This window comes from Streptomyces sp. NPDC058464 (assembly GCF_042721035.1).
Taxonomy (GTDB): Bacteria; Actinomycetota; Actinomycetes; order Streptomycetales; family Streptomycetaceae; genus Streptomyces.
Genome location: NZ_JBHXMA010000002.1, coordinates 1 through 114,857, shown reverse-complemented (window position 1 = coordinate 114,857; position 114,857 = coordinate 1). Strand labels below are relative to the sequence as shown.

The window sequence follows — 114,857 nt, the reverse complement described above, 5'->3', positions numbered from 1 at the left end:
TGTACGTCAGTCCTTCGGGGCTCCGGCGCGTTCGCCACGCGCATACGGAGCCGGGAGAGCTTCCGGTGAGGCCGGAAGCGCGGCTGGGGACATCGCCGTCCGGAGCGCTCGGCAGGGGAAACCGAGACGTGCTCACGGAGTCCGGAAGGGGGATCCGAAAGGGTCCGGACGGGCGGGCAGACCTGTTCCGCCCCCGCGCGACAGGTCTGTGGCGGGGAAGGTGGTCGCCGGTCCTAGCCGGGGAAGACGGGGATGTCCCGGTATCTGTCCGGGGTCCCGGCCGCGTCGAGACGCGCGGCGGCACCGGGCACGAGCCCGAGCGGCGCCCGGCCGGCGAAGGTCACGGCGTGCGCGTCACCGTGTCGGGAGGGGCTGCCGTCGACCGCCGACTTGCCCAGCGCACCGTCCGGGTCTCCGGTGGGCGCGGGGTGGGTGGGAGCGCCGACGGCGCGGGCGACACGGTGGGTCCCGGTGTGTGTCGCCCTGTCGGGCGCGAAGGCCACGGCGGTGATCCGCGGCCCGTACGACAGCGCGGTGGTCGCCGCCGCTTCCTTTTCGGTACGGGACTTGTCGTGCCCGGTGTGGTGCGTGACCGCCGTCCGCGACTGCGCGGGGCCCGGCACCGGCGTCACCGGGGCGGGTGCCGGCGACGAATCGACCGGTGGCTCGGAGACGACCGGAAGCTCCGGCACCTGCACCACGGGCAGCTCCGTCACCTGCCGCACCGTCTCGGTGAGTGTCTCGGTGAGGGTCTCGGTGAGGGTCTCGGTCAGGGCCGAGGTGACGGGAGAGTTCACGGTCGCGGCCACCGTGCCGGTCACGGACCGGACGACCTCGTGGACGCCGTCCACCGCCGACGCCACCGGCGCCGCCGTCACCGCCTCGACGACCGCGAGCTTCCGCGCCCCCGGCGGCGCCTGCTGGGGCACGACCGACGCCGACGACGTCAATGGCGGAGTCGCGGGCGCTCCCTCGGCCGCCTGCGCCTGCTGCCCGCAGAGGAAGCCGAGCGCGAGGAGTCCGCCGACCAGCAGCGCCAGTTGCAGCGCACGTCGTCCCGGCGTCGTGCGCAACACGCGCACGGCGGCACCGGACACAACGGCTGGCGAGGTCAAGACGGGGAGGATCCTCCCGTGCGGCGGAACAGAGCAGAGGGGCCCGACGGCGTGAAGGCCGGTGAAAGACCCGTGGAGACTTCGATCCTTGCACGGGACTCCCGAGGTAGCGCAAGCCCCCCGTTACCGATGGGTAGTCATGTCCGTTTTGACGGCGGGTGCCGGACATCGCCGAGTCGACAAGTCACCCTCCGGGCGCGGCATCACACGGTGTCCGGCACCGGAATCGGCCGCTTCTCGATCGCGGCCGCCATCACCTCGGGGAAGAGGTCGGGCGTGCACGCGAACGCCGGTGCCCCGAGCGCCGCGAGCGCGGCAGCGTGCTCCCGGTCGTACGCCGGCGCCCCCTCGTCCGACAGCGCCAGCAGCGCCACGAACTGCACCCCCGACGCCTTCATGGCCGCGACCCGCTTCAGCATCTCGTTCCGTATCCCGCCCTCGTAGAGGTCGCTGATGAGGACGACGACGGTCTCCGCCGGCCGGGTGATCTGCGACTGGCAGTACGCCAGTGCCCGGTTGATGTCCGTGCCGCCGCCGAGCTGGGTGCCGAACAGGACGTCCACCGGGTCGTCCAGCTGGTCGGTGAGGTCGACCACCGCGGTGTCGAAGACGACGAGCCGGGTGTCGATCGACCGCATGGACGCCAGCACCGCCCCGAACACCGAGGCGTACACCACCGACGCGGCCATCGACCCGGACTGGTCGATGCAGAGCACCACCTCCTTCTTCACCGACTGCGAGGCCCGCCCGTACCCGATCAGCCGCTCCGGCACGATGGTCCGGTACTCCGGCAGGTAGTGCTTGAGGTTGGCCGCGATGGTGCGGTTCCAGTCGATGTCGTGGTGGCGCGGCCGGTTGATGCGAGCGCTGCGGTCGAGGGCCCCGGTGAGGGTGGCCCGGGTACGGGTGGCCAGCCGCTTCTCCAGGTCCTCGACGACCTTGCGCACCACCGCCCGTGCCGTCTCCTTCGTGGTCTCCGGCATCGCCTTGTTCAGCGAGAGCAGCGTGCCGACCAGGTGCACGTCCGCCTCCACCGCCTCCAGCATCTCCGGTTCGAGCAGCAGCGAGGCCAGCCCGAGCCGGTCGATGGCGTCCCGCTGCATGACCTGGACGACGGAGGACGGGAAGTACGTCCGGATGTCCCCGAGCCAGCGCGCCACCGACGGCGCCGACGCCCCGAGCCCCGCCGAACGCTCCCGCCCCGACTGGGCCCTGTCCCCCTTCCCGTACAGCGCGGCCAGCGTCCCGTCCATCGCCGCGTCCCGCCCCGACAGCGCACACCCGGTGCCGTCGGCGGCCTCGCCCCCGAGCACCAGCCGCCACCGCCGCAGCCGCTCCCGGCCCGGATCGCCGAGTCCGGCACCGGCGTCCGTCACATCCGACACATCCGATACATCCGTCACGTCCGTGGTCATCTCCCCGCCCCCACAAGGTCGTTGTCCGGCTCCGCTGCGTCTTCCCCTTCGTCGAGGCCGAGCAGCAGGCGCAGCACCGGCAGTACGGCGTCGGCGCGCCCGGCGTCCGCCTCGGCACCGAAGCCCGGTGCCCCCTCGGTCCGTCCCGCTCCCTCCTGCAGCCGCTCCCCCGGCCCGCGGCGCACCAGCTCGCCGATCGTCCGGCGCACCCCGGGCTCGTACACCGAGAACGTCCGCCGCAGCAGCGGCAGCACGTCCGTGAACGCCTCCGCCGGTACCCCGGTCAGCCAGGAGTCGACGAGGCCGAGCAGCCGTTCGTCGTGCACCAGCAGCATCCCGCCCCCGCCGCTGCCGCCCACGAACCCCTCGATCCAGGCGGCCCCGTCCGCCGGCGGGGTCCCCGGCGAGAGCACCAGCCCCATCAGCCGCGCCGCCTCCTCCGGCCCCAGCTCCCCCTCGTCCAGCAGGATCCGCACGGCCCGTCCGCGCAGCACCCCGGGCACGCGCTCCCGCCCGGACAGCGTGCGCAGCACGGCCCGCCAGCGGCCCCGCAGGTCCCGCCCGCCGGAATCGGCCCCCGCCTCCGCCCCGGCCCCCGTTCCTGGCTCGCCGAGCAGACCCACCGCCGTGTGCACCGCGTCCACATGGCCGCGCATCTCCTCCGCCGCGTCCGCGTCGAGGGCGGCGCAGGCGGGTGGGAGCCCGACGAAGACCCGCTCGGCGAGGCCGGCGGCGACCTCGGCGAGCGCGTGGATGTCGGTGCCCCGGACGTCGCCGTAGCGCAGGGAGCGGACCAGGGCCGGGAGGGCCTGGGCGAGGTGGCCGACGTCCGTGTCCAGGGCGGCCCGGTCGGCGAGCGCCCGCATCACCACCGGCAGCGCGTCCGGCAGTCCGGCGAGCAGGCAGTGCTCGGCGAGCCCGGTGACCTCGGCGAGGGCGCTCGCCCGCACCGCGTCGGCCTCGGCCCTGGCGGTCGCGGCCCCCTCGACGGTCGTCCCCCATACCCCGGCCTCGGCCACCCGCACCGACAGCTCCGGCTCCCAGCGCAGCCGCCACGTCTCCCGGAACGTCCCCGTACCGGCCCGGGACTGCGCGGGCTCGCCCCACTCGACGCCGAGCAGCCGCAGCCGGTGCAGCAGCCTGCTGCGCCCGGCGTCGGTGTCCTTGCGCAGGTCGAGCTCCAGCTCCCGCTCCAGCGCCTCCGGCTTGAGCCTGAGCCTGCGCTGCTCCCGGACCAGGTCCCGCTGCAACGGCACCGCGGGCGCCGCCTCCGGCACCTCCCCCAGCACGTCCCCGACCACCAGCCGGTCGCGCACCAGGGCCAGCGGGACGTCCGAGCCCTCGCACAGCACCGCCCGCACCGCGTCGGTGGTCTCGCCGAGGCCGGGCAGCGGGCGGCCGCGCATCACGGCCAGCGTCTCGGCCAGCCGTACGGCTTCGATGACATGGGCCGAGGAGACGATCCGGTCCTCCTCACGGAGCAGCCCGGCCACCTTGGTGAGCCACCGCTCCACCGGCCGGTCCGGAGCGCGGAACAGATGTCCGTACCACCCCGGCGAGTCGATGCCCGCGCCGTAACCGCTCGCCCGGGCCAGCCGACGGTTCGTCCACGGCACCCAGGTCAGGTCCGCCTTGACCTTGGGCAGTCCCTTCAGCAGCTCCCGGTCGGCGGCGACGGTGCTCTTCGCGCGCAGCGCCGGCACGTGCCACGCCCCGCACACCACCGCGACCCGCTCCCCGAACTCCCGTTGCGCGGCACGCAGCCGGAGCCGCATGTGGGCCTCCCGCACGGGATCCCGGTCGCGGCCGCCGGCCCCGTACGTCTCCCGCAGCGCCCCCATCGCCTCCGCCACCGCGGCGAACGGCGCGAACACGTCCCGCTCCCCGGCCCCGTCCCGGTGCTCGACGACGTCCTCCCACCACCGCTCGGGATCGTCGTAACCGGCGGCCTCGGCCAGCGCCGCGAGAGGGTCGACGCGCAGCTGCCGACCGGCGCCGGACTCGTCGGCCGCAGCTGGCTGCCGCTGCCGCCCGGCGCCGGACTCGTCGGCCGGGTCGGGCTGCTGCCGTTCGGCGGCGGGCTCGTGGGCCCCATCGGGTTGCTGCCGCCCGGCGCCGGACTCGTCGGCCTCGGTGCCGGGGACCGCGACCGCTTCTTCGTCCTCCCCTTTCCCCCAGGCCAGCGTGTGCGTGGCCGGCAGGTCGATGAAGCGGGCCGGGACCTCGTGCTCCAGGGCCCAGCGGAGGGCCACCCATTCGGGGCTGAAGTCGGCCAGCGGCCAGAACGCGGAGCGGCCGGGCTCGTCCACGGCGTGCGCGAGGAGCGCGACCGGTGGCCGCATCTCCGGGTCGGCGGCCAGCGGGATCAGCGCGTCGGCCTCGGGCGGCCCCTCGATCAGCACGGCCCGCGGCCGGGCGGCGTCCAGCGCGGCCCGCACCGCCCGCGCGGAGCCGGGCCCGTGGTGCCGCACCCCCAGCAGCAGCGGCCCGGGACCGGGCGACCGCCGCCACTCCGTGTCGTCGCTCATGCGCTCACCTCGCGGCAGGCGCGGTAGAAGTCCTTCCAGCCGTCCCGCTCGCGGACGACCGTCTCCAGGTACTCCTGCCAGATGACCCGGTCGGCGGCCGGGTCGCGGACGACGGCCCCGAGGATGCCGGCCGCGACGTCCCCGGCCCGCAGCACGCCGTCCCCGAAGTGGGCCGCCAGGGCGAGGCCGTTGGTCACGACGGAGATCGCCTCGGCCGTGGAGAGCGTGCCGCTCGGCGACTTGAGCTTGGTGCGGCCGTCGGCGGTGACGCCGTCGCGCAGCTCGCGGAAGACGGTGACGACCCGGCGGATCTCCTCGATGCCGTCGGGCGCGGCCGGCAGGTCCAGGGAGCGGCCCATCTGGTCGACGCGGCGGGCGACGATGTCGACCTCGGCGTCGGGGCTCTCCGGCAGGGGCAGCACCACGGTGTTGAAGCGGCGGCGCAGGGCGCTGGAGAGCTCGTTGACGCCCCGGTCGCGGTCGTTGGCGGTGGCGATCAGGTTGAACCCGCGGACCGCCTGCACCTCCTGGCCCAGCTCGGGAATGGGCAGGGTCTTCTCGGACAGGATCGTGATCAGCGTGTCCTGCACGTCGGCGGGGATCCGGGTCAGCTCCTCGACTCTCGCCGTCATCCCCTCCGCCATGGCCCGCATCACCGGGCTCGGCACCAGGGCGTCCCGGCTCGGGCCGTGGGCCAGCAGCTGCGCGTAGTTCCAGCCGTAGCGGATGGCCTCCTCCGGGGTGCCGGCCGTGCCCTGCACCAGCAGGGTCGAGTCGCCGCTGACGGCGGCCGCCAGGTGCTCGGAGACCCAGGTCTTGGCGGTGCCGGGCACGCCGAGCAGGAGCAGGGCGCGGTCGGTGGCGAGGGTGGTGACGGCGACCTCGACGATGCGGCGCGGTCCGACGTACTTCGGCGTGATCACCGTGCCGTCCGGCAGCGTGCCGCCGAGCAGATAGGTGGCGACCGCCCACGGCGACATCCTCCAGCGGGCCGGGCGCGGCCGGTCGTCCTGCGCGGCCAGCGCCGCGAGTTCGGCCGCGAAGGCGTGCTCGGCGTGCGGTCGCAGCGCACCCTCGGTGGTCGTCGGGTCGGTCGGTTCCACGGACACAGTCATGGCTGAGGCCCCCTCCAGCTCGGCCGGTTCGGATCTGGTGTCCACCGTGCACCACGCCACTGACAATCGCTCTGACCTGCACAAACATGCTCGCCGGGGCGATTGTCAGTGGCGGGATCTACCTTCGATGACATGACTCAGCAGGGGGTGCGCTGGAGTGCGGACCAGGTGCTGGCCTTGGCGCCTGACGCCGCGTCGCGCAAAGCGGGAAGCAGACTCGGGGCGGCCGGGCCGTGGTCCGGGACCGGGAGTTGCGAGGAGGGGACGGTATGGGGACTGTGCAAGGGCAGCGGCAGCAAGCCGTACCAGACGATCGTGGACATCGCCGACCCGGCGGGTCCCGCCTACAAGTGCAGTTGCCCGAGCCGGAAGTTCCCCTGCAAGCACGCCCTCGGACTGCTCCTGCTCTGGGCGGGCGAGGACGACTCGGTGCCGGTGGTGCCGCAGCCCCCGGACTGGGCCGAGCAGTGGATCGCGGGCAGACGCAAGCGCGCGGAGGACAAACGGTCGGCGGACGGCGGGAGTTCCCCGGCCGCCGCTGATCCGGAGGCGGCCCGGCGCCGGGCGGAGAAGCGGGCCGAGCGGGTCACGGCGGGCGCCACGGAGCTGGAGCAGCGCCTGTCCGACCTGCTGCGCGGCGGCCTGGCCGCGGCCGAGCAGGCGGGGTACGGGCTGTGGGAGGAGACGGCGGCCCGCATGGTCGACGCCCAGGCCCCCGGACTGGCCGCGCGGGTGCGGGAGTTGGGTGCGATACCCGGCTCCGGTCCGGGCTGGCCGGTGCGGCTCCTCGAGGAGTGCGCGCTGCTGCACCTCCTCGACCAGGGCTGGCTGCGCCGGGACCGGCTGCCGGCGGGCCTCGCGGCCACGGTCCGCTCCCGTGTCGGCCTGCCCGCCGCGGCGGACGGCCCGCCGGTGCGCGACCGCTGGCTGGTCCTCGCCCAGTACGACGCGGCGGACGCGAAGCTGACGACCCGCCGGATCTGGCTGCACGGCGCCGACTCGGGCCGTACGGCACTGCTCCTCTCCTACGGCGCGGCCGGCCGCGCCCCCGAGCTGGCGCTGCCGGTCGGCCTCGCCCTGGAGGCGGAGCTGTCCGCCTATCCGGGCGCGGGCCAGTACCGGGCGGCGCTGGGTGAGCGGTTCGCCGCGCCCGCGCCTCTGCCGGTACGGCCGCCGGGCCTGCCGACGGCACAGGCGGCGGCCCGGTACGGGGAGGCGCTGCGCGACGACCCGTGGCTGGAGTCGGTGCCGGTGACGCTGGCCCGGGTCGTGCCGGTCCCGGACGGCGACTCCTGGCAACTGGCGGACGCGGAGGGCGAGTCCGCGCTGCCGCTCGCTCCCGCCGCCCGTTCCGGGCCCGGGCTGTGGCGGCTGGTCGCGCTCTCGGGGGGCGCCCCGGTCACGGTCTTCGGCGAGTGCGGCCACCGCGGCTTCACCCCGCTGACGGCCTGGCCGGAGACAGCGGGCGAGGCGGTCCCGCTGTGCTGACCCGACCGGCACACTTCCCGCCCCGGCACCACCGCCCCGCACCCCAGCCGACTCGCAGAACTCGCGGAAAGGGAACCCCGTGACCGCTTGGGAGGATCTCGTCACCACGGCGCTGCTGGGCACGGACCGGCGGCCGCCCGCGACCGGCGGGCCGGGCCGCGAGGCTCCGGTGGCCCTGCTGGACGAGGCAGCCGTGGCCACCGTACGACGGCGGGCCGGGCTGCGTCCGGCACCGGCCGCGCCCCGCCCCGAACCGGCCGCCGAGGACCTGCGCCCCGCGCTGCCGGCCGCCGCGGCCCGTCGGCTGGCGATGCTGCTCTCCGACCGTCCCGGCATCGCGGCCGGCAGCCGCCGGGGCACCTCGCCCGACCTGATGGAGCTGCTGCCGCAGTGGCTCGCGGCGGCCAACGCACGCGGGTTCGCCGCACCCCCGCAGACACTGCCCGCACTGCTGGACGCGGCCAGGGGCCGTACCGACCTGCGGCCCGCCGCGCTGGCCTTCGCCGGACCGCGCGCCCTGTGGCTGGCCCGGCTCAACCAGGACTGGCGGTTCGCCCTGCGTGCGGCCCCGGGCGGCGGCGCGGCCCTGCCCGGCCCCGAGGACACCGAGGCGATACGGCAGCTGTGGCAGGAGGGGCTGTTCGCCGAGCGGGTCGCGCTGCTGGCCGTGCTGCGGGCCCGGGCCCCCGAGGCGGCGCTCGAGCTGCTGGCCGGGACCTGGGCGACGGAGCGGGCCGAGGACCGGCTGATGTTCCTCGACTCGCTGCGCACGGGACTGGCCGCCGGGGACGAGCCGTTCCTGGAGCAGGCGCTGTCGGACCGGAGCCGCAACGTGCGGACCACGGCGGCGGAGCTGCTGTCCGCGCTGCCCGGCTCGGCGCTCGCCGGGCGGATGGCGGTGCGGGCCGGGTCGTGCGTGGCCGTCGACCACACCGGGAACGGCCCGGTGATCGCGGTGGAGGCACCGCCGGAGTGCGACCCGGGGATGGAGCGCGACGGAGTGGTCGCCAAACCGCCGACCGGGCGCGGCGAACGGTCCTGGTGGCTGGGGCAGTTGGTGGAGGCGACCCCGCTCTCCACCTGGCCGGCGCGGCTCGGTGGCCGTACGCCCGGGGAGATCGTGGCGCTGCCGGTCGCGGACGGCTGGCAGGGCGAGCTGCACGCGGCCTGGTGCCGGGCCGCCGTACGGCAGCGGGACGCCGAGTGGTCGAGAGCGCTGCTTGGGGTTCCGGCGGCACCGGAGGCGGGCGGTCCGGGGGCGGTGTCCCTCGCCGAGCGGGCCAAGTTGCTGGGCACGCTGGAGGGCGCGGAGCGGGCCGGCTGGGTGGCCGGCTTCATCGCGGCGCACGGCCTGTCGGAGGCGTTCCAACTGCTCGGCGTGTGCGCCGTACCGTGGTCGGCGCCGCTCGGCCGGTCCGTGGTGGACGCCCTCAACATCGCACGGGACGCGGGGAGTTACCCCTGGAGTTTCAGCGGGGTGATGGGCCTGGCCGAACGCTGCCTGGACCCCGCGGAAGCCGGCCGCCTGGACGCGCTCCTGGCCGTACCGGACGAGCGGGAGGACGCGTCACCGGGCGCCGGCGGCTACTGGGCGGAGGCGTTCCAACGCCTGGTGACGACACTGAGACTCCGGTCGGCCATGCTCACGGAACTGAACCCGCCGCACCATTGAACGGCCGCTCACCGGAACGCGCCCGTAGGGGCGCGGGGAACTGCGCGACCAGCCACGACGGCGCCGCAGCCGACACACGGCCACGCCCCCCTCAAGTCGGCCCCCCGCACCCGCGGACTAGGCCTCGGTCGGCTGCCTGACGTTCTCCCGCACCCACTCCACGATCGACGCCATCGTCGCCCCCGGCGTGAAGATCGCGGCCACGCCCTTCTCCTTGAGGGGGGCGATGTCGTCCTCGGGGATGATGCCGCCGCCGAAGACGAGGATGTCCTCGGCGTCGCGCTGCCTGAGGAGGTCGATGACCGCGGCGAACAGGGTGTTGTGGGCGCCGGAGAGGATGGAGAGGCCGATGGCGTCGGCGTCCTCCTGGATGGCCGTGTCGACGATCTGCTCCGGCGTCTGGTGGAGGCCGGTGTAGATGACCTCCATGCCCGCGTCGCGCAGCGCCCGCGCGATGACCTTGGCTCCGCGGTCGTGGCCGTCGAGCCCCGGTTTGGCCACCACCACACGGATCGGGCCGGCTGCCACACCCATCACTGCCTCCATGACCATGAAACGAACACGCCAACATCCATCCGCACCGAGAAGTACCGCACATTCGGCGCGTTCCGCCACCCGTCTCAAGTGAACGAACGTTATCTCCAGCATCCCGCAACCGGCAGTTTCGCGGAGGTTACAGAGGGGGAAATCACACACAGCGGGACACGTCAGGGAGCCGCAGCGTGGTCCGCGGGGACGGTACGGACATGCGACGTGGCAAGTCGTCGTACACGGCCGACCACCCCCGCAGCCTCCGCCCGGCCTCCCCATGAGGGCACACGGGGGACGGAGCTGTCCTCGGCGTGCCGACAGGAGGTCGGCCGATGAAGGTCACCGAGGTACTGGACCCTTTTCTCCCGTTCTGCCGCCGCCTCCTCCCCGACAGTCTCGCCGGCCTGTCGCTGGCTCTCCTGAAGTCGACCGCCCTGGAGGCCGCGATCCTGGCCGGGCATCTCCTGCTGTACCCGACGGGCCTCACCCCTGAGCGCCGCCCGCCCGTACCGTCCGTACCGCACGTACCGTCCGCGCCGTCCGTGGAACCCGACGGCACGGTCCGGCTGCCGGTCCGGCCGGCCCCGCCGGTCGTGCTGCTGCACGGCTTCATCGACAACCGCTCGGTCTTCGTCCTGCTGCGCCGCGCCCTCGCCCAGCACGGCGGGCAGCGCGTCGAGTCGCTCAACTACTCGCCGCTGACCTGCGACATCCGCACCGCCGCCGAGCTGCTCGGCCGGCATATAGAGGAGATCTGCGAGCGCACCGGCAGCGGCCGGGTCGACATCGTCGGGCACAGCCTCGGCGGGCTGATCGCGCGCTACTACGCCCAGCGCCTCGGCGGCGACCTGCGCGTCCGCACCCTGGTGACGCTCGGCACCCCGCACTCCGGCACCCGGGTGGCGCCGCTCGCGGACGCGCACCCGATCGTGCGGCAGATGCGCCCCGGTTCGTCGGTGATCGAGGAGCTGACCAGGCCCGCACCCGGCTGCCGCACCCGGTTCGTGAGCTTCTGGAGCGACCTCGACTCGGTGATGGAGCCGGTGGAGACGGCCCGCATCGACCATCCGGACCTCATGGCGACGAACGTGCGGGTGACCGGGATCGGTCACCTCGCCCTGCCCGTCCACCCGGCGATCGCGTCCGGTATACGGCAGGCCCTCGACGAAACACCCGCGGAGGAGCGGATCGCGGGCGGTCTGACGGTGGCCTGAGGGCGGACCGGGCGAGCGAGGACCGGGCGAGCGAGGACCGCCCGGCGGTGCTCGGCGGAGCTCGGCGCGGCCCGACGGAGCCCGTTTGGACGCACCCCGCACTCGAACGCTCATCGAACAAAAGGCCAAACCCGCGCCCGTCGTCCCCCGAAACACGGCCGAATGCCCGTTTCCCGAAACAGCGAAACCTGTTGAAGATTGTCGCGCCCGTATACCGCCGGGTACAGTCGCCGCACTGCTCTGGCAGCCCCTGTTGTCGAGGCGAAAGAGAAGTTGGTGAACGACCGTCACCCGTCGGGGACCATGACCACCCCGGCCCCGGCTTCCGACGCCGATCCGGCGCACTACGCGCCCTACGGCACCCAGGAAGCCCAGTACGGCGACTTCACCACGTACGGCGACCACACCGCCACCGGCGCCGCGTTCCACAGCGACCCGCTCTTCGGCAGCTTCCCGAGCCAGGGCCAGGGCCATGCCACCGGCGCGTACGACGCCACGCAGTGGCAGACGGCCGGCGGCCAGACACTGAACTACGACCCGTACGCGGCCCAGCACCACGCGGCCTACGACTCCGGCGCCTACGACAGCACCGCGTGGACCGTCCCGGCGCCGGCGCAGGAGACGGTCGCCGACACCAGCGGCCACTGGGACGCGAACGCCTGGCTCCAGCCCGAGCAGTCGGCCGTGGCCGGGGCGACCCAGCAGTGGGAGTGGGGCACCCAGGCCTTCGACACCGGTGTGTACGACGCCACGCAGTGGAACTCCGACGGTACCCCGGCACAGACCGCCGAGCCCGGGTACGAGCACGAACCGCAGGCCGCCGCCTCCTTCGACGAGTCGGCGACCCAGATGTTCGATCAGCTCCCCTACGAGGAGCGCGGGGAGTTCGAGGAGCTCGGAGAATTCGGGGAGTTCGGGGAGTCCACGGAGAACCTCCCGGACGACGGCGAGCTGACCGCGACCGGCGAACTGCCCGAAGTAACGCCACTGCTGGACGACCAGGAAGAGGTCACCCCGGTCACTCCGCCGGCGACGACCCGCGCGGGGTCGCGTTCCCGCCGCCGTACGCCTCCCAAGCGGTCCGCGCTGCTGACCGTCGCCGTGCCCTCCGTGTGCGTGATGGGGGTCGCCGGGATCGCGGCCGCCTCCGTCAACAGCCTGACCGGCGACGGCAAGGACACCACGGCCTCCGCCTCCGACGCGCAGTCGGTGAAACCGTCCGCCGCCAACAGCAAGCTGGACGCCCAGCTGCGGACGCTCTCGGCGGGTGCCGACGACTTCGCCGACCGGGCCAGCCGGACGCAGGAACGCATCGACCTCAAGGCCCAGCAGGAGTCCGAGAAGAAGAAGGCGGCGGCGGAGGCGGCCCGCAAGGAGCGGCTGCGCCCGAAGTACGTGCTGCCGGTCACGCAGAAGGGCCTCAGCGCCTACTTCGGCCAGGCCGGCGTGAACTGGATGTCCGTCCACACCGGCATCGACTTCCCCGTCTCCTACGGCACGACGGTGATGGCCGCCACCGACGGCGTCGTCTCCACCAAGTGGAACAGCGCCTACGGCAACATGATGATCGTGACGGCGAAGGACGGCACGGAGACGTGGTACTGCCACCTCTCCTCGTACCGCGTCGCCGCCGGTACGACCGTGAAGGCCGGCGATCCGATCGCGTACTCCGGGAACTCCGGCAACTCGACCGGCCCGCACCTGCACTTCGAGGTCAGGCCGGCCGGAGGCGCCGCCATAGACCCGCTGCCGTGGCTGCGCAGCCACGGCCTCGACCCGACCTGACCCCGCCAATATCGGCGATACCGGCGATACCGGTGGGTCCCGCGGCAGCGGGACCGGGCCCCATGTCCTACAGCTTCTCCACCGGCGCGTACCGCAGCAGCAGCCGCTTCGGCTTGGCCTCGCCGAAGTCGATCGTCGCCTCCGCGTTGCCGCCCGTGCCCTTCACCGCGACGACCGTGCCGAGGCCGAACTGGTCGTGGGTGACGCGGTCGCCGACGGCCAGCGAGACCACCGGCTTCTCCGAGGTCCGCCGGGTGGCGAAGCCGGACGCGCCCGAGGCCGAGGAGCGCGAGCGGGTCGAGGAGAGCGAGGCCGCCACGCCCGCCGCGGGCCCGGCGGAGACCGGCGCCGTCGCCCCGGTCCGCTTCCACTCCAGATACGCGCCCGGGATCTCCTCCAGGAAGCGCGAGGGCGGGTTGTACGACGGCTGGCCCCAGGCGCTGCGCATCGACGACCGGGTGAGGTACAGCCGCTCGCGCGCACGCGTGATGCCGACGTACGCGAGCCGCCGCTCCTCCTCCAGTTCCTTGGTCTGGCCGAGGGCGCGCATGTGCGGGAAGACGCCGTCCTCCATGCCGGTCAGGAACACCACCGGAAACTCGAGGCCCTTGGCGGTGTGCAGGGTCATCAGGGTGATGACGCCGTCGCCGTTCTCGTCCTCGTCGGGGATCTGGTCGGAGTCGGCGACCAGGGCCACCCGCTCCAGGAAGTCGGCGAGCCCGGCCGGCTGCTCGCCCTCGCCGGAATCCTGCTCGAACTCCAGGGCCACGGAGGCGAGTTCCTGGAGGTTCTCGATGCGGGTCTCGTCCTGCGGGTCCGTCGAGTTCTGCAACTCGGCCAGGTATCCGGTGCGTTCGTAGATCGCCTCCAGGACGGTGGCGGGTCCGGCGCCGGACTCCACGACCGTACGGAGGTCCTCCATCAGCGTGTTGAACCGCTTGACCGCGTTCGTCGACCGGGCGGCCATGCCGTACGCCTCGTCGACGCGCTTGAGTGCCTGCGGGAAGCTGATCTTCTCGCGCTGGGCGAGGGCGTCGATCATCGCCTCCGCGCGGTCGCCGATACCGCGCTTGGGGACGTTGAGGATGCGCCGGAGCGGGACGGAGTCCTCCGGGTTGGCCAGCACCCGCAGGTAGGCCAGGACGTCCCGGACCTCCTTGCGCTCGTAGAAGCGGACGCCGCCGACGACCTTGTAGGGCAGGCCGACGCGGATGAAGATCTCCTCGAAGACACGGGACTGGGCGTTGGTGCGGTAGAAGACGGCGACATCGCCGGCCTTCGCCTCGCCCGCGTCGGTCAGACGGTCTATCTCCTCCGCGACGAACTGGGCCTCGTCGTGCTCGGTGTCGGCGACGTAGCCGGTGATCTGCGCGCCCGCGCCCGCGTTGGTCCACAGGTTCTTCGGACGGCGGGACTCGTTGCGCTCGATGACCGCGTTGGCGGCGCTCAGGATCGTCTGCGTGGAGCGGTAGTTCTGTTCCAGGAGGATCGTCGTCGCGTTCGGGTAGTCCTCCTCGAACTGGAGGATGTTGCGGATCGTCGCGCCCCGGAAGGCGTAGATCGACTGGTCGGCGTCACCGACGACGCAGAGTTCGGCGGGGGGCAGGTCGTGCTCGCCGGGCGGGGTGTCGGCGTCATCGGCTCGCGTGCCGGTGCCGGTGCCGACGAGCTCGCGCACGAGGGCGTACTGGGCGTGGTTGGTGTCCTGGTACTCGTCGACCAGGACGTGCCGGAAGCGGCGGCGGTAGTGCTCGGCGACGTCCGGGAAGGCGCGCAGCAGGTTGACCGTCGTCATGATCAGGTCGTCGAAGTCGAGGGCGTTCGCCTCGCGCAGCCGCGACTGGTACATGGCGTAGGCCTGGGCGAGGGTCTTCTCGAAGCCGTCGGTGGCCTGGGCGGCGAAGTCCTCCTCGTCGATCAGCTCGTTCTTCAGGTTGCTGATCTTGGCGCTGAAGGACTTGGGCGGGTAGCGCTTGGGGTCCAGGTCCAGGTCGCGGCAGACCAGGGCCATCAGGCGCTTGGAGTCGGCCGCGTCGTAGATCGAGAAGGAGGAGGTGAAGCCGAGCTTCTTGCTCTCCCTCCGGAGGATCCGGACACAGGCGCTGTGGAAGGTCATCACCCACATCGCGTTGGCGCGCGGGCCGACGAGGTGCTCGACCCGCTCCTTCATCTCGCCCGCGGCCTTGTTGGTGAAGGTGATCGCGAGGATCTGGCCCGGGTGCACCTGGCGCGCGCCGAGCAGGTGGGCGATGCGGTGGGTGAGTACCCGGGTCTTGCCGGAACCGGCGCCGGCCACGATGAGCAGCGGCGAGCCGGCGTGCACGACGGCCGCCCGCTGGTTCTCGTTCAGCCCGTCCAGGAGCGCGGCCGGGTCCAGGGCCGGGCGGGCGGCGCCGTCGCGGTAGTAGGCGTCCCGGTCCGGGGGCACGTCGAACTTCCCGCCGAACAGATCGTCCGGAATCGACTCCGGAGCGTGCTCGTCCTCGGGCGGCGGCGGAGGTTCCTCGTCATGGCCGCGGGGGGCCTGGAGGCTCGCCAGGAAGCTGTCGTCAAAGAGGCTGCTCATCGCTCTCCGAGTCTAGGGCGCCCCACCGACAACCGGCCGCCGCCCCGAAAACTCACCCGGGTGACCGAACAGATCCGCTCCGTCACGGCAGGCCGACGCACACCACGGAGTCGCGGGTACCGACGGCGAACCACCGCCCCCCTCCCGGACAAGTCACCCATACCATCCCAGACGGCCTCGTCTGAACCAGCCTCAACAACAAGGTCACGAAAATGTATCGGGCATATCGCACATCAACCTTCACAGAGGCCACACGAGTTGGTTAGCGTGCCAGGCAGGCCGTACGACCTCCACCGGCGAACATCGCCGGGCCGCACGGCCTCCGCCGAGTCCGGGGCGCCGCCGCGCATCCGGAGCCGGGGACCCACACCGATCCCGGGGTGAATCGGTCCCGACTCCCCTCCGGGGAGCGGACCGTAGGGCAACCCTTCCGAACCACCCGCCCGAACCCGACAGCTAACTCGGTAGGCGGAACATGGAAGGAGTCGCCTCCGTTGGCGTCGCACCGCAAGTCCCGGCCGTCAGGAATACGCGCGGCGGGCATACGCACCCCCGCGCTGGCCACCGCAGCCCTCACCTCCGTGGCCCTGCTCTCCCAGACGGCCGAGGCCGCACCCCCCGAGGACGGCAAGCCGAGCGTGGAGGAGGTCGAGAAGAAGGTCGACGCCCTCTACCGGCAGGCGGAGTCGGCGACCGAGAAGTACAACGCGGCCAAGGAACGCACCGGCAAGCAACGCAAGCAGGTCGACACCCTGCTCGACGACGTCGCCGAGCGCACGGACCGGCTGAACAAGGCGCGTGAGGAGCTGGGTTCGTTCGCCGCGGCCCAGTACCGGACCGGAACAAGCGTTTCCGACACGGCGACCTTCCTGCTCGCGGACAGCCCCCAGGACTACTTCGAGCAGGACCAGCTGATGAGCCGCCTGACCTCGCGTCAGAAGGACGCGGTCGACGACTACGTCACCCAGCAGTCCGCGACCATGAAGAAGCGCCAGGAGGCCGCCAAGAGCCTCGAGACGCTCACCGAGACGCAGGACGACCTCAAGACCGCCAAGACCACCGTCCAGACGAAGCTGGCCTCCGCGCGGGAGCTGCTGTCGCAGCTGACGGCCGCGGAGAAGGCCCGGCTGGCGGCGCTCGAGAAGCAGCAGGAGGAAGCGGCGGCCCGCAAGGCGGCGGAGCTGGCGAAGCAGCAGGCCGCGGCCGCCGACCAGGAGACGTCGTCGTCCTCGACGTCCTCGTCGTCCTCTACGTCGAGCGGCTCGTCCTCCGGCTCCGGCTCCTCCACCTACGCCACGAAGGCCGCCAAGGCGATCGCCTTCGCCCGCGCACAGATCGGCAAGCCGTACGTGTGGGGCGCCACCGGTCCCGGCTCCTACGACTGCTCCGGGCTCTCCCAGGCCGCCTGGAAGGCCGCGGGCGTCTCCCTGCCGCGCACCACCTACGACCAGGTGAACGCCGGCACCACCGTCTCCCTCGCCGACGCCCGACCCGGCGACCTGGTCTTCTTCTACGACGACGTCAGCCATGTCGGCATCTACATCGGCGACGGCATGATGATCCACGCCCCCAAGCCCGGCGCTTACGTCCGGGAGGAGTCGATCTACTACGGCGGCGAGTCGATCATCCACAGCGTGGTACGCCCGGCCTGACCCGATGGGGCGCCCACCACACCTCGGGCGCCCCCCGGCACTCCCGCGCACCTGATCGCACCTCGACGCGATCCGAGCACCGCCTCGCGCATCCGCCTCGCGCGCCCCCGGCCGCTTCCACGCATCCGCTCGCGCCCCCCTTCCCGGCGCCCCCCCTGCCGGTGCCCCCCTGCTGGCGTCTCTTCCCAGCGCCGCTTCCCGCCGCCGCGGGGTTTTCGGGCCGCACGCGCGCGTGGCCCGTTCGTGCCGTGGTCGGCCGTCCCTAGCATCAGCGGCATGTCCGGTATTTCCCCCCTCCCCGCCTGGTGGGCGTGGCGTCCGCCCGCGGCCGGGGCCGCTGTGATGGCCACCGGCATCATGTCGGTGGGGCTGCACCTGGCGGGGGCGGAGACCGTGTCCCGGGTGGCGCTCGGGCTGGCCTGCGCGATGTGGGTGGCGCTGGCCGCGGACTTCGTCGTACGGCTGGCGCTCGATCGCCGGCACTGGGCGGCGGAGGCGCGGACGCCTGGCGCGCTCACCGCCGTGGCGGCGACGACGGTGCTGGGGACGGAGTTCTCGGCGCTCGGGTGGCAGCCCCTCGCCGAGGCCCTGCTGGCGCTGTCGGCGGTGCTGTGGCCGCCGCTGCTGGTCCTCGTCGTGCGGCACTGGAAGCCGAGGATGCCCGGCGCGGTGTTCCTGGCCTGTGTGGCCACGCAGGGCCTGGCCGTACTGGGAGCGACGCTGGCGGCGGCCGTGACGACGGCGTGGCTCGCCCACCTCTCGCTGGTCCTCTTCTGGCTGGGGCTGGCGATGTACGGGCTCGCCGTACCGCGGTTCGAGTGGCGGCAGATCGCCGAGGGGCCCGGTGACCAGTGGGTGGCGTGCGGTGGGCTCGCGATCTCGGCGCTGGCCGGGGCGAGGCTGCTGGCCGCCGACAGCGCGCGGCTGTACCTGTGGAACGACGACGACCGCGGTGTCCTGCGTGTGGTGACGGTGGCGCTGCTGGTCCTCGACGTGGCCTGGTACGTCGTCCTGCTGGCCGCGGAGGTGGCATGGCCCCGGCCGCGTTACGACGTGCGCCGCTGGGCGACGGTGTTCCCGATGGGGATGACGGCGACGGCGACGCTCTCAGTGGCGGCCGCCGTCGGCGAGCCGTGGCTGAAGTGGCCGGGGCGGGTCCTGGTGTGGGTCACGGTGGCGGCCTGGCTGGCGGTGGCGGCCGGCGCGGCGGTGGCGGCCGGCGCGGCGGCGACGGCCCGTGCCGGCCTCAGGAAGACCGGCTGAGGACCATGGGGATCACGCGGGCCACGGGGATCACGGGGATCACGTCCACAGGACGGCGATGAAGATGTTCGCCACCGTGAGCAGGCCCACCAGCCCGAAGGCGCCCTTCTCCACCTTCTCGTCGTCCCGTTTCACGTAGACGAGGCCGAGGATCACGATCAGCAGCGCGAGCTTCACGCCGATCTTGACGGTGTTGACGTGGTGGTCGTCGGCCTCGTTGAGGCCGACCAGGATCACGCCGGTCGCGAGCATGGTGAACGCGCCGTGCAGCATCCCGGGGACGAACCGGGCCGTGCCCTGGCCCATCGCCTTCATCTGGGTGAGGAAGCCGCCGAGGAGCGCGGCGATGCCGATGATGTGCAGGCCGACGAAGAGATGGATGAGTACGTCCATGGTCCCGGAGCCTAATCAGGGCCCTACGGGGCACCGGGCACCGGCCCCTCCCTCCGCGCCCGCCGCGCCGCATATATGCACCCCATAGCACTCCGTGTCCCCCGCCAGCCCCGGAACCGCCGCTTCGGTCATCCCGCCCCGAGAAGCCGACGGCTCCGGACCGGAATCCCGGTCACATACCGTCGGGCAACGATCCGGTCACGCCAATTCCGCGCATCGCGTTACCGAGCCGACACACGCGGGCCTAGCGTCCTCCCCCAGGTGACCGACTCCCCACCGCCGCCCAGGCCAGGGGCGGCAGTCGGACACCACCGCCGAGAAGGTCCGGCGGCGGTCCACTCCCCCTGTGCGGGCCGCCGCCGGACGCGCAATCCGCACACCCCCGCGGCCGTACAGGCGCTCCCCAGGCGTTCACACGGACAGGACGGCAGTCGTACGAAAGGACGGGACAGTCCAGGTGGCAGCGCACCGCAAGCCCCGACAGCGCTCGCTCAGCGGCAACACGGCCCGCACGGCCGTCACCCTCGCCCTGGCGGGCGCGGCCACCGCGACGGCTTTCGAAGGGACCGGAAACGCCGAGCCGCAACTGACACCGGCGCAGGTGAAGGCCAAGGTGGACCAGCTGTACCAGGAGGCCGAGGCGGCCACCCAGAAGTACGACGGAGCCAAGGACAAGGCCGATACGGCCGAGCGGCGGCTGAAGTCGCTGCAGGACGAGACCGCCCGCGCGCAGGAGAAGCTCAACTCCGCCCGGGACGCGCTCGGTTCGACAGCGGCCGCGCAGTACCGCGACGGTGGCATCGACCCGGCCTGGCAGCTGGCGCTGTCCAGCGACCCCGACCGGTACCTGGACGACGCGGCGTTCGCCGAACGGGTCGGTGACCGGCAGGCCGGGGCGGTGGCGCGGGTGCGCCGGCAGCTGCGGGAGATCGAGCAGCTGCGCGGCGCGGCGCACGTGGAGCTGACCTCGCTGCGGTCCCGGCAGGCCGAGCTGAAGCGGCACAAGACCGCCGTCAACGGCAAACTCGGCGAGGCCCGGCGGCTGCTGTCACAGCTGTCGCCGGGGCAGCGGGCGGCGGTCATGGCGGGCGACGGCACCGGACGTGCCTCACGCTCGGCGCCGGACGCCCGCGCCCCGCTGGCCGCCGGCAGCGTCGCCGCCACCGACTCCCGCGCCGCGGCCGCCGTCGCGTACGCCTACTCGAAGCTCGGCAGCCCCTATGTCTGGGGCGCGACCGGCCCCGACGCCTTCGACTGCTCGGGCCTCGCCCAGGCCGCCTACCGCTCCGCCGGCGTCTCCATCCCCCGCACCACCTACGCCCAGATCGACGCGGGCCGCCGCGTCTCCCGCTCCGAACTCCAGCCGGGCGACCTGGTGTTCTTCTACTCGGGCATCAGCCACGTCGGCATCTACATCGGCAACGGCCAGATGATCCACGCCCCCAACCCGTCGGCGCCAGTACGGATCGCCCCGATCGACGAGATGCCGTTCGCGGGGGCCACGCGGGTGGTGTGAGCCCCCGGCCGGTCTCCGTGGCCCCGGGGCAGGACCCTCGCGGACCCCCCTCAGACCAGGCGGCGCGCCGTCGCCCAGCGGGTCAGCTCGTGCCGGTTCGACAGCTGCAGCTTCCGCAGGACCGCCGACACATGGGACTCGACCGTCTTGACGGAGATGAACAGCTGCTTGGCGATCTCCTTGTAGGCGTAGCCCCGCGCGATGAGGCGCAGGACCTCGCGCTCGCGCTGGGTGAGGCGGTCGAGGTCCTCGTCGACCGGCGGAGCGTCGGTGGACGCGAAGGCGTCCAGGACGAACCCCGCGAGCCGTGGCGAGAAGACGGCGTCGCCCTCCTGGACCCGGAAGATCGAGTCGACCAGGTCGGTGCCGGTGATCGTCTTGGTGACGTAGCCGCGGGCTCCGCCCCGGATCACGCCGATCACGTCCTCGGCCGCGTCCGACACGGACAGCGCGAGGAAGCGCACCGGCTGCTCGGCGTCCGCCATCAACGGGGCGCACCGGCGCAGCACTTCGACCCCGCCGCCGCCCGGCAGGTGCACGTCCAGGAGGACCACCTCGGGCCGGGTCGCGGTGATCACCGAGACGGCCTGGTCGACGTCGGCGGCCTCGCCGACCACCTCGACGCCGGTCTGCTCGGTCTGGCCGATCTCGGCCTGGACGCCCGTACGGAACATCCGGTGGTCGTCGACGAGGACCACCCGCACCCGACGCCCGGCCTTGTCCGCGCCTTCCGCCGGACCGTTCGCCGGGCCGTTCGCCGGGCCGTTCGTCTCGGTCGCGTCGCTCATGACGTCTTCTCCGCCCTCTCCATCTCCAGCTCGACCTCCGTGCCGCCGCCCGGCACGGACCGCAGCCGTGCGGTGCCGCCGTGGCGCTCCATGCGGCCGATGACCGATTCTCTGACACCCATGCGGTCGGCGGGTATCGAGCCGAGGTCGAAGCCGGGACCACGGTCGCGGACGGACACGAAGACCGTCCTGCCCTCGACTTCGGCGTAGACCTGGACGGCGCCGCCCTCGCCACCGTACTTGGCCGCGTTGACCATCGCCTCGCGCGCGGCCTGCATCTGTGCGCCCGTCCCCTCGTCGAGCGGGCAGTCCCCGACCACCACGACCTCGATGGGGACGCCGTGCTTGTCCTCCACCTCCGCCGCGTTGCGCCGGACCGCGTCGGCGAGGGTGGCGGGCTCGTCGGCCTCGTCCTTGCCGGTGCCCTCGGGTTTGTAGAGCCAGGTGCGCAGGTCGCGCTCCTGGGCACGGGCGAGGCGGCGCACCTCGCCCGCGTTCTCCGCGTTGCGCTGGATCAGGGTGAGCGTGTGCAGCACGGAGTCGTGGACATGGGCGGCGACCTCGGCGCGCTCCTGGGCGCGGATGCGCATCAGCCGCTCCTCGGAGAGGTCCTGGGTCATCCGCACGAGATACGGACCGGCGAGCAGCGTGATGCCAACGAGTACGGCGAGAGCCGCCTGGAGCACCGCGCCGATGTGCGCGGCGGAGCCCTGCATGACGAAGACGCCCGAGACGCCCGCGGTGACGAGCAGGACGCCGACGCCCGCGCGCAGCAGGGTGAGCGTGCGGCGCCGACTGCCGACCTCGACCCAGCGGGCCCGGCGGGCGTTGTCCGCCTGGCGCCAGACCAGGGCGACACCTGCGGCGACCAGGACCGCGGGAAGGAGGTAGGCCTTGGCGCCGCCGGTCAGGTTGACGCTGCCCACGAACACCATGGACACGACGACCATGAGGAGAAGGGCGACGATCTGGCCCCGGTCCGGTTTCCGGGCGACGAGTCTGCGGCGGCCGTCCGCCGAGGTCTCGGTGGCGACCAGGGACGGCGGCTTCTGGCCGCCCACCCCGCCGACGCCGAGGGGTACGAAGAACCAGAACGCGGCGTACAGCAGCGCGCCGAGGCCGTTGGCCATGAACAGGCCGACGAAGGCGAGCCGCACCCAGACCACGGGCAGGCCGAGGTGCCCGGCGAGGCCCCGCGCCACTCCGCCGAGCCAGCGGCCGTCGCTGCTGCGGTAGAGCTTGCGCGGCGGCCGCGGGTCGTCGAGGGGCACTGCTGCGGCTTCCGGCATGCCATCGATGTTCACACGCCCGCCGTTGCGGAGCATCAGGGTCGGCCCCCGAGACTCCCCTGATCTTCGGACTTTCCCGCGTCGGCTCCCGCGCCGACTCCCCGCTCGACTGCCGGTTCTCCAGCAGGTTCGTCTGCCGGTTCGTCTGGCGGTTCGTCTGCCGGTTCGCCTGCTGGTCCTCCCGCGGCGTGGGCCCGGATCTCCGTCACCCCGGCGCCGTTCGAACGCTTCCCGGCCCGGCCTCGGGGCCGATTTCAGGGTTCGGCCAGGGTCATCCCGGCTGCCGTTGCGGCGGCGCGGCCGTCACCATTGACTCATGACTGATCACGAGCACGCCGCGACGGGTCCGGGACCCGGCCCCGGCCCGCGCCCCGCAGCGGGCACCGGGCCGTCGGATGCCGCGCCCGCCGCGACGGAGACGGCCGCGACGGGCGCCGGCGCCACCGGCGCCGGTGCCGGTGCCGGTGCGGAAGCCGTCGACGCGGCCTCCCCGCGGTTCCGGCGCGACCGCCGGCACAAGATGATCGCGGGCGTGTGCGCGGGTCTCGGACGTCACACCGACCTGGACCCGGTGATCTTCCGCATCACCCTGGCCGTGCTGGCCGCGACCGGTGGCATCGGCCTCCTCTTCTACGGCTTCGCCTGGCTCTTCGTGCCGTACGAGGACGACGAGGAGAACGAGGTCCGCAAGCTGCTGACCGGCCGGGTCGACGGGCAGGCCCTGGCGGCCGTGCTGTTCGCGCTGATCGGCTGCGGAGTGCTGCTGACCATGATCCGGAACGGCCAGGTGCTGGCGTTCGCCGTCGTCCTCTCCCTGCTGCTGGCCGGTGCCGGGTACTGGTCGCGGCGGCGCGGCGCCCCCGACCCCGACCCGCTGTCCGCCCAGGCCGTCGCCGACGCCCCGCCGGAGGCCCAGGCACCGCCGATCCAGATCTCGTACCCCTCGTGGTGGCGCGACCCGATCGTCAAGGACGGCACGCATGTCGGAGGCACCGGCTATCTGTGGGGCCCCACCGACGCCCGCGGCCGGGACGCCCCGGGACTCGACCTCCGGCTCAGCACCCCCTGGGTCCACGGCCAGGACACCCGCGCCCGGCAGAGCCCGCCCCCGAAACCGCGCGGACCGCGCTGGATCGGCGGCTGGATCTTCCTGTTCGCCCTGGTCGCCGGCGGCCTGGGCACCGGCCTGACGTGGGACACGCACCCGCTGGGCACCAGCCTCCAGACCGGTCTGGCCTGCGCGCTGATCGTGTTCGGACTGGGGACGGCGCTCAGCTCGTTCCTCGGACGCACGGGGGCCGGCTCGCTGTTCCTGGCGCTGCTCACGGCGGCCCTGCTGGCGGCCGCGACGGCCCTGCCGTCCGACATCAGCACCCACTGGACGCGGATGTCCTGGACCCCGGCCACGGCGGCGGAGGTGTCGTCGGCGTACGACCTCGGGACGGGTGTGGCCACGCTGGACCTGACGCACATACGCATCGCCAAGGGGCAGACGGTGTCGACATCGGCCGAGGTGGGCGCGGGCCGGCTGAAGATCGTCGTGCCGGCGGACGCGACCGTGCGGATGAGCATCGACGTGGGGGTGGGCGACATCCAGCTGCCCGGTGACGACAAGGAGGACGTGGACGTGGAGCCGGGCAAGCACAAGGACGTGACGCTGCCGCCGGCGAGCGGTGCGAAGAACGCGGGGACGCTCGACCTGGATCTCCAGGTCGGCGCGGGACAGGTGGAGGTGACCCGTGCTGCGGCATGAGTTCCAGCCCGGACGGCTGGTCGTAGGTGTCTTCCTGACGGCGGCGGGGGTCGCCTACGCCGGTGACGCGGGCGGCTGGTGGGACACCGAGTGGTTCGCGGTCATCCCGGTGATGGTGGCCGGCCTCTTCCTGGCAGGGGTGACCGCGGGCCTGACCCGGGCGATACGCAGGCGCCGCGGTACACCGGAGAGCCGCCAGGAGCCGAGCCGGCTAGAGACCCAGTGAGGCCCGTGCGGAACGGTGTCGGCGCCGGGCCCGGAGCATCGCGTCCAGGGAGAGGTAGGGGGCGCCGGCGAGGACCAGGGGCAGCCAGGCCATCAGGTAGGCGAGGTCGTTGCCGTAGTAGTACGGGGAGTTGGCCCAGCTGATGGTCAGCCAGAGGCTGAGCGAGATCAGCGCGCCGCCGAGCGCGGCCAGGCGGGCCAGCAGTCCGAAGAGGGTGCCGAGGCCCACGGCCAGCTCGCCGATGGCGATCGCGGTGCCGAAGCCGACGGGGTTCTTCAGGGCCAGGTCGATCAGGGCCGGGATCGCGGCGGAGTCGCGGACGGCTCGCATGGTGTCGCCGATGGACCCGGACCCGCCGGATTTGAGGAAGGCGCTGTCGGTCAGCTTGTCCAGGCCGGCGTAGATGAAGGTGACGCCCAGGAAGATCCGCAAGGGAAGGAGGGCGTATCGGGTGGCGGTGTCCCGCAGTCCGCGGTCGCCGTCGAGATACGGGGTGTGCGTGTCCGAACGAATGCCGTGAGTCATCGCCAGTAGCCGCCTCTCGCCGCTGTACCCAGGCCCCTCAACAGACCATACGTACGACAACCGGGGCCCGCTCAACCCTCAGCCGGACGTTTTTCCGAATTTCGGCCGGACACGGCCACCCGGGAGGGTGGAGAAACCCCCTTCACTCGGTCACTTCGACCACGCACCGGTTGGTCGCCACTCCGGCCGCCGTCACCACCTGGACCTCGACCCAGCCGGGCTCCACGTCGGCGGGGACCGGGACGGTGAGGACGTGGTCCGTGGGATTGCTGAAGCCGCCGCTCACGGGGACCAGGGGGACGTGGACGTTGACGGCGCCGATGCGGACGACCATGCGGGAGAGACGGTCGGCGCTCTGGGCGCCGGGCGGGACGAAGCCGGTGCCGCGGATCTCGATGTCGTCGCCGGTGCGGATCGGGGCGTCCAGGTCACCGGCCTCGCGGGCCCGGACGACGGAGAGGATCACCGGGCGGCCGCCCTCGGCGTACTTGCCGGCCAGGTAGGTCGCGGCGGAGATCAGGACCACCGTCGCGAGGCCCCAGGGCAGGTCGGGGAGCTGGTCGGGGCGGCGGGCGAGCCGTACGGCGGCGAAGAGCAGGGCGACGGCGCTGATGACGACGAACTGGATGTCGGCGAAGGTGCCGCGGCCGGCGTCGTCGGTGAGGAGGTCGGAGGCGCGGGGGCGGTGGGCGCGCACCTTCTGCAGGCGCTGCCCGACGATGCGCAGGCCGACCACCCGGCGCACCAGGACGGCGATGCCGCAGACCACGGCGAGGACGGTCACCGCACCGGCGCCGCGGGCGAGGTCGAGCCCGGAGATGAGGGCGTCGCGTTCGGCGGGAGAGGCGGCGGCGGCCAGGCGGCCGGCCAGGACGAGGACGGCGTACGCGACGAACAGGACCCAGGAGGCGGCGACGGTGCGGGAGGTGGACATGCGGTTGTCCTCGCCGATGACGGGGGCGAGCACCCCGCCGCGCGAGCGGTGGAACCAGGAGGCGGCGGTGAGGGCGAGGGCCACGACCAGGGCGGCGAGCAGTCCGGCGGTGCGGGCGCTGGTCCAGCCCGCGCCGATGGCGGTGAGGGACTGGGTGAGGAGCATGATCACGACGATCGCCCAGACGGTGCACGTGGTGCGCAGCCAGAGGCGGGCCAGCCAGGCCTCGCCCTCGGCGCGGCTGCGTTCGGCGACCGCCTCCGCGGACTGGGTGAGTTCCTCGGAGACCCACTGGCGGGAGGCGGAGGCCGAATGGGCCACCGCCGCGGGCAGCCCCTGCCCGGCCGCGAACTCGTCGCGTTTGAGGAGGAATTCGGCGACCGCCCGCCGGTGCCCCTCGCGTGCACCGTGCGGACAGTCCCCGCACGCGCAGCCGCCCCCGTGGACACCCGAACCGGCGCCCTGCCTCGCCTCCTGCACCGCCACGCCCGACGCCTGCCTTCCCCACGCCCGGGGCACGCCGCGCAGGGCCCTCCCCGGGGCTCGACGACGCCGTGCAACTCCCTTGTGTCGAGAGCGAATTGTGCCCTACGCCACGCCGTTCGCGAGCAGCAGGTTGGTCACGACGAGTGAAGGTACGGCAGACGTGTTGACCCGGCTGCGAGAATTTCCCCATGGCCGAGATCATCCAGCGGGACGGGACCTGGGCCTTCGACGGCAGCACGGTCCGGATCACGCCGGGTCGCCACCGCTCCGTGCCGCTGTTCCGGCAGATCTACGGGGAGATCTCGGTCCCCCTGGAGGCGGTGTCGGGGGTGGTGTACGAGCCGAAGCGCAAACGGGGGCGGCTGCGGATGCGGCTGCGCGAGGGGGCCGACCCGTTGTTGCAGGCGACGGGCGGGCGGCTGCCGGAGGCGGCGGATCCGTACCGGCTGACGGTGGACGGGGACCGGGCCGGGGTGGCCGAGTACGTCGTGGCGGAGATCCGGCAGTCGCTGCTGCTGGACCAGGTCCCGAAGGAGCCGACGAAGACGTATCTGCTGCCGGGGCCGCCGGTGCCGGTGTCGGTGCGGTCGTCGGACGGCACGGTGTCGTTCGACGGTACGCAGGTGCGCGTCGACTGGGCCGACACCTCCGACCGGGTCAAGCGGGCCACCGGGCCCCGGATCATCGGCGTCGGCGATGTGGTGCAGGTGGAGTGGCTGCCCAACTCCGGCCGCGAGGACGGCTTCCTGCGGTTCGTGACCCGCGAGACGGTGTTCTCGAAGCTGCCGGCCGAGCGCGACCCGTACGCCCTCGACCTGTGGGGCAGTGTCCGCCGCGATCTGCTGACGGCGCTGGTCGCGGCGGCGGTCACGGCCCGGCTGCCGCATCCGTCGACCCGGCCGGGCACGGAGTACGCCGACCGGGACCGGAACCGGGCCGCGGTGCCCGGGCCGCGCCGGTCGGGCGACCATCACGACGTCCTGCTGCGCAGGCTGCGGGAGCTGGGCGAGCTGCACCGGGACGGGGTGCTCACGGACGAGGAGTTCGCGCGGACGAAGGCGGCCGTGCTGCGGAGCTTCTGAGCAGCGCCCCGAAGGGGCGCGGGGCCGTATCCGATATGCGGCTGCCGCCGCGCTGGCGCGACCAGCCACGACGGCACCGCAGACGGCAGACGGCAGACGGCAGACGGCAGACGGCAGACGGCAGACGAACAGATCGCGGCCCTTCCAGCGGAGCGTCTTGCGGAGCGCCTAGCTGAGCAGGTCCGGTTCGCTGCGGCTGATGTCCTGCCACAGGGGCTGGTAGTTGATCCAGGCCACCAGGTCGCCGCCGAGCTGTTCCCGGGTGGCGACGGCGAGCTTGTGGTCGATGAGCAGCGGGCGGCCGGCCGCCTTCGCGGTCAGCTGGACCTGCGCGGACCGCTCCATGGAGAGGAACCACCAGGCGGCCGCGTCCACCGAGTCGCCGACGGTCAGCAGCCCGTGGTTGCGCAGCACCAGCGCCTTGCGGGAGCCGAGGGCGGCGGCGATGCGGCGGCCCTCCTCGGCGTCGACGGCGACGCCGGTGTAGGAGTCGTAGAGGGCGTGGTCCTCGTAGAAGGCACAGCTCTCCTGGCTGATCGGGTCCAGCAGGTCGCCCAGGGCGGACAGGGCGCGGCCGTGCACGGAGTGGCAGTGGGCGACGGCGACGACGTCCGGGCGGGCCGCGTGCACCTGGGCGTGGACGGTGAAGGCGGCCTGGTTGATGTGGTAGCGGCCCTCGATCACCTGACCGTCCTGGTTGGCGAGGACCAGGTCGCCGACGGTGACGTGCTTGAACGGCATGCCGAACGGGTTGACCCAGAAGCAGTTCGAGTATTCGGGGTCGCGGGCGGTGATGTGTCCCGACACCCCGTCCTCCAGTCCGGCCCGGCCGAAGATCCGCAGCGCGCCGGCGAGCCGCTCCTTGCGATGCCGGCGCTCGTCGTCGAGCGAGTCGTACATCGGCGGCATCGCGAACTGGAGCTGGTCGGTGGGCAGTGGAAGGGGCGGGGTCGGCCCGTGCATAGGTCCTCCAGCACTGGGTTTGTGTTACGGCCGGAAGTTACCGCCGGTCAGTGCAGGAAAACAGAGCTGTTCTGTAAAGATGACGCGCGCGAGCAGATCTCGACAGAAGTTGTCGGGAATCGGCGGCACAGCGGCTCGTACGGCACACGCCGAAGAGGTGGCGCCGCCGGAGCCGCACCACCTCTTCTTCAGCTACTTCTTCCGCACCGAGTTCCGCACCGAGCGCGATCGGGCGCGCCCGGTCCTACTCCCACTCGATGGTGCCCGGCGGCTTCGAGGTGACGTCGAGGACGACCCGGTTGACGTCCCGGACCTCGTTGGTGATCCGGGTGGAGATCTTCGCGAGGACCTCGTAGGGCAGGCGGGACCAGTCGGCCGTCATGGCGTCCTCGGAGGAGACCGGGCGCAGGACGATCGGGTGGCCGTAGGTGCGGCCGTCGCCCTGGACGCCGACGCTTCGGACGTCCGCGAGCAGGACCACCGGGCACTGCCAGATGTCACGGTCGAGGCCGGCCGCGGTCAGCTCCTCGCGGGCGATCGCGTCGGCCTCACGGAGCAGGTCGAGGCGGTCCTTGGTGACCTCGCCGACGATCCGGATGCCGAGACCCGGACCCGGGAACGGCTGGCGCTGGACGATCTCCTCCGGCAGGCCGAGCTCCTGGCCGACCATCCGGACCTCGTCCTTGAACAGCTTGCGCAGCGGCTCGATCAGCTTGAACTCGAGGTCCTCCGGCAGGCCGCCGACGTTGTGGTGCGACTTGATGTTCGCGGTGCCGGTGCCGCCGCCGGACTCCACGACGTCGGGGTAGAGGGTGCCCTGGACCAGGAACTCCACGGCCGGGCCGGCGTCGGCGATGATCTCGGCCTGGGCCTGCTCGAAGACCCGGATGAACTCGCGGCCGATGATCTTCCGCTTCTGCTCCGGGTCGGAGACCCCGGCGAGCGCGTCGAGGAAGCGGGCTTCCGCGTCCACGACCCTCAGCTGGACGCCGGTCGCGGCGACGAAGTCCTTCTCGACCTGCTCGGTCTCGCCCTTGCGCATCAGGCCGTGGTCGACGTAGACGCAGGTCAGCTGGGAGCCGATGGCCTTCTGGACGAGGGCGGCGGCCACGGCGGAATCGACGCCGCCGGACAGACCGCAGATCGCGCGCCTGTCGCCGACCAGCTCGCGGATCGCCGCCACCTGCTCGTCGATCACGTTGCCGGTGGTCCAGGTCGGCTTCAGGCCCGCGCCCCGGTAGAGGAAGTGCTCCAGGACCTGCTGGCCGTGCGTGGAGTGCATCACCTCGGGGTGGTGCTGGACGCCGTAGAGCTTCTTCTCGTCGTTCTCGAAGGCGGCGACCGGGACGACGTCCGTGGACGCGGTGACGGTGAAGCCCTCGGGGGCGGCGGAGCAGGCGTCGCCGTGCGACATCCACACGTGCTGTTCGGCGGGGGTGCCCTCGAACAGGGTGGAGGAGCTCTTGGAGACGTGCAGGTCGGTACGGCCGTACTCGCGGGCGCCGGTGTTGTCGACGGTGCCGCCGAGGACCTGTGCCATCAGCTGGAAGCCGTAGCACATGCCGAAGACGGGGACGCCGGCCTCGAAGAGCTCGCGGTCCAGGCGGGGGGCGCCCTCCTCGTACACGGACGAGGGGCCGCCGGAGAGGATGATCGCCGCCGGGTTCTTGGCGAGCATCTCGGCGACCGGCATGGTGCTGGGCACGATCTCGCTGTAGACCCGGGCCTCGCGGACGCGGCGGGCGATGAGCTGGGCGTACTGCGCGCCGAAGTCGACGACCAGGACGGTGTCGGGAGCGGCGGCAGCGGGAGTCGCTGATGACACGGGGTGCCTTCCGGCGGTCGGGCGGGGGTCTGTGCCTCCGATTCTAACGGGGCGCGGTGGTTCACCTCCCGCCTCTGGGGGCTCCGCCCCCACACCCCCAGGTCCTTTGCCCACCCACCACCCGACTCGGCACACCAGAAAGTGACCGCCCCGCCCGACCCGGCAGGCCGAGAAGTAACCGGCCCACCCGACCCGGCAGGCCGAGGAGTGACCGCCCCGCCCGGCCCGGCAGGTCGGGAAGCGGTCGCCCGCCCGGCCCGGTCCGCCCGCCCGGTTCTGTGGCATACTCGCCCCCATGCTCACCCAAACGACCTTCCTCTTTACCTATGGCAACCGGCCCACCGGCTGCCATGGTCGTGCTGCTTGAGCTACTGACAAGCGACTTCCCCAGGCGCCCCGGGCCGACAAGGTCCGGGGCGCCTGGTGTTTCTCCGGATCCTGTCGGTTCGGGGCACCGCCCGCCTTCCGACGAGGAGCCCCCATGAACGCGATCGACGTGACCGGTGCCCGTACCCCCGAGGCCGCCGAGGTGATCAGTGGTGCGCGGGAGCGCATCGACGCGCTCGACGACCGGATCATCGGTCTGATCCAGGAACGGATGGCCGTCTCCGCCGTTGTCCAGGAGGCACGGATCACCTCCGGCGGCCGCCGGGTGAACCTCTCCCGGGAGATGGAGATCCTCGGCCACTACAGCACGGCGCTCGGCAAGCCCGGCACCACCCTCGCCATGACGCTCCTGGAGCTGTGCCGGGGTCGCATCTGAGTCGGGCGGATCTGCGTTCGGGGTCTTCTCACCCGTACGGCGCGTGACCGGCCCGCGAACCGCTTCGTTGGTGGGGTGTCCGTGTCAGCCAGGGGCGGGCCCGAAGGAACCACGCGTGGCTTCACTGGGGCGATGAGGCGTACGGAACGTGCCGTGCGCCGTGGGACCTCGCTCCAGTCAAGTGACCGGACGGCAGGGGACAGCAGCCCGGTCACCCAAGAGACGGCCGGCTCCGGGGACGCCCGGGGCCGACCGGCGGAAAATTGCAAAAATGCATAAGGGCTGGGTCAAACGGTTGCGGAGGCCGGGTACATCCAGCACGATGCGTAGAAGGCCCGCAAGGGACTTCGGAGTTCCCAAGTCCCAGTTCAGGCAACGGAATTGCCGTGTGCCAACCGTCCGCCAATGGTCGAGACCTGCCGTACGCCCCGTGTGCGCCGGGGCGCCGACCCGGGGCTCGGGCGGTGGCGCAGGGCGCGGAAACCAGCGGCGCAACCCCCCGGCGCCGCTTCCAGGCACCGACGCTGCCCTGACGTCGGTGCTGACGAAAGAAGGGCCCCGCGGCTCCGTCCCGCGGGGCCCTTCGCCTGTCCGGAAGCAAAAGCCGCCAGAGCACACACAAAGCCGCACAAAGCCTCACACAGCTAGGTACGGCTCACCGTGCCGCAGGCCTCCTCCTTGCCGATGTCGCGGCTGCGGTCGTACGGGTCGACGGACGGGCCGGTCGGGGCGGCGCCGGCGGTCGGGGCCTGGGACGGGAACTGCGGGTGCAGATAGCCGTCGTTGATGTCGCAGGCCGAGTTGCCGGCGTCCTCGTCGTAGCGGAGCAGGGTCAGCCGGCCGGGGGTGACCTGGTACCGCGTGGGGTCGGGGAGTTCGGCGTCGATCACGCGGCGCACGATCGTGCGGGTGACCTCGGTGGAGCCGCCGGCGCGGACGACCGGGTAGACGAAGGTGTAGTCGGCGTGCACGGCCACGCCCTGGTACTTGCCCTTCGCGAAGGTGATGCGGCCGCGTACCTTGACGATCTTCCCGGCCTGCTTCACGTCCTTCGGGTCGAAACGGCTGAAGAGGAAGAGCGGGTCGTGGGTCTTGCTGGGGCTGCGCAGCGAGGCCTTGAGGCCGTCGAGGACGTCGGGCTGCTTGGGGTCGAGCACCGAGAGGGCCGCCTCGGGGTTGCCGCCGGCGATGACGTCGGGGTTCAGGTTGGCGTCCACCAGCAGCTTCCTGGTCTGCTGGAGGGCCAGTTCGACGCGGTCCTTAGGGATCGCGCCGAGCGCGGTGGCCTTCGGCAGCACGATGCCGGCCGCGCCGTCGGCCCAGCGCAGCGCCGGGGAACCGGCGAACGGATGGGCGAGCGTGGGGGTGTCGGGGGCGGCCGCGGAGGGCGGGGCGGTCGGGGTGGTGGTCTCGGCGGGCAGGGGCGTGGTGGCGGTGTCCGTGCCGGCGGACGAGCCGAAGGGGTCGCCCGGGATCAGGGAGGGCCGCATCGCGACGACGGCCACGGCGATCGCCAGCGGAACGCCGATGAGCGCCCATGCCCTGCGGCGGCGGGTGGCCCGCCCGTTCATCTCCTGCCAGGCAGGCCCGGTCCGCCACCCCTCGGGCTCCCCCTTCCGCCCCTTGAGCCGCTCGGTCACCTCGCGGGCCCGTGCGGAGGGCTCCTTGGGGGCGGACTTGCGGATGTCCCGTTCGGTGTCCTGGAGGAACTGCTCCCACACCTCGTCGGATATGGAGGAGGACGACGGCTCGTCCCCCGACGATTCTTCGGACCGTCTGTCAGACATGACACTCTCTCGCTCGGCCGTTCGACGGGGGCGAGAATAACCTTGGAATCGACTGTGTTCATGCCATGCCCGGCGATTGGCATGAAGAGGCGACAGTCTTGAGGCCGCTTGAGATCAAGTGACCCACATCACATATGAATTCGGTGAATGTGGAGGCAACCATTCACATGACTTGCCGGTCACATCAGCGGAACCAGCGGTGACATCCATCCACCGCAGCTGATGTACGGGGGTCCTCATGAAGCTTCGCCGGGTCATGGCCGCGGCGGCCGTCACGGCCGTGATCGCACCGGTTGCCCTGCTGTCCGCGCCGGCCGCGTTCGCGGACGAGTCGCCGTCGGCGTCGGAGACGTCGGAGAGCGCACCGAGCGAGATACCGAGCGACACGGCCTCGGCCTCGCCGTCCGACTCCGCCGCACCGAGTGACAGCGCATCCGCGTCCGAGTCCGCGTCCGCGTCGGCGTCCGCCTCGCCCAGCGACGGCGCGAGCGCCAGTGCGTCGGCGTCGGCGTCCTCCTCCGCCGAGCCGTCCGAGTCGGCCGAGCCCAGCGAGGACCCGTCCGACCCGGACGTGCCGTACTGCGAGGACCTCGACGAGGACTTCGGCGACGCCAAGGTGTCCGCCGACATCAAGGGCCTGCCCGGCAAGATCGTCGCGGGCGACGGCTTCCACGGCTTCGAGCTGGTCGTGACGAACGAGTCCAAGACGGACGTCGAGGGCGTCGCCTTCTACGCCGAGATCGAGAACTACGAGCTCGACGAGTCGAAGTACCTCAGCCCGTACGTCGACCTGGAGTTCAAGAACCCCGACACCGGCTCCTGGGACCGGATCGGCAGCGACGACTGGGCCGGCGACTACTTCTTCTACGTGCCGAAGCTGAAGTCCGGCGCAAGCAAGTCGGTCGACCTGCGGGTCTCCATCGACGCCAAGGCGCCCGCCGGTGACGCCTACTCCTTCGGCTCCGGCGCCTACCTCGACAAGGTCGACGGCCAGGACTGCATCGCCGAGGGCTGGGCCCAGTACGACTTCACGGTCCTCAAGGCCGGCTCGTCCAACCCGGACCCGGGTACGGCCACGCCGAGCGACGACGGCGGCAAGGACTCCGTGAAGAAGCCGCAGGGCGACATCTCCGACCTGCCGACCGGCAACCTCGCCGACACGGGCTCCAGCTCGGCGCTCCCGGTCATCGGCCTGGTCGGCGGCGCCGCCGTCGTGGTCGGCGCCGGCGCGGTGGTCCTGGTACGGCGGCGGAAGGCCGGCGCCGGCTCATAGGCAAGGTCGCGCGAACCGTCGTCAGGCGGCGGCCGCGCACCGATCGAAGAGGGACCTGGGCTCGGAGGGGGGCACAGGTCCCTTTTCGGTGTCCGGCTGCTTTGTCGCCCCGGTTCTCGCGCCTAGGCGTTCTTCTTCGGCGGTACGGCCGGAATGCCGAGGAACGGCAGCCGCAGCGCGCCGAAGGCCTCGGCCGGGACCGCCGGACGGAGCGGCTCGACCGGGCGGAGCCGCTCGTACGGCTCGCCCTGCCGCGGCCGCGGGTCCGCCTCGCCCTTGTTGGGCCAGTACGACATCGCGCGCTCGGCCTGCGCCGTGATCGTGAGGGACGGGTTCACACCCAGGTTCGCGGAGACGGCGGCGCCGTCCACGACCGAGATGCCCGGGTGGCCGTAGAGCCGGTGGTACGGGTCGATGACCCCGGTCTCGCGGGAGTCGCCGATGGGGCAGCCGCCGAGGAAGTGGGCGGTGAGCGGGGTGCCCATCAGCTCGCCCACGTTGCTGCCGGCGAAGCCGTTGATCTCCTCGGCGAGCACGGTGGCCGCCTCCGAGGCGGCCTTGATCTGCTTGGGGTTGGGGGCGCCGTGACCCTGCCGGGCGGTGAGCAGGCCCTTGCCGACGCCGTCCGGTTTCAGGTACGTCGTCAGGGAGTTGTCCAGCGACTGCATCACCAGACCGATGATGGTCCGCTCCGACCAGCGCCGGTTGGAGAGCGAGCGCAGCACCAGGAGGGGGTGGCGGGCCGCGTTCGCCAGCCAGCCGAGGACGCGGGAGGAGCCCTCCGCGTACGGGACCTGCAGGATCGACAGGCCGCCCATCGCGTTCGAGCCCTTGCCGTAGCGGACCGGCTCGATGTGGGTGTTCTCGTCCGGGTGGACCGAGGACGTGATCGCGACGCCCCGCGTGAAGTCGGCCTTGGGCGTGCCGTGCGCCTTGCGGTAGCGGCGGTTGTCGGTCTGCGCGCCGACCAGGGCCTCGGAGTTGGTGCGGGTGAGGTCTCCCAGGCGGTCTGAGAGGTACGGCAGCTGACCGCCGGCCTTCATACGGTGCAGGAGGGTCTGGGTGCCGTAGGTGCCGGCGGCGATGACGACCCGGCGGGCCTTGAGGACCCGGCCCCCGGCCTTCTTCCGGTCGTCCGTGGGCAGGGTCGCGACGGCGTAGCCGCCCTGCGAGTCGTCGGTGACGGAGACGACCGTCGTCATCGGGTGCACCACCGCGCCCGCCTGCTCGGCGAGGTGGAGGTAGTTCTCGTTGAGGGTGTTCTTCGCGCCGTGCCGGCAGCCGGTCATGCACTCGCCGCACTCGGTGCAGGCGTTGCGGGCGGGGCCCGCGCCGCCGAAGTAGGGGTCGGCGACCTGGTCCCCGGGGGCCGCCTTCGCCTCGCCGTCGGCGTCCTTGCCGTCGCCGAAGAAGACGCCGACCGGGGCGAGGTGGAAGGTGTCGCCGACGCCCATGCGCTGCGCCGCCGCCTTCAGGTGGACGTCGGACGGGGTCATCGTCGGGTTGAGCCGTACGCCGAGCATGCGCTGCGCCTGGTCGTAGTACGGCTTCAGCTCGTCCTGCCAGTCCGTGATGTCACGCCACTGGGGGTCGTCGAAGAAGGGTTTCGGCGGGACGTACAGGGTGTTGGCGTAGTTGAGCGAGCCGCCGCCGACGCCCGCGCCGGCCAGCACCATGACGTTGCCGAGGAGATGGATGCGCTGGATGCCGTAGCAGCCGAGCTTGGGGGCCCAGAGGTAGTTCTTGATGTCCCAGGAGTTCTTGGGGAGGGATGCGCGGGTGAAGCGGCGGCCGGCTTCCAGGACGCCTACGGTGTAGCCCTTTTCTGTGAGGCGCAGGGCGGTTACGGAGCCGCCGAAGCCGGAGCCGACGACCAGGACGTCGTAGTCATAGGTGTCCTGAGACAACGTGCCATCTCCCCTTTGAGTGTGCACTGCGGGTGCTCGGTGGCTGGTCGCGCAGTTCCCCGCGCCCCCAAGAAAAGCGGGTCGTTTACCTGAGCCTCAGTGCCTTCATCACGCGGAGGCTCGTGCTCATGAAGGCGGCGTACTTCTCGTCGTCCATCCCGAGCGAGGGGGCCATCGGCAACAGGCGCTGCTGGGCGACCGTCTGCGCCTCCGTGTACTTGAGGATGCCCTCCGAGCCGTGCCGGCGGCCCAGGCCCGAGTCCTTCATGCCGCCCATCGGGGACTGGACGCTGCCGTAGGCGGGGGCGTAGCCCTCGTTGACGTTCACGGTGCCGGTGCGCAGGCGGGCGGCGACCGCTCGGCCCCGGCTGCCGTTCTTCGTCCAGACCGAGGAATTGAGGCCGTACGGCGTGCCGTTGGCGTGCTCGACGGCCTCGTCCTCGGTCTTGAAACGGTAGATGGAGACGACCGGGCCGAAGGTCTCCTCCGTGCAGACGGCCATCGCGTCCTCGACGCCGTCGAGGATGGTGGGCTCGTAGAAGTAGGGGCCGATGTCCGGGCGGGCGGTGCCGCCGGCGACGACGGTCGCGCCCTTCTCCACCGCCTCGTCGACGTGCCGGGTGACGGTCTCCAGCTGCCGTTCCCCGACCAGGGACCCCATGTCGGCGCCGTAGGCGAGGGACCTGCCGAGGCGCATGGCCTTGGTGCGGGCGGCGAAGCGCTCGACGAAGGCGTCGGCGACCGACTCGTGGACGTACAGCCGCTCGATGGAGATGCAGAGCTGGCCGGCCGAGGAGAAGCAGGCGCGGACCGCGCCGGCCGCCGCCTTCTCGATGTCGGCGTCGTCCAGGACCAGCATGGCGTTCTTGCCGCCGAGTTCGAGGGAGACGCCGACCAGGCGGGCCGCCGCGCCCTGGGCGACCTCGCGCCCGGTGCGGGTGGAGCCGGTGAAGGAGACGTAGTCGGCGTGCCGGACGACCTCGGGGCCGACGACCGGGCCCTCGCCGAGGACGACCTGGAAGACGTCGGCGGGCAGCCCCGCCTCGATGAGGAGGTCGCGGGCCCACAGGGCGGTCAGGCAGGTCTCGGTGTCCGGCTTCATGACGACCGCGTTGCCCGCGGCGAAGGCGGGGAGCGCGTCGCCGACGGAGAGTTCCAGGGGGTAGTTCCAGGGGGCGATCTGGCCGACCACGCCCCGCGGGTGGCGCAGTTCGGTGACGCGCGTGAGGGTGGGCATGGCGCCCGCGTGCCGCTTGGGGCGGAGGTAGGCGGGGGCCTTGCGGCCGTAGTGCCGGGCGGCGACCGCGACGGCCTGCACCTCCTCGTGGGCGTGCAGGCGGGCCTTGCCGGTCTCCAGCTGGATGAGGTCGAGGACCTCGGCCTGACGGGCCAGGACCAGGTCGTGGAAGCGGAGCAGGACGGCGGCGCGCTGCCGTACCGGCACCTTCGCCCACACGGCCTGGGCGGCGCGGGCCGCGTCGTAGGCCTTGGCCACGTCCTCGGGGGTGGACTCGGGCAGGTCGGCCAGCTTCTCGCCGGTGAAGGGCGTGTGGTTGGCCGTGCGTCCGGAGCCGACGACGCCCTTGGTGAGCTGGGCGACCAGCTCGGGTGTGACCACGTCGGCGGCGGTTCGAGCCCCTGCGGGGGCGGGGGCGAGCGGGTTCGTGCCGGTGGGGGCCGGTGCGTGGGCCGGGGCCTGCGAGTCCGTCATGAGCCGCAGGGTATTCGGGAGCGGGGCCTTTGGGTACCCGTGGGTAACCCGGTTTCACGGACCGCACACACACCGCCAGTGATCACTGGCAGAGAATGTGCTGATCAGGGGGTTGGACGGGGACGATCAGCGCCGGTCAGCCGCGTTCCGGTTTTTTGGCGAGGAGCAGGCCGAGGGCGGCGAGCGGGGTGAGGCGGCGGGGTTCGGGGGTCGCCGGAACCGGTGGGGCCGGTGCGACCGGTGGCGCCTGGGGGCGGACCGGGGCCGGCGCCGGGGGCTCGGCCACCCACGCCGGAAGTCTCACCCCGGCGGCCTCGGCGAGCACCTCGGCAGCGTCGGCGGCCGTCGGCCGGGCCTCGGGTTCGGGGGCGAGGAGCTGTGCGAGGAGCGGTCCGAGGGGGCCCTCGCCGCCGTCGGTGGCCGGGGCGTCCTCGCCGCCGTCGGTGGCCGGGGCGTCCTCGCCGCCGTCGGTGGCCGCGCGGAGCAGCGCGCCGAGGGACCACAGGTCGGAGGCGGGCCCGGCGCCGCGCCCCTCCTCGCACTCGGGGGCGACGAAGTCGCCGTCGCCACGCCCCTGCTGCCCCGCGCCGATGCCGAAGTCGGTGACGACGACGCGCTCGCCGTCGGCTCCGAGCAGGACGTTGGAGGGCTTGAGGTCACGGTGGACGATGCCGACGCCGTGCGCGGCGTGCAGCGCGCCGAGGACGGCGAGCCCGATGCGGGCGGCCTCGGGAGCGGGCAGCGGCCCTCGGTCGGCGAGGGCCGAGTGCAGCGGCTCCCCCGCCACCAGCTCCATGACGATCCAGGGGAGTTCGTCCTCGACGACCACGTCGTGGATGGCGACGGCGGCCGGGTGGTCGACGCGGGCGGCGGCGCGGGCCTCGTGCAGCAGCCGGTGAGCGGCGCGCTCCCGTTCCGCGCCGTCCGGCTCGCCGGTCAGGCGGGGCTCCTTGACGGCGACGTACCGCCCGTCCTGCTCATCGCGGGCCCGCCACACGGTGCCGCTCGGCCCGGAGCCGATGCGCCCGGCGAGCCGATAGCGCCCACCGATCAGACGTTCCCCGACCGGCTGTTCGCCGTCTTCACTCATGTCACATGAGTACCTTGCGCACCATGCCCTTGTCGAAGCGGCGCGGTCAGAGGAGTGCGGTCCGCGGGCCCCTCCCTGTGGAAGGGGCCCCATGGACCTCAGATGTCGACGCCCCCGAGGGAGAGTTGGGCGAGCTGGGTCGGGGTCAGGACGCCCGCGTAGGTGTGCACCTCGTCGATCGCGCCGGCCAGGTGGTCGGTCCCGCCGTCCGGGGTGAGGGTGCGGCCGACCTGGAGGGCGCCGGTCGGCGTCCAGGTGTTCTCGCCGGCGACGCCCGCCGTGGCGGCGGGGTAGCTCGATCCCACATAGAGCCGGAGTTGGTCGGCCTGCTCGTCGTAGACCACCGCGAGGTACTCGTCGCTCGACACGGCCCAGTCGGCGGGCGCGCTGACCGTCGTGGTCGGCGCGTCGGCACGGTCCTCGTGGGCCACCACGGCCTCCCAGGTCTGCGAGGAGGCGACATAGCGCAGGGTGAACAAGCTGGTGTGGACGCCGGGCTGGGACAGCACGGTCATGTCGTGGTCGGCCGTCGCCGTGTCGACGCGGGCGTGCGCGGTGACCGAGAAGCCGGCGTCGGTCGGGGTGACCGCGGTCGGGGTGCTCGCGTAGTCGCCGTCCCCGTCGAGGAGGAGGTCGCCGGTTCCCCAGAGGGGGTAGGCGGCCGGGGTGCAGTCGGGGTTCCAGGCGCAGTCGTCGCTGTCGGTGTGGATGGCGGCGTCCCCGGCGAGGGTGAGCGGCTCACCGCCCGCGTAGGCGGGGCTGCTGCCGTCCGTGGCGGTCTCCAGGTCCCAGTAGCCGAGGCGCCGGGCCGACCGCTGGGCCGCCGCACCGGCCTCCTTGGCCACGAAGACGCGGTCCCAGACGTTCACGTCGGTGAGCAGCCCGCGCCAGTGCCCGCCGTTCCCGTCGGCGCCGAGCCGCAGGGTCCCCGCGCCACCGGCCGCCTCGACGTTCTCCGCCGTGCCGACCGACGTGCCGTTCACGTACAGCCGCGCGGTGTGCTGTTCGGCGTCGTACACCCCGGCGAGGTGGGCCCACTCGCCCGGCTCGGGGGCGCCGCCGGTGACCCGGGCGGTGCCGCCGTCCCGGGTGGGCACGGTGAAGGACCAGAGCGGGGCGCCGGTGGCGGGGTCGGTCACCGCGGCGAGGGCGAGACCGGAGGAACGGCTGACCGCGGTGGAGCCGCCGGTGAGCGTGTCGGGCCGTACCCACGCGTCCAGGGCGAAGGTGTCACCCGTGTCCACGGCCGAGTCGAGGCTCAGATATCCCTCGTCGGTCCCGTCGAGCGCGGCGGCGGAGGCCGACGGCGTCCCGGACGGGCCGGACGCGTCGAGGGTCACGCCGGTGCCGGCGACCGCGCCCGACGGCTGCTCCGGATCCCAGTGGGTGACCGCCGGCCGCCCCGCCCGGACCTCCACGTTGTAGGTGGTGCGGGCGCTGAGGTGCCCCGCCGTGTCCAGGGCCTGGACCTGCAGATAGGTGACCCCCTCGCGCTCCGGCATCCAGCGCAGCGAGACCGCGCCGCCGGGTTCGGCCGGGACGAGGGTCTTCGTCGCGGTGCCGAGCCAGTTGTAGCGGTACGACACGACGTCGTCCGAGGCCGAGTCGATCACGAAGGTCCCGTAGCGCCCCACGCCGTCGTGCCAGTCGCCGTCGTCCGGGTACTCGGCCGACGAGACGACCGGCGCCTGCGGCACGTCGGCGTCGTCCGCCGCGAGTGCCGCCGGAGCCGGTGCGCCCACCGCCAGTGCCGCGAGGACGCACGGCACCGCGGCCCGCCCGAACACGTACTGTCTCGCCTTGCTCAAGGCCTCTCCCCCATGTCCGTCACAAGTACGGGTCAACTCCGGATCAACTCCGGATCAAGAGGAGGATGGCCTCGACTCGCCTGCCTGGCAACGTATTTGATCCACGGGGGCGCGGTCGCCCGGCCTCCTTCCGGGGCCCTCAGCCCGCCGTGAACGTGTCGACGGCGACGTCGAAGTACTCCCGCGCCTCCCGCACCTTCCCGACCGGCGCCGACACCCACACGTCGTACATCTGTCCGCTCTCCTCCCAGCAGAGGTCGTAGGTGTGCCGCGGTCCCTCCGCCGCGCTGAAGCCCTTCCAGGTGAACTCCCAGAACGCGGCGGGGTGCCCGGAGTGGGTGGTGTCGGTGACCCGGCCGTCGTGGTACCCGGGGTTCGTGCTCGGCCCCTCGGCCGCCGCCCGCCGCATCGCCCCGCCCGGTCCGTCCGTCGGCGGCTCGGAGACCTTGATGCCGAGCCGGAAGGTCTGCCCCGGCGACATGTAGAAGACGCGCTCGCCCTGCGGGTCGCGGGTGAAGCCCTCCGGTACGGCGAGGGCGAAGCCGGCCGGGTCCCGCGCGAGGCGGTAGCCGGAGGGCGCGGTGCTGGAGTGGGCGGTGGGGGGCGGCGGGGCGGTCGAGGAGGGGGGCGGGGTGGTGGCCGTGGCCGAGGAGGACAGGGTGGCCGAGGGGGACAGGGTGGTCGAGGGGGTCGCCGGGTGGGACGCGGAGACGGCCGTCGTACCCCCGGGGCCCGGGGTGGTGCCGCCCCCGCCGCCGTGGAACAGCAGCGTGGCCGCCGACACCCCCGCCCCGGCCATCGCGGCGACCAGCAGCGCGGCGACCAGCACCCCGCGGGTGGAGGTGGAACGGGGCGGTACGGCCGGTTCCGGAGCCGGCGGCCACGGCACGTCCCGCTGGGTCGGCGTGTACGACGCGGCGCCCGCGTCCTGCGCCGTACCGGCGCCCGGCACGACCCCCGTCTCCAGGAACCCGCGCAGCATCAGCTCGGCCTCCGCCGCGCCCAGCCGCCGCTCGGGATCCCGCTCCAGCAGCCCCCGGACGACCGGCAGCAGCGGCTCGGCCTGGGACGGTGGCCTGATCTCGTCGGAGACCACGGCGTGCAGGATCCCGCCGAGCGAGTCGCGCCGGAACGGCGACTCGCCGCTGAGCGCCGCGCACAGCAGCGCGCCCAGCGACCACAGGTCGGCCGCCGGGCCGGACCGCGCGCCGTTCATCCGCTCGGGCGCGGTGTACTCGGGCGAGCCGACGAAGGAGCCGGTCTCGGTGAGCGTGGTGGCGCCCGCGACCTGGGCGATGCCGAAGTCGGTGAGCACGACACGCCCGGTGGCCGCCTCGACGAGCACGTTGGCCGGTTTGATGTCCCGGTGCAGCACCCCCGCCCCGTGCGCCGCCCGCACCGCGCTCAGCAGGGCGATCCCGATCCGCGCGGCCTCGCCGACGTCCACCGGCCCGCTCCGCGAGATCCGGTCGGCGAGCGAACCGCCGTCGATCAACTCCATGACGATGTACGGCCGTCCACCGTCCTCGACCACGTCGTGCACGACGATGATGTGCGGGTGGTGCAGCTGGGCGACGGCCTGTGCCTCACGCAGGGTGCGCTCCCGGCGCAGCCGGGCGTCGTCGTCCGAGCGGGAGTCGTCGACCGTGAGCTCCTTGACGGCGACCTGCCGTCCCAGTAACTGGTCGGTCGCGCGCCATACGACACCCATCCCGCCCCGCCCGAGCCGCGTTCCCAGGCGATAACGCCCCGCGATCAGACGGACGGCGTCCCCGTCGGTCCCCATGGCCCCATGATGCCGCACCGGACCCGAACCTTCCGGACGGTGACAAGCCAAGACACCCGACCGGCAGGCCGCTTTCCGAGCCGCGAAGCCGGGCAGCCGAGCCGCGAAGCCGGGCAGCCGAGCCGCGTCAGCCGGACGAGCCCGGCTCCACCCAGCTCTGCAGCACCCACGTGAACTGCTTCTCGGCCGTCGCCCAGTCCTTCGCCGGCGACGACACGTAGATCGCGTACTCGGCGCCCGCCCGTGAGTAGTACGTCTCCTCGACCGCGCGCCGGGGCCCGGCCACGTTCGCGCCGTCCTTCGCCAGCGCGGTCCAGGTGTACTCCCACAGCGACCCGTCCCGGTCCCGGTACAGGTTCTGCTTCAGGGTCACGCGCTTGTAGTCGACCAGCCGCTGCAACTGCTGTTCCAGATCCAGCTGGTGGGCGTTGGCGTTGGCGAAGTCGGGTGAGCTGTCGATGGCGATGCGCACGAAGTGCTTGCCGCCGTCGGGCGTGTAGTCGACCTGCTTGAGGTCACTGTCGGTCTGTTCGCCACCGGTGCCGCCGCCGGAGTCGTAGACCTTGCGCTTCCAGCCCTTGGGCAGGGAGAGGCTGAAGCCGAACGGGTCGTGCACGGTCCGCCAGTCGGTGGGGACCGCGCCGTCCGGCGCCGTGCCGGCGCTGCCCGAGGACGACGGGCTGGAGGTGGCCGGCGAGGCCACGTTGCCGCTGTCGTCCTTCTGCCCGAAGTCCCACTTCTGCAGGGCCACGGCCGTGCCGCCGCCGAGCAGTGCCGCCAGCGCGACGACGAGCGCGAGCGTGCGCAGCCGGCGCCGTCCGGGCTGCACGGAGACGGGTGCGGACGACGGGCCGAGGACCGTCGGCCCGCGCAGGGAATCGCCGGGGGGACGCTGCCCCTCGTAGGAACCGCCGGGCGAGGCACCGACGGAACCGCTGTACGAACTCCCGTAGGAGCCACTGCTGTAGGAGCCGTCGCCGTAAGAGCCGCTGCCGTAGGAGCTGCCCCCGTGGGGGGCGCTGCCGTGCGAGCCCTCGTACGGGGTCGCCGCCCCCTCCCGGAAGGTCTCGTACGAGCCGCCGGAGTCCAGCCGCGTCCCACCACCGCCGCCGCCGGTGATCTGCGACTGCGTCGGTACGTACGCCTGTGCCGTGCTCGGCCGCCGCCCCTCCGCGGCCTCCGCGAGCATCTGCTCGACCTCTTCGGGGCCCGGCCGCTGCGCCGGTTCCTTGCGCAGCAGGGCCGTGATGACGGGCTCCAGCGGGCCTGCGGAGAGCGGCTCGCCGGCCTCGTCCTCGACGACCGCCTGCATGGTGGTCAGCGGCGAGGTGCGGCGGAACGGCGAGCGCCCCTCCACCGCCGTGTACAGCGTCGCGCCCAGTGCCCACAGGTCGGAGGACGGCCCCGGATCGTGCCCGCGCACGCGCTCCGGCGCGAGGTAGTCGACGGATCCGACGACTTCCCCGGTACGGGTGATCGTCGTGTCGCCCTCGATCTGCGCGATGCCGAAGTCGGTGAGGAGGACCCGGCCGTCCCGGCCGAGCAGCACGTTGCCCGGCTTGACGTCGCGGTGCAGCACCCCGGCGCTGTGCGCGGCACGCAGCGCGCGCAGCACCCACAGCCCGATCCGCGCGGCCTCCCGCGGCTCGATGCGCCCGCGCTCCTTGACCGCGTCGGCCAGCGAGTGGCCCTCGACCAGCTCCATGACGATCCACGGGCGGCCGTCGTGTTCGAGTACGTCATGGACGGTGACGACGGCGGAGTGGTTGATGCGCGCCGCGGCCCGCGCCTCGGCCCGGGTGCGGGCCAGCAGGACGGACTGGTCGCTCTCGGCGACGTAGAGCGCGGCCGTCAACTCCTTGATGGCGACCGCCCGGTGCAGCACTTCGTCATGGGCGCGCCACACCCGGCCCATGCCGCCGCTGCCGATGACGTCGGCCAGCCGGTAGCGGCCCGCGATGAGCAGGCCCTGCATCTGATTCACGTTGCCCCGCAATGCTCTTGTCAGGGTCAGACTAAGGACCACCCCGCGGTCAGGGAACCAGTGGGGTCCCACGGAGACAGCACTGTGACGGTTCTCGCTTTCCTTACGGAAAGTGAGCCAAATCCCCTCATCGGAACGGGAACCAACCGGACCCAGAACGCGTCGGCCGCCGCTCAGCCCGTGTATGTGTACGTCGACGACGCCTGCTCGTAGAGCGTGGTGACCTCGTCCCGGTCGGACTCCGGGCCGCGCACCTGCACGATGTGGTACCGCCCGTTGATCAGGAAGACCATGTTGCGCACGAACAGGTCGCCCTCCTGGCTGTCCGTCCAGGTGAACTGCCCCTCCGCCGACACCTGCTGGCCCACCGTGATGGTCCGCAGCCCGCCCGCGGTGGCCCAGCTGGAGTCCCGGTACGGCTGCAGCTCCGGTTCCTTGTCCCGCTGGTACGTCATCGGGTCGCTGCCGTAGGCCGCCGCGCCGTCCCGTCCGGCTACGACGATCAGCTCGAACTTCCCGTGCGAGTAGATCACCTGGCCGCTGCTGTTCTTCGGGGTGCGGCTCCAGCCCTTGGCGACGGCGATCCGGAAGCCGTTCGGGTCGTCGCGCAGGGTGAACCCGTCGGCGACGGTGGAGCCGCCGGTCGAACCGGCGGTGGTCTGGGTCTCGGTGGACGGCGTCGACGTGGGACTGGGCGTCGGTGTCGGCGTGGGCGCCTGGCTCCGGCTCGGTGCGGGGCTCGCGTCACCGGCCGTGCCCGTCCGGTCGCCGGTGGTCGCGCCGCCGTTGTCGGCGGCGTCCTTCTTCGGGAGGAAGAGCATGGCGTACGCGACCGCCGCGGCCAGCAGGAGCAGGACCAGGAGGAGCAGCGTACGGCCCAGTCTGCGCGGGGACTTCGCCTCCTGCCGGGCCCGCTTGTGCCGGCCGTGCGTGGCCGGGAGGCCGGCCCTGCGCCTGCGCACCAGCTCACCGCGACGCCGGATGATCGGCAGCCGTTTGGGATCGGCGGGCGGGGCGGCGACGACATGCGCACCGGCGTCCGGCTCGGGCGCGGACCGCACCAGCGAGCGCAGCCAGCCGCGCAGCTCCTCGAAGTCCAGCCGCTCGATGGGGTCCTGACGCAGCAACGACTCCACGACCGGCCGGAGCGACCCGCACTCCTCCGCGAAGGCGGGCGGCTCCGAGCACACCAGCTGCACCAGCTCGGCCGTCGACTCCTCCGGGTACGGCGCGTGCCCCTGGACCGCCCGGAAGAGGAGCGCGCCCAGCGCCCACAGGTCGGTGGCCGGGCCGATGGGCGCGGCCAGCTGCCAGTTCTCGTGCACGGGTACGGCCTGCTCCGGCGCCCAGCGCTCGGTCACCGGCCCCACCACGGTCATCCGCACCTGCCGCGCCCGTTCGGCGGCCAGCGCGGTGGCGGGCCCCCGCCGCCCGGGTACGACGGCGGCGGGCTCGCCCCAGCGGGCTGCGGGTCCGGTGCCCTGCGCGGGCACGACGACCTGCGGCTGCCCCTGCACGCCCTGGAGTTCGGCGCCGGTCCGGGGGGTGGTCGCACCGGTACCGGCCGGGGACGGGCCCGCGCCGGGTCCGACGGCCGGGAACGCACTGCGTTCCTGGCCGGGGGGCGCCGCCGGGGGCATGCCGGGGCGGGGTGCGGCGCCGTGCCAGGACGACGGCGCGCCGCGCACCCCGTACGGGTCGGCTATCTGGCCGGGCGGCACCCCGCCGGCGGCCCGCTGCTCCCCGCCCGGGGCCTGCGCCTGCCCGTTCGCGTACGGCGGTTGGGCCGCGCCGTTGGCATACGGCTGCTGGGCCGCCCCGTTGGCGTGCCCCGGGCCCCCGGAGCCGTACGGCGGCTGCGGTGCGGGCGCCGCGGTCTCGCCCTCGGCCGGCGGCCGGGCTCCGGGCAGCGCGGCCCGCCCGTTCTGCTGGGCCTCCTGGACCCGGGCGGCGGCCCTGGCTCCCGCCCGGTACGCGGCGATCGCCCCGGCCCGGGCGGCCCGGATGTCCACGCCGGTGTCCGGCGCCCGCCGCTCCACGGCACCCGTGCCGGGACCGCCCGGAGCGGAACCGGCCGAACCGGAACCCCCCGGCCCCTCGTCCGGACCGGCCCCCGGCAACCCGCCGGCGACCCGTGCCTGGATCGCCGCGCGCCGAGCGGCCTCGGGATCGGTGTCCGGCGCGCCGGACACCCGCTGCGCGCCGCCTGTACCACCGCCCGTACCACCGGACGCACCACCGATGCTCCCGATGCCCCCGACGGCGACGCCACCCGGGCCGACCGAACCGCCCGAAACGCCCGAACCGGGCGAACCGATCGGGGGGCCGGGCGGGTTGCGGGGCAGGGCGCCGGGCGTGGCGGAACCTTCCGCCTCCCCGACCCGCCGACCGCCGACGGGCGCCGCCGCGCCGCTCCCGCCACCCGCGCCGCCCTCGCCTTCGCCTTCGCCCTCCTGCGCCGGCACCGGGTCGTACCCGCACAGCGCCTCCTCCGCCGCCCCGACCGCGAGGCCGGTCAGCATCACCCGGCCGTCGTCGCAGACGAGGACCGTGCGGGCGGTGATGTTGCGGTGCACCCAGCCGTGGGCGTGCAGGACCCGGAGCGCCATCAGCACGTCGGAGGCGACCTCGGCCGCCCGGTAGGGGCTCAGCGACTGCTCGGCGAGGACCGCCGCCAGCGGCCGCGCGGCGACCGACTCGCTGACGATCCACAGCGAACCGCCCTCGGCGAACACGTCGAAGACCTGGTCGAGCCGGGGATGGTCGGGGATCCGGGCGGCGGCCTGCGCGGCCTCCACGGCGCGCCGCACCACCGGGTCGCTGGGCCGGCGTGTCGCGGTCCGTGCCGTCGGCGGCCGGCGGGCGCCACGGTCACGCGCCGTGAACCCCTCCGGCAACCCCTCGGCGTCGAGCACCTCCGCCTCGACGACCTCCGGCAACGGCACCTGCCGGACGAACACCTCCTGCCCGCTGTAGGTGTCGAAGGCGCGCGTCTCGGTGTGTTCGTACTCGTCGGAGGGGGGCAGCGGCAGGCGGTAGCGGTCGGCGAGTACCCGACCCGCGTAGTCGTCCACGTTGCCTCCCCCGGCCGCCCGGTTGGTCAAGTCCGTTCGTTTCGCGGCCCGTTCCGAATGCATACCTGGCTGTGTACGGTCCGCAACCACTCACGATACGTGCCGGAGGCAATTCGCATTGTGGGGATGCGAATTTGTCACTTCGGCTCGAAGGACGCCGTCAGCGTCTTCCAGGTGTCCTTGCGCAGCCGGCTGCTCCAGTCGTCGGCCTTCGCGGTGTACATCAGCGCGTACCCCTGCTTGGAGCTGACCACGAACCCCCGGTCGATCGTGTGGTACTTGGTGCCGCCGTCCACGTAGGTGAACTCCCAGTCGGCCGTGTTCCAGCCGCGGTAGCTCACCGCGGCTATGCGGATCTTCTGGTACTGGGAGCGCACCATGTAGCGCTCCTGGTTCTCCCAGTCGGCCACCGGGTCGTCCTTGGGCGTGGTCGTCCAGGCGATCAGCAGCTTCTGCCCGTCGGGCCCGGTGAACCGGTCCCCGGCGGAACTGCCGGTCTGGAACTTCCAGCCCTTGGGCAGCCCGATCGAGTACCCCTGGCCACCCTTGTACGTGGACACCACCGGCGCGCTGCCACTGCTGCTGCCGCTGTCACTGCCACTGGAGTTCGACGCCGACGACGAGTCGTCGCCGGACGCGTCCGAGCCGTCGTCCCCGGAGGTCCCGGCCGCCGACGCGTCCCCGTCCGTCCGCGTGCCGTCGCTCGTGTCCTCCTTGGTGGAGGAACCGGAACCGGAGCTCGAACCGGAACCGGAGCCGGTGCTCGCGCTCGCCCCGGAGGTCGCCACCGCCTTGGAACCGCCGCTCTTGCCGCTCCCCTTGCTGTCGTCCCCGTCGCCGCCGTTCAGCACGATGGCGAGGACGGTACCGAGCACCGCGAGCACCACCACCACGGCGATGATCACCAGGGTGCGCTTCGGCACCACGTCGGTGAGCGGCGCCTTGGGCACGGGCCGCGGCGCCAGGTCCAGATCCGGCGGCGGCATCACGGGCCACCCCGAACCGGCCTTGCCCGCCGTGGGCTTGGCCCCCGCCGGGGCGGTGGCGGCGCCGGACCCGCCGGCGGCGGCCGGACGCGCGCCTCCGACCGGTCCCGAGGGCGAACCGGTGACGACCGGGGCCGAAGCGGCGGCCGCCTCGGCGGCCGTGCCAGTGCCCGCGCCGGTGCCCGCGCCGGCGTTCTTGGTCCGGGTCGCGGCCGCGGCACCCGCCGCACCCGCGGCCTTCCGCACCGACCGCAGCGCCCCGCGCAGCTTCTCCCCGGCCTCCTCGCCCCGCTTGGCCCCGGCGCCCTTCTCGTCCTGCGGCGCGTCGGGCTGCGGGGGCAGCGGTACGACCCGGGTGGCGTCCGCGGGCGCCTCCTCCGGAGCGTTGACGACCGCGTCGAGCATCGCCCGCGCACCCGCGTCGTCCAGCCGCTTGGCCGGGTCCTTGTTGAGCAGCCCGTAGATGACGTCCTTCAGCGGTCCCGCGTTCTTGGGCTCCTCCAGCTGCTCGGTCATCACCGCCGTCAGCGTGGCGATCGCCGACCCCTTGTCGTACGGCGGTGCGCCCTCGACCGCCGCGTACAGCAGGCCGCCCAGCGACCACAGGTCGGCCGCCGGGCCGGGCTTGTGGCCGCGGGCCCGCTCCGGGGAGATGTAGGAGGGGGCGCCGACGAGCATGCCGGTGGAGGTGATGGACGGGTCGCCCTCGACCTGGGCGATGCCGAAGTCGGTGAGCACGACGCGGCCGTCGCCTTCGGAGATCAGCACGTTGGACGGCTTCACGTCCCGGTGCAGGATGCCCTCGCGGTGCGCCGACCGCAGCACGTCCAGGACCGCAAGGCCGACCTCGGCCGCCCGCTTCGGGTCCAGCAGGCCGTCCTCCCGGATGACCTCGGCCAGCGACTTGCCCTCGACCAGCTCCATCACGATCCAGGGCCGGTCGTCCTCGTCGACCACGTCGAAGACCGTCACCGCGCTGTTGTTGCGGATCCGGGCGATCGCCTTGGCCTCGCGCAGGGTGCGCGTGATCAGGCGCCGCTTCTCCTCCTCGTCGATGTTCGACGGGAACCGCAGCTCCTTGACGGCCACCGTCCGGCCGAGGGTCTCGTCCTCGGCCCGCCACACCGTGCCCATGCCGCCGCGGCCGAGCACTCCTCCCAGCCGGTACCGCCCGGCGAGAAGACGCTCGCTGTTGCCCTGACGAGTCTCCTGACGAGAAGTCCCCGCCCGCTCCGCCTCCGACATGCGTCCCCTCATGACAACCCGCCCTGACAGAGCCTTCATTGTCCCTCACCCGACAAGTGCCCAACGCCCAGGGGCCCCCTGACCGCGCATCGGGGCCGGCCGACCGGAACCCCCGGTGACGAGGGCGTCACACGGGCCGGGATGATGGGCCCCGAGAAGGGAGGAACCCGGATGCCGTCGCTTCGGACACTGATGGCCATACCGGTCTCTCTTGCCCTGCTGTTCGCCCCCCTGACGGCCGGTTCGGCCTCCTCGGCGGAGGCCACGGACCCACTCCTGTCACAGTTCGTCACCAAAGGCGGAGCTCCCGCCGCCGCCCTCCTGGACCGCGACGGCGACGACGTCCGCTATGCGGCCGCAGGCCGGGGCATCGCCCGTGCCGACCACTTCCGGGCCGGCAGCGTCACGAAGACCTTCATCGCCACCGTCGTCCTGCAACTGGCCGCGGAACACCGGCTCTCCCTGTCCGACCCCGTGGAGCGGTACCTGCCGGGGCTGCTGCGCGGACGCGGTGTCGACGGACGCAGGATCACCCTGCGGGCCCTGCTCAGCCACACCGCCGGGCTCGCCGACTTCACCACGGTCACCCGGGGTGCCGTCCCCCTGACCCCGCGTCAGGCCGTACGCGTCGCGCTCTCCCTCCCTTCGACCCGGCCGGGCCACTACGCCTACTCCAGCACCGACTACGTCGTGCTCGGCATGGTCGTCCGTCAGGTCACCGGCCACTCGTACGCCACCGAGGTCCGGCGCCGCATCATCACTCCCCTCCGCCTGACGGGCACCTCCTTCCCGGGCGCCCGCACCACGCTGCCCGCCCCGCACGGCCGCGCCTACGACACCGACGGCTCCGACGTCACCGACCTCGACCCGCGCGTGGCCGGCGCGGCGGGAGCGCTGGTGACCACGCTCGACGACCTGGACCGCTTCTACGGGGCGCTGCTGGACGGCGAGCTGCTGTCCCCGCGCCGGCTGCGCGAGATGCTCGACACCCGTGCCGCACAGGGCGCGTACGGCCTGGGGATCTTTCCTGTGAAGCTGCCGTGCGGGACCACGGTGTGGGGACACAACGGCCGGATCGCGGGCAGCTATGTGCGCAGCGCCGCCTCGGCCGACGGACGGCACGTCCTCACGTTCCGGGTGAACACGACGACGGTCGCGGACCCGGACCTCGAACCCGCACTGCTCGCCGCCGAGTTCTGCCCTCGCACCGGGTAGGACGGCCGGGGTCTACCGCGGCACGATGTCCGGCGCCCCCAGCCGCGCCGCGTCCGCCGTCAGGTCGTCCGGCTGGAGTTGGGACTCGCGTTCCGCCTCCACGCGTTTCTCGTAGTGCTCGACCTCCCGCTCGATCTGGTCCTTGTCCCAGCCGAGGACCGGTGCCATCAGCTCGGCGGCCTCGCGGGCGCTGCGGGTGCCGCGGTCGAAGGTCTCGATGGAGATGCGGGTGCGGCGGGTGAGGACGTCGTCGAGGTGGCGGGCGCCCTCGTGGGAGGCCGCGTACACGACCTCGGCGCGCAGGTAGTCGTCGGCGGCCGAGAGCGGCTCGCCGAGGCCCGGGTCGGCGGCGATGAGTTCGAGGACCTCGTCCGCCATCGAGCCGTACCGGTTGAGCAGGTGCTCGACGCGGACCACGTGGATGCCGGTGCGGGCGGCGATCCGGGCTCGCGCGTTCCACATCGCCCGGTAGCCCTCCGCGCCGAGCAGCGGGATGTCCTCGGTGACGCACTCCGCGACCCGCATGTCGAGCCCGTGCACCGCCTCGTCGACGGCGTCCTTGGCCATCACCCGGTACGTCGTGTACTTGCCGCCCGCGACGACCACGAGCCCGGGCACCGGGTGCGCGACCGTGTGCTCGCGCGAGAGCTTGCTGGTGGCATCGGACTCGCCGGCCAGCAGCGGGCGCAGACCGGCGTAGACGCCCTGGACGTCGTCGCGCGACAGCGGCACCGCGAGCACCGAGTTGACGTGGTTGAGGAGGTAGTCGATGTCGGCGCTGGAGGCGGCCGGGTGGGCCTTGTCCAGGTCCCAGTCGGTGTCGGTGGTGCCGACGATCCAGTGCCGGCCCCAGGGGATGACGAACAGGACCGACTTCTCGGTGCGCAGGATCAGGCCGGTCGTGGAGTGGATGCGGTCCCTGGGGACGACCAGGTGGATGCCCTTGGAGGCACGGACGTGGAACTGGCCGCGCTCGCCGACCATCGCCTGCGTGTCGTCGGTCCACACCCCGGTCGCGTTGACGACCTGCTGGGCGCGGATCTCGTACTCCCCGCCGCCCTCGACGTCCTGCACCCGGGCCCCGACGACCCGCTCGCCCTCGCGCAGGAACCCGGTGACGCGCGCGCGGTTGGCCGCCTTCGCGCCGTAGGACACCGCCGTGCGCACCAGGGTCGCCGTATAGCGGGCGTCGTCCATCTGGGCGTCGTAGTACTGGATGGCGCCGACCAGGGCGTCCTTGCGCAGGGCGGGCGCGATGCGCAGCGCGTGGCGGCGGCTCAGGTGGCGGTGGACGGGCAGGCCCCGGCCGTGCCCGCTCGCCACGGACATCGCGTCGTAGAGCGCGACGCCCGAGCCCGCGTACAGGCGCTCCCAGCCCTGGTGCTGGAGCGGGTAGAGGAAGGGCACCGGCTTGACCAGGTGCGGGGCGAGGCGCTCCAGGAGCAGGCCGCGTTCCTTGAGGGCCTCGCGGACCAGGGCGAAGTCGAGCATCTCCAGATAGCGCAGGCCGCCGTGGATCAGCTTGCTGGACCTGCTGGAGGTGCCGGACGCCCAGTCGCGGGCCTCCACGATGCCGGTGTTCAGGCCCCGGGTGGCCGCGTCCAGCGCGGTGCCCGCGCCGACCACTCCACCGCCCACCACCAGCACGTCCAACTCGCGCTCGGCCATGGCCGCCAGGGACTCCGCACGCTGCTCCGGCCCCAGTGTCGCTGTCCTCACCGCTGCCTCCCGCTCTGCCGCCATCGGTCATCGCTCGTCGTAGGTCATCGGTCGCACGGGCCACCCCCGCAGGCGAGGCCCCTGCCCAAATTCTGACCGGCTTGCCCGACTTCAGCCACCACTCGCCCCCAGCCTGTGGACAACGGTCACCGAACCCACGGAAGACACATGAACACAATCCCGCATAACGGTCATATTTACTCCTAGTCTGACAGTGCGCCTCGCTCATCCTGTCCACAGGGCTTGCGCACCTGTCCCGCTTCGGTTACTGGGAAGGACGGCCCACGCCATGCCCGCAGACCTCGCCGTCATCGGACTCGGTCCCTACGGCCTGCCCCTGGCCCAGGCCGCCGTGGCCGCCGGCATGCCCACGATCGGCTATGCCACCGGCCCGGAGGCGGGCTCGCTCAGCCCCGCCGAGCTGCGCCGGATGCTCGCGAAGGGCTTCCGGGTGATCGAGGACCCGGCCCAGCTGGGGCGGGTGCGGACCGCGGTGATCTGCGCGCCGACCCCGCGCGGCGCCGACGGCGGGCTCGATCTGAGCCAGGTGGAGGCCGCCGCACGCACCCTGGCCGCGCGGCTGCGCCCGCACACGACGGTGATCCTGGAGTCGCCGGTCCACCCGGGGACGACGGAGGACTTCCTGCGGCCCCTGCTGGAGAAGGGTTCCGGCCTGCGCGCGGGCCGCGACTTCCACCTCGCCTATTCGCCCAGTCGGGTGGATCCCGGCAATCGCGACTTCACGCCGGCCAACACCCCGAAGGTCATCGGCGGCTTCACGCCCGCGTGCACTGAGTCGGCCGCCACGTTCTACAGCCGGCTCACCGACAAGGTGGTACGCGCGCGTGGCCCGCGTGAGGCCGAGACCGTGCAGCTCCTGGAGACCAACTTCCGGCACGTCAACATCGCCCTCGTCAACGAGATGGCCGTCCTCTGCCACGACCTGGGCGTCGACCTGTGGGACGTCATCCGCTGCGCGGAGACCAAGCCGTTCGGCTTCCAGGCCTTCCGCCCCGGCCCCGGCATCGGCGGGCACGGCGTCGCCCAGGACCTGTCCGGCCGCACGAGCCGCGGCCTGCGCATGGTGGAGCTGGCCCAGCAGGTCAACAGCCGGATGCCGGGGTACGTCGTCCAGCGCGCCGCCGCCCTCCTCAACGAGCACGGCAAGTCGGCGCGCGGCGCGCGCGTGCTGCTGCTCGGGGTCACCTACAAGGCCGACCTGGCCGACCAGCAGAACAGCCCCGCCCAGGAGCTCGCGATCCGCCTCATGGAGCTCGGCGCCTCGGTCAGCTACCACGACCCGCACGTCTCGTCCTGGAGCGTCCTGGACCGCCCGGTCCCGCGCGCGGACTCCCTCTACGAGGCGGCCGCGGACGCCGACCTGACGATCCTGGTCCAGCAGCACCGCACCTACGACCTCCAGGGCCTGTCCGTGAAGGCCCAGTTGCTGCTGGACACACGCGGGGCGACCCCGACGGGCGCGGCGCACCGGCTCTGAGCGGGCCCCACCGGCCCGCACGGGTACCGCGTACCCGCACGGGTACGCGAAAGGGCCGGTCGCCCGTCCCGGGTGACCGGCCTCGTCCGCCGTACGAACTACCGCCGGCTACCGCTTGTGCTGCGAGTCCGCGACCGTCACCTCGACGCGCTGGAACTCCTTGAGCTCGCTGTAGCCGGTCGTGGCCATGGCTCGGCGCAGGGCGCCGAAGAGGTTCATCGAGCCGTCGGGGGTGTGGGACGGGCCGGTGAGGATCTCCTCGATGGTGCCGACCGTGCCGAGGTCGACCTTCTTGCCGCGCGGAAGCTCCTCGTTCACGGCCTCCATGCCCCAGTGGTGGCCCTGGCCCGGCGCGTCGGTCGCGCGGGCCAGCGGGGAGCCCATCATCACCGAGTCGGCGCCGCAGGCGATCGCCTTGGGGAGGTCGCCGGACCAGCCGACACCGCCGTCGGCGATCACGTGGACGTAGCGGCCGCCGGACTCGTCCATGTAGTCGCGGCGGGCGGCGGCCACGTCCGCGACCGCGGTCGCCATCGGGACCTGGATGCCGAGCACGTTGCGCGTGGTGTGGGCGGCGCCGCCGCCGAAGCCGACGAGCACGCCCGCCGCGCCCGTGCGCATCAGGTGCAGGGCCGCCGTGTAGGTGGCGCAGCCGCCGACGATCACCGGGACGTCGAGCTCGTAGATGAACTGCTTCAGGTTCAGCGGCTCGTGCGAGGACGAGACGTGCTCCGCGGAGACCGTCGTACCGCGGATGACGAAGATGTCCACGCCCGCGTCCACGACCGCCTTGGAGAACTGCGCGGTGCGCTGCGGGGAGAGCGCGGCCGCCGTGACCACGCCGGAGTCGCGCACCTCCTTGATGCGCGCGCCGATCAGCTCCTCCTTGATGGGGGCGGAGTAGATCTCCTGGAGACGGCGGGTGGCGGTGTCGGCGTCCAGCCCGATGATCTCGTCGAGCAGCGGCTGCGGGTCCTCGTGCCGCGTCCAGAGGCCTTCGAGGTTGAGGACGCCCAGGCCGCCGAGCTCGCCGATGCGGATCGCGGTGGCCGGGGAGACGACGGAGTCCATGGGAGCGGCCAGGAACGGCAGCTCGAAGCGGTAGGCGTCGATCTGCCAGGCGATCGAGACCTCCTTCGGGTCCCGCGTACGGCGGCTGGGGACGACGGCGATGTCGTCGAAGGCGTACGCCCGGCGGCCGCGCTTGCCGCGCCCGATCTCGATCTCAGTCACGTCTGTGGCCTTTCCCTCTGCGTTTCAGCGTCTACCAGTATCGCCGACGGGTACGGCAAGGGCGGCCCCGGTGCGCCCGGGACCGCCCTGGAAAGGCCGTGGTGACTACTTGCGGCTACTTGCTGCGGCTGTAGTTCGGCGCCTCGACCGTCATCTGGATGTCGTGCGGGTGGCTCTCCTTGAGGCCCGCGGCGGTGATCCGCACGAAGCGGCCCTTGGACTCCATCTCGTCGACGGTGGCCGCGCCCACGTAGCCCATGGTCTGGCGCAGGCCGCCGACGAGCTGATGCAGCACGTTGGCCAGCGGGCCGCGGTAGGGCACCTGGCCCTCGACGCCCTCGGGGACGAGCTTGTCGTCGGAGGAGACCTCGGCCTGGAAGTAGCGGTCCTTGGAGTACGACTTGCCCTGGCCGCGCGACTGCATGGCGCCGAGCGAGCCCATGCCGCGGTAGGACTTGAACTGCTTGCCGTTGATGAAGAGCAGCTCGCCCGGGGACTCCTCGCAGCCCGCGAGGAGGGAGCCCAGCATCACCGTGTCGGCGCCGGCCGCGAGGGCCTTGCCGATGTCGCCGGAGTACTGCAGGCCGCCGTCGCCGATGAGCGGGATGCCGGCCGGGCGGGCGGCCAGGGAGGCCTCGTAGATGGCGGTGACCTGCGGGACGCCGATGCCGGCGACCACGCGGGTGGTGCAGATCGAGCCGGGGCCCACGCCGACCTTGATGCCGTCGACGCCGGCGTCGATCAGGGCCTGCGCGCCGTCACGGGTGGCGACGTTGCCGCCGATCACGTCGACGCCCACGCTCGACTTGATCTTCGCCATCCAGCTCAGGGCGTTGCTGTTGTGGCCGTGCGAGGTGTCGACGACCAGGAAGTCCACGCCGGCCTCGGCGAGCGCCTGGGCCCGCTCCAGCGCCTCGGGGCTGGCGCCCACGGCGGCACCGACGAGCAGCCGGCCCTCGGAGTCCTTGGCGGCGTTCGGGTACTTCTCGGCCTTGACGAAGTCCTTGACCGTGATCAGGCCCTTGAGAACGCCCTCGTCGTCGACCAGCGGCAGCTTCTCGATCTTGTGCCGGCGCAGCAGCTCCATGGCCTCGACGCCGGAGGTGCCGACCCTGCCGGTGATCAGCGGCATCGGGGTCATGACCTCGCGCACCTGGCGGGTCCGGTCGGACTCGAAGGCCATGTCGCGGTTGGTGACGATGCCGAGCAGCTTGCCGGCCGGGTCGGTGACGGGCACGCCGCTGATGCGGAACTTGGCGCACAGCGCGTCGGCCTCGGCGAGGGTCGCCTCCGGGTGCACCGTGATCGGGTCGGTGACCATGCCGGACTCGGACCGCTTGACGAGGTCGACCTGGTTGACCTGGTCCTCGACGGAGAGGTTGCGGTGCAGCACGCCGACACCGCCGAGCCGGGCCATCGCGATGGCCATGCGGGACTCGGTCACCTTGTCCATCGCCGCGGAGAGCAGCGGGATGTTGACCCGGACGTTGCGGGAGATGCGGGACGAGGTGTCGACCGCGTTGGGGAGCACTTCGGATGCGCCCGGCAGCAGCAGCACGTCGTCGTAGGTCAGCCCGAGTGTCGCGAATTTGTCGGGCACTCCGTCGACGTTGGCAGTCATGACACCTTCCCCAAATGGCCTTGAACGGTGCGGATGCCCATGCTAACGGGAAGCACGGGTCCCAAATTCCACGGTACGACTCAGCTCAGGGCTTCGTATGTTCGTACGGAAACGGGTGCGCGCCTGTTCATCGGGGGCACGGGTGTGAGGCCGTGGCAGGCCGGAGACCCGGGGCGGAAGGGGCTCCGCCTACTGCTCCGCCAGCGCCCGCAGCCGGCTCAGGGCCCGGTGCTGGGCCACGCGCACCGCACCCGGTGACATTCCCAACATCTGGCCGGTCTCCTCGGCCGTGAGGCCCACGGCGATGCGGAGCAGCAGCAGCTCGCGCTGGTTCTCCGGGAGGTTGGCGAGGAGTTTCTTGGCCCATTCGGCGTCGCTGCTGAGCAGTGCGCGCTCCTCGGGGCCGAGGGAGTCGTCGGGGCGTTCCGGCATCTCGTCCGAGGGGACGACCGTGGAGCCCGGGTGGCGCATCGCGGCGCGCTGGAGGTCGGCGACCTTGTGGGAGGCGATCGCGAAGACGAAGGCCTCGAAGGGGCGGCCGGTGTCGCGGTACCGGGGCAGGGCCAGCAGGACCGCCACGCAGACCTCCTGGGCGAGGTCCTCGACGAAGTGCCGGGCATCGCCCGGGAGACGGGACAGGCGGGTACGGCAGTAGCGCAGCGCGAGGGGGTGGACATGGGCGAGCAGGTCGTGCGTGGCCTGCTCGTCCCCGTCTACGGCGCGATGGACGAGAGCACCGATCGTCCCTACGGCAGTGACCGCCTCGTCGTCGCGCATCGGTCCATGGTGCCCTGCTGCCGTCGGCGGCGTGGCATCGCGTCCGTCGTTGTGCACCGAAGCGTTATGAGCAGGTGCGCCGGAACTCATCTCCTGCGCCCTCCCCTTCCGCTCGAACGACTCGTCCCCGAGAGACTCCACACCTCAAGGATGCGGCATCCGCGCCGAAACGAGCAGCGGGCCTCCGGCGCCAGGCCTTGCGGACCCCGCCCACCGTGGGGTAGGCGGGGGCGTCCGGTCGGTCCGTCCTCCCGCTGCGGCGCAGCTCACCGCCGTACTAACGAACCAGTCCCCAGCGGAAGCCGAGGGCAACCGCGTGGGCGCGGTCGGAGGCTCCGAGCTTCTTGAACAGGCGCCGGGCGTGGGTCTTCACGGTGTCCTCGGAGAGGAACAGCTCGCGGCCGATCTCGGCGTTGGAGCGGCCGTGACTCATGCCCTCCAGGACCTGGATCTCGCGCGCGGTGAGCGTGGGCGCGGCGCCCATCTCGGCCGAGCGCAGGCGCCGGGGCGCCAGTCGCCAGGTCGGGTCGGCGAGGGCCTGCGTCACGGTGGCCCGCAGTTCGGCGCGCGAGGCGTCCTTGTGCAGGTAGCCGCGGGCGCCGGCGGCGACGGCCAGGGCCACACCGTCCAGGTCCTCGGCGACCGTGAGCATGATGATGCGCGCGCCGGGGTCGGCGGACAGCAGCCGGCGCACGGTCTCGACGCCGCCCAGTCCGGGCATGCGCACATCCATCAGGATCAGGTCGGATCGGTCGGCACCCCAGCGGCGGAGGACTTCCTCGCCGTTGGCCGCCGTCGTCACGCGCTCGACGCCGGGCACGGTCGCCACCGCGCGGCGCAGCGCCTCTCGGGCAAGCGGGGAGTCGTCGCAGACGAGGACGGATGTCATGACCGCCCTCCGCAGCTGATGCGCGTCACCTTGAGCCTCCAGGCTGGTACGGAATCGTCACCTGTGCGGTCGAACGTCTCGGACGCCTGCCCGAGCGCTTGTTGCTTCAACCGCCACCGCACTCTCAACGACGGTCACTCGAAAGAGTTACGGGGCTGCATGCCGTCTTCGGCACTCTACGTGAGGGTGCGGACACGGTGCAGACATGGACGTCAGACCCTCAACTTTTCATCACATCCAATGCCCCATTTAGCCCTTTTTCTTCCCGTTTCACGGTGTCTGGGGCTAGATTGCCAATGAGTCATATTTTCATCTCTCTAGACCGGAGATGTACGGTCGTTGGCACCGTATCCGCCCAGAACGGCTACAAGGGGTCACGTAATGGCAGATTTCTCCCGCCTTCCCGGACCGAACGCGGACCTGTGGGACTGGCAGCTCCTGGCTGCCTGCCGTGGGGTCGACAGCTCGCTCTTCTTCCATCCCGAGGGCGAGCGCGGGGCGGCTCGGAGTGCCCGTGAGAACTCGGCCAAGGAGGTCTGCATGAGGTGCCCGGTCCGCGCGGAGTGCGCGGCGCACGCGCTGGCGGTCCGCGAACCGTACGGCGTGTGGGGCGGCCTGACCGAGGACGAGCGCGAAGAGCTCATGGGGCGGGCGCGCAACAGGCTGGTGTCGGCGTCGACAACCAGCGGCGGCTCCGCCTCCGCACATGAATGAACGTTTCTGCAATCTGTTGACAGTCCGTTGACGATCTGCTGCCGCTCGGGCACGCACGCGTGCCCGGCGCCTTCACGCGTGCCCGCGGCCTTGCCGCACCTGTCCGGGGCCCGCCGTAGCCGTCCGGCACCCTGCCGCACCCGCCCGGCGTCCTTCGCGCCCGCCCAGCGCCTTCGGTCACGCCCGCCCAGCGCCTTCGGCCACGCCCGCCCAGCGCCTTCGGCCACGCCCGCCCAGCGCCTTCGGCCACGCCCGCCCAGCGCTTTCGCTCACGCCCGCCGGGCCGCCCGCCCCAGCTGCTCCAGCGTCGCCGCCACGGCCGGCACCTGTGCCAGGTCGGGCAGGGTGAGGGCGACGATCTCGCGCCGTACCGCGGGTTCCAGCGCCACCGTGCGCGCGCCTCTCGGCCGTACCGACTCGATCGCCAGCCGGGGCAGGACGGCCACCCCCAGACCCGCGCCCACCAGGCCGACCACGGCCGGGTAGTCGTCGGTGGCGAAGTCGATGCGGGGCGTGAAGCCCGCGCTCTCGCACGCCTGGACGAGCTGTCCCCGGCAGCGCGGGCAGCCTGCGATCCAGGGCTCGTCGGCGAGTTCGCCGAGGGCGACGGACTCCGCGCGGGCGAGCCGGTGCCGCTCGGGCAGCAGGCCGACGAGCCGGTCGGTCAGCAGCGGCCGCACCACCAGGTCGTCCCACTCCTCGGCGTCCGCCGCGCCCTCGTAGCGGAAGGCGAGCGCGATGTCGCAGTCGCCCGCGCGCAGCAGCTCCACGGACTTCGGCGGCTCGGCCTCCTCCAGGGAGACGCGGGTGCCGGGGTGGGCGGCGCGCAGGGCGGCGAGGGCCGTCGGGACCAGGGTGGAGCTGCCGCTCGGGAAGGAGACCAGACGCACCCGGCCGGCCCGCAGCCCGGCGATCGCGGCGACCTCCTCCTCGGCGGCGGTGAGCCCGGCGAGGATCCCGGAGGCGTGCCGGACCAGGGCCTCGCCGGCCTGGGTCAGGCGCATCTCACGGCCGTTGCGGACCAGCAGCGGGGTGCCCACGGAGGTCTCCAGGGCCTTCATCTGCTGGCTGACGGCGGGCTGCGTGCAGCCCAGTTCGCGCCCTGCCGCCGAGAAGGAACCGGTGGTGGCGACGGCGCGCAGGACGCGGAGATGACGTGCTTCGATCACCCCCTGAGCATAAGACGGACTTGGACATGGCGCCCGAAAATGCGTCGACCCTTTGAGAGTGGTCCCGTACCGTCGGAGCATGGAGCTTCTCTCGGTGAACCTCGGCCGTCCCACGCCGTCGCCCCACACTGACCAGAAGGACGGCGTGACCGGCATCGACAAGCGGCCGGTGGACGGGCCGGTGCGGGTGGCGGCGCCCGGGCCGAAGGGCGTCGCGGGCAGCGGGCTGGCCGGGGACGCGGTGTGCGAGCTGCGCCATCACGGCGGCGACGACCAGGCGGTGTACGCGTTCGCGCGCGAGGACCTCGACGACTGGGAGAAGGAGCTCGGCCGGCCGCTGCCGAACGGCTGTTTCGGTGAGAACCTCACGACAAACGGGCTGAACGTGTCGGATGCGCTGATCGGCGAGCGCTGGCGGATCGGCTCCGAGGTCGTACTGGAGGTCACCTCCGGGCGCATCCCGTGCCGTACTTTTCAGGGCCATCTGGGCGAGCGGGGATGGGTGAAGAGGTTCACGCGGAAGGGTGCCACCGGTGCCTACCTCCGGGTGATCGAACCGGGCGAGATCAGAGCCGGCGACCCGATCGAGGTCGTGCTCCGGCCGGAGCACGGGGTGACGGCGGCGATGGAGTTCCGCGCGACCACCACAGAGCGCGAGCTGCTGCCCCGGTTGCTCGCGGCGGGCGCCGCGCTGCACCCGGAGGCGCTGGCGCAGGCGCGGAAGTACGTGGCGGCGCAGGGCGGCTGAACGACCGTCACGCGCAGGCCGTTCACCGGTGCTTCACCCTTCGGGAGAGCCGGTGCGCACAGCGGACGCCGTCAGTCCGGGTAACTACCCTTGGTCCATGACAACGGCTCTGATTACGGGATCGACCGCGGGGATCGGTGCCGCGTTCGCGCGGCGGCTGGCGGCCGACGGGCACAACCTCGTCCTGGTGGCCCGGGACACCAAGCGGCTGCGCGAGCAGGCGACCGAGCTGCACGACCGGCACGGCATCGAGGCGGAGGTGCTCACCGCCGACCTCGCCGAGGACGCCGGCATCGAGGCGGTCGCCGCCCGGCTCGCCGACCGCAGGAACCCGGTCGACCTGCTGGTCAACAACGCCGGCTTCGGCAACAAGGGCCACTATCTGGACGTCTCGATGGCCGACGAGCTGCGCATGCTCAAGGTGCACTGCGAGGCGGTGCTTCGGCTGACCTCGGCGGCGGCCGAGGCGATGCGCGAGCGCGGCCGCGGCGGAGTGGTCAACGTGGCGTCGGTGGCGGCGTTCGTGCCGCGCGGGACGTACGGCGCCTCCAAGGCGTGGGTCGTGCAGTTCACCCAGGGCGCGGCGCGCGATCTCGCGGGCAGCGGGGTCCGGCTGATGGCGCTGGCGCCGGGGTTCGTCCGTACGGAGTTCCATCAGCGGGCCGGGATGGGCACGGACAACATCCCGGGCTGGATGTGGCTGGACGCCGACAAGCTGGTCGCGGCGGCGCTGGCCGACCTCGCGCGCGGCAAGACGCTGTCGATCCCGGATCCCCGCTACAAGGTGCTGACCGGTCTGGCGAAGATGGCGCCGCGCGGACTGGTGGGCGGCATCAGCTCGAAGACGGGCCGCAAGTACGGGCCGCAGTAGCCGCCGAAGCCGAAGCACCCGCCGTAGTCGCGGTAGCCGCAGTAGCCGCGGCAACGGTCCGGGCGGCACCGCGCGCGGCGCGGACCGGGCCGGTGAGACGATGGTGGCGTTCGGTCGCACCCGCAGGGGGGCCGGAGGCGGTTTCATGACGTTCGTGCAGCTCATCGAGTGCAGGACCAGGCGGTTCGACGAGATGGACCGGCTGATGGACAGGTGGGTGGAGCAGACCAAGGGGAAGCGGACGGCGACGCACACGCTGGTCGGCCAGGACCGCGCCGACGCGCAGCACGTCGTGGAGATCGTGGAGTTCCCGTCGTACGAGGAGGCGATGCGGAACTCGCGTCTCCCGGAGACCGACAAGGTGTTCCACGAGCTGCTGGCGCTCTGCGAGGGGACGCCGACGTTCACCGATCTGGACGTGGTGCGTGACGAGGGGCTGTACGCCGGCACCGCGCGGCGGTTCTTCGACACGATCGCGGCGGCCGGCCCGCTGGCACCGCTGGACGGTCTGCTCGCCGAGGACTACCACGACCACGATCCGGTCGAGGGCCAGGACACCATCGGCATGGACGCGATGCGGCGCAAGCTGGAGATGTGGCGGCGGGCCTTCGACTTCTCGTTCCTGGTCGAGGACCAGATCGCCCAGGGCGACCGGGTGTGCACCAGGTGGCTCTGGACGGGGGTGCAGCAGGCGGAGTTCATGGGGGTGCCGAACACCGGGCGGCAGGTCACCATGGCCGGGACGACGATCCACCGCTTCGACGCCGGCGGGAAGATGGCCGAGGGCTGGCTGCAGTACGACCGGATGGGGCTGCTGGCACAGCTGGGAGCGCTGGACGCGCTGGAGAACTAGGCCGACCATCGAAGTACCCGCGAGGGGCGAAGCCCCCGTTCCCGGCGGACGACCGGGAGCGGGGGCTTCCTCGGAGACTGCTTCCCGAGAGACTGCCTCCCAGAGGCTGATGCCTCGGAGACCGTCGTCTCAGTGCGAGTGGCCGTGGGAGTGGCCCGCGGCGGCGGCCTCTTCCTCTTCCTTCTTCTCGACGACCAGGGTCTCGGTCGTCAGGAGCAGGGAGGCGATGGAGGCGGCGTTCTCCAGGGCGGAGCGGGTGACCTTGACCGGGTCGATGACACCGGCCTTGACCAGGTCGCCGTACTCGCCGGTGGCGGCGTTGAAGCCCTGGCCCTTGTCGAGCTCGGCGACCTTGGAGGTGATGACGTAGCCCTCCAGGCCGGCGTTCTCGGCGATCCAGCGCAGCGGCTCGACGACGGCGCGGCGGACGACGGCCACACCGGTCGCCTCGTCGCCCGTCTTGCCGAGGCCGTCCTCCAGGACCTTCGCGGCGTGGACGAGCGCGGAGCCACCACCGGAGACGATGCCCTCCTCGACCGCGGCGCGGGTCGCGGAGATGGCGTCCTCCAGACGGTGCTTCTTCTCCTTCAGCTCCACCTCGGTGGCGGCGCCGACCTTGATCACGCACACGCCGCCGGCCAGCTTCGCGAGGCGCTCCTGGAGCTTCTCGCGGTCCCAGTCGGAGTCGGTGTTCTCGATCTCGGCCTTGATCTGGGCGACGCGGCCCGTGACGGCGGCGGAGTCACCGGCGCCGTCGACGACCGTGGTGTCGTCCTTGGTGACGGTGACGCGGCGGGCGGAGCCGAGCACGTCCAGGCCGACCTGGTCGAGCTTGAGGCCGACCTCCTCGGAGACGACCGTGCCGCCGGTGAGGGTCGCCAGGTCCTCCAGCATCGCCTTGCGGCGGTCGCCGAAGCCGGGAGCCTTGACCGCGACCGCGTTGAAGGTGCCGCGGATCTTGTTGACGACGAGGGTGGAGAGGGCCTCGCCCTCGACGTCCTCGGCGATGATCAGCAGCGGCCGGGAGGCACCCGCCTGGATGACCTTCTCCAGCAGCGGGAGCAGGTCGGCGATGGAGGAGACCTTGCCCTGGTTGATGAGGATGTAGGGGTCCTCCAGGACGGCCTCCATGCGCTCCTGGTCCGTCACGAAGTACGGCGACAGGTAGCCCTTGTCGAAGGCCATGCCCTCGGTGAAGTCCAGCTCCAGACCGAAGGTGTTGGACTCCTCGACGGTGATGACACCGTCCTTGCCGACCTTGTCCATCGCCTCGGCGATGAGCTCGCCGACCTGCGTGTCCTGGGCGGACAGCGCGGCGACGGCGGCGATGTCGGCCTTGTCGTCGATCGGCCGGGCGGAGGAGAGCAGCTCGTCGGAGACTGCGGCGACGGCGGCGTCGATGCCCTTCTTCAGGGCGGCCGGGGAGGCGCCCGCGGCGACGTTCTTCAGACCCTCGCGGACGAGCGCCTGGGCCAGCACGGTGGCGGTGGTCGTACCGTCACCCGCGATGTCGTTGGTCTTGGTCGCCACCTCCTTCACCAGCTGGGCGCCGAGGTTCTCGTACGGGTCGTCGAGCTCGACCTCGCGGGCGATCGTGACACCGTCGTTGGTGATGGTGGGGGCGCCGAACTTCTTGTCGATGACGACGTTGCGGCCCTTGGGGCCGATCGTCACCTTGACCGTGTCGGCAAGCTTGTTGACGCCGCGCTCGAGGGCGCGACGGGCGTCCTCGTCGAACTTCAGGATCTTCGCCATGGGAGCGGTTCAGCCCTCTCGGAAAACGTGGGTGAAACGAACCGCGCCCCCGACGCCCGGCTTCATAAGGTCGCGGGGGCCAGGGGCGCAGCTCAAAGCAGAATGTGCTTCGGGTGAATTACTTCTCGATGATCGCGAGCACGTCGCGAGCCGAGAGGACGAGGTACTCGTCGCCGTTGTACTTCACCTCGGTGCCGCCGTACTTGCTGTACAGAACGACGTCGCCGACCTTGACGTCGAGCGGCAGGCGCTCGCCGTTCTCGAAACGGCCCGGGCCCACGGCGAGGACGGCGCCCTCCTGGGGCTTCTCCTTCGCGGTGTCCGGGATGACCAGGCCGGAGGCCGTGGTCTGCTCGGCGTCGAGCGGCTGGACCACGATGCGGTCCTCAAGCGGCTTGATGGCAACCTTGGAGCTGGCGGTCGTCACGATCCGACCTCCCCCTTCGGAGATCTCACGGGGTTAACTGTCTGAGGTGGCGACCAGGTCGATCCGTCGTCGCGGGTGCCGGACCTGCCCGTCGCGTTGTTGGCACTCTCGTCTGCCGAGTGCCAGAGCCGAGACTATGACCGCGATTAGCACTCGGTCAAGCGGAGTGCCAATTGCGGGCGGCGCGCCGCCGGAATCGGCCCCCTCGGGGGTCACAGATCGACGGCGGCGCGCATCTCCCACACCAGGATCTCGGCGGGTCCCGAGGCCGTCACCCGGTGCCCGCCGGTGGCCGTGAAGCGCGCGGCGTCACCCTCGCCGAGCGCCCCGACGCCCTCCAGGTCCACCGCGCCACGGGCGACGAACAGGTGCAGGTACGGCGCCTCGGGCAGGGTTGCCTGCCCGCCGGGGCGCAGCCGTGCCGCGTACAGCGCGGCGTGCCGGTTCCGGATCCGGATGGCGCTCGCGTCCCTGTGCCGGTCCATGCCGGACGCCACCGTGACCAGCCCGCCGGACAGCAGCTCGGCGTCGATCTCCAGCTGTTCGTAGCCAGGGGTGACGCCGGCCTCGTCGGGCACGACCCACATCTGGACGAAGTGCACGGGGTCGACCGGGGGCCCGCCGGCGGCCCGGTAGGTGTCGTTCTTCTCCGAGTGCAGGATGCCGGTGCCGGCGCTCATCCGCTGGGCCAGGCCCGGGTAGATCACGCCGGAGTGGCCGCCGGAGTCCTGGTGGACCAGCGAGCCCTTGAGCACCCAGGTGACGATCTCCATGTCCCGGTGCGGGTGGGTGTCGAAGCCCGTGCCCGGCTGCACCAGGTCCTCGTTGTGGACCAGCAGCACCCCGTGGTGCGTGTTGGCCGGGTCCGGCCGGTGGGTGCCGAGGGAGAACGAGTGCTTCGAGTCGAGCCAGGACAGCCGGCTCGCGAGCCGCGCGTCACCGCGCCGCACCTCCACGCCGGGTGTCAGTAGTGCGCTCATGTTGTGCCCCCTGCTCCGCGCGAGGATCCATTGACGTGAATATTCAAGTTAACATGGATCCACAGTGCCGGTAATAGGCAGCAGAGAGCACCGATATTGACTTGACCATTAAAGCTGCAAGGTCATAGTGGGCTAGAGGTAGTCCTCGAGCCGGCCCACCGTCAGCCCGCTCGCCTGCACCCGGCGCAGCAGCCGGGCGGTGCGCTCCCTGAGGGTCGGGCCGAGGGCCTCGTCGGGGCCCACCAGGATGATGTCGCCGGGGCGGAGCTGCTTGTCCCCGCCCCGGTAGGTGATGCCGTCGGGGGTCATCGCCGCCCGCCACAGGACCACCGCCGTGACACCGCAGTCGGCGGCGGCGCGGAGGGTGGTGCGGTCGTAGGTGCCGTAGGGCGGGCGGAAGAGGCGGGGGCGGATGCCGAAGCGGGACTTCAGCTTCTCCTGCTGGCCGCAGATCTCGGCGCGCTGGCCGGCGTACGGCAGACCGGGCATGGCCGGGTGGTCGAGGGTGTGGTTCTGGACGCTCGCGCCGACCGACTGGAGGCGGGCGAAGTGGCCGTAGCCGGGGCCGACCACGCTGTCCGTGAGGAACATGCTCACCGGCAGCCGCAGTTCGCGGACCATGTCGACGAAGCGGGGGTCCTTCTCGGCGCCGTCGTCGTAGGTGAGGAAGACGACCCGGTCGGACGTGGGGACGTGGTCGACGACCGGGGGGAGGGCGGTACGGAAGGACAGCGGGTGCAGCGGCGGGCGGGGGGCCGGGGAGAGGGGCGCGGCCAGGCCCCATCTGCGGTACGCCGGCTCGCCGGCCGGGCCCTGCGGGTGCACCCGGTCGGCCGCCTTCCTGCCGAGCCGTTCGATGGGGTCGACGGACGGGGCACAGGCCGACAGGAGGAGGGAGACGGCCAGGAGGGGGACGACCAGGAGGGCGGCGGCCGGCAGCGCGGCCGTCGCCCCCGGTCGGCTCACAGGTAGTCCTCCAGGCGCGCCACCGCGTAGCCGTCGCGGGTGACCTTGTTCAGGAAGCGGCGCATGTCGTCGACCATGGTGCCGTCCCAGTCGTTCCGGCCCCGGAAGTGCGTGAGGACGATGTCACCGGGGTGCAGTCCGCGGTCCCACTCCCGGTACTCCCAGTGGTCGACGAACACCTCCTCGTCCCAGATCGGCGCGTACTTGATGCCGCAGGCCTTGGCGGCGCGCAGGGTGTCGCCGTTGTAGTTGCCGTAGGGCGGGCGGAAGACCGTCGGCGCCTTGCCGAACTCCCTCTCCATGATCTCCTGCATGCCGCAGATCTCGTGCTTCTGCTCCTCGTAGGTCAGGCCCGGCAGGTAGGGGTGGGTGAGGGTGTGGTTGTTGAGGGTGTGGCCCTCGGCCTGCATCCGGCGGAAGTAGCCGTAGTCGTCCTTGACCAGGTAGTTGCTGAGGAACGCGCTGTAGGGGATCCGCAGCTCGCTCATCATCCGCAGGAAGTCCGGATCCTTCTCGGCGCCGTCGTCGATGGTGAGGAAGACGACCTTCTTCCTGGTCGGGATGGTGGTGAAGACCGGGGGCAGGTCGTCCTCCTCCTGGCCGTCCACCTCGAAGCCGTCGCGAGCGGTGATCCTCGGCTTGAGCCTGGGCGGGGCCGGGGGTTGCAGCGGGACCGCGTCCAGGTCCCAGCGCCGGGCGGCGGCGACCAGGGCGGCGCGGGAGTCGGGAGCGGCGCCCCGGTGGGCCTGCTGGCCCGCGGCGGGGCGGACGTCGGCCCCGTCCCCCGGTCCGGCACAGCCGGAGACGACGGCGGCAGCGGCCGTGGCGAGGGCGGCAACGGCGAGTACTGCCCTATTTTTGTCATTTTGTACGACTGCTCGCATGGCGTCGGATCCTTCCAGGCACCTTCCCGGAACCCGGGCAGACACCGCGGCCGGAGGCGAACCATCCACCGACTGGCCGACAATGACCCGGTGAACGACCACCTCTCCCCCCTCCTCACCCCCGAGGGCCGCGCCCTCCTCGACGAGGTGCGCGGCACCGCGCCCGCCGACGAGCTCGCCGTGGCCACCCGGCTGCGCCGCGAGCACCCCGCCGAACTGGTGTCGGCGGCGCTGGCCCAGGCCCGGCTGCGGCAGCGGGCGGCGGCGAAGTTCGGGGACGCGGACGCGGGCCGCATGTTCTTCACGCCGAACGGGGTCGAGCAGTCGACGCGGGCGAGTGTCGCCACGTACCGGGCGGAGCGGATGAAGGCGCTGGGGGTCACCTCGGTCGCCGACCTGTGCTGCGGCATCGGGGGCGACGCGATCGCGCTGGCGCGGGCCGGGATCCGCGTCCTCGCCGTGGACCGGGACCCGGTGACGGCGGCCACCGCGCGGGCGAACGCCGAGGCGCTCGGGCTCGCCTCCCTGATCGAGGTCCGGGAGGCGGACGTCCAGGAGGTGGACACGGCCGGCCACGACGCCGTCTTCGTCGACCCGGCCCGGCGCGGCGGCCGCGGCCGCATCTTCGACCCGGAGGCCTACTCACCGCCCCTGTCCTGGGCGGTCGAGACGGCCCACCGGGCACGGACCGCCGCGCTGAAGATCGCCCCCGGCATCCCGCACGAGGCGGTCCCGGCGGCCGCCGAGGCGGAGTGGATCTCGGACGCAGGCGACGTGAAGGAGGCCGTCCTCTGGTTCGGCACCGGTGCCCCGGGAGCCGTCCGCGCCACCCTCCTCCCGGGCCCGCGCACCCTGCTCGGCCGCGGCCTCCCCGACCCCGCGGTCCGGCCGGTCGGCCGTTACCTGTACGAGCCCGACGGCGCCGTCATCCGCGCCCACCTGGTCGCCGAGGTGGCCGAGGAACTCGCCGGCGGTCTGGTCGACCCGACGATCGCGTACATCACGGCCGACACGCTCAGGGCCACGCCCTACGCGACGGCGTACGAGATCACCGACGAACTCCCCTTCAACGTGAAGAAGCTGAAGGCACTGCTGCGCGAGCGCGAGGTCGGGAACCTGACCGTGAAGAAGCGCGGGTCGGCGGTGGAGCCCGAGGAGCTGCGCAGGAAGGCCCTGCCGAAGCCGCAGGGACGCAACACGGCGACCGTCTTCCTGACCCGGGTGGCGGGCGCCCCGACCATGCTGCTGGGCCGCCCGGCACGTCCCTGAGCGCTCCGCCGGAGGTGCCGTCGAGCTTCCCGCCGCGCCGTCGTGGCTGGTCGCGTCCACGCGGCGGCAGCCGCACATCGAGGACGGCCCCGCGCCCCTTCGGGGCGCTCCCCCCGACGTGCCTAGAGCTCTCGCGCCCGCCGCAGCAGCAGCTCCCGTTCCCGCTCGTTGCGGGCCAGGGCCGCCGCCCGCTCGAACTCCGCGCGGGCCTCGGCCGTCCGCCCGAGGCGGGCCAGCAGGTCGCCGCGGACGCTCGGCAGCAGGTGGTAGTCGCGCAGGGCGGGTTCGGCGGTCAGCGGGTCCACGAGCGCCAGGGCCGCCGCCGGGCCGTCCGCCATCGACACGGCCACCGCCCGGTTCAGCTCGACGACGGGGGACGGGGAGCGGGCGGCCAGCAGGCCGTAGAGGGTGGCGATGGCCTTCCAGTCGGTCTCCTCGTACGTGTACGCGTGCGCGTGGCAGGCCGCGATGGCCGCCTGCAGGGCGTACGGCCCCGGGGCGCCGGCCGCCGTGGCGTCCGCGCGGGCGAGGGCCCTGATCCCGCGGGCGACGAGCATGCGGTTCCAGCGGCGGCGGTTCTGGTCCCGGAGGAGGACCGGTGCGCCGTCGGGGCCGGTGCGGGCGGCCGTGCGGGAGGACTGGAACTCCAGGAGGGCGGCGAGGGCGTGCACCTCCGGCTCCTTCGGCATCAGCCCCGAGAGCACGCGGGCCAGCCGCAGCGCGTCCTCGCACAGCGACGGGCGCAGCCAGTCGTCGCCCGCCGTGGCCGCGTAACCCTCGTTGTAGATCAGGTAGATGACGTCCAGGACCGAGCCGAGCCGGGCCTCGCGGTCGGGGCCGTACGGCACCTCGAAGGCGATGTTCCTCGTGGCGAGGGTGCGCTTGGCGCGGACGATGCGCTGGGCGACGGTCGGCTCGGGGACCAGGAAGGCGCGGGCGATCTCGGCCGTGGTCAGGCCGCCGAGGAGGCGCAGGGTGAGGGCCGTGCGGGCCTCGGGCGACAGCACCGGATGGCAGGTGGTGAAGACCAGGCGGAGCAGGTCGTCGTCGATGTCGTCCGGGTCGGCGGGTTCCTCGGGCGGGGCCGTCGTCTCCGTGCTGCGGCCGATCTCCGCGAGCTTGCGGGCGTAGTTCTCCCGGCGCCGGACCAGATCGACGGCGCGGTGCCGGGCGGTGGCCGTCAGCCAGGCGCCCGGGTTGTCGGGCACGCCGTCCCGGGGCCACTGTTCCAGGGCGGCGACCAGCGCGTCCTGCGCCAGCTCCTCCGCGATGCCGACGTCCCGGACGATCCGGGCGACCCCTGCGATCACGCGGGGCGATTCGAGCCGGAAGACCGTCTCGATGGCGTGCCGGGCCTCGGCCCCGGCGCCCGCGGGGGCGTCGGCGGGGGGCTGTGTGCTCACAGCCCCCCATGCAACACCCACCACCGGACGTACGCCAGGAGGGTCAGCCCTCCGCGATCTCCCGGACCTCGCAGGTCACGGTCCAGTACTCCTCGTGCACCTTGAGGAACCGCTTGGTCCACTCCAGGGCCTCGGCCTTGTCCTTGCACTGCATGATCGCGTAACCGCCGATGACCTCCTTGGACTCGGTGAAGGGGCCGTCGGTGACGGAGATCCTGCCGCCCTCCCAGTGCACCCGCGTCCCCTGCGAGGTCGGCGTGAGCCCCGCGGTGTCCAGCATCACGCCGGCCTTGGTGATCTCCTCGATCAGCTCGCCCATCCGCTGCATCAGCTCCTGGCTGGGCCCCTCGGCGGGGGCGGTGGTCTCGTCGATCCGCACGAGCGACAGGTAACGGGGCATGGTGACTCCTCGGTCTCGTTCCGGTGCGGCGGGGCTTTTCCTCGCCGCTCACCCCTGCGTCGAACGGGGGACGGGCGGATCGACACGTTCGCGAAATCTCTTCGAAGATTATTTTCCGAGGAGCGTTTCCGCAGGTCAGCCAAGATCAGACAAGGTCAGATCAGTCGGCGAAGTCCTTGAGCTTCTCCGTCTCCAGGGTGAAGCCGACGGGATCCGGTAGCTCGATCACGGCACCGAAGGCCCGGCTGGTGACGGAACGATAGACGCCGCCCTCCGGGTCGGCGTAGACGATCACGCTCGTCAGGTCCCGGTCGACGAGGAGATACACGGGGATGCCGGCGGCCGCGTAGCCGTCGGGCTTCTCGACCCGGTCCCGCTTGTCGGCGTCCCGGTCGTGGGAGGTGACCTCGACGACCATCAGGACACCGTCCGGCTCGGCCCACTCGCCCTTGCCGACGAAGTACTCCTCGGGAGCCAGAGAACCGTCCGGCTTGGCCCTCCCCTTGCGGTAGGCCTCGACCTTCAGCCCCTGTTCCGGATAGAGGAACAACTCTGGCCGGTACTGCATGCACCGTTTGAGGAGCCAGGCGACGATCTCGCCGTGGTTGCCGTCGGGCATGGGCTTGACCCCGATCTTTCCGTTCAGGAACTCCAGGCGCGCCGACTCCGGCGCATGGCGGGCGAGCTCCTCGAATTCCTCGACGAGCATCTGGGGCCGGTCGGCAGTGCTGGGGGTCATGGTGTCGCCTCCTCCCCTCCATCCTGCCCCGACCGCGGGCGGCCTGTGCTGCAAGGTCGTCATGCGTCTGCTCCTTTCCGTGTACGAGGCCGGGTGCGCAGGGCGGCACGCAGTCGCCCCACGTGCGCGTGGACCTGGTCGGCGGTGAGGTCGGACCGACCTCCCCGGCAGCCCTCGCAGAGCCCGCCGCGCAGCGAAGCCTCGAACGCCGGTTCGGCGCACGCGGTGCACACGACCTCGTACCGGGTGGGCGGCTGAGGCTGCGGCTCCGGCGGAAGTTTCGCGACGAGGCGGGCGCGTACGAACCCGTAGGCATGCGCCACGTGTTCCGGCAGCCCGGCGGTCATCGCCTGCACGAGCTGCGCCTCGTTCGCGCCCCTCGCGAACCATTCCGCCGCGCTCTCCTCCAGTGCGCCGCACTCCCCGGCCGACAGCGTCAACCGGGGCTCGATGCGACCGAGGCGGGCGAGCACGTCGTACGCCACCGAGCGCGCCGCCTGGGAAGGCTCGGCGGCCGGTGGCACCTCGCCGGCGAGGAAGGCGTCCCACCACGCGTCGTCACGGACGGTGCGGGAGAAGAAGGTGTGCCAGACCCAGCGCGGGTTGCCGTCGACGGTGACGGGTCGGCGCACGCGGCGCAGATGGCCCGCCACGGAGAGGTTGTTGAGGGCGGTCCCGATGGCGCACTGGCCGTACGGGAGGTGCTTGGCCAGTGTCTTGATGGAGATGTCCGCCTCGTCGTCCAGCCGGTCGAGATACGTGGCGATCGACGCCTCGCGGACGGGCAGGTGGGCGAAGTCCCGTCCGGTGCGGGGCTCCTGGCCCGGGGCGGACTTCTTTCCGTAGCCGGGATTGGCCTTCGGGTGCGCGGACGGGCGCGGGGCAGCACTAGGCTGGGCGGTAGCCATGGATCGACGACCTCATTCGATCTGGTGGTCAGACCCCCGCGTGGTGCTGGTAACACCCACGGGGGTCGATGCTTTCGTGGCGCACGCTACACGCTCGCGACGCTGCGGCGCGACCTGATCACGAAAAGTCATCTCGCCTGGTCAGCGGGCGACTTGGGAGGGTGGGTGGGTTGAGCCCACCCACCCATTCCTTACAAAAAGGGTCTCGGATCCCGACCCCCGAAGCTCAAGCGACGATGTGAGCGACGGACTCCGTCCGGGCGGAGTCGGCGGGCGGTCAACTCGGAGGCGTCGCCCCGAGGGTTGAGCTTCGAGTCACGGACGTGGACGGGAAGTCACCGCAGGCCACTGACATCCCACAGCCGAACGGTCCCATCGGCACTGGCGCTTGCCAGTCGGCTGCCGTGCGAGTCGAAGTCGAGGGAGAGTACCGAGTCGTTGTGACCGGTGAGTAGCGTCACCTCGCGGGGAGCCATGGGCTCGCTGGTGCGGAGGATGCGGATGTCACCGCCATGGCTGTCGGCCACGGCGAGGAAAGGCTTGCGCGGGTGGAAAGCTCCTGTTCTCACCGGATGCCCAGGAACAGGCCGGCGATGGTGGCCACGTTGATCGCGCTCTGCCGGTCGACCAGCATGCAGACCGCCAGGCCGACGGAGGCCAGTCCCACACCGGCCAGCGACACGTCACGAACAAGGCGGCGCCGTGCGGGGCGCCGAGGTCCCAGGAGCACGGCAACATGCTGCCGAGCAGTCCCGGAACTCGTCTCGCCCACCTACAGACGACCGAGTGACCTGCGGATATACCGATCCCCTCGGTCGTCGGCCGTGGTAGAACCATCCTCCTTCCGGTGTCTCCTCATCTCAGGGCGAAACCCGGATGCCACCTTCGCGCAAGGCGCCCCGGTCTCTCCCTCCATGGCGTGTCGCCGGATCAGGCACGTCGGCGGCTCTCAAGGCCACCCGCTACCGCAGGGACTCCCACAGGTCGCTCGCCGCCGGTTCCTTCGCGATCACCCGGTTGTGGTCGGAGGGTGCGGTCACCACGGGCATCATCACCGTCTTGACGTTGTCGGAGGTCAGGCCCTTCAGGCTCTGGCCCAGCCGCATCAGCTCGCTGAGCGAGTCCAGGCCGGTGTCGGTGGTGAGGCTGGAGGTGACCGCGTCGGCGACCTCGTAGAGCTTGGCCGGGTTGGTCAGCAGGCTGCTGGAGGCCATCTGGTCGAGGAGGGCCTTCACCAGCTTCTGCTGGAGGCCTATCCGGCCCAGGTCGCTGCCGTCGCCTATGCCGTGCCGGGTACGGGCGAGTGCCAGGGCCTGGGTGCCGTCCAGGTGGTGGGTGCCCTTCTTCAGGTGCAGGTGGCTGTCGTCGTCGTCGATGTCCTGGTCGGTGGTCACGGTCACCCCGCCGAGCGCGTCGACCAGCTTCGCGAAGCCCGAGAAGTCGATCTCCAGGTAGTGGTCCATGCGCACACCGGTGATCGACTCGACCGTCTTGACCGCGCACACCGCCCCGCCCACCGAGTAGGCGCTGTTGAACATCGCGTTGTAGGCGACGGACGTCGAGCCGCCGGAGGACAGCGGGCAGGAGGGCCGGGTGACCAGGGTGTCGCGCGGGATGCTGACGACGGTGGCCGAGGTCCGGCCGGCGTCGATGTGGACCACCATCGCGGTGTCGGAGCGGGCGCCCGAGCTGCTGCCGCCGCCGAGCTTCTTGTTCGCCTTGCCGCTGCGCGAGTCCGAGCCCAGCACCAGGATGTTCACCGAGCCGGTGGGCAGCGGGCTCGGGGAGGCGGACGCGGACGCCGTGGCCGTCGGCGTCGTCACCGCCTTCGCCGGGCGGTCGTCCCCGAGCGCGCTGTTGATGTCGACGCTCTTGATGTTGTCGTTGAGGTGCCAGTAGACCCACCCCGCGCCCGCGATGCCGAGCGTCATGACCCCCGCCAGGGTGAGGCCGACGATCTTCAGCACTCTCGACCGCCGGCCCACCCGTCTGCCCGCGTCGCCTTGCTCCTCGTGTCCCGTCACAAGGCAGGAACGTAAGTCCGAATTATTAGGGGACTGTTAGCGCGGGCGCCGCGAAGGGGTTTTCTTCGGAAAATCTCACCCTTCTCAGTCCGGGTTCAGCCCAGGGTGACGGCGGGCACCGGATTGCTCCCGCTCCAGGACGCGTTGAACCCGAAGCTCACCGAACTCCCGTCCGCCACCGTCCCGTTGTAGGAGGCGTTGGCACAGGACACGGCCGCGCCCGACTGGGTGCAGACCGCGTTCCACGCCTGCGTGATCTGCTGACCGGCGCCGTACGTCCAGCTCACCCGCCAGGACGACAGCGAGGCACCCGAGCAGGAGATGGTCACCTGGCCGGTGAACCCGGTGTTCCACTGGCTGCTCACGCCGTAGGCGGCGGTGCAGGCACCGGTCGGCGGCGGGGTGGTCGTGGTCCCGCCGAGCGCCTCCGAGATGCCGTAGTACGCCGGTTTGGGCGCGTAGTTCGCGTCGTACGGGGTCGCCGCGCCGTACCCCGGGAAGGTGCTGTCCACCCAGGAGTCGGAGTCGGTGAAGCCCCACACGGTGACGTTGACGCAGCGGCTCACCGCCACGCACGCGGCCACCACCGACTTGAAGTCGGCCTTCTGCTGGGCGAGTTCGGTGCTGTCGGAGGGCAGTGCCATCCGGATGTCCAGCTCGGTGACCGCCACGTCGACGCCCAGGTCGGCGAAGCGCTGGATGTTCTGCTGGAGGGTGGCCGGCACCTGGCCGAGGACGAGGTGGGCCTGCAGCCCGACCCCGTCGATCGGGACACCGGCCGCCTTCAGCGACTTCACCAGGTTGTACAGGGCGGTGCTCTTCGCGTTGACGCCCTCGACGTTGTAGTCGTTGATGTACAGCTTGGCGTCCGGGTCGGCCGCGTGGGCCCAGGTCAGGGCGTTGGCGATGTAGTCGGAGCCGAGGCCGTTGTACCAGAGCGTCGAGCGGTAGGTGCCGTCCTCGTTGAAGGGTTCGTTGACGACGTCCCAGGCCGCGATCCTCCCCTTGTAGCGGCCGACCTCGGTGCTGATGTGGTTCTGCAGCAGGCTGCTCAGCTGGGCGGAGGTCCAGGTGCCGTTCGTCAGCCAGCTGGGGTTCTGGCTGTGCCAGACCAGGGTGTGGCCGCGCACCTGCTGGTTGTGGGCCTGGGCGAAGGCGACGATCTGGTCGGCCTCGGTCCAGTTGAAGGAGCCCTGGGTGGGCTCGACCGTCCCCCACTTCATGGCGTTGCCCGGGGTCAGCGAGCTGAACTGGCTGCCGGCCAGGTCGCCGTAGGTGCCGGTGAGCTTGGAGCCGGTGACCGCGGTGCCGATGACCTTCCCCTTGGCGGCGGCGAGGTCGCGCAGCGGGGTGTCGGCGGCGTGCGCCGCGGGCGCCGTGAACAGCAGGGCGGCGCCGGTGACGAGTGCCGCCGCCAGGGACAGGCCCGTGGACAAGCCCGTGGACAAGCCTGCGGGTAAGCCTGTTCTCAGAGATCTCATTGCGGGTGCCTCCGAAAGTTTCGGTCATGCAACCGACTGGCTTCGGAGGAGTGTGGAGACGCCCGCACCACCCGTCAATACGTCAACATCCGGCCACTCCCCTTACGGAGTCTCACGGAGCCGGGGGCGCCGCCGTGCTGCTGCGCACCACCAGGCTGGTCGCGAGCTCCACCCGGGTGGCGGTCGTCGCCTCCTCCGCCCGGCCCATCTCGAGCACCAGCCGCGCCGCCGCCTCGGCCATCTCGGTCAGCGGCTGCCGTACGGTCGTCAGCGGCGGCCCCACCCAGCGGGCCACCGGCAGATCGTCGAACCCGACGATGCTCACGTCCTCCGGGATGCGCAGCCCCAGCTCGCGCGCGGCCTCGTAGAGCCCGAGCGCCTGGAGGTCGTTGCCGGTGAAGATCGCGGTGGGCCGCTCGGGCATGCGCAGCAGCTCCAGGCCGAGCCGGTAGCCGGCGTCGTGGTGGAAGTCGCCGGCCTTGATCAGGCCCTGGTCGACGGGGAGCCCGGCGGTCTCCAGCGCGGCCCGGTAGCCGTCCACCCGGGCCCGGCTGCACATCATCCGGGACGGCCCGCTGATCGCCCCGATGCGCCGGTGCCCCAGCTCCACCAGGTGCCGGGTGGCGGCCAGCCCGCCCTGCCAGTTCGTCGCCCCGATCGACGGCACGTCCGGCCCCGGGTCCCCCGCCGGGTCCATCACCACGAACGGGATGGACCGGCTCAGCAGCAGCGCCCGCTGCGACTCGTCGAGACCCGACAGCACCAGCACCACCCCGTGCGGGCGGCGCGCCGCCACCTGGTCGGCCCAGGTCCGCCCCGGGGTGAGCCGCCCGGCGCTCTCGCTGAGCACGACACTCAGCCCGGCGTCCCTGGCCACGTTCTCCACCCCCCGGATGACCTCCATCGCCCACGCGCTCTCCAGTTCGTGGAAGACCAGGTCGATCAGCGGCGACCGGGAGGCCTCGGCGCGGCGGCGCCGGTAGCCGTAGGCGCGCAGCAGCTCCTCGACCCGGGTGCGGGTCGCCGGGGCGACGTCGGCACGCCCGTTCAGGACCTTCGAAACAGTCGGAGCGGACACGCCGGCCTCACGGGCGATTTCGGCGAGCGTCGCCGTCTGCGGTTCTGCGGGCTTCGGAGGCGTCATGCCCGCGATCGTATCCCCGCGCTCCCCCTTGACGAAGACCTTCGCGCGCCATAGGTTCCCGGAACATTCGGTGCGTAGTGCGAAACATTCGTAGCAGCGTTCGTAGCAGAGAAGCCCGCAGAGAGCAGAGACGGGAGTTTCATGACCACCGCTCCTTGGCGCGACCCCGCACTGCCCGCCGCCACCCGTGTCGACGACCTGCTCACCCGGATGACGCTGGAGGAGAAGACCGCCCAGCTGTACGGGGTGTGGGTGGGCGCCGCCACGGACGGCGACGGGGTCGCCCCGCTGCAACGCGAGATGACCGCCGACTACGAGTGGGACGAGCTGATCACCCTGGGGCTCGGCCAGCTGACCCGCTCCTTCGGCACCGCCCCGGTGGACCCGGCGCTGGGCGCGCGGGCGCTGGCCCGCGCCCAGCGCCGCATCACCGCGGCCGGCCGCTTCGGCATCCCGGCGATCGCCCACGAGGAGTGCCTGGCCGGCTTCACCGCCTGGCAGGCGACGGCCTACCCGGTCCCGCTCGCCTGGGGAGCCGCCTTCGACCCGCCGCTGGTCGAGGAGCTGGGCCGGCGCATCGGCCACGACCTCCGCTCGGTCGGCGTCCACCAGGGCCTGGCCCCCGTCCTGGACGTGGTCCGCGACCCGCGCTGGGGGCGGGTCGAGGAGACGATCGGCGAGGACCCGTACCTGGTCGGCACGGTCGGCTCCGCGTACGTCCGGGGCCTGGAGTCGGCCGGGATCATCGCCACGCTCAAACACTTCGCGGGCTATGCCTCCTCGGCCGGCGCCCGCAACCAGGCGCCGGTCCGGGCGGGCGTGCGGGAGCTGGCGGACGTCACCCTCCCGCCGTTCGAGATGGCGCTGCGCGAGGGCGGGGCCCGCTCGGTGATGGCGGCGTACAACGAGACGGACGGCGTCCCCGCGTCCGCCGACCCCCGCCTCCTGACCGAACTCCTCCGTGGCGACTGGGACTTCGACGGCACGGTCGTCGCCGACTACTTCGGCATCGGCTTCCTCCAGACCCTCCACCGCGTCGCCGGCACGGAGGCGGAGGCGGCCCATCTCGCCCTCACGGCCGGCATCGACGTCGAACTGCCGACGCTGAAGTGCTACGGCCGTCCGCTGGTGGCGGCGGTCAGGGCAGGCACGATCCCGGAGTCGCTGGTCGACCGCGCGGCCCGCCGGGTCCTGCTCCAGAAGTGCGAACTGGGGATGCTGGACGAGGACTGGACCCCGGAGCCCGCGCAGGAGGGCCCGATCGACCTCGACTCGGCGGCGAACCGCGCGCTGGCCCGCCGCCTGGCCGAGGAGTCCGTGGTGCTCCTCGACAACCCGGACGGAACCCTCCCCCTCGCCCCCGACACCCGTGTCGCGGTGGTGGGCCCGCGCGCCGCGGACGCCCTCGCGATGCTCGGCTGCTACTCCTTCCCGTCCCACGTCCTGACCCACCACCCCGAGGTCGACCTGGGCATCGCCATCCCGACCGTCCTCGACGCCCTCCGTGCCGAACTCCCGGACGCGAAGGTCACGTTCGCCGAGGGCTGCGACGTCTCGGACCCCGACACCTCCGGCTTCGAGGAGGCGGTGGCCCGGGCCGCGGAGGCGGACGTGTGCGTGGCGGTCCTGGGCGACCGGGCGGGCCTGTTCGGCCGGGGCACGTCGGGCGAGGGCTGCGACGTCACGGACCTCGACCTGCCCGGCGTTCAGGCCGACCTGCTGGACGCACTGCTCACGACGGGCGTCCCGGTGGTGCTGGTCCTCCTCACCGGGCGCCCCTACGCGCTGGGCCGCTGGCAGGGCCGGCTCGGCGCGGTGGTGCAGGCGTTCTTCCCCGGGGAGGAGGGCGGCCCGGCGGTGGCGGGAGTGCTGTCGGGCCGCGTCAACCCGTCGGGCCGCCTCCCGGTCAGCGTCCCGCGCGTGCCGGGCGGCCAGCCCTGGACCTACCTCCAGCCCCCGCTGGGCCTCGCGGGCGAGGTCAGCAACCTGGACCCGACCCCGCTGTACCCGTTCGGGCACGGCCGCTCGTACACGAGCTTCGCGTGGGAGCCGACGTCACCCCCGTCGGTCGAGCTTCCGACGGACGGTTCCCACGACGTGACACTGACGGTCCGCAACACGGGCGACCGCGAGGGTACGGAGGTCGTCCAGCTCTACCTGCACGACCCGGTGGCCTCGGTGACCCGCCCTGACGTCCGCCTGATCGGCTACCGGCGCGTGGTCCTCGCCCCCGGCGAATCCCGAAGCCTCGCCTTCCGCTTCCACGCGGACCTCTCGGCGTTCACGGACCGGGAGGGGGCACGGGTGGTGGAGCCGGGGGCCCTGGAGCTGCGGGTGGCGGCGTCGAGCGCGGCGGTGCGGCACACGGTACGGCTGCAACTGACCGGGCCGGTCCGGACGTTGGGGCCGGACCGAGTGTTGCGTTGCGACACGAAGGTGTCGTGAGCAGCACATTCATGGCAAATGCATAGCAGGGCCGCTTTCACAAGAGGCGCGACAGCCGCGTTCAGGATGCGTTCAGGTTCCCCGTGCCAGGGTCGTGATCACGAAATCTCCACACCCCCACAGGAGAAACCTTGACCACGGCCAAGTCGGTCATGAAGAAGCTGCCCGAAGCCACGCTGGCGTTCTGGATCATGAAGATCGCGGCGACGACCCTGGGCGAGACGGCGGGCGACCTGTTCGCCCAGACGCTCAAGCTCGGCTACTTCCTCACCACGGTCATGCTGTTCGCGATCTTCGTCGTGACACTCGTGATCCAGCTGCGTTCGTCCCGCTACAACCCGTTCTTCTACTGGACGGTGATCCTGTCGACCAGCATGGCCGGCACCACCATGTCCGACTTCATGAACCGGGACGCGAGCGCCAAGTACCTGTCGAACGGAGCCGACAAACTGGGCTGGGGCCCGCAAGGTCTGGGCCTCGGCTACCCGGTCGGCGCGGCCATCCTGATCTCCATCCTGCTGGCCATCTTCCTGGCCTGGAAGCTGAGCGGGATGACCTTCCAGATCCAGGACATCGTGACGTTCAAGGGCGAGGCCCTGTTCTGGGCCGCGATCCTGGTCTCCAACACCCTCGGCACCTCGATGGGCGATTTCCTCTCCGACAGCTCAGGTCTCGGCTACCTCGGCGGCGCCGCCCTGGTCAGCGGCGCCCTCCTGGTCCTGGTCCTGCTGATGCGGGCCCCGGCCGTGCCCAACGTCCTGCTGTTCTGGATCGCCTTCGTACTGACCCGACCGCTCGGCGCCACCGCCGGTGACTTCCTGACCAAGCCGACCGCCAAGGGCGGCCTGGACCTGGGCACAGCGGGCTCGTCGGCGGTGCTGCTCGCCATCCTGTTCGGCCTGATGGCGTACGCGCACCTGCAGGAACGCAAGGCCACCACGCCGGGCCCGGAGACCGAGGGCCCGGAGGCGGCAGCGGTCCAGCCGCAGCGGGCGGACCACTCCTAGCCCGCTCCTAGCCCATCACCCCGCCGCGTGCGCGACGAACGAGGCCCAGGCGGCGGGGTGGAGGGCGAGACCGGGGCGCGTGCGGTCCTTGGAGTCGCGGATATGGATGGCGGTCGGGGCGACGGCTACTTCTATGCAGTTGTCGCCCTGAGTGCCGCTGTAGCTGGACTTGAACCACGCCAACTCGTTGGTGTCGCTCATAGCTCTCCTCTGATGCGCTTCAGCAGGCTCACGGAGTCCAGAGGGGTGAGAGCCTGTGCGCGGAGTGTCGCATACCGACGGTGGAGGATGGCTGCCTCTTTCGGGTCGACGATTAGCTGGCCGGTCTGCTGACCTTCCGAGTAGGCGAGACGAGCGCTTTCCGGCGTCTCCAGCAAGGCAAGAGGACCGTCCAGGCCCGCATGAACCTGGCAGTCGAGCGGCATGATCTGGATCTCCACATTGCGAAGTTGGGCGTATCCCAGCATGTGATCGAGTTGGGCGCGGGCCACCTCGTCGCCACCAAGACGGCGCCGCACGATGTGCTCGTCCATGACGAAGCTGAAGGAGGTGTTGGGCCGCTCCCGAAGCATCAACTGCCGCTCCATCCGAGCCTCGGCCTGCGCCTCCACTTGGTCGTCGGACAAGGGCGGAATGCTGTTGCCGAACACCGCCCGCGCGTACAGCTCGGACTGCAACAGCCCCGGAACCAGCCGGCATTCATACGTGGCCAGGCTCACCGCCTCCTGTTCCAGCGCGGCCCACTTCCGGAACCACACCGCGAACCCCGGCTGCCGCGCCACCCGCCCGAACGCTTTCCGCAACGCGCCGGTGTTCCCCAGCTCCCCCTCCGCCGCATCCACGAAACTCTGGTCCGCCAGCCTCCTCCCCAGCTCGATCGAAGCGACGGAGTGCTTGGACATGTGAACCCTCGCTCCGAACTCCTCCCTGCTCAGCCCCGCGTGCTCCCGCAGCCCCTGCACGAACGCCCCGAACGTCTTCATGCTGTCCGACGACTCGGGCTCGCGGCCCACCTCAACGTCACCAGTCATGCACTCAGAGTGACCGATGCCGGTACAGCCCGCAGCCCTATCGCACAAGCGGATAAATCTATCCGCTTAGTGTTACGGTGGTGCCCGCCGACGTGGTCCGAAACCTGAGGAGTCCCCATGTCACGCAGTCGCCGAGTGTCGTTGGGCGCCGTCATCCTGGTGGTGAACGCCCTCCAGTGGGTGATCGCCGAAGCCGTCACGGCCGCCGCCTGGAGCGATCCGCCGTACAGCTACGCCCGGAACTACATCAGCGACCTCGGCGTGCCCGACTGCGGTACGCGGTTCCAGGGGCGGGAGATCTGCTCCCCCGCGCACACGCTGATGGACACGGCGTTCGCGCTCCAGGGGATCCTGTTCGCGACAGGGGTCGTACTGCTGGCCGGCCTGATCGAGGGGCGTGCGCGGCGCGTAGTGACGGTCCTCGCGGTCGCGCACGGAGTCGCGTTCGTGCTCGTCGGCATCTTCCACGGCTCCGCGGAGGGGCCGAAGTACAACCTGGTCATCCATGTCGGCGCGGCCATGGTCGGCATCCTGTGCGCCAACACGGTGGTGATCATGGCGGGACGCCTGCGGAGCCTCGGCCTGCCGCGGCCGTACCGCGTCTTCAGCGTGGCGGTCGGTGTGCTGGGCCTGGCGAGCGAAACCCTCGTGGGGATATCGACGAGCACCGCCGGGGCGTTCGAGCGCGGCGGGGTCTACTCCTGGCTGCTGTGGAGCGCCGTGACCGGCATCCTGCTGCTGGCCGGGCGACTGCCCCGCCCGGCCGTGCTGGAGAATGTCCCGGTGTGACCCCGGACAAGCAACGCCCGCTGCGCGCGGACGCGGAACGAAACCGTCGGCTCGTCATGGACACCGCCGACCGGTTGTTCGCGGAGCGGGGGGCCGTCGCCACCCTCAACGAGATCGCACGCGAGGCGGGCGTCGGGGTCGGCACCGTGTACCGCCGCTTTCCCGACCTCCAGGCGCTGGTCGACGCGCTGTTCACGGAGCGGTTCACCACGTTCCTCGCGCTCGCGGCGGCGGCCGAGGAGCACGCGGACCCCGGCATGGCGCTGCGCCACTACCTGTTGGAGGCGGCGCGGTGGCGGGCCGGGGACCGGGCGCTGGACGTCATCCTCGCCCATGCCGACCTGGACGCCCGCCCGCTCGCCGGGATGCGCGACGAACTCGGGCGTCATGTGGACGGCCTGGTGGAGCGGGCCGTGGTCGCGGGTGCGGTGCGCGAGGACTTCGCCAGCGCCGACGTGTACGCCTACCTGTACATGGTCGGCGCCGTCGTCGACCGCACCCACGACATCGCCCCCGACGCCTGGCGCCGCTACGCCGAGGTCCTGATGGTCGGCTTCGGCCTGGAACAGGCCCCGACGGCCCGGACGTCCGCGATGACCGACGCCCAGCTCCGCCTGACCTGGCCCAGGCCTTCGGCCCGGCCCCCGGCCGACTAGGGGGTTGTCACCCGTGGCCGTGCAGGCGGCTGTGGGCGTGGCAGCCGGAGAGCCGGAAGGAAGCGATCCTGGTGTTCCAGTTTCCGGTACCGTCGGCCGGTTGGTACTGGTTGGTGTACCAGAACGTACAGTCGTCCACCGGGTCGATCGCCATGGAGGTGTAGTCGCCCCAGCGGTTGCTCCCGGTCTGGGAGCCCGCGCCGGTCCACACGGTGGTCTCACGGAACGTCATCAGGTTCGGCGGGTCGTTCGCCAGGCGTCCGGTGATGCGGATCGAGGGACGGGTCCGGGAGGACGACTGCGAGTATCCGAGCGCGATGTCGCCGTTCCCGTTCATGGCCGCGGAGCCCATCCACCGGTAGGTGGAGTCCGGGGCGTAGGTGTTCTGCTGGCGGACGACCGGCCGGCCGTTGCGCAGTCCCAGTTCGTACCAGCGCACGCCGACGCCGCCGCGGGCGTCGACCGCGTGGTTGACGACCAGGGACTCGTGGTCGCCGAAGTTGCGGTACGCGAACCGGTACATGGGCGAGTAGGAGAGCGAGTCCAGTTTCTGGGTGGTGCCGGCCTGGGGGACGCACTGGGTGGGATCGGTGCTCGCGCAGGCCGGGGTGTAGGGGGCCACCCGCAGCCGGAACGGTCCCGCGAGGGTGGTGCGGCTGTGATTCTTCCAGTCCGCGTGGAACCGCCAGTACTGCAGGCTGTCGTGGGTGGGGCCGAGGTTGATCAGCAGGTTGGGCGCGCCGCCCCGCGGGGGCGGGGTCGTGCCGTCGAGGTCCGAGCCGATCGGGATGGTCGCCGCCGGGACGTCGAAGCACTGCTGGTCGGCGTCGGCTCCGCGCAGCATCCGCGTCCGGTCCCAGGCGCACGACTCGAAGAGCGGACCGGCCGCAGTGGCGTTCATGTAGTAGGCGTCCGGCCAGACCGCGAACTTCGGGTGGTCGGGGAGGTTCCGGTACCCGTAGGCGTAGCGGTAGTACCGGCCGGTCGCGTCCTCGGTACGGGACACGGCCACGCACAGCCGGTTCGTGGTGGTTCCGTCGTCGCTGGCGAACTGGCTGATGACCCAGCGGTGAGCCAGGGAGTCCCAGCGGACCTCGGGGTCCCCGAGGAAGTCGGCCTGAGCGGTCTCGCACGGTCCGCCGAACCCTTTGAACAGGGTCTGGGTCGTGAGCGGTCCCAGCAGCGTGGCACCGGACTTGGAGTACACGGCGAGTTCGAAGTTGGTGATCTCCACGAGCTGACGGGAGCCCACCGAGGCGTTGGGGTCGGGTGGGGTGCCGCCGCCTTCCCGGATGCCCTCGAAATTGACGCCCAGCCGGATCCGGTCCCGGCCGCCGGCCCTGGCGAGGGGCGGACGCGACGCCTTGCCGCGGGGCACGACCTGAGGGGTGGACCGAAACGACCTGGATCTCTGCCACAGCTCTCGCAGCGGTGGCGAGGTGTCATGGTGCACCGCGGGGCCGGAGTCGGGGGACCGGGTGGCCCCCGTAGGAGCGGTGGGCTTGGGTACGGTGCCGGCGGCGGGCGTGGCGGACCACGCCGGGGAGGCCAGCAGAGCCGCTCCCACCGAGGCGACGGCGACGATCGAACGCAAGGCGCGGGGTACGTGCATCTACCCTCCGAACGGGTCGGTGAGCCGACCCGTTCGGCCAAGTCGCGAAGCCACACTACGAGGGCGGGCGGCTCACTGATGGTGTGGAAATCCAGTTATCCACCTCGCCCGTCCGGCGCTCGGCCGACCGACGTCGTGTCGGGTGCGGCTCAGCCTTTTGGCGCTGCCCGCGTGACAGCCGTCCGAGAACCCGTCGCTGCCCTCCAGGAGCCTCTAGGGGGTGTCGCCCACCGACTCGAACCGCCAGCGGTGTACCGGCCGGGCGACCAAGTCACCGGGCGGATCGGCGAGTTCGGGGAGGTCAGGGTCGTCGTACGACGCCTCCCACCACGTGATGACCAGCACCCGGTCCTGCGGTGCCCGGAAGGTCTCCCGGCGCAACGGGGCCTCGGGGAGCTTCTGCTCGCGCGCCCACGCGACCAGCTCCTCGCCCCGGCCCTCCTCCGCCCGCGCCTCCCACATCAACGCGACCGTCACGAGTAGAGGTTCTCCTTGCTGACCTCGTGCACATGGTCGTGGTGATGGGTGCCGGGGACGTGCGGGTCCGTCACCGGCAGGGAACTGTCCGCCGAGAGGTCCCAGCCGGACGGGGTCCGGTTGCGGGCGACCATCTCCGCGCCCAGCGCCGCCACCATCGCGCCGTTGTCCGTGCACAACTTCATGCGCGGCACCCGGAGCCGGATGCCGGCCGCCTCGCAGCGCTCCTGCGCGAGGGCGCGCAGCCGCGAGTTGGCGGCGACCCCGCCGCCGATCATCAGGTGGTCGACACCCTCGTCACGGCAGGCCCGGACGGCCTTGCGGGTCAGGACGTCCACGACCGCCTCCTGGAAGGAGGCGGACACGTCGCGGACCGGGACCTCCTCGCCCGCCGCCCGCTTGGCCTCGATCCAGCGGGCCACCGCCGTCTTGAGACCCGAGAAGGAGAAGTCGTACGCCGGATCGCGCGGGCCGGTGAGGCCGCGCGGGAAGGCGATCGCCGAGGGGTCCCCCTCCTTCGCGTACCGGTCGATGACCGGGCCGCCCGGGAAGCCCAGGTTCAGCACGCGCGCGATCTTGTCGAAGGCCTCGCCGGCCGCGTCGTCGATGGTCGCGCCGAGCGGCCGCACGTCGGAGGTGATGTCCGAGGAGAGCAGCAGCGAGGAGTGGCCCCCGGAGACCAGCAGGGCCATCGTCGGCTCGGGCAGCGGACCGTGTTCCAGCTGGTCGACGCAGATGTGGGAGGCGAGGTGGTTGACGCCGTAGAGCGGCTTGCCGAGCGCGTACGCGTACGCCTTCGCCGCCGAGACGCCGACCAGCAGCGCGCCGGCCAGGCCGGGTCCTGCCGTGACCGCGATGCCGTCGAGGTCCCTGGCGCTCACCCCGGCGTCCTTCAGGGCCCGCTCGATGGTCGGGACCATCGCCTCCAGATGCGCCCTGGACGCCACCTCGGGGACGACCCCGCCGAAGCGGGCGTGCTCGTCGACGGACGAGGCGACGGCGTCGGCCAGCAGGGTGGTACCCCGGACGATGCCGACGCCGGTCTCGTCGCAGGAGGTCTCGATCCCCAGCACCAGGGGTTCGTCAGCCATTGGTCTCGGTTCCTTCTTCGGAGGTGGGCCCGGTGGCGGAGCCACTGCCGGGCTGCCCGGTCGTCAGGCGCATCACCAGGGCGTCCACGTTCCCCGGCTGGTAGTAGCCGCGTCTGAACCCGATGGGCTCGAAGCCGAACCGCTCGTAGAGCTTCTGGGCGCGGATGTTGTCGACCCGGCATTCGAGCAGGACCTCGGCACACTCGAAGGCGGTCGCGGCCCGCAGCAACTCGGTGAGCAGCTCCCCGCCGAGCCCGGTGCCCCACTGGTCACGGCGTACGGCGATGGTCTGGATGTCGCCCACCGCGGCGGTGCCGGTGTCGGAGGCGGTGCCGCCCTGGGCGGCGAGCCCCCCGTACCCGACGACCCGGTCGCCCTCCAGGGCCACCAGGTACCGGCGGGTCGCCTCGGGGCCCCTGGCGTGCGCCAGTTCGGACCAGAACATCCCCCGCGACCAGGCGTCCTCGGGGAACAGGTCCTTCTCCAGCTCAAGGACCGGGTCGATGTCCCACCAGCGCATCTCGCGCAGCTGTGCGGTCACTTGGGCGTGACCACCTTGTAGTTCTTGGGCACCTGGGCGTCCGGCCGGCGCAGGTACAGCGGCCGGGGCTCGGGCAGCTCCTCCCCGGCGGCCAGCTTCTCGGCGGCCAGCGACGCCAGGGCCGCGGCGGAGACGTGCTCGGGCTCGTGCGCGACCGGGAAGGTGCCGGGGTAGAGCAGCGCCCCGGCGCCGACGGCGGGCAGCCCGGCCACCTGCTCGGCGATGTCGGCGGGCCGGTCCACCGCGGGATCCGTGCGCCGGGTGCGCGAGTCCTCGTACACCGCCCAGTAGACCTCTTTGCGGCGGGCGTCGGTCGCGACGACGAACGGGCCCTTCTCGATGTCGGCCGCGTAGGCGAGCCCGTCGAGCGTGCACAGGCCGTGGACGGGCACGCCGAGCGCGAGCCCGAAGGTGTCCGCGGTCATCAGACCGACCCGCAGGCCGGTGTAGGGGCCGGGACCGATGCCTGTGACGATCCCGGTGACGGCGTCCAGCCTGACCCCCGCCTCGGCGAGGACGCGGTCCACGGCCGGCAGCAGCAGCTCGCCGTGCCGGCGCGCGTCCACCTGGCTCGACGAGGCGATGACGGCCGAACCGTCGTGCAGGGCGACGGTGACGGCGGGGGTGGCGGTATCCAGAGCGAGCAAGAGCACGCGAACAGCCTACGGCTCCGGCGCCGCGAGCACGGCCGCCGGGGACCGACGGTCACTGGCTGCTACGGTCTGTACGAAGTACGACATATACGGCGAGGCCCCCTCCGAGGCTCGCCGTGGGGCTCTACGGCAGGCAGAGGTGGCGCACGTGGCAGGGACCAGCTCGGGAGTCGTGGCCGGCCTCACCGCGGCCGCCGTCGGGGTGGTCGGTCTCCTCGCCTACCAGGCCTCGGCCACCGTCCCGCCCGGCCTCGGCGGCAGGCCGGCGGCGAGCCCCGCGCCCGGCGCGCCGGCCTCCAAGGCCCCCCGGGACCACCGCCACCCCACCGCCCTGCCGAACAGTTCCGGCACGGGTGAACGGGTGGTGTACTCGGTGGACGACGACCGGGTCTGGCTCGTCAACGAGCGGGGCCGCGTCGAGCGCACCTTCAAGGTGAACCCCGGCACCGTCGACCCGACCACGGGCGCCTACTGGGTGACGTCCCGCTCGAAGGCGATCACGGGCACGGACGGCCTCCCCATCGAGCACGTGGTCCGCTTCGCCACCACGAAGGACGGCTCGGCCATCGGCTTCAGCGCGGTCACCGCGCAACGCCCCGCCGCGCCGCCCGACCCCACGGTGAAGACCGGCGGCATCCGCGAGACCCGCCCGGACGGCACCGCGATGTGGAACTTCGCGACGATCGGCGTGAAGGTGATCGTGATCCGCTGACGCGCCCCGATCGGCGGCGCAGCCGCCGTCTGGGGGCGCGGGGCTGTGTTTGATATGCGGCTACCGCCGCGTGGGCGCGACCAGCCCCCACCGACCTGCAGCGACCCGCCGGCCGAGCCGGCCTAAGCGCTCCGCCGCAAGCGCTGCGACCTTTCGACTGCCGCGCCGTCGTGGCTGGTCGCGCAGTTCCCCGCGCCCCTTCGGGGCGCTGCCGAAATCGGCTTCGCAGGCAGCTCCGGCGCTTTTGGCGGCCGGGACACCGCGTCAGCGGCCGCACACGACGCCAGAAGCTCACGCATCGAAACCCCGGCGACCACGACCGGTCGCCGCTCCTCGGACTGGGACACGGACACGGGCGCCTCCTGAGGTGCGGGGGCGGACGTAGTTAGGTAGACCTAACTACGGACTGGGTACCATGTGACCACGCCCGATACGTCCGGCGCAATATCTTGCCGACGCCTTGTCGGAACGTTCACACGGTCCTCAGGCCGACAGCACCCCGAGATCCACCGTGCCCCACCGCTCCCCCAGCCCCGCCAGGGTCACGTGCCGCACCTCGTCCGTGGTGTCCCCGACCGCCCGGTGGATGCGGACCATGAGCCGGTCGTCGGTCAGCTCCTCGACCTTGCCGTCGCCCCACTCCACGACGACCACGGACTCGGGCAGCGAGACGTCGAGGTCCAGGTCCTCCATCTCGTCGAGCCCGCCGCCCAGGCGGTACGCGTCGACGTGGACGAGCGGCGGCCCGCCCCCCAGGGACGGATGCACGCGGGCGATGACGAACGTCGGCGACGTGACGGCCCCGCGCACACCGAGCCCCTCGCCCAGTCCCCGGGCCAGCGTCGTCTTGCCGGCGCCGAGCTCCCCGCTGAGCATCACGAGGTCACCGGCGCGCAGCAACTTAGCCAGTCGGCGGCCCAGCTCCCCCATCTGCTCGGGGGAGGTGACGATCAACTCGGTCTCAGCCTGGCTGTGCCGTGCTGCTGGTGCTTCCATAGCCACTTACCGTAGCCCCTGCCGGCACGGCACCCGCGCGGGTGAGCAGGTCGGCGAGGCGGTCGGTGACCACTTCCGGGTGTTCCAGCATGACGAGGTGCCCGGCGTCCGGGACGAGCACCAGTTCGGCGTCGGGCAGCAGGTCGGCGATGACCTCGCTGTGCTCGCTGGGCGTGACGAGATCCTGGACCCCGGCCAGCACCAGCACCGGCAGATCCTGGAAGTAGGCGAGCGCGGCCGTCTTGTCGTGGTCGACGAAGGCCGGGTAGAACTCGGCGACCACGTCGATCGGCGTCGACTCGATCATCCGCTCCGCGAACCGCTCCACGGCCGGGTCGACGTCCTTGGACGCGAACGAGTACCGCTTGATGATCCCGGCGAAGAGATCGGCGGTGACCCGCCGCCCCTTCTCCACCAGCGCGGCCTGCGTCCCCAGGGCCTTCAGCACCCCGGGCAGCACCCGGCGCACCGCGTTGACGCCGGCCATCGGCAGCCCGAAGTTGACCTCGCCGAGCCGCCCGGACGACGTACCGACGAAGGCGGTGGCGACCACCCGGTCCCGGATCAGCTCGGGATACTGCGCGGCCAGCGCCATCACGGTCATGCCGCCCATGGAGTGCCCGACCAGCACGATCGGCCCCTCCGGCACGGCCGCGTCCAGGACGGCCTTCAGGTCCCGGCCCAGCTGGTCGATGGTGAGCTCCACGCCGTCCTCGTGCTGGGCGACGCCCCGCCCGGAGCGGCCGTGGCTGCGCTGGTCCCAGTGCACGGTGCGGACGACCCCGCGCAGGGCCGCCCGCTGGAAGTGCCAGGAGTCCTGGTTGAGGCAGTAGCCGTGGCTGAAGACGACGGTGACGGGCGCGGGCGCCTTGCGGCCGAAGAGCCGGCGGCGGCGCGGCGAGACGGCGGGGCCGAGGTCGGGTACCACCTCGTCGACCTCGTAGTACAGCTCGGTGCCGTCGTCGGCGTACGCCTTGCCGGGCGTGCCGCGCAGGGTGCCGTACGGGCCCGCCGAGTCCAGCGCGAGGCGGGCCTTGCGGCGCATCCCGCGGCCGACGGTCATCCGCTCCACGGCGACCCCGGCTGCCGCGCCGGCGGCGAGCACTCCTATGGCGGCTCCGGCGACGCCCGTCACCTTGCGCCAGCTGCCGGAGGCCGTCCCCGTGGCCGAGGCGACGACGGCCGCCGCGGCGGCGTCCGCTACGGCCCCCGCACTGCTCTCGCTCACGTACCGCTCCTCTTCGCCGTACTGCAGTTCGCTGCTTCGGTGACATGTTCGGTGACACGGGTGATGCCAACGTGATGGCTGTTGCCTGTGTCACTGCTGTTACAGGTGTAACCGGGTTGTGCCGCCGTCGAACCCCGAGGGTCAGGCGCCGTCCCCTGGTTCTTGCCCACTCGGTTCCTCGTTCACATAGACGCGGGGAACCCGGGTTCCGATGCGGGTGACGATTTCGTATGCGATCGTGCCCGCGGCCTGGGCCCAGTCCTCGGCGGTGGGCTCGCCCCGGTCGCCCGGACCGAACAGCACGGCCTCCGCACCGACTTCGGGCTCGTCGCCACCCAGGTCCACGACGAACTGGTCCATGGCGATGCGCCCGGCGGCCGTCCGCCACTTGCCGCCGACCAGCACGGGCCCGGTACCGGAGGCGTGGCGCGGGATGCCGTCCGCGTAGCCGACGGGGACCAGTCCGAGGGTGGTCTCGCCGGGCGTGACGTAGTGGTGCCCATAGCTGACCCCGTGCCCGCCCGGTACGTGCTTCACCAGGGCGAGGGAGGCGGACAGCGTCATCACGGGGCGCAGGCCGAAGTCGGCCGCGCTGCCCAGCTCGGGGCTGGGCGAGAGGCCGTACAGCGCGATGCCCGTGCGGACCAGGTCGAAGTGGGTCTCGGGGAGGGTGAGGGTGGCCGGCGAGTTGGCGATGTGCCGCACCTCGGGGCGCACGCCCTGCTCCTCGGCGTACCCGAGCAGCTCGCGGAAGAGGGTGAGCTGGGCGGCGATGGAGGGGTGGCCGGGCTCGTCGGCGCAGGCGAAGTGCGACCACAGTCCGGTGATCCGGACCAGCCCCGCCGCCTCGGCGCGCAGCGCCTCGCGGACCAGCTCGGGCCAGTCGGCGGGCTGACAGCCGTTGCGCCCGAGCCCGGTGTCGGCCTTGAGCTGCACGCGTGCCGGACGGCCGACCGCCCTGGCCGCCTCGGTCACCTCGCGCAGGGCCCACAGGTCGCTCACCGACACGTCGAGGTCGGCCTCGACGGCCTCCCGCCAGGGCCCGCCCGGCGTCCACAGCCAGCACATGATCCGCACGTCCGCCGGCAGCCCGGGGTCCGCGCGCAGCGCCAGGGCCTCCTCCGGGGTGGCCGTACCGAGCCAGCTCGCGCCCGCCTCGACGGCCGCGCGGGCGCACCGCAGGGCCCCGTGGCCGTACGCGTCGGACTTCACCACGGCCATCAGGGCCGCGTCCGGCGCGAGGGCACGCAGGGTCCGCGCGTTGGCCCGCAGGGCGGCCAGATCGATCTCGGCGCGGGCGCGCAGGGGCGCCGTCGGTGCAGTCTGCGCAGTCGGTGTATCACTCATCGCGCCCCCAGTGTCTCAGAGGCCTCGGACAGCCCTTCGGCACAGCCCCTGGTACCGGGCTCAGGTGCCGGTCCGGTGGCCCCACACGTACACCTTGTCGCCCTTCTTCAGCACGCTCCACAGCTTCTTCGCATCGCCGAGCTTGAGGTTCACGCAGCCCCAGGAGCCGATGGTGGTGTAGATGGAGCCGTAGACGGCGTGGAAGGCCTGTCCGCCGTCGAAGAACTGGGCGTACGGCATGGGCGAGTTGTACAGCGTCGACCAGTGGTTCTTGTGCCGCCAGTAGACGGTGTGCCAGCCCGCCCGGGTCGCGTACCCCTTCCTCCCGCTCCGCATCTGCACGGGCCCGTAGACCACCTTGCCGCCCTTCTGCACCCAGGTGACCTGCCGGTTGAGATCGACACAGGCGACCCGGTACGACTTCACGGGGCAGTTCTTCTTGGCGTTCGGGTTCTTCTTCGCCGAGAGCAGCATCATCTGGTACCAGGTCACGGGTCCCGCGAACCCGATCGCCGGCTTGATCTTGTACTGCTTCTGGAACTTCTGGATGGCCTTGCAGTCGGCGGTGGACTGCTTCCCGTCCGCCTTCAGCTTCAGCCACTGCTCGATCTGCTTCTGGTACGGCCCGGTCAGCTTGGAGCAGCTCACCTTGGAGACGGCGTCGCTGAGCGGCACGTACTCGATGAGGTCGTACGTCCCCGGCGCCGCCGCCTTCGGCTCGACGGCGTCCTCCTTGGCGCTGGGCGTGTACACCTTGGGCGCCAACACCTGGTCGGGGGTGTCGATCTGCCAGGGCTGCGAGGGGCCGGGCGCGACCCCCGGCACCAGGTCCGACTCGGGCACGGCGGAGGTCGGTTCGGGCGCGCCGGTGTCCGCGACCCCCGTTCCGGCACCGAGCGAGAGAACGGCCACGGCGGCCACGAGGGTCCCCGCGGCACGCCGCGCAGGACCACCCCGCTTGCACACGATTCGTCCACTGATCACGTGATCAGACAACCCGGCAGGACCCGGGATTCAGGGGTGCCGCGCGGTGAGGTCACCCGGGGGATGCAGGGGCCCCGTAAGAAGGCGCGGGGCAGCGCCCCGTGACGGTGCGGCCCTGGCCTACCGAGTCTGGCGGGTGGGTGGGAAAACCCCCTGCCAGGCCGACCTCAGCTGCGCAGCGACCTCGTGGGCCACCGTGGGCGCCCCCTCCGCCGCGAACCGCCCCGCGAGCCCGTGCAGATACGCCGCCACACTCCCCGCGTCCCTCCCGTCCAGCCCCGACGCCAGCAACGACCCCGCCAGCCCCGACAGCACATCCCCGCTCCCGGCGGTGGCGAGCCAGGGCGTCCCCGTCGCGTTCACCCGGACCGGCGCCCCTCCCCCCGCCTCCGCCACCAGCGTCGTCGACCCCTTCAGCAGCACCGTCGCCCCGTAGGCCGCCGCCAGCTCCCGCACCGCCGCGAGCCGCCCGGCCTCGACCTCCTCCCGCCGTACCCCCAACAGGGCCGCCGCCTCCCCGGCGTGCGGCGTCATCAGGGTCGGCGCCGTACGACCGCGCACCGCGTCCCGGTCGGCGTGCCGCAGCCCGTCCGCGTCGATCAGCACCGGCACGTCCGCCTCCAGCGCCTCGGCGACGGCGTCGGCGTCGTCCCCGACCCCCGGCCCGGCCACCCAGGCCTGCACCCGCCCGGCCTTCCGCGGCCCCCCGTCCGACACCAGCGTCTCGGGAAAGCGGGCCAGCACCTCGTCCTTGGCCGGCCCGACGTACCGTACGGCCCCGGCCCCGCCCCGCAACGCCCCCGCGACGGCCAGCACCGCGGCCCCCGGATAACGCGCCGAGCCGGCGACGATGCCCACCACCCCCCGCCGGTACTTGTCGCTCTCCGCCGACGGCTCCGGCAGCAGCCGTGCCACGTCCACGTCCTGCAGCGCCTCCAGCTCGGCCGCCGCGGGCAGTTCGAGGCCGATGTCGACCAGTCGTACCGAACCGGCGTACTCCCGCGCCGGATCGATCAGCAGTCCCGGCTTGTGCGTCCCGAAGGTCACGGTCAGATCCGCCCGTACGGCGGCCCCCCGCACCTCGCCGGTGTCCGCCTCCACCCCGCTCGGCAGGTCCACGGCGACGACGGCGGCGTGCGACCGCGCCACGACCGCCGCCAGTTCCGCCGCCTCGGGCCGCAGCCCGCCCTTCCCGCCGATCCCCACGATCCCGTCGACGACGAGATCGGCCCGCAGGATCAACTCCTCGGCGCCACCGTCGCGTACGACGGTCCCCCCGGCCCGGCGCAGCGCCGCCAGCCCACCCCCGTGCACGCGCTCCGGCGCGAGCAGCACCGCCGCGACCCCCGCCCCTCGCCGCGCCAGCCGCGCCCCGGCGTACAGCGCGTCCCCGCCGTTGTCCCCGCTGCCGACCAGCAGCACCACCCGGCTGCCGTACACCCGTCCGAGCAGGTCGGCGCAGGCGGCGGCCAACCCGGCGACGGCCCGCTGCATCAGCGCCCCTTCCGGCAGCCGCGCCATCAGCTCCCGCTCGGCCGCCCGTACCGTCTCCACGCTGTAAGCAGTCCGCATGCCCCGAGTCTCCCCCGGAACCGGCGGGACGCGCATCCGCCCCGCCCCGCCCGTGTCACCCCGCTCACCCCTCGGCGATCACCACCGCCGACGCCACCCCGGCGTCGTGACTGAGCGACACATGCCAGGACCGGACGCCGAGTTCCGCCGCGCAGGCGGCCACGCTCCCCTTCACCTGCAGGCGCGGCCGCCCGTTGTCCTCGACGACGACCTCCGCGTCCGTCCAGAGCAGCCCCGGCGGCGCGCCGAGCGCCTTGGCCAGCGCCTCCTTGGCCGCGAACCGCGCCGCGAGCGAGGCGACACCGCGCCGCTCCCCGCTCGGCAGGAACAACTCCCGCTCGACGAAGAGCCGCCCGGCCAGCCCCGGAGTCCGCTCCAGCGACTCCCGGAACCGGTCGATCTCGGCGACGTCGATGCCAACCCCGATGATGCTCACCAGAGCACCTTACGGCCCGTCAGACGATCGCGGGCCCGGCGCCCCTACCGGTGCCGACTGCCGATCCCGTCCAGCTCGGCAAGGTCCTCGTCGGAGAGCGGGAGTCCCGCGCCTGCGACGTTCTCGCGCAGGTGCGCCACCGACGAGGTGCCGGGAATGAGCAGGATGTTCGGCGACCGGCGCAGCAGCCAGGCCAGGGCGACCGACATCGGCGTCGCGTCCAGCCGGGCGGCCACGGCGGACAGTGCCGTGGACTGCAGCGGGGTGAAGCCGCCCAGCGGGAAGAAGGGCACGTAGGCGATGCCCTGGGCGGCGAGGTCGTCGACCAGCTCGTCGTCCTGGCGGTGGGCGAGGTTGTACATGTTCTGCACGCACACGACCGGCGCGATCGTCTGCGCCTCGGCGACCTGTTCCGGCGTCACGTTGCTCACTCCGAGGTGCCGGACCAGGCCCTGCCGCCGGAGTTCGGCGAGGGCCTCGAAGGGCTCGGCGAGCGAGCCGGGCCGGAACCCCTGGGCGTCGCCGAGCCGGAGGTTGACCACGTCGAGCGAGTCGAGGCCGAGGTCGTCGAGGTTCTCCCGGACGGCGCGGCGCAGGTCCTCGGGCCGCCGGGCGGGGATCCAGCCGCCCTGCCGGTCGCGGACCGCGCCGACCTTGGTCACGACGTGCAGCGACGCGGGGTACGGGTGCAGCGCCTCGTGGATCAGCCGGTTGGTGACGCGCGGCCCGTACGCGCCGGCGGTGTCGATGTGGGTGATCCCGAGGGCGACGGCCTCGCGCAGGACGGCGAGCGCGCCGTCGCGGTCGGTGGGCGGGCCCATGACCCCGGGGCCGGCGAGCTGCATGGCGCCGTAGCCGAGACGGGTGACGGTCAGATCGCCGAGGGCCCAGGTGCCGCCGGGCAGTGAAGCGGAGGGTGTGTTCATGCCGTCGATGCTCACGCGCGGACCCGCCGCGCATCCAATACCGCCGCAGTGTCCTGTCATACCCGTCGGGTATCACCGACGTACGCTGTGGCGATGGACACCTTGGAGACCCGCGAGCTGAGGTACTTCCTGGCGGTCGCCGAGGAGTTGCACTTCGGCCGCGCCGCCGAGCGCCTCGGCATGGCGCAGCCACCGCTGTCCCGGGCGATCCAGCAGCTGGAACGGCGCCTCGGCGTCCGCCTGCTGGACCGCGACCGCCGCGGTGTCTCCCTGACCGGCGCCGGGGAGGTGCTGCTGCACGAGGGCCGCGCGGCCCTCGACGCGACCACCGCCGCCGTCCGCCGCACCCGTCGTGCCGGTGGCGCCGACCGTCCGGACGGCCCCCGCGACCGCCTGGTGCTGGCGGTGAAGGCCGGTGCGTCCCACGAACTGCTGCACAAGCTCCTCGACGCCTACGCGGCCGAGCCCGGCGCCGCCGAGATCGAGGTGCTGCCGACGGGCATGTGCGAGCAGGAGGGAATGCTGCGCGACGGCCGCGCCGACGTGGCGCTCATGCACGCGCCGTTCAACTCCCTCGCCGGGTTCGACAGCGAGGAGCTGACGACCGAGGGGCAGATCGCCGTCCTGCCCGCCGGTCACCCCCTCGCGGCCCACCGGACGCTGTCCCTGGCCGATGTCGGCGACATCCCCGGGCTGCCGCTCGCCCGCTGGCCCCGGCACGGCACGTACCCGCCCGGCCCGGGCCCGGAGATCCGCGACCAGACACAGCTGGCCCAGCTGATCGCCCTCGGGCGCACCGTGACCGTCCTGCCCGACTCGGCCCGCGCCTGGCTGTGGGCCGAGCACGCCGCTGTCCCGCTGACCGACGCGCCTCCCGTGGTCACCCACATCGCCTGGCCCGCGCACAGCCGCTCCCTGGCCCTCGCCGCCCTGGTCCGCACGGCCACCCGGCTGTGACCCCCACCGGGCCCGCCGTCGGGACGGGCCCGCTCTCCTCTCCTCTACTCCACCGTCACCGACTTGGCGAGGTTCCTCGGCTGGTCCACCTCGTTGCCCCGGGCGGTGGCCAGTTCGCAGGCGAAGACCTGCAGCGGGACCGTCGCGACCAGCGGCTGGAGCAGGGTCGGGGTGGCGGGGATCCGGATCAGGTGGTCGGCGTACGGTACGACCGCCTCGTCACCCTCCTCCGCGATGACGATGGTGCGGGCGCCCCGGGCCCGGATCTCCTGGATGTTGGACACGATCTTGTCGTGCAGCACCGAGCGGCCGCGCGGCGACGGGACCACGACCACCACCGGCAGGTCCGCCTCGATCAGTGCGATCGGCCCGTGCTTCAGCTCGCCCGCCGCGAAGCCCTCGGCGTGCATGTACGCCAACTCCTTGAGCTTCAGGGCGCCTTCGAGGGCGACCGGGTAGCCGACGTGCCTGCCGAGGAACAGCACGGTCTTCTTGTCCGCCAGCGACCGGGCCAGCGCCCGTACCGGCTCCATGGTCTCCAGGACCCGCTCGACCTCGCCGGAGATGTGCGAGAGGTCCCGGATCACCGCGCTGATCTCGTCGCCCCACTTGGTGCCCCGCACCTGGCCGAGGTACAGCGCCACCAGGTAGCAGGCCACCAGCTGGGTCAGGAACGCCTTCGTGGAGGCGACCGCGACCTCCGGCCCGGCGTGCGTGTACAGCACGGCGTCCGACTCGCGCGGGATCGTGGAGCCGTTGGTGTTGCAGATGGCGAGGACCTTCGAGCCCTGCTCGCGGGCGTGCCGGAGGGCCATCAGGGTGTCCATGGTCTCGCCGGACTGGGAGATGGCGATGACCAGCGAACGCGAGTCCAGGATCGGGTCCCGGTACCGGAACTCGCTGGCCAGCTCCACCTCGCACGGGATGCGCGTCCAGTGCTCGATGGCGTACTTGGCGATCAGGCCGGCGTGGAAGGCCGTACCGCAGGCGACGATGACGACCTTGTCGACCTCGCGCAGTTCGGCGGCGCTGATCCGGACCTCGTCGAGCGTCAGCGAGCCGTTCGCGTCGATGCGGCCCAGGAGGGTGTCGGCGACCGCCTTGGGCTGCTCGGCGATCTCCTTGAGCATGAAGTAGTCATAGCCGCCCTTTTCCGCCGCCGACGCGTCCCAGTCGACGTGGTACGAGCGGACGTCCGCCGGGGCGCCGTCGAAGCCCGTCACCCTCACGCCGTCCCGGCGCAGCTCCACCACCTGGTCCTGGCCCAGCTCGACCGCCGACCGCGTGTGCGCGATGAACGCGGCGACGTCCGAGGCGAGGAAGGCCTCGCCCTCTCCGACGCCCACCACCAGCGGGGAGTTCCGGCGCGCGCCGACGACCACGTCCGGCTCGTCGGCGTGCACGGCGACCAGCGTGAACGCGCCCTCCAGGCGCCGGCACACCAGCCGCATCGCCTCGGCGAGGTCGGCGGTGCCGGAGAACTCCTCCGCGAGCAGGTGCGCGACCACCTCGGTGTCCGTCTCGGAGCCCAGGTCGTGGCCGCGCTCGGCCAGTTCGCCCCGCAGCGCGGCGAAGTTCTCGATGATCCCGTTGTGGACGACGGCGACCCGGCCGGCGTTGTCGAGGTGCGGATGCGCGTTGGCGTCCGTCGGCCCGCCGTGGGTGGCCCAGCGGGTGTGCCCGATGCCGGTGGCACCCGTCGGCAGCGGCCGCTCCGTCAGTTCCTTCTCCAGGTTCACGAGCTTCCCGGCCTTCTTCGCCGAGGCCAGCCCGCCGTCCGCGAGCACCGCGACGCCCGCCGAGTCGTACCCCCGGTACTCCAGCCGCTTGAGCCCGGCGACCACCACATCGAGCGCAGACTGCGCCCCCACGTATCCCACGATTCCACACATGAGCGGCAGCCTAGGTGCCGACCCTCGCCCGAACACGGCGCAGCGTGCCCGAAATCGGAAATTAAACCGGCATTCGAGACCGGCCGGCGTCGCACCACCGCGGGGCCCGGCTGTGACAGGTCCGGTACCGCGTCCACCGGGCGCACTGCCCGCGACAGAAGGAATGGGGAGCAATGACAAAGCTCGTGTCCTTCCCGTCGAACGGTCCGGGAGAGGACCTCGACTGGTTCGCCACTTCCGCCCTCTTCGACGACGTGGCCGCCTTTGTCCTCCGGTATGTGACGGACGACCGGGCCAGGCGCGACATCGCCGCGGGTGCCGCATCGGGCCATGTGTTCGTCGGTGACCTCCCGGAGCCGGATCAGACGAATGTCCTGACCGCACTGCGCGACGTGTTTCCCGGTCACGTCGATTCCGAGATCTATCCGCCGCAGGTGACCGCCGGGATGGCCGACCCGGAGATCTTCGTCGCGCGCGCGAAGGCGCTCGCGCGGATGGCGGGCCGGAGTCTCGCCCTGCGCGGCGCCTCCGGAGCCGTGCCGGACAGCGCGGGCCGAGGGCCCACGGCGTCCACGTGACCGACCCCACCTCCCACCCCGTTCAAACTCCGTTAACAATGGAATGTGATCTCTCCGGTCTCCCCGATGCCCCGGAGCGCCCACCGGCACAGGCCGGAGGCGACTCCCTACGTCGACCTCACCCGCTCCGAGTGGAGCGCGCTGCGCGACAAGACGCCGTTGCCGCTCACCGCCGAGGAGGTCGAGAAGCTGCGCGGTCTCGGCGACGTCATCGACCTCGACGAGGTGCGGGACATCTATCTCCCGCTGTCACGCCTGCTCAACCTGTACGTCGGTGCCACGGACGGCCTGAGAAGCGCCCTGAACACCTTCCTGGGCGAGCAGGGCTCCCAGGCCGGCACCCCGTTCGTCATAGGCGTCGCCGGCTCGGTGGCCGTCGGGAAGTCCACCGTCGCCCGGCTGCTGCAGGCCCTGCTCTCCCGCTGGCCCGAGCACCCCCGCGTCGAGCTGGTCACCACGGACGGCTTCCTGCTGCCGACCAAGGAGCTCGAAACCCGCGGCCTGATGTCCCGCAAGGGCTTCCCCGAGTCGTACGACCGCCGGGCCCTGACCCGCTTCGTCGCCGACATCAAGGCCGGCAAGGACGAGGTCACCGCCCCCGTCTACTCCCACCTCATCTACGACATCGTCCCGGACCGGAAGCTCACCGTCCGCCGCCCGGACATCCTGATCGTCGAGGGCCTCAACGTCCTCCAGCCCGCCCTGCCCGGCCAGGACGGCCGCACCCGGGTCGGTCTCGCCGACTACTTCGACTTCAGCGTGTACGTCGACGCGAGCACCGAGGACATCGAACGCTGGTACCTCAACCGGTTCCGCAAGCTGCGCGCGACCGCCTTCCAGAACCCGGACTCGTACTTCAGGAAGTACACCCAGGTCTCCGAGGACGAGGCCGTCGACTACGCCCGCGGCCTCTGGCGCACCATCAACAAGCCCAACCTGGTGGAGAACATCGCCCCGACCCGCGGCCGCGCCACCCTCGTCGTCCGCAAGGGCCCGGACCACAAGGTGCAGCGGCTGCGGCTCCGCAAGCTCTAGAGCGCCCGTTGAAGGCAGCCCGTCAAAAGCCGCCTGTTAAAAAGGCGTCATGCTGCATCTGCGCCTGATCACCCCGGCCGGACTGACGGACGAGGTGGTCCGGCTGATCGAGACGACCGTGGGCACCACGCACCTGGTCGTACTGCCGGGCGCCGCCCGCAATCCGGCCGGGGACGTGGTGATGTGCGACGTGGCCCGCGAGGCCGGTGACGAACTCATCAGCGGGCTGCGGGCGTTGGACCTCGACCGCACCGGCTCGATCGCCGTCGAGGACATCGACCTGAGCCTCTCCCACCGCGCCGACAAGGCCGAGGCGGAGGCCCCCGGCGAGGGCGCGGACGCGGTGCTGTGGGAGGGGCTGACCGAGGCGACCCACGAGGAGTCGACGCTGTCGGCCACCTACCTCGCCTTCATCACGCTGGCCACGATGATCGCGGCCTGCGGTGTCGTCCTGGACAACGCGATCCTGATCGTGGGGGCGATGGCGGTGGGCCCGGAGTTCGGCCCGCTGGCGGGCATCTGCACGGCACTCGTGCAACGCCACCCCCGCCTGGCGCTGCGCTCCCTGACCGCGCTCCTGGTCGGCTTCGCGGCGGCCATGCTCGTGACGGTCGGGTTCACCTACCTCATGGACGGCCTCGGCCTGTTCACCAAGGTGCAGTTGGCGGCGGAACGCCCGAACACCAACTTCATCTACCGCCCCGACGCCTTCTCGTTCGTGGTCGCGGTGCTGGCCGGCATCGCCGGCATACTCTCCCTGACCTCGGCGAAGTCCGGCGCCCTGGTGGGCGTGGCCATCTCGGTGACCACGGTCCCGGCAGCCGCGAACGCGGCAGTGGCCTTCGCCTTCACGGAGTACCGGCAGGCGTGGGGTTCGGCGGAACAACTGCTGCTGAACCTGCTGGGCATCATCCTGGCAGGCACGGCGACACTGGTGACCCAGAAATGGCTCTGGAAGAAGCCGGCCCGAGGGTCAGCGCCCCTTTAGGGGCGCGGGGAACTGCGCGACCAGCCACCGCGAACCCGCGGCCCGCAACGCACACTCCCCGGCACCCCGACCCCGGAACCCGGAACCTCGAACCCCGAACTACCCCAGCGCAGACTTGACGGCGTCAGCCAGCCGCCCCGCCACCGACCGCGCCTGCTCGATATCAGCAGCCTCGACCATCACCCGCACCAGCGGCTCGGTCCCCGAGGGACGAAGCAGGACCCGGCCCGTCTCCCCCAGCTCCCGCTCCGCCTCGGCGACGGCGGCAGCAAGGTCGGCCGAGGTCCGCACCCGCGACCTGTCCACGTCGGGCACATTGATCAGCACCTGCGGCAGCCGCTCCATCACGCCGGCCAGCTCCCGCAGCGACCGCCCGGTCTCGGCGACCCGCGCCGCCAGCAGCAGCCCGGTCAGCGTGCCGTCGCCGGTCGTCGCGTGGTCGAGGATGATGACGTGGCCGGACTGCTCGCCGCCGAGGGCGTAGCCGTGCTCCTTCATCTCCTCCAGCACGTACCGGTCGCCGACCGCGGTCTGCACGAGGTGCAGCCCCGCCCGCTCCAGCGCCAGCTTGAAGCCGAGGTTGGACATGACGGTGGCGACGACGGTGTCGGAGCGCAGCTCGCCCCGCTCCCGCATGGCGAGCGCGAGCACCGCGAGGATCTGGTCGCCGTCGACCTCCTCGCCGGTGTGGTCGACGGCCAGGCACCGGTCCGCGTCCCCGTCGTGCGCGATGCCGAAGGCGGCGCCGTGCTCGACGACCGCGGCCTTGAGCTTGCCGAGGTGGGTGGACCCGCAGCCGTCGTTGATGTTGAGCCCGTCCGGCTCCGCGCCGATGGTGACGAGCTCGGCACCGGCCCGGCGGAACGCCTCCGGCGAGACCCCCGCGGCCGCGCCGTGCGCCTCGTCCAGGACGATCTTCAGTCCGTCGAGCCGGTTCGGGAGCGCGCCGAGGAGATGGCCGACGTACTGCTCGAAGCCCTCGTCGTACGGCCGGATCCGGCCGACGCCCGATCCGGTGGGCCGCTCCCAGGGCTCGCCGTGCCGGTGGGACTCGTACACCGCCTCGATCTTGTCCTCCAGCTCGTCGGCGAGCTTGTGGCCGCCGCGGGCGAAGAACTTGATCCCGTTGTCGGGCATGGCGTTGTGGCTGGCGGAGAGCATGACGCCGAGGTCGGCGCCGAGCGCGCCGGTCAGGAACGCGACGGCCGGCGTCGGGAGGACCCCCACGGTCAGGACGTCGACGCCGGCGCTGGCCAGGCCGGCGACCACGGCCGCCTCCAGGAACTCCCCGGACGCCCGCGGATCCCGTCCGACGACCGCCGTCGGCCGGTGGCCCTCGAACGTGCCCGACTCGGCCAGCACGTGCGCCGCCGCGACGGACAGGCCGAGCGCCATTTCGGCGGTCAGGTCCGCGTTGGCGACACCGCGCACGCCGTCCGTGCCGAAGAGTCGTCCCACTTGTCCTCCTGAAGAAGCGTCCTTGCTGCCAGGGAATGATGGCAGGCGCTTGGTCACTCGATCACACCAGCCTTTGAGCGTCTTGTGTCGTTATACGCCCTTGGCTGGGATAAACGAACGCCCCGACGGCACATGTGGCGTGCCGCCGGGGCGTTCGGAGTACGTGCAGGCAGCTGGTGATTAGCGCTTGCTGTACTGCGGGGCCTTGCGGGCCTTCTTGAGACCGGCCTTCTTGCGCTCGACCGCACGGTCGTCGCGCTTGAGGAAGCCGGCCTTCTTGAGCGGGCCGCGGTTGTTGTCGACGTCGGCCTCGTTCAGCGCGCGGGCGACACCGAGACGGAGCGCACCGGCCTGACCGGAGACACCGCCACCGGCGATGCGGGCGACGACGTCGTAACGGCCCTCGAGCTCCAGCACCTTGAAGGGCTCGTTGACTTCCTGCTGGTGCACCTTGTTGGGGAAGTAGTCCTCAAGGGTGCGACCGTTGATCTTCCACTTGCCGGTGCCCGGGACGATCCGGACGCGGGCGATGGCGTTCTTGCGACGGCCCAGGCCGGCGGCCGGCTGCGGGTCGCCGAAGCGGGACGCGAGGGACTCGGAGGTGTACTCGCCCTCGACGGGGACGTCCGACTCCGTGGTGTAGCTGTCGATGTCAAGCTCTTCGAGCGGCTGCTCGGCAGTGGTCTCGGCCACGATGCTCCTCAGATTCTCTTCAGTCTTAGGGGGTGGCCGGAACTACTGCGCGACCTGGGTGATCTCGAACGGCACCGGCTGCTGCGCAGCGTGGGGGTGCACGTCACCCTTGTAGACCTTCAGCTTCGAGAGCATCTGACGGCCCAGCGTGTTCTTGGGGAGCATGCCCTTGACGGCCTTCTCGATGGCCTTCTCGGGGTTCTTGTCCAGCAGCTCGTCGTAACGGACGGAGCGCAGACCACCCGGGTAGCCGGAGTGGCGGTACGCCATCTTCTGGGTCCGCTTGTTGCCGGACAGGTGCACCTTGTCGGCGTTGATGATGATGACGAAGTCACCGGTGTCGACGTGGGGGGCGTAGATCGGCTTGTGCTTGCCGCGGAGAAGGGACGCGGCGGTGGTGGCGAGACGGCCCAGGACGACGTCCTGGGCGTCAATGACGTGCCACTGGCGAGTCACATCGCCGGGCTTGGGGCTGTACGTACGCACTTCGCAGCCTTCTTCTTCAGTGGATGGGTGCTGACACATGGCATCACTGAAGCGATCGTGCAGCTGGGGACGACAATGCCGGGACGCTGCCCGTATGCCGCCCACTGGTAACTGCTCCAGGGAACCTAGGTAGAGGCCACTCCCGTGAGAATGAGCGAGCCAATACACAACGAAGAGCTAGCGTACCGGGGTGCCCCCGGAAGGGTCAAAACGAGCTCGCGCGACCCTGCGGGACGAGCGATCGTCGACATTGGCGGAAACCTGTGGCGCGCGGCCGCACCGGGATGCGCCGTCCTGCCCCCAAAGGTCCCCTATCACCGTTCGTACAGTCGCACCGGCACCCCCCTCCCCCCGTCTAAGATGCGCCCCATGAGTTATGGGCAGGGGGGACCTCAGTCCCAGTGGGATCCGTGGAAACCGCAGTCTCAGCAGCCCTGGAGCAGCGGGACCGGCCAGACTCCGGACTGGGCATCGCTCGCCGAGGCCTCGGAAACCCGGAACAAGCGGCGCAGGGTGTTCTTCATCGGCGGCGGCGTGGTCGCCACGCTGGCGATCGGCACCGCCGTCGCCATGGCCGTGGTGTCCGCGAACGGCGACGACAACGCCTCCGGCACGCCCACCAACCTGCCCGCGAGCGCCTCGCTGCCCAGCGACTCGGCCGACTCGACGCCGTCCTTCGCGCCGACCAGCGCGCCGCCGCCGCTGGACCCGGAGGAGTTCATAGGCAACGTGAAGAAGGACACGGCGCCGCTCAGCGCCGAGACCCTCTTCCCGGGCACCCAGCTGACCATGGGCGAGACGGTGTACAAGAAGGGCCCCACGGCCGACACCAAGAAGTGCGCGACGGCCGCCAAGGGCACCCTCCCGAGCGTCTTCACCAAGAACGACTGCACCCGCCTGCTGCGTGTCACCTACTACAAGGACGGCGTCGCGGTCACGGTCGGCGTGGCCGTCTTCGACACCGAGGCACAGGCGAGCAAGGCCAAGACCGAGGCCGACAAGAAGGGCTTCGTCACCGCCCTGGCCGGCTCCGGCGTGAAGGCCTTCTGCGACTCCGGCGTCTGCCGCACGACGACCAATTCGTACGGCCGCTACGCCTACTTCACCACCGCCGGTTTCCTCAACGGCAAGGACGTCACCACCAAGGACACCAAGGTCTTCCAGGCCGGCGACGACCTGGCCGAGTTCACCTTCCGCCAGATCCACCGCCGCGGCGAGGCCCAGGCGTCGGCGGCGGCCCAGAACTAGCGGGTCACCGCGCCCCTCCGCCCGGGGGCGAATCGCCGGACCCCGTCCCCTTCGAGGCAGAATCTCCTCGGGGTGCACCGGGGAGGGGTCGGGGAGATGGACATGCGCGGCCGGGTTCGGCTCGTGGGGGCCGGGGTGGCGGCGGGGCTGCTCGCGCCCCTGACATGGTGGGCCACCCGGCCCGAGGCCACCGGTGACGACGGCGGCCCGCGTCCGGTCCCCGCGGACCTGCGCGCACGGGACCCGCACGCGACCCCCGCCGCCCGCCGGGTCTACGCCCTGCTCGCCGGACTGGAGAACCGGGCGCGGCGCGGCGAGCCGTCCCGGACGGTCATCGGCCAGCACGTCGAGCTGCAGAACGAGCGCTACAACGCGTCGTACGGCGACTACCGGGGCACCAAGCAGCCCGGCTACTACTACAAGAAGGCCCGCGACATCACCGGCAGGCTCCCGGGGTTCGTGGAGATGGACCTGGGGCCCGGGTACGGGCAGCCGGGCTGGGCGGTGGGCGAGCCGCGCTCCTACTCCCGCTCGTCGTGGCCGAGCTGCCGCAGGTACTGGGGGTACGTCGACGACGCGGTGGACCTGGCGCTCGGGGTGTGGGCCGGGCTGCCGCGGCCGGCGGACGGGTCGTACCACCCCTCGGGCACGCACGTCGACTGCGCCTCCGGGACCCGGGTGAGCCTGCCACAGAACGGGGGCGGCCCGGCGGGCATCGTCGGCTTCTCCTTCCACCAGCCCTACCCGGGCAGCACCGTCAAGGGCTTCGAGCAGACCCGGTACCAGAACTCCCCGGCGGCCCGGGACAGCGGCTGGTTCGGCCGGGTGGTCACCCCGGGCACCGCCGAGCACCAGGCCCTGCTGCTGAACCTGGACTATCTGGCCGACCACCTGGGGTACCTCGCGGAGCACGGGGTGCCGGTCCTGCTGCGGCCGTACCACGAGATGAACGCCAGGCCGGGGCACGGATTCTGGTGGGCGGGGCAGGATCCGGCCGCCTACCGGAAGCTGTGGCATGTCACATACGACCACCTCGTGGGCGGCCGCGGTCTGCACAACCTCCTCTTCGTCTGGTCCCCCAGCGCCTGGGAGGGCACCTTCGCACGCGAGCCCGGCGACTACTACCCGGGCGGGCGGTACGTCGACGTCGTGGGCGTGGACGACTACAGCGACACCCCGCAGCGGCCGTTCGGGGGCAAGCGCTGGACCGAGGTCTGGTACCGGGGCCTGGAGCGCTACGACCGGCCCCGCGTCATGGCCGAGTCCTTCCACGTCCCGCTCGGCTCCGCTCAGCGCAGCACACTTTCGGACACGCCCTGGGTGCTCTGGACGGTATGGGGACAGGCTCTGACATACGCCAATGTCTCCGGCACAAGCGGAAAGAACACTCTGGAAGACGTAAAAGCGACTTATGCGTCTTCGCAGGTCATCACCGGCGCCGGGGGCGGCCGGACGAGTTTCGACTGGACTTGGTTGCACAAGACATAGGTTTATTACTTTCCCACTACATCTTGCTCACCAGTGCTTCTTGGCTGATTCTTACGTGGCAGGATTTGATTTCTTGTACGGCCGGGGCGCAGGAAGCCCGGGGGGGCATCTGAGCCGGCCGCAGAACGCCGAAGAAGGCGCCGGGGGGCAACACAAACGGCCCGGAGCGGGACGGATGAGACGAGGTTTCTCGTGTCACCGACACCCGTCACCGAGCCATGCCCGCTCGGCCGCCGCCGAACTCACGGAAGAGCATGTAGCCGTATGGCATCGACAGTGGTCGACGGGGGAGCCCCGCATTCGCGACACAACGCGAAGCTGGCCAAACGCACTGCCGAGTGGAAACCGGGCATCCTGCCGTTCCTGATCCCGCTCGTGTTCCTGACTCTCTTCAGCCTGTGGTCCTACACGCCCAGCGACTCGCCGCTGGCCTGGCTGATCACCATCTGCTGGGCACTGCCGGTGCCCGGGGTACTCGTGTCGATCCAGGGCTTCCTGCTGATCCGCCGCCGGATCCGCAAGGCCCATCTGATGACCCCGCCGGCCCTGGTCGAGCAGGACTTCCTGACCGTGCTGGTGCCGACCATCGGGCGCCACGACACCTACCCGGCCCTGGAACGCTCGGTCCTCTCCTACGTGGAGCACCTGCCGGAGTGGTTCCCGTACATGCGCGTGGACGTGCTCACCGAGGAGGGCTGCGAGGCCGCCGAGCGCATCGACGCGCTGGCCGCGACCAGCCACCTGATCCGCGTGGTCACGGTCCCGAAGGCCTACCAGACCAAGAACGGCACCCGCTTCAAGGCCCGCGCCAACAACTACGCCCACGAGCTGCGCATCGAGGAGGGCGAGGCCCTCGAGCACGTGTGGGTGCTGCACATGGACGACGACACCGGGGTGGGTCCCGACACCTCCGCGTCCCTCGCCCAGTTCATCAACCGGCAGCGCCGTGCGGCCCCCGAAGAGGTCAAGCACATGGCGCAGGGCATCCTGACGTACCCGCGCGAGAACGCGGTGTCCCTGCTCACCTGGTTCGCCGACGCGATCCGCCCCGCCGACGACATCGCCCGGTTCCGCGCCTTCACCGGCCTCGGCACCCCGGCCGCCGGTGTGCACGGCGAGCTGCTCGTCATCCGCGCCTCCATCGAGGCGGAGATCGGCTGGGACTTCGGCCCCAAGGAGATCGTCGAGGACGCCCGGCTGGCCCTGACCTTCTGCCGCCTCTACCCGGGCCGCAGCGACTGGTTCAACGGCCGCTGCTACGGCGCCTCGCCCGCCAACACCCAGGACTTCATCAAGCAGCGCGAGCGCTGGGCCTGGGGCCTGGTCGCCCTCTGCTTCAACCGCAAGGTGCCGCTGCGCTACCGCTGGTTCCTGACCATCTGCGTGACGAGCTGGATCCTCGGTCCGCTGCAGCACGTCGGCACGATCCTGTTCGTGGCCTGGTTCATCGGCGACATGAACACCTCACCCGTGACCCAGTCCGTGGTCATCCTCTGGTCGGTCAGCTTCGCCTACGTGATCTGGGCGTACTGGGAAGGTCTCCGGCTCAACGCGATCGCCTCCGTCAACGGCAAGCGCAGGTGGTGGGAGCCCATGGCCGTCCTGGTCATGCTCCCCTTCTTCTCCCTCATCGAGGGCATCGGCGGCATCAAGGGCCTGTGGAAGTTCATCCGCCGCGAGGAGAACAAGTTCGTCGTCATCGCCAAGCCCGCCTGACCCGGAAGAGACCCCACACTCATGAAGCGCGCACGCCTGCCCTTGCTCGCCGTGCTCCCCGTCACCGTCATCGCCCTCGTGGTGGCGACCCCCTTCGTGGTCGGCGACCACCCGCTGCAGTGGTCGTCCGGCTCGTTCATGCCCCACCTGGTGCTCGACGGCAAGGAGCCCAGCGGGCCGGCCGGCTCCACGAGCGGCGACGGCAAGACCTCCGCGGCCACCTCGCCGACCACCGAGGTCGCCACGGTGGACAAGGAGTGGAAGGAGGGGATGCCGCAGTGGGGCGCCCAGCTCTACTGGGAGGACAACCCCAAGCACTCCCTCGCCTACATCGAGAAGCAGGCCCGCCTGCACGCGAACTACCTGGTCGGACTGCACGCCAACTCGGTCAGCGTCTCCTTCCCGTTCTTCACCGGGAAGCTCGCCTCGACGGCGGTCAGCCGGGGTGACAAGACCCCGACCCCCGACCGGCTCGCGCGCGTCCTGGAGATCTTCCACGAGGCCGGGCTGCGCACCACGATCCGGCCGCTGATGGACGAGCACTCCCTGAAGTCCGAGAAGGGCTGGCGCGGCTCCATCAAGCCCGCCGACCGCAGCGCCTGGTTCGCCTCGTACGAGAAGTTCGTCACCCCGTACCTGAAGGCGGCGGAGAGCGAGAAGGCGGCCACGTTCGTCATCGGCACCGAGCTGAACTCCCTGGAGGGCGACGCGCACTGGGAGACCGTCGTGGACGACGCCGAGAAGCTGTTCAGCGGCGAGGTCGCCTACGACGCGAACTGGGACAACTACGTCGAGGGCCCGATCACCATGCCGGTGACCCACCTCGGCATCGACGCCTACTTCCCGGTCAAGGTCGACGACGACGCCTCGGTGCAGACCCTGGTCGACGGCTGGAACAAGTGGCTGGACAGGAAGGCCACCGGCCCCCTCCCCAAGATCACCGTCGCCGAGGCCGGCATCGGCGCCATGAACGGCGCCTACCACGCCCCGGGCGACTTCTACACCAAGCGGGCGGTCAACCCGAAGGTGCAGGCCAACTGGTACACCGCCGTCTGCAAGGTCGTCCAGGAACGGAAGATGAGCGGCGTCTACTGGTGGTCGATCTACTTCGACGACGACCCCGACACCAAGCCCGACGACAAGGTCGCCTCCCGGCTCGACTTCGCCGGCCGCCCCCAGTCCGAGAAGGCGATCAAGACCTGCTTCACCTCGGACTACGCAGGCCCCGGAACCACCACCAGCTGACCAGCGAGGCACTCATGCAGGAAGCCATCATTCTGGTGGGCGGCAAGGGAACCCGCCTGCGCCCACTGACCAACCACACCCCGAAGCCGCTGCTCGGCGTCGCGGGCTCCTCCTTCATCCGCCACCAGGTGGCCAAGCTGATGGACGCCGGTGTCGAGCACCTGGTGTTCGCCACGTCCTACCTCGCCGGCCTCTTCGAGGAGGAGTTCCGGGGCTTCTCCCGGGACCTGGACATCTCCTACGCCGTCGAGGAGGTCCCGCTCGGCACGGGCGGGGCGATCCGCAACGCCGGACGGCTGCTGCGCGTCCCGGCCGACGCCCCGGTGCTCGTCCTCAACGGCGACATCCTCTCCGGCGTGGACCTGCGCGGCGTCCTGGCGTACCACGAGGCCAACGCGGCCGACGTGACGCTGCACCTCACCCGCGTCGCCGACCCCCGGGCCTTCGGCCTGGTGCCCACCGACCGGTCCGGCCGGGTGCTGTCCTTCCTGGAGAAGCCGAAGACCCAGGAGGAGTGCGTCACCGACCAGATCAACGCCGGCTGCTACGTCTTCCGCCGGTCCGTCCTGGACGCCATCCCCGGCGACCGGGAGGTCAGCGTCGAGCAGGAGACCTTCCCCCGGCTCGTCGCGGGCGGCGGGCGGGTCTTCGGCCACACCACGGACGACTACTGGCGCGACCTCGGCACCCCGCTGGCCTTCGTCCAGGGGTCGGCCGACCTGGTCACAGGGCGGACCACCTCGCCGCTGGTGGGACCGCCGGCCGAGGCATTGATCCACCCCACGGCCACCGTGCACCCGAGCGCCCGCGTCACGGGCGGCTCGACGGTCGGCCCGCACGCGGTCATCGGCCCGCGCGTGGTCGTCGACCGCTCCATCATCGGCGCGCACGTCACCGTGGCCGAGGGCACCAGGATCCACGAGTCCGTGGTCGACCACGACTCCTCGATCGGCAACGAATCGTTTCTCCGCGAGGTCGTGGTGGGCTGCCACGCCCACGTCGGCGCCGAGAACGAGCTGCCCGCCCAGCTGCGGTTGTCGTGCGGCATCCGCATTCCCAGCCAAGGGGTGCGCGTCAGCGGTACGGCTGCCGCCTGCCTGACGGCCCACTGAAGTCGCCGGTCCGACCGGACACAGTTACTGGAGAACCGTTGACCCGCCATCGCTCCCCGGCCACGCAGACGGAACGCCTGCGCAAGTACCGGCCGGACATCCAGGGCCTGCGCGCCGTCGCCATCATGATGGTGGTCACGATGCACGTCGGCCTGCTCGACATCCACGGCGGCGTGGACGTCAGCTTCGTGCTGAGCGGCTTCCTCATCGGCAGCCAGCTCCTCGCGGAGATCGAGAAGACCGGCAAGGTGTCGCTGAGCAAGTTCTGGGCGCGCCGGATGCGGCGGCTCGCCCCTGGCATGGCCGTCGTCGTGATCACCACGGCGGCCGTGGCCTGGCTCTACGCCAGCCCGCTCAGGTTCCGCGAGACCATGAAGGACGGTCTCAGCGCGGCGCTCAGCTTCATGAACTGGCGCCTCGTGGAGACCGGCACGGACTACTTCGCGAACGACGGGACGCAGTCCCCGTACCAGCACTTCTGGTCGCTGGGCATCGAGGAGCAGTTCTATGTGGCCGCCCCGATCGTCCTCGTCGTCACGGCCTGGCTGTCCCGCAAGATCTTCCGGAACCGCGCCCTGGTGGCACTGTTCCTGATGACCGCGATCGCCGGGTCGCTGTACCTGTCGGTCAAGCAGACCGCCGAGAACCAGCCCCTCGCCTACTTCGGCACCCAGACCCGTATCTGGGAGCTCGCCTCCGGCATCCTGCTGGCCCTCGGCGCCCCGCTGCTCTCCCGCATGAACCAGGGGCTGGCGGCGGTGATCTCCTGGCTGGGCCTGGTGACCACCATCGGCACCGCGCTCCTCATCACCAAGGAGACCCCCCTGCCGGGCTACGCGGTGGCCGGCCCCGTACTGGGCGCGTGCATGATCATCGCCGGCGGCTGCGCCAACCCCCGCCTCGGCGTGGAGCGGATCCTGCACAACCCGGTGACCGACTACGTCGGCAACGTGAGCTACGGCTGGTACCTCTGGCACTGGCCGATCCTGGTCCTGTGGCCCGACGTCGTGGGCCGGGACATCACCTACTCGGACCGCTTCCGGGTGCTCTCCCTGTCCTTCATCCTGGCCGTCCTCATGTACTACGTCGTCGAGGCCCGGTTCCGGAACAACCCGCAGCTGGTGGCGACCCCCTGGAAGGGCATCTTCGCCGGCGGCACGGCCACCGCCGGCGCCGCCGCGGCCACGGCGTGCGCCCTGTTCGTCCCGCTCAACCTCGCCACCTCGGCCGCCGCCGTGAACGGGGGCGCCACCGGATACGCCGGCGAGGCGTCGGTACGCAAGGCCGTGACCCAGGGCGAGCTGTCGGCGACCGCGCTGAACGCGCTGGCGACCGCCCCCAAGGACGCCACCCACTACGGCTGCATCGACAACACCGACGTCGAGAAGTTCGTCATGCGCGACAACTGCGTCATCGGCGACAAGACCGGGAAGCGCACGATCGTCGTCATCGGCGACTCGCACGCCTGGCAGTGGGGCGACGCCTTCAACGAACTCGGGCAGTCCCTGCACACCAAGGTCGTGACCATGGCGAAGGGCGGCTGCTCCCCCGAGGTCTACGCCATCAAGAACCCCGAGCTGAACCGCGAGTACTCCGAGTGCGACAGCTGGCGGGAATCGGCGTTCAAGAGCATCGCGGACCTCAAGCCGGACGTCATCGTCGTCACCAGCCGCATCCGGCGCGAGGTGACCGAGGCCGGCGCCGAGAAGGCGTTCAAGAAGTTCGAGGCCTCCGGCGCCAAGCTCGTCTACATCACCGACACCCCGCAGCCCGGCCGGAACGTCCCGGACTGCCTCGCCACCCACATCCACGACGTCACGGCCTGCAGCCCCGACGAGAAGACGGCCGTCGAGTACCCCGACTTCCGCGTCATCGAGCAGAAGGTGGCCGAACGCCACGGGGCCACGGTCGTCGACTCACTGCCCGCGTTCTGCGCGGACGACGTCTGCCCGACGGTGATCGCCGACCAGATCGTCTACTTCGACAACAGCCACATGACCGGCAGCTACGCCAAGTCGCTGGCGCCCTTCCTCAAGCCGACCGTCAAGAAAGCCCTGGCCGGCTGAGCCTCAGACCGTCCGCACCCGTACCCGGCGAGCCTGCCGCTGCCGTTCCAGCAGCTGGTCGGCCGCCGGGTACGCGACCTCCTCCAGGGTCAGCCCGTGCGGCCGTACGACGTGCACGGCGCTGTCCCGCACCCCCGCGTCCAGCACCTTCCGCGGCCACTCCACGCCCCGGTGCCCGTCGCCCACGAACAGCAGCGCGCCGACCATCGACCGCACCTGGTTGTGGCAGAAGGCGTCGGCCCTGACCTCGATCTCGACGACCCCGTCGCCGCGCCGGCCCACCCCGAAGCCGAGGATCTCCCGGATCGTCGTCGCCCCTTCGCGCTTCTTGGCGTAGGCGGCGAAGTCGTGCTCTCCGACCAGCGACTTGGCAGCGGCGTCCATGACCTCGACGTCCAGCTCCCAGTCGTGCCACAGCACGTGGTTGCGCAGCAGCGGGTCCACGCCTCCCGGCCGGTCCCCGACCCGGTACACGTACCGCCGCCACAGCGCCGCGAACCGCGCGTTGAACCCGGCCGGCGCCTCGCCGACCGACCACACCCGCACGTCCTTCGGCAGCCGCCCCGCGAGCCGCTTCAGCAGCTTCTCCCGCTGCTCCTCCCACACCCCGGCCGGCAGGTCGACATGCGCCACCTGCCCCCGCGCGTGCACCCCGGCATCCGTCCGCCCGGCCACGGTCAGCTCGTAGACCGTGTCCTGCGACCGCGTGACGACCCGCAGCGCGTCCTCGATCTCCCCCTGCACGGTCCGCTTCCCACCGGCCTGCTTGGCCCAGCCGTGGAAGTGGGTCCCGTCGTAGGACAGGTCGAGACGGATACGCACCTGGCCGGGCTGAACGTCGTCACTCACAGGAGAATCCTCTCAGGGCAAGAAAAGCGGGCCCGCCCCTGGGAAGGGACGGGCCCACTGACGCGCCCCGTCAGGGGCGCGGGACTGCATCGATATGCGGCTCCGCCGCGCGGGCGCGACCAGCCACAACGGACCGGCAGCCAAAGGACGGCTTACGCCTCCTCGGCCTCCGGCTTCGCGTCCTCAACGACCTCGTCGACCTTGGTCTCCTCGACCTTGGTCTCCTCGGCCTCCTTGACCGCACGCTTCGTCGCGGCCTCGGCCTCACCGGTCGCCTGCTGGGCAACCGTCAGCGCCTCGACCAGCTCGATGACAGCCATGGGCGCGTTGTCGCCGCGACGGTTACCGATCTTGGTGATGCGGGTGTAGCCACCGGGACGGTTCTCGTACCGCGGGCCGATCTCGGTGAAGAGCGTGTGCACGATGCTCTTGTCCGTGATGACCTGGAGCACCTGACGACGGTTGTGAAGGTCGCCCTTCTTCGCCTTGGTGACCAGACGCTCGGCGTACGGGCGCAGACGGCGCGCCTTCGCCTCGGTGGTGGTGATACGGCCGTGCTCGAAGAGCGACTTCGCGAGGTTCGCGAGGAGCAGCTTCTCGTGCGCGGCGCTGCCGCCCAGACGGGCACCCTTGGTGGGCTTCGGCATGGTTCTTCTCCTGTGTGTCTGCCCCGGCCGTATCAGGTACCGGAGTCAGTATCCGAGCAGACGGTTGTCTGTCGGAGACCCCGCGCCCCAAGGGGCGCGGGGAACTGCGCGACCAGCCACAACGGTCCCGCAGCCAAGAACGGGCAGTCGGTCCCGAGCTCTTAGTACTGCTCGGTCTCGACGAACCCGGCGTCCGCGTCGTCATCGGCCCCGAAGGCGTCAGCCGCAGCCGTCGGGTCGAATCCGGGCGGGCTGTCCTTGAGCGCCAGGCCCATGCCGGCCAGCTTCGCCTTGACCTCGTCGATGGACTTCGCACCGAAGTTGCGGATGTCCAGGAGGTCCGCCTCGGAGCGCGCAACGAGCTCACCCACGGAGTGGATGCCCTCACGCTTGAGGCAGTTGTAGGAACGGACCGTGAGCTCCAGCTCCTCGATCGGCAGCGCCAGGTCGGCGGCGAGGGCGGCGTCCGTCGGGGACGGGCCCATGTCGATGCCCTCGGCGTCGATGTTCAGCTCGCGGGCGAGACCGAACAGCTCGACCAGGGTCTTGCCGGCGGAGGCCATGGCGTCACGGGGACGCATCGCCTGCTTGGTCTCGACGTCGACGATCAGCTTGTCGAAGTCGGTGCGCTGCTCGACACGGGTCGCCTCGACCTTGTACGTGACCTTGAG

General features: G+C 71.9%; 97 protein-coding genes and 1 riboswitch. Of the genes, 34 read left to right on the top strand and 63 right to left on the bottom strand.

All coding sequences use genetic code 11. The features are described 5' to 3' along the window. Positions 1–233: 233 nt before the first annotated feature. The 4 genes from ACFWPQ_RS03455 to ACFWPQ_RS03440 all read right to left on the bottom strand — a co-directional run bounded on the left by ACFWPQ_RS03455 (position 234) and on the right by ACFWPQ_RS03440 (position 6,173). Positions 234–1,082, bottom strand: a complete 849-nt coding sequence (locus ACFWPQ_RS03455; protein ID WP_384029488.1) for a hypothetical protein — start codon at positions 1,080–1,082, stop codon at positions 234–236. 236 nt (positions 1,083–1,318) lie between these two features. Continuing rightward, positions 1,319–2,530: a VWA domain-containing protein gene (locus ACFWPQ_RS03450; RefSeq protein ID WP_384029486.1), complete on the bottom strand. Its 1,212-nt coding sequence runs from the start codon at positions 2,528–2,530 to the stop codon at positions 1,319–1,321. Continuing rightward, the gene (locus ACFWPQ_RS03445; protein ID WP_384029484.1) at positions 2,527–5,058 is read right to left on the bottom strand and encodes a DUF5682 family protein; all 2,532 of its coding nucleotides are present in this window, start codon (positions 5,056–5,058) and stop codon (positions 2,527–2,529) included. Before ACFWPQ_RS03445 ends, ACFWPQ_RS03450 begins: the two co-directional genes overlap by 4 nt. Then, a complete protein-coding gene (locus ACFWPQ_RS03440; protein ID WP_384029482.1) occupies positions 5,055–6,173 on the bottom strand; it encodes an AAA family ATPase in 1,119 nt (372 codons plus the stop codon). The genes ACFWPQ_RS03445 and ACFWPQ_RS03440 overlap by 4 nt, the downstream gene beginning before the upstream one ends. Positions 6,174–6,305: 132 nt before the next feature. Here ACFWPQ_RS03440 and ACFWPQ_RS03435 point away from each other — a divergent pair, with 132 nt between their 5' ends. Beyond that, positions 6,306–7,661: an SWIM zinc finger family protein gene (locus ACFWPQ_RS03435; protein ID WP_384029480.1), complete on the top strand. Its 1,356-nt coding sequence runs from the start codon at positions 6,306–6,308 to the stop codon at positions 7,659–7,661. Positions 7,662–7,740: 79 nt separating this feature from the next. Beyond that, positions 7,741–9,333 (top strand): DUF5691 domain-containing protein, encoded by a 1,593-nt coding sequence (locus ACFWPQ_RS03430; RefSeq protein ID WP_384029478.1) that lies wholly within the window; start codon positions 7,741–7,743, stop codon positions 9,331–9,333. Positions 9,334–9,450: 117 nt separating this feature from the next. Here the strand turns inward: ACFWPQ_RS03430 and ACFWPQ_RS03425 are convergent, their stop codons facing one another. After that, the gene (locus ACFWPQ_RS03425) at positions 9,451–9,867 is read right to left on the bottom strand and encodes a cobalamin B12-binding domain-containing protein (RefSeq protein ID WP_384029476.1); all 417 of its coding nucleotides are present in this window, start codon (positions 9,865–9,867) and stop codon (positions 9,451–9,453) included. A 329-nt stretch (positions 9,868–10,196) separates the two neighbouring features. On the opposite strand from ACFWPQ_RS03425, the gene ACFWPQ_RS03420 reads away from it, so the two are divergent. Both ACFWPQ_RS03420 and ACFWPQ_RS03415 read left to right on the top strand, forming a co-directional pair. Continuing rightward, a complete protein-coding gene (locus tag ACFWPQ_RS03420) occupies positions 10,197–11,078 on the top strand; it encodes an esterase/lipase family protein (protein WP_384029474.1) in 882 nt (293 codons plus the stop codon). A 276-nt stretch (positions 11,079–11,354) separates the two neighbouring features. Beyond that, entirely contained in the window at positions 11,355–12,863 is a 1,509-nt protein-coding gene (locus ACFWPQ_RS03415; RefSeq protein ID WP_384029472.1) for a M23 family metallopeptidase, read from the top strand. 67 nt (positions 12,864–12,930) lie between these two features. On the opposite strand, the gene pcrA is transcribed toward ACFWPQ_RS03415, so the two are convergent. After that, on the bottom strand, positions 12,931–15,429 hold the full coding sequence (gene pcrA, locus ACFWPQ_RS03410; protein ID WP_384029470.1) for a DNA helicase PcrA: 2,499 nt from the start codon (positions 15,427–15,429) through the stop codon (positions 12,931–12,933). Positions 15,430–15,742: 313 nt separating this feature from the next. Then, positions 15,743–15,915, top strand: a riboswitch (cyclic di-AMP (ydaO/yuaA leader). Positions 15,916–15,923: 8 nt separating this feature from the next. Here pcrA and ACFWPQ_RS03405 point away from each other — a divergent pair. Continuing rightward, positions 15,924–17,081, top strand: coding sequence for an NlpC/P60 family protein (locus ACFWPQ_RS03405; RefSeq protein ID WP_384029468.1), 1,158 nt, complete (start codon positions 15,924–15,926; stop codon positions 17,079–17,081). 276 nt (positions 17,082–17,357) lie between these two features. Then, positions 17,358–18,344 (top strand): tellurite resistance/C4-dicarboxylate transporter family protein, encoded by a 987-nt coding sequence (locus tag ACFWPQ_RS03400; protein WP_384029466.1) that lies wholly within the window; start codon positions 17,358–17,360, stop codon positions 18,342–18,344. Between the two features lie 39 nt (positions 18,345–18,383). On the opposite strand, the gene ACFWPQ_RS03395 is transcribed toward ACFWPQ_RS03400, so the two are convergent. Then, on the bottom strand, positions 18,384–18,737 hold the full coding sequence (locus ACFWPQ_RS03395) for a hypothetical protein (RefSeq protein WP_217555043.1): 354 nt from the start codon (positions 18,735–18,737) through the stop codon (positions 18,384–18,386). A 457-nt stretch (positions 18,738–19,194) separates the two neighbouring features. On the opposite strand from ACFWPQ_RS03395, the gene ACFWPQ_RS03390 reads away from it, so the two are divergent. Continuing rightward, positions 19,195–20,253, top strand: a complete 1,059-nt coding sequence (locus tag ACFWPQ_RS03390) for an NlpC/P60 family protein (RefSeq protein WP_384029464.1) — start codon at positions 19,195–19,197, stop codon at positions 20,251–20,253. 50 nt (positions 20,254–20,303) lie between these two features. On the opposite strand, the gene ACFWPQ_RS03385 is transcribed toward ACFWPQ_RS03390, so the two are convergent. Together ACFWPQ_RS03385 and ACFWPQ_RS03380 are read right to left on the bottom strand one after the other, a co-directional pair. After that, the gene (locus ACFWPQ_RS03385; RefSeq protein WP_384029462.1) at positions 20,304–21,041 is read right to left on the bottom strand and encodes a LuxR C-terminal-related transcriptional regulator; all 738 of its coding nucleotides are present in this window, start codon (positions 21,039–21,041) and stop codon (positions 20,304–20,306) included. Beyond that, a complete protein-coding gene (locus ACFWPQ_RS03380; protein WP_384029460.1) occupies positions 21,038–22,330 on the bottom strand; it encodes a PspC domain-containing protein in 1,293 nt (430 codons plus the stop codon). The genes ACFWPQ_RS03385 and ACFWPQ_RS03380 overlap by 4 nt, the downstream gene beginning before the upstream one ends. A 316-nt stretch (positions 22,331–22,646) precedes the next feature. Between ACFWPQ_RS03380 and ACFWPQ_RS03375 the strand changes: the two genes are divergently transcribed. Together ACFWPQ_RS03375 and ACFWPQ_RS03370 are read left to right on the top strand one after the other, a co-directional pair. Further along, positions 22,647–24,083 carry a PspC domain-containing protein gene (locus tag ACFWPQ_RS03375; RefSeq protein WP_384029458.1) on the top strand — a complete coding sequence of 479 codons (1,437 nt, stop codon included), beginning with the start codon at positions 22,647–22,649 and terminating at the stop codon, positions 24,081–24,083. After that, a complete protein-coding gene (locus tag ACFWPQ_RS03370) occupies positions 24,070–24,309 on the top strand; it encodes a hypothetical protein (protein WP_384029456.1) in 240 nt (79 codons plus the stop codon). The genes ACFWPQ_RS03375 and ACFWPQ_RS03370 overlap by 14 nt, the downstream gene beginning before the upstream one ends. Here the strand turns inward: ACFWPQ_RS03370 and ACFWPQ_RS03365 are convergent. Both ACFWPQ_RS03365 and ACFWPQ_RS03360 read right to left on the bottom strand, forming a co-directional pair. Then, positions 24,295–24,834 (bottom strand): DoxX family protein, encoded by a 540-nt coding sequence (locus ACFWPQ_RS03365; RefSeq protein ID WP_361283107.1) that lies wholly within the window; start codon positions 24,832–24,834, stop codon positions 24,295–24,297. The two genes, ACFWPQ_RS03370 and ACFWPQ_RS03365, sit on opposite strands and share 15 nt — an antisense overlap. A gap of 142 nt (positions 24,835–24,976) precedes the next feature. Then, on the bottom strand, positions 24,977–26,254 hold the full coding sequence (locus ACFWPQ_RS03360) for a hypothetical protein (RefSeq protein WP_384029454.1): 1,278 nt from the start codon (positions 26,252–26,254) through the stop codon (positions 24,977–24,979). A 188-nt stretch (positions 26,255–26,442) separates the two neighbouring features. On the opposite strand from ACFWPQ_RS03360, the gene ACFWPQ_RS03355 reads away from it, so the two are divergent. Continuing rightward, positions 26,443–27,336, top strand: a complete 894-nt coding sequence (locus tag ACFWPQ_RS03355; protein ID WP_384029452.1) for a DUF4429 domain-containing protein — start codon at positions 26,443–26,445, stop codon at positions 27,334–27,336. 168 nt (positions 27,337–27,504) lie between these two features. On the opposite strand, the gene ACFWPQ_RS03350 is transcribed toward ACFWPQ_RS03355, so the two are convergent. Together ACFWPQ_RS03350 and guaA are read right to left on the bottom strand one after the other, a co-directional pair. Then, positions 27,505–28,299: a class II aldolase/adducin family protein gene (locus tag ACFWPQ_RS03350; RefSeq protein WP_384029450.1), complete on the bottom strand. Its 795-nt coding sequence runs from the start codon at positions 28,297–28,299 to the stop codon at positions 27,505–27,507. 244 nt (positions 28,300–28,543) lie between these two features. Next, the gene (guaA, locus tag ACFWPQ_RS03345; RefSeq protein WP_384029449.1) at positions 28,544–30,124 is read right to left on the bottom strand and encodes a glutamine-hydrolyzing GMP synthase; all 1,581 of its coding nucleotides are present in this window, start codon (positions 30,122–30,124) and stop codon (positions 28,544–28,546) included. Positions 30,125–30,605: 481 nt separating this feature from the next. Here guaA and ACFWPQ_RS03340 point away from each other — a divergent pair, with 481 nt between their 5' ends. Continuing rightward, positions 30,606–30,887 carry a chorismate mutase gene (locus ACFWPQ_RS03340; RefSeq protein ID WP_384029447.1) on the top strand — a complete coding sequence of 94 codons (282 nt, stop codon included), beginning with the start codon at positions 30,606–30,608 and terminating at the stop codon, positions 30,885–30,887. A 644-nt stretch (positions 30,888–31,531) separates the two neighbouring features. Here ACFWPQ_RS03340 and ACFWPQ_RS03335 read toward each other — a convergent pair. After that, the gene (locus tag ACFWPQ_RS03335) at positions 31,532–32,674 is read right to left on the bottom strand and encodes a hypothetical protein (RefSeq protein WP_384029445.1); all 1,143 of its coding nucleotides are present in this window, start codon (positions 32,672–32,674) and stop codon (positions 31,532–31,534) included. Positions 32,675–32,912: 238 nt separating this feature from the next. Between ACFWPQ_RS03335 and ACFWPQ_RS03330 the strand changes: the two genes are divergently transcribed. Next, a complete protein-coding gene (locus ACFWPQ_RS03330) occupies positions 32,913–33,947 on the top strand; it encodes an LAETG motif-containing sortase-dependent surface protein (protein WP_384029443.1) in 1,035 nt (344 codons plus the stop codon). 122 nt (positions 33,948–34,069) lie between these two features. Here the strand turns inward: ACFWPQ_RS03330 and ACFWPQ_RS03325 are convergent, their stop codons facing one another. The 8 genes from ACFWPQ_RS03325 to ACFWPQ_RS03290 form a co-directional block, all read right to left on the bottom strand. Next, entirely contained in the window at positions 34,070–35,854 is a 1,785-nt protein-coding gene (locus tag ACFWPQ_RS03325; protein WP_384029441.1) for a GMC family oxidoreductase N-terminal domain-containing protein, read from the bottom strand. 85 nt (positions 35,855–35,939) lie between these two features. After that, positions 35,940–37,565 (bottom strand): succinic semialdehyde dehydrogenase, encoded by a 1,626-nt coding sequence (locus tag ACFWPQ_RS03320; RefSeq protein ID WP_384029439.1) that lies wholly within the window; start codon positions 37,563–37,565, stop codon positions 35,940–35,942. Between the two features lie 136 nt (positions 37,566–37,701). Beyond that, positions 37,702–38,655 (bottom strand): serine/threonine-protein kinase, encoded by a 954-nt coding sequence (locus ACFWPQ_RS03315; RefSeq protein ID WP_384029437.1) that lies wholly within the window; start codon positions 38,653–38,655, stop codon positions 37,702–37,704. 98 nt (positions 38,656–38,753) lie between these two features. Then, positions 38,754–40,463, bottom strand: a complete 1,710-nt coding sequence (locus tag ACFWPQ_RS03310) for a LamG-like jellyroll fold domain-containing protein (protein WP_384029435.1) — start codon at positions 40,461–40,463, stop codon at positions 38,754–38,756. Positions 40,464–40,602: 139 nt separating this feature from the next. After that, on the bottom strand, positions 40,603–42,249 hold the full coding sequence (locus ACFWPQ_RS03305; protein WP_384029433.1) for a serine/threonine-protein kinase: 1,647 nt from the start codon (positions 42,247–42,249) through the stop codon (positions 40,603–40,605). A 127-nt stretch (positions 42,250–42,376) separates the two neighbouring features. Next, positions 42,377–44,224: a serine/threonine-protein kinase gene (locus tag ACFWPQ_RS03300; RefSeq protein WP_384029431.1), complete on the bottom strand. Its 1,848-nt coding sequence runs from the start codon at positions 44,222–44,224 to the stop codon at positions 42,377–42,379. Positions 44,225–44,406: 182 nt separating this feature from the next. Further along, on the bottom strand, positions 44,407–47,307 hold the full coding sequence (locus tag ACFWPQ_RS03295) for a protein kinase (RefSeq protein ID WP_384029429.1): 2,901 nt from the start codon (positions 47,305–47,307) through the stop codon (positions 44,407–44,409). A gap of 137 nt (positions 47,308–47,444) precedes the next feature. Then, a complete protein-coding gene (locus ACFWPQ_RS03290; protein ID WP_384030062.1) occupies positions 47,445–49,538 on the bottom strand; it encodes a serine/threonine-protein kinase in 2,094 nt (697 codons plus the stop codon). Between the two features lie 171 nt (positions 49,539–49,709). On the opposite strand from ACFWPQ_RS03290, the gene ACFWPQ_RS03285 reads away from it, so the two are divergent. Further along, positions 49,710–50,753 carry a serine hydrolase domain-containing protein gene (locus tag ACFWPQ_RS03285; RefSeq protein ID WP_384029427.1) on the top strand — a complete coding sequence of 348 codons (1,044 nt, stop codon included), beginning with the start codon at positions 49,710–49,712 and terminating at the stop codon, positions 50,751–50,753. Positions 50,754–50,765: 12 nt separating this feature from the next. Here ACFWPQ_RS03285 and ACFWPQ_RS03280 read toward each other — a convergent pair whose 3' ends face one another. After that, a complete protein-coding gene (locus ACFWPQ_RS03280; RefSeq protein WP_384029425.1) occupies positions 50,766–52,472 on the bottom strand; it encodes a glycerol-3-phosphate dehydrogenase/oxidase in 1,707 nt (568 codons plus the stop codon). 289 nt (positions 52,473–52,761) lie between these two features. Here ACFWPQ_RS03280 and ACFWPQ_RS03275 point away from each other — a divergent pair, with 289 nt between their 5' ends. Then, on the top strand, positions 52,762–53,970 hold the full coding sequence (locus ACFWPQ_RS03275; RefSeq protein ID WP_384029423.1) for a nucleotide sugar dehydrogenase: 1,209 nt from the start codon (positions 52,762–52,764) through the stop codon (positions 53,968–53,970). 108 nt (positions 53,971–54,078) lie between these two features. On the opposite strand, the gene ACFWPQ_RS03270 is transcribed toward ACFWPQ_RS03275, so the two are convergent. The 4 genes from ACFWPQ_RS03270 to ACFWPQ_RS03255 form a co-directional block, all read right to left on the bottom strand. After that, positions 54,079–55,203: a GuaB3 family IMP dehydrogenase-related protein gene (locus tag ACFWPQ_RS03270; protein WP_384029421.1), complete on the bottom strand. Its 1,125-nt coding sequence runs from the start codon at positions 55,201–55,203 to the stop codon at positions 54,079–54,081. A gap of 115 nt (positions 55,204–55,318) precedes the next feature. After that, a complete protein-coding gene (gene guaB, locus ACFWPQ_RS03265; RefSeq protein WP_361283073.1) occupies positions 55,319–56,824 on the bottom strand; it encodes an IMP dehydrogenase in 1,506 nt (501 codons plus the stop codon). 189 nt (positions 56,825–57,013) lie between these two features. After that, positions 57,014–57,601: a sigma-70 family RNA polymerase sigma factor gene (locus ACFWPQ_RS03260; protein ID WP_384029419.1), complete on the bottom strand. Its 588-nt coding sequence runs from the start codon at positions 57,599–57,601 to the stop codon at positions 57,014–57,016. Positions 57,602–57,878: 277 nt separating this feature from the next. Beyond that, complete coding sequence (locus tag ACFWPQ_RS03255) at positions 57,879–58,490, bottom strand: response regulator transcription factor (RefSeq protein ID WP_003948568.1); 612 nt, start codon at positions 58,488–58,490, stop codon at positions 57,879–57,881. Positions 58,491–58,871: 381 nt separating this feature from the next. Here ACFWPQ_RS03255 and ACFWPQ_RS03250 point away from each other — a divergent pair, with 381 nt between their 5' ends. Then, entirely contained in the window at positions 58,872–59,204 is a 333-nt protein-coding gene (locus tag ACFWPQ_RS03250; RefSeq protein WP_384029417.1) for a WhiB family transcriptional regulator, read from the top strand. 269 nt (positions 59,205–59,473) lie between these two features. Here ACFWPQ_RS03250 and ACFWPQ_RS03245 read toward each other — a convergent pair whose 3' ends face one another. Further along, the gene (locus tag ACFWPQ_RS03245; RefSeq protein WP_384029415.1) at positions 59,474–60,373 is read right to left on the bottom strand and encodes a LysR family transcriptional regulator; all 900 of its coding nucleotides are present in this window, start codon (positions 60,371–60,373) and stop codon (positions 59,474–59,476) included. A 79-nt stretch (positions 60,374–60,452) separates the two neighbouring features. Between ACFWPQ_RS03245 and ACFWPQ_RS03240 the strand changes: the two genes are divergently transcribed. From ACFWPQ_RS03240 to ACFWPQ_RS03230, 3 genes are all read left to right on the top strand, one after another. Next, positions 60,453–61,121, top strand: coding sequence for an MOSC domain-containing protein (locus ACFWPQ_RS03240; protein WP_384029413.1), 669 nt, complete (start codon positions 60,453–60,455; stop codon positions 61,119–61,121). Between the two features lie 97 nt (positions 61,122–61,218). Then, positions 61,219–61,992 (top strand): SDR family NAD(P)-dependent oxidoreductase, encoded by a 774-nt coding sequence (locus ACFWPQ_RS03235; RefSeq protein ID WP_384029411.1) that lies wholly within the window; start codon positions 61,219–61,221, stop codon positions 61,990–61,992. A gap of 145 nt (positions 61,993–62,137) precedes the next feature. Next, a complete protein-coding gene (locus ACFWPQ_RS03230; protein WP_384029409.1) occupies positions 62,138–62,845 on the top strand; it encodes an ester cyclase in 708 nt (235 codons plus the stop codon). Between the two features lie 129 nt (positions 62,846–62,974). Here ACFWPQ_RS03230 and groL read toward each other — a convergent pair whose 3' ends face one another. The 5 genes from groL to ACFWPQ_RS03205 form a co-directional block, all read right to left on the bottom strand. Next, complete coding sequence (gene groL / locus ACFWPQ_RS03225; RefSeq protein ID WP_384029407.1) at positions 62,975–64,600, bottom strand: chaperonin GroEL; 1,626 nt, start codon at positions 64,598–64,600, stop codon at positions 62,975–62,977. Between the two features lie 118 nt (positions 64,601–64,718). After that, complete coding sequence (gene groES, locus ACFWPQ_RS03220; RefSeq protein WP_004955293.1) at positions 64,719–65,027, bottom strand: co-chaperone GroES; 309 nt, start codon at positions 65,025–65,027, stop codon at positions 64,719–64,721. 212 nt (positions 65,028–65,239) lie between these two features. Then, entirely contained in the window at positions 65,240–66,007 is a 768-nt protein-coding gene (locus ACFWPQ_RS03215; protein ID WP_384029405.1) for a pirin family protein, read from the bottom strand. A 132-nt stretch (positions 66,008–66,139) separates the two neighbouring features. Next, positions 66,140–66,973, bottom strand: a complete 834-nt coding sequence (locus ACFWPQ_RS03210; protein ID WP_384029403.1) for a polysaccharide deacetylase family protein — start codon at positions 66,971–66,973, stop codon at positions 66,140–66,142. Then, on the bottom strand, positions 66,970–67,857 hold the full coding sequence (locus tag ACFWPQ_RS03205) for a polysaccharide deacetylase family protein (RefSeq protein ID WP_384029401.1): 888 nt from the start codon (positions 67,855–67,857) through the stop codon (positions 66,970–66,972). The genes ACFWPQ_RS03210 and ACFWPQ_RS03205 overlap by 4 nt, the downstream gene beginning before the upstream one ends. A 90-nt stretch (positions 67,858–67,947) precedes the next feature. Between ACFWPQ_RS03205 and ACFWPQ_RS03200 the strand changes: the two genes are divergently transcribed. Next, complete coding sequence (locus ACFWPQ_RS03200) at positions 67,948–69,126, top strand: class I SAM-dependent methyltransferase (RefSeq protein ID WP_361283055.1); 1,179 nt, start codon at positions 67,948–67,950, stop codon at positions 69,124–69,126. A gap of 122 nt (positions 69,127–69,248) precedes the next feature. On the opposite strand, the gene ACFWPQ_RS03195 is transcribed toward ACFWPQ_RS03200, so the two are convergent. The 9 genes from ACFWPQ_RS03195 to ACFWPQ_RS03155 all read right to left on the bottom strand — a co-directional run bounded on the left by ACFWPQ_RS03195 (position 69,249) and on the right by ACFWPQ_RS03155 (position 77,225). After that, positions 69,249–70,529, bottom strand: a complete 1,281-nt coding sequence (locus ACFWPQ_RS03195; protein ID WP_384029399.1) for an RNA polymerase sigma factor — start codon at positions 70,527–70,529, stop codon at positions 69,249–69,251. A 43-nt stretch (positions 70,530–70,572) separates the two neighbouring features. Then, positions 70,573–70,929 (bottom strand): YciI family protein, encoded by a 357-nt coding sequence (locus tag ACFWPQ_RS03190; protein WP_361283051.1) that lies wholly within the window; start codon positions 70,927–70,929, stop codon positions 70,573–70,575. A 160-nt stretch (positions 70,930–71,089) separates the two neighbouring features. Next, entirely contained in the window at positions 71,090–71,668 is a 579-nt protein-coding gene (locus ACFWPQ_RS03185; protein ID WP_384029397.1) for a Uma2 family endonuclease, read from the bottom strand. A 59-nt stretch (positions 71,669–71,727) separates the two neighbouring features. Further along, positions 71,728–72,576 carry a hypothetical protein gene (locus ACFWPQ_RS03180; RefSeq protein ID WP_384029395.1) on the bottom strand — a complete coding sequence of 283 codons (849 nt, stop codon included), beginning with the start codon at positions 72,574–72,576 and terminating at the stop codon, positions 71,728–71,730. A 335-nt stretch (positions 72,577–72,911) separates the two neighbouring features. Further along, positions 72,912–73,052, bottom strand: coding sequence for a WD40 repeat domain-containing protein (locus ACFWPQ_RS03175; protein ID WP_384030060.1), 141 nt, complete (start codon positions 73,050–73,052; stop codon positions 72,912–72,914). A gap of 89 nt (positions 73,053–73,141) precedes the next feature. Further along, entirely contained in the window at positions 73,142–73,306 is a 165-nt protein-coding gene (locus ACFWPQ_RS03170) for a hypothetical protein (protein WP_384029393.1), read from the bottom strand. A gap of 232 nt (positions 73,307–73,538) precedes the next feature. Further along, complete coding sequence (locus tag ACFWPQ_RS03165) at positions 73,539–74,543, bottom strand: LCP family protein (RefSeq protein ID WP_384030058.1); 1,005 nt, start codon at positions 74,541–74,543, stop codon at positions 73,539–73,541. 152 nt (positions 74,544–74,695) lie between these two features. Beyond that, complete coding sequence (locus tag ACFWPQ_RS03160; RefSeq protein WP_384029391.1) at positions 74,696–76,081, bottom strand: endo-1,4-beta-xylanase; 1,386 nt, start codon at positions 76,079–76,081, stop codon at positions 74,696–74,698. A 112-nt stretch (positions 76,082–76,193) separates the two neighbouring features. Next, positions 76,194–77,225 (bottom strand): LacI family DNA-binding transcriptional regulator, encoded by a 1,032-nt coding sequence (locus ACFWPQ_RS03155; RefSeq protein ID WP_384029389.1) that lies wholly within the window; start codon positions 77,223–77,225, stop codon positions 76,194–76,196. Between the two features lie 141 nt (positions 77,226–77,366). Here ACFWPQ_RS03155 and ACFWPQ_RS03150 point away from each other — a divergent pair, with 141 nt between their 5' ends. Then, positions 77,367–79,670 carry a glycoside hydrolase family 3 N-terminal domain-containing protein gene (locus tag ACFWPQ_RS03150; protein WP_384029387.1) on the top strand — a complete coding sequence of 768 codons (2,304 nt, stop codon included), beginning with the start codon at positions 77,367–77,369 and terminating at the stop codon, positions 79,668–79,670. Positions 79,671–79,801: 131 nt separating this feature from the next. Then, a complete protein-coding gene (locus tag ACFWPQ_RS03145) occupies positions 79,802–80,677 on the top strand; it encodes a hypothetical protein (protein ID WP_384029385.1) in 876 nt (291 codons plus the stop codon). Positions 80,678–80,692: 15 nt separating this feature from the next. Here the strand turns inward: ACFWPQ_RS03145 and ACFWPQ_RS03140 are convergent, their stop codons facing one another. Beyond that, on the bottom strand, positions 80,693–80,878 hold the full coding sequence (locus ACFWPQ_RS03140) for a DUF397 domain-containing protein (protein ID WP_384029383.1): 186 nt from the start codon (positions 80,876–80,878) through the stop codon (positions 80,693–80,695). Then, positions 80,875–81,708 (bottom strand): Scr1 family TA system antitoxin-like transcriptional regulator, encoded by an 834-nt coding sequence (locus tag ACFWPQ_RS03135; protein ID WP_384029381.1) that lies wholly within the window; start codon positions 81,706–81,708, stop codon positions 80,875–80,877. Before ACFWPQ_RS03135 ends, ACFWPQ_RS03140 begins: the two co-directional genes overlap by 4 nt. Before the next feature lie 117 nt (positions 81,709–81,825). Between ACFWPQ_RS03135 and ACFWPQ_RS03130 the strand changes: the two genes are divergently transcribed. Next, the gene (locus tag ACFWPQ_RS03130) at positions 81,826–82,497 is read left to right on the top strand and encodes a DUF998 domain-containing protein (protein ID WP_384029379.1); all 672 of its coding nucleotides are present in this window, start codon (positions 81,826–81,828) and stop codon (positions 82,495–82,497) included. Beyond that, positions 82,494–83,153: a TetR/AcrR family transcriptional regulator gene (locus tag ACFWPQ_RS03125; protein WP_384029377.1), complete on the top strand. Its 660-nt coding sequence runs from the start codon at positions 82,494–82,496 to the stop codon at positions 83,151–83,153. The genes ACFWPQ_RS03130 and ACFWPQ_RS03125 overlap by 4 nt, the downstream gene beginning before the upstream one ends. A gap of 7 nt (positions 83,154–83,160) precedes the next feature. Here ACFWPQ_RS03125 and ACFWPQ_RS03120 read toward each other — a convergent pair whose 3' ends face one another. The 5 genes from ACFWPQ_RS03120 to tsaB all read right to left on the bottom strand — a co-directional run bounded on the left by ACFWPQ_RS03120 (position 83,161) and on the right by tsaB (position 87,527). Continuing rightward, positions 83,161–84,765 (bottom strand): hypothetical protein, encoded by a 1,605-nt coding sequence (locus ACFWPQ_RS03120; RefSeq protein ID WP_384029375.1) that lies wholly within the window; start codon positions 84,763–84,765, stop codon positions 83,161–83,163. A 213-nt stretch (positions 84,766–84,978) separates the two neighbouring features. Next, a complete protein-coding gene (locus ACFWPQ_RS03115) occupies positions 84,979–85,242 on the bottom strand; it encodes a hypothetical protein (protein WP_384029373.1) in 264 nt (87 codons plus the stop codon). Next, positions 85,239–86,333: a tRNA (adenosine(37)-N6)-threonylcarbamoyltransferase complex transferase subunit TsaD gene (tsaD, locus tag ACFWPQ_RS03110; protein WP_361283029.1), complete on the bottom strand. Its 1,095-nt coding sequence runs from the start codon at positions 86,331–86,333 to the stop codon at positions 85,239–85,241. Before tsaD ends, ACFWPQ_RS03115 begins: the two co-directional genes overlap by 4 nt. Further along, entirely contained in the window at positions 86,326–86,853 is a 528-nt protein-coding gene (rimI, locus tag ACFWPQ_RS03105; protein ID WP_384030056.1) for a ribosomal protein S18-alanine N-acetyltransferase, read from the bottom strand. Before rimI ends, tsaD begins: the two co-directional genes overlap by 8 nt. Positions 86,854–86,870: 17 nt before the next feature. After that, on the bottom strand, positions 86,871–87,527 hold the full coding sequence (gene tsaB / locus ACFWPQ_RS03100; RefSeq protein WP_384029371.1) for a tRNA (adenosine(37)-N6)-threonylcarbamoyltransferase complex dimerization subunit type 1 TsaB: 657 nt from the start codon (positions 87,525–87,527) through the stop codon (positions 86,871–86,873). Between the two features lie 148 nt (positions 87,528–87,675). On the opposite strand from tsaB, the gene ACFWPQ_RS03095 reads away from it, so the two are divergent. After that, the gene (locus tag ACFWPQ_RS03095; protein WP_384029369.1) at positions 87,676–88,239 is read left to right on the top strand and encodes a hypothetical protein; all 564 of its coding nucleotides are present in this window, start codon (positions 87,676–87,678) and stop codon (positions 88,237–88,239) included. Between the two features lie 483 nt (positions 88,240–88,722). On the opposite strand, the gene tsaE is transcribed toward ACFWPQ_RS03095, so the two are convergent. The 7 genes from tsaE to ACFWPQ_RS03060 form a co-directional block, all read right to left on the bottom strand. Further along, complete coding sequence (gene tsaE, locus ACFWPQ_RS03090; RefSeq protein WP_361283021.1) at positions 88,723–89,235, bottom strand: tRNA (adenosine(37)-N6)-threonylcarbamoyltransferase complex ATPase subunit type 1 TsaE; 513 nt, start codon at positions 89,233–89,235, stop codon at positions 88,723–88,725. Further along, a complete protein-coding gene (locus ACFWPQ_RS03085) occupies positions 89,201–90,463 on the bottom strand; it encodes an alpha/beta fold hydrolase (RefSeq protein ID WP_384029367.1) in 1,263 nt (420 codons plus the stop codon). The genes tsaE and ACFWPQ_RS03085 overlap by 35 nt, the downstream gene beginning before the upstream one ends. Positions 90,464–90,604: 141 nt before the next feature. Then, on the bottom strand, positions 90,605–91,810 hold the full coding sequence (gene alr, locus ACFWPQ_RS03080) for an alanine racemase (protein WP_384029365.1): 1,206 nt from the start codon (positions 91,808–91,810) through the stop codon (positions 90,605–90,607). A gap of 60 nt (positions 91,811–91,870) precedes the next feature. Beyond that, entirely contained in the window at positions 91,871–92,722 is an 852-nt protein-coding gene (locus ACFWPQ_RS03075) for a L,D-transpeptidase family protein (RefSeq protein ID WP_384029363.1), read from the bottom strand. A 192-nt stretch (positions 92,723–92,914) separates the two neighbouring features. Beyond that, a complete protein-coding gene (locus tag ACFWPQ_RS03070) occupies positions 92,915–94,366 on the bottom strand; it encodes an NAD(P)H-hydrate dehydratase (RefSeq protein WP_384029361.1) in 1,452 nt (483 codons plus the stop codon). Between the two features lie 64 nt (positions 94,367–94,430). Further along, a complete protein-coding gene (locus ACFWPQ_RS03065; protein WP_089099408.1) occupies positions 94,431–94,802 on the bottom strand; it encodes a holo-ACP synthase in 372 nt (123 codons plus the stop codon). A 44-nt stretch (positions 94,803–94,846) separates the two neighbouring features. Continuing rightward, on the bottom strand, positions 94,847–95,728 hold the full coding sequence (locus ACFWPQ_RS03060) for an aldo/keto reductase family oxidoreductase (RefSeq protein ID WP_384029359.1): 882 nt from the start codon (positions 95,726–95,728) through the stop codon (positions 94,847–94,849). A gap of 93 nt (positions 95,729–95,821) precedes the next feature. On the opposite strand from ACFWPQ_RS03060, the gene ACFWPQ_RS03055 reads away from it, so the two are divergent. Continuing rightward, positions 95,822–96,685: a LysR family transcriptional regulator gene (locus ACFWPQ_RS03055; protein ID WP_384029357.1), complete on the top strand. Its 864-nt coding sequence runs from the start codon at positions 95,822–95,824 to the stop codon at positions 96,683–96,685. A 44-nt stretch (positions 96,686–96,729) separates the two neighbouring features. Here the strand turns inward: ACFWPQ_RS03055 and glmS are convergent, their stop codons facing one another. Continuing rightward, positions 96,730–98,577, bottom strand: coding sequence for a glutamine--fructose-6-phosphate transaminase (isomerizing) (glmS, locus tag ACFWPQ_RS03050; protein ID WP_384029355.1), 1,848 nt, complete (start codon positions 98,575–98,577; stop codon positions 96,730–96,732). Positions 98,578–98,750: 173 nt separating this feature from the next. On the opposite strand from glmS, the gene ACFWPQ_RS03045 reads away from it, so the two are divergent. From ACFWPQ_RS03045 to ACFWPQ_RS03035, 3 genes are all read left to right on the top strand, one after another. Next, complete coding sequence (locus ACFWPQ_RS03045) at positions 98,751–99,155, top strand: hypothetical protein (RefSeq protein ID WP_384029353.1); 405 nt, start codon at positions 98,751–98,753, stop codon at positions 99,153–99,155. Positions 99,156–99,221: 66 nt separating this feature from the next. Continuing rightward, entirely contained in the window at positions 99,222–100,190 is a 969-nt protein-coding gene (gene coaA, locus ACFWPQ_RS03040) for a type I pantothenate kinase (protein WP_384029351.1), read from the top strand. Between the two features lie 49 nt (positions 100,191–100,239). Further along, positions 100,240–101,178 (top strand): DUF389 domain-containing protein, encoded by a 939-nt coding sequence (locus ACFWPQ_RS03035; protein WP_384029349.1) that lies wholly within the window; start codon positions 100,240–100,242, stop codon positions 101,176–101,178. 99 nt (positions 101,179–101,277) lie between these two features. Here ACFWPQ_RS03035 and glmM read toward each other — a convergent pair whose 3' ends face one another. The 3 genes from glmM to rplM form a co-directional block, all read right to left on the bottom strand. Then, positions 101,278–102,636 (bottom strand): phosphoglucosamine mutase, encoded by a 1,359-nt coding sequence (gene glmM, locus ACFWPQ_RS03030; protein ID WP_384029347.1) that lies wholly within the window; start codon positions 102,634–102,636, stop codon positions 101,278–101,280. A 180-nt stretch (positions 102,637–102,816) separates the two neighbouring features. Next, on the bottom strand, positions 102,817–103,329 hold the full coding sequence (gene rpsI / locus ACFWPQ_RS03025; protein ID WP_093499626.1) for a 30S ribosomal protein S9: 513 nt from the start codon (positions 103,327–103,329) through the stop codon (positions 102,817–102,819). 42 nt (positions 103,330–103,371) lie between these two features. Continuing rightward, positions 103,372–103,815, bottom strand: coding sequence for a 50S ribosomal protein L13 (gene rplM / locus ACFWPQ_RS03020; protein WP_020941688.1), 444 nt, complete (start codon positions 103,813–103,815; stop codon positions 103,372–103,374). 369 nt (positions 103,816–104,184) lie between these two features. On the opposite strand from rplM, the gene ACFWPQ_RS03015 reads away from it, so the two are divergent. From ACFWPQ_RS03015 to ACFWPQ_RS02990, 6 genes are all read left to right on the top strand, one after another. Next, on the top strand, positions 104,185–105,063 hold the full coding sequence (locus ACFWPQ_RS03015; RefSeq protein ID WP_384029345.1) for a hypothetical protein: 879 nt from the start codon (positions 104,185–104,187) through the stop codon (positions 105,061–105,063). 102 nt (positions 105,064–105,165) lie between these two features. Continuing rightward, positions 105,166–106,551 (top strand): glycoside hydrolase family 26 protein, encoded by a 1,386-nt coding sequence (locus ACFWPQ_RS03010; RefSeq protein ID WP_384029343.1) that lies wholly within the window; start codon positions 105,166–105,168, stop codon positions 106,549–106,551. 264 nt (positions 106,552–106,815) lie between these two features. After that, positions 106,816–108,267, top strand: coding sequence for a glycosyltransferase family 2 protein (locus tag ACFWPQ_RS03005; RefSeq protein ID WP_384029341.1), 1,452 nt, complete (start codon positions 106,816–106,818; stop codon positions 108,265–108,267). A gap of 21 nt (positions 108,268–108,288) precedes the next feature. Then, on the top strand, positions 108,289–109,512 hold the full coding sequence (locus ACFWPQ_RS03000; protein ID WP_384029339.1) for a glycoside hydrolase family 113: 1,224 nt from the start codon (positions 108,289–108,291) through the stop codon (positions 109,510–109,512). 14 nt (positions 109,513–109,526) lie between these two features. Next, positions 109,527–110,624 (top strand): sugar phosphate nucleotidyltransferase, encoded by a 1,098-nt coding sequence (locus ACFWPQ_RS02995; RefSeq protein ID WP_384029337.1) that lies wholly within the window; start codon positions 109,527–109,529, stop codon positions 110,622–110,624. Positions 110,625–110,662: 38 nt separating this feature from the next. Beyond that, on the top strand, positions 110,663–112,690 hold the full coding sequence (locus ACFWPQ_RS02990; RefSeq protein ID WP_384029335.1) for an acyltransferase family protein: 2,028 nt from the start codon (positions 110,663–110,665) through the stop codon (positions 112,688–112,690). A gap of 3 nt (positions 112,691–112,693) precedes the next feature. On the opposite strand, the gene truA is transcribed toward ACFWPQ_RS02990, so the two are convergent. The 3 genes from truA to ACFWPQ_RS02975 all read right to left on the bottom strand — a co-directional run. Further along, complete coding sequence (truA, locus tag ACFWPQ_RS02985; RefSeq protein WP_384029333.1) at positions 112,694–113,539, bottom strand: tRNA pseudouridine(38-40) synthase TruA; 846 nt, start codon at positions 113,537–113,539, stop codon at positions 112,694–112,696. A gap of 152 nt (positions 113,540–113,691) precedes the next feature. Continuing rightward, positions 113,692–114,186, bottom strand: coding sequence for a 50S ribosomal protein L17 (gene rplQ / locus ACFWPQ_RS02980; RefSeq protein WP_089099421.1), 495 nt, complete (start codon positions 114,184–114,186; stop codon positions 113,692–113,694). A 161-nt stretch (positions 114,187–114,347) separates the two neighbouring features. Further along, a partial coding sequence (locus ACFWPQ_RS02975; protein WP_358241866.1) for a DNA-directed RNA polymerase subunit alpha C-terminal domain-containing protein occupies positions 114,348–114,857 on the bottom strand: 510 nt, incomplete at its 5' end.

Excerpts from the sequence above, each read along its gene's own strand:
- glmS (WP_384029355.1), bottom strand. The coding sequence starts at position 98,577 with ATGTGTGGAATCGTGGGATACGTGGGGGCGCAGTCTGCGCTCGATGTG.
- ACFWPQ_RS03185 (WP_384029397.1), bottom strand. The coding sequence starts at position 71,668 with ATGACCCCCAGCACTGCCGACCGGCCCCAGATGCTCGTCGAGGAATTC.
- ACFWPQ_RS03255 (WP_003948568.1), bottom strand. The coding sequence starts at position 58,490 with ATGACATCCGTCCTCGTCTGCGACGACTCCCCGCTTGCCCGAGAGGCG.
- ACFWPQ_RS03035 (WP_384029349.1), top strand. The coding sequence starts at position 100,240 with ATGCTGCATCTGCGCCTGATCACCCCGGCCGGACTGACGGACGAGGTG.
- ACFWPQ_RS03005 (WP_384029341.1), top strand. The coding sequence starts at position 106,816 with ATGGCATCGACAGTGGTCGACGGGGGAGCCCCGCATTCGCGACACAAC.
- ACFWPQ_RS03135 (WP_384029381.1), bottom strand. The coding sequence starts at position 81,708 with ATGACTGGTGACGTTGAGGTGGGCCGCGAGCCCGAGTCGTCGGACAGC.
- ACFWPQ_RS03420 (WP_384029474.1), top strand. The coding sequence starts at position 10,197 with ATGAAGGTCACCGAGGTACTGGACCCTTTTCTCCCGTTCTGCCGCCGC.
- tsaE (WP_361283021.1), bottom strand. The coding sequence starts at position 89,235 with ATGGAAGCACCAGCAGCACGGCACAGCCAGGCTGAGACCGAGTTGATC.
- ACFWPQ_RS03400 (WP_384029466.1), top strand. The coding sequence starts at position 17,358 with ATGTCCGGTATTTCCCCCCTCCCCGCCTGGTGGGCGTGGCGTCCGCCC.
- ACFWPQ_RS03355 (WP_384029452.1), top strand. The coding sequence starts at position 26,443 with ATGGCCGAGATCATCCAGCGGGACGGGACCTGGGCCTTCGACGGCAGC.
- ACFWPQ_RS03155 (WP_384029389.1), bottom strand. The coding sequence starts at position 77,225 with ATGACGCCTCCGAAGCCCGCAGAACCGCAGACGGCGACGCTCGCCGAA.
- pcrA (WP_384029470.1), bottom strand. The coding sequence starts at position 15,429 with ATGAGCAGCCTCTTTGACGACAGCTTCCTGGCGAGCCTCCAGGCCCCC.
- ACFWPQ_RS03380 (WP_384029460.1), bottom strand. The coding sequence starts at position 22,330 with ATGCCGGAAGCCGCAGCAGTGCCCCTCGACGACCCGCGGCCGCCGCGC.
- ACFWPQ_RS03250 (WP_384029417.1), top strand. The coding sequence starts at position 58,872 with ATGGCAGATTTCTCCCGCCTTCCCGGACCGAACGCGGACCTGTGGGAC.
- ACFWPQ_RS03180 (WP_384029395.1), bottom strand. The coding sequence starts at position 72,576 with ATGGCTACCGCCCAGCCTAGTGCTGCCCCGCGCCCGTCCGCGCACCCG.
- ACFWPQ_RS03450 (WP_384029486.1), bottom strand. The coding sequence starts at position 2,530 with ATGACCACGGACGTGACGGATGTATCGGATGTGTCGGATGTGACGGAC.
- ACFWPQ_RS03305 (WP_384029433.1), bottom strand. The coding sequence starts at position 42,249 with ATGGGGACCGACGGGGACGCCGTCCGTCTGATCGCGGGGCGTTATCGC.
- ACFWPQ_RS03440 (WP_384029482.1), bottom strand. The coding sequence starts at position 6,173 with ATGACTGTGTCCGTGGAACCGACCGACCCGACGACCACCGAGGGTGCG.
- ACFWPQ_RS03335 (WP_384029445.1), bottom strand. The coding sequence starts at position 32,674 with ATGTCTGACAGACGGTCCGAAGAATCGTCGGGGGACGAGCCGTCGTCC.
- rimI (WP_384030056.1), bottom strand. The coding sequence starts at position 86,853 with ATGCGCTGGTGGGACATCGACCCGGTCCTTGAGCTGGAGAAGGACCTG.
- ACFWPQ_RS03045 (WP_384029353.1), top strand. The coding sequence starts at position 98,751 with ATGACAAAGCTCGTGTCCTTCCCGTCGAACGGTCCGGGAGAGGACCTC.
- ACFWPQ_RS03010 (WP_384029343.1), top strand. The coding sequence starts at position 105,166 with ATGCGCGGCCGGGTTCGGCTCGTGGGGGCCGGGGTGGCGGCGGGGCTG.
- ACFWPQ_RS03160 (WP_384029391.1), bottom strand. The coding sequence starts at position 76,081 with ATGAGATCTCTGAGAACAGGCTTACCCGCAGGCTTGTCCACGGGCTTG.
- ACFWPQ_RS03015 (WP_384029345.1), top strand. The coding sequence starts at position 104,185 with ATGAGTTATGGGCAGGGGGGACCTCAGTCCCAGTGGGATCCGTGGAAA.
- ACFWPQ_RS03285 (WP_384029427.1), top strand. The coding sequence starts at position 49,710 with ATGCCGTCGCTTCGGACACTGATGGCCATACCGGTCTCTCTTGCCCTG.
- ACFWPQ_RS03130 (WP_384029379.1), top strand. The coding sequence starts at position 81,826 with ATGTCACGCAGTCGCCGAGTGTCGTTGGGCGCCGTCATCCTGGTGGTG.
- ACFWPQ_RS03340 (WP_384029447.1), top strand. The coding sequence starts at position 30,606 with ATGAACGCGATCGACGTGACCGGTGCCCGTACCCCCGAGGCCGCCGAG.
- rplQ (WP_089099421.1), bottom strand. The coding sequence starts at position 114,186 with ATGCCGAAGCCCACCAAGGGTGCCCGTCTGGGCGGCAGCGCCGCGCAC.
- ACFWPQ_RS03175 (WP_384030060.1), bottom strand. The coding sequence starts at position 73,052 with ATGGCTCCCCGCGAGGTGACGCTACTCACCGGTCACAACGACTCGGTA.
- ACFWPQ_RS03445 (WP_384029484.1), bottom strand. The coding sequence starts at position 5,058 with ATGAGCGACGACACGGAGTGGCGGCGGTCGCCCGGTCCCGGGCCGCTG.
- ACFWPQ_RS02995 (WP_384029337.1), top strand. The coding sequence starts at position 109,527 with ATGCAGGAAGCCATCATTCTGGTGGGCGGCAAGGGAACCCGCCTGCGC.
- alr (WP_384029365.1), bottom strand. The coding sequence starts at position 91,810 with ATGAGTGATACACCGACTGCGCAGACTGCACCGACGGCGCCCCTGCGC.
- ACFWPQ_RS03140 (WP_384029383.1), bottom strand. The coding sequence starts at position 80,878 with ATGAGCGACACCAACGAGTTGGCGTGGTTCAAGTCCAGCTACAGCGGC.
- ACFWPQ_RS03060 (WP_384029359.1), bottom strand. The coding sequence starts at position 95,728 with ATGAACACACCCTCCGCTTCACTGCCCGGCGGCACCTGGGCCCTCGGC.
- coaA (WP_384029351.1), top strand. The coding sequence starts at position 99,222 with ATGCCCCGGAGCGCCCACCGGCACAGGCCGGAGGCGACTCCCTACGTC.
- ACFWPQ_RS03375 (WP_384029458.1), top strand. The coding sequence starts at position 22,647 with ATGACTGATCACGAGCACGCCGCGACGGGTCCGGGACCCGGCCCCGGC.
- ACFWPQ_RS03120 (WP_384029375.1), bottom strand. The coding sequence starts at position 84,765 with ATGCACGTACCCCGCGCCTTGCGTTCGATCGTCGCCGTCGCCTCGGTG.
- ACFWPQ_RS03320 (WP_384029439.1), bottom strand. The coding sequence starts at position 37,565 with ATGACGGACTCGCAGGCCCCGGCCCACGCACCGGCCCCCACCGGCACG.
- ACFWPQ_RS03235 (WP_384029411.1), top strand. The coding sequence starts at position 61,219 with ATGACAACGGCTCTGATTACGGGATCGACCGCGGGGATCGGTGCCGCG.
- ACFWPQ_RS03150 (WP_384029387.1), top strand. The coding sequence starts at position 77,367 with ATGACCACCGCTCCTTGGCGCGACCCCGCACTGCCCGCCGCCACCCGT.
- ACFWPQ_RS03435 (WP_384029480.1), top strand. The coding sequence starts at position 6,306 with ATGACTCAGCAGGGGGTGCGCTGGAGTGCGGACCAGGTGCTGGCCTTG.
- ACFWPQ_RS03395 (WP_217555043.1), bottom strand. The coding sequence starts at position 18,737 with ATGGACGTACTCATCCATCTCTTCGTCGGCCTGCACATCATCGGCATC.
- ACFWPQ_RS03425 (WP_384029476.1), bottom strand. The coding sequence starts at position 9,867 with ATGGGTGTGGCAGCCGGCCCGATCCGTGTGGTGGTGGCCAAACCGGGG.
- ACFWPQ_RS03365 (WP_361283107.1), bottom strand. The coding sequence starts at position 24,834 with ATGACTCACGGCATTCGTTCGGACACGCACACCCCGTATCTCGACGGC.
- ACFWPQ_RS03190 (WP_361283051.1), bottom strand. The coding sequence starts at position 70,929 with ATGCCCCGTTACCTGTCGCTCGTGCGGATCGACGAGACCACCGCCCCC.
- ACFWPQ_RS03275 (WP_384029423.1), top strand. The coding sequence starts at position 52,762 with ATGCCCGCAGACCTCGCCGTCATCGGACTCGGTCCCTACGGCCTGCCC.
- ACFWPQ_RS03055 (WP_384029357.1), top strand. The coding sequence starts at position 95,822 with ATGGACACCTTGGAGACCCGCGAGCTGAGGTACTTCCTGGCGGTCGCC.
- ACFWPQ_RS03350 (WP_384029450.1), bottom strand. The coding sequence starts at position 28,299 with ATGCACGGGCCGACCCCGCCCCTTCCACTGCCCACCGACCAGCTCCAG.
- guaB (WP_361283073.1), bottom strand. The coding sequence starts at position 56,824 with ATGACTGCCAACGTCGACGGAGTGCCCGACAAATTCGCGACACTCGGG.
- ACFWPQ_RS03290 (WP_384030062.1), bottom strand. The coding sequence starts at position 49,538 with ATGTCGGAGGCGGAGCGGGCGGGGACTTCTCGTCAGGAGACTCGTCAG.
- ACFWPQ_RS03070 (WP_384029361.1), bottom strand. The coding sequence starts at position 94,366 with ATGCGGACTGCTTACAGCGTGGAGACGGTACGGGCGGCCGAGCGGGAG.
- ACFWPQ_RS03230 (WP_384029409.1), top strand. The coding sequence starts at position 62,138 with ATGACGTTCGTGCAGCTCATCGAGTGCAGGACCAGGCGGTTCGACGAG.
- ACFWPQ_RS03260 (WP_384029419.1), bottom strand. The coding sequence starts at position 57,601 with ATGCGCGACGACGAGGCGGTCACTGCCGTAGGGACGATCGGTGCTCTC.
- ACFWPQ_RS03000 (WP_384029339.1), top strand. The coding sequence starts at position 108,289 with ATGAAGCGCGCACGCCTGCCCTTGCTCGCCGTGCTCCCCGTCACCGTC.
- tsaD (WP_361283029.1), bottom strand. The coding sequence starts at position 86,333 with ATGGCTGACGAACCCCTGGTGCTGGGGATCGAGACCTCCTGCGACGAG.
- ACFWPQ_RS03205 (WP_384029401.1), bottom strand. The coding sequence starts at position 67,857 with ATGCGAGCAGTCGTACAAAATGACAAAAATAGGGCAGTACTCGCCGTT.
- ACFWPQ_RS03315 (WP_384029437.1), bottom strand. The coding sequence starts at position 38,655 with ATGAGTGAAGACGGCGAACAGCCGGTCGGGGAACGTCTGATCGGTGGG.
- ACFWPQ_RS03240 (WP_384029413.1), top strand. The coding sequence starts at position 60,453 with ATGGAGCTTCTCTCGGTGAACCTCGGCCGTCCCACGCCGTCGCCCCAC.
- groL (WP_384029407.1), bottom strand. The coding sequence starts at position 64,600 with ATGGCGAAGATCCTGAAGTTCGACGAGGACGCCCGTCGCGCCCTCGAG.
- ACFWPQ_RS03385 (WP_384029462.1), bottom strand. The coding sequence starts at position 21,041 with ATGAGCGACGCGACCGAGACGAACGGCCCGGCGAACGGCCCGGCGAAC.
- ACFWPQ_RS03215 (WP_384029405.1), bottom strand. The coding sequence starts at position 66,007 with ATGAGCGCACTACTGACACCCGGCGTGGAGGTGCGGCGCGGTGACGCG.
- ACFWPQ_RS03300 (WP_384029431.1), bottom strand. The coding sequence starts at position 44,224 with ATGCAGGGCCTGCTCATCGCGGGCCGCTACCGGCTGGCCGACGTCATC.
- ACFWPQ_RS03330 (WP_384029443.1), top strand. The coding sequence starts at position 32,913 with ATGAAGCTTCGCCGGGTCATGGCCGCGGCGGCCGTCACGGCCGTGATC.